At 53.5% G+C, this 114,423-nt stretch carries 112 protein-coding genes and 1 pseudogene (2 of these 113 running past the window's edge); 60 read left to right on the top strand and 53 right to left on the bottom strand.

All coding sequences use genetic code 11. The features are described 5' to 3' along the window. From flhB to bglB, 5 genes are all read left to right on the top strand, one after another. A protein-coding gene (flhB, locus tag I6L74_RS20925; RefSeq protein WP_059179691.1) for a flagellar biosynthesis protein FlhB crosses the window boundary here: on the top strand, positions 1-818 show its 3' portion. The gene continues 331 nt to the left of window position 1, outside the view; only the last 818 of its 1,149 coding nucleotides appear in the window; the start codon falls outside the window, past its left edge; the stop codon is at positions 816-818. Further along, positions 811-2,889, top strand: a complete 2,079-nt coding sequence (gene flhA, locus I6L74_RS20920) for a flagellar biosynthesis protein FlhA (protein WP_059179692.1) — start codon at positions 811-813, stop codon at positions 2,887-2,889. The genes flhB and flhA overlap by 8 nt, the downstream gene beginning before the upstream one ends. Beyond that, the gene (flhE, locus tag I6L74_RS20915; RefSeq protein ID WP_059179693.1) at positions 2,889-3,281 is read left to right on the top strand and encodes a flagellar protein FlhE; all 393 of its coding nucleotides are present in this window, start codon (positions 2,889-2,891) and stop codon (positions 3,279-3,281) included. The genes flhA and flhE overlap by 1 nt, the downstream gene beginning before the upstream one ends. Before the next feature lie 262 nt (positions 3,282-3,543). Beyond that, positions 3,544-5,127: an MFS transporter gene (locus I6L74_RS20910; protein ID WP_059179694.1), complete on the top strand. Its 1,584-nt coding sequence runs from the start codon at positions 3,544-3,546 to the stop codon at positions 5,125-5,127. A gap of 4 nt (positions 5,128-5,131) precedes the next feature. After that, complete coding sequence (gene bglB, locus I6L74_RS20905; protein WP_059179695.1) at positions 5,132-6,271, top strand: beta-galactosidase BglB; 1,140 nt, start codon at positions 5,132-5,134, stop codon at positions 6,269-6,271. A 41-nt stretch (positions 6,272-6,312) separates the two neighbouring features. Here the strand turns inward: bglB and argS are convergent, their stop codons facing one another. Then, on the bottom strand, positions 6,313-8,046 hold the full coding sequence (gene argS / locus I6L74_RS20900; protein WP_059179696.1) for an arginine--tRNA ligase: 1,734 nt from the start codon (positions 8,044-8,046) through the stop codon (positions 6,313-6,315). 239 nt (positions 8,047-8,285) lie between these two features. On the opposite strand from argS, the gene I6L74_RS20895 reads away from it, so the two are divergent. Together I6L74_RS20895 and cutC are read left to right on the top strand one after the other, a co-directional pair. Continuing rightward, complete coding sequence (locus I6L74_RS20895) at positions 8,286-8,846, top strand: VOC family protein (protein WP_059179697.1); 561 nt, start codon at positions 8,286-8,288, stop codon at positions 8,844-8,846. Positions 8,847-8,932: 86 nt separating this feature from the next. After that, positions 8,933-9,676: a copper homeostasis protein CutC gene (cutC, locus tag I6L74_RS20890; RefSeq protein ID WP_059179698.1), complete on the top strand. Its 744-nt coding sequence runs from the start codon at positions 8,933-8,935 to the stop codon at positions 9,674-9,676. A 117-nt stretch (positions 9,677-9,793) separates the two neighbouring features. Here the strand turns inward: cutC and cmoB are convergent, their stop codons facing one another. From cmoB to I6L74_RS20865, 5 genes are read right to left on the bottom strand one after another with little or no spacing between them, the layout of a single operon-like run. Next, positions 9,794-10,765, bottom strand: coding sequence for a tRNA 5-methoxyuridine(34)/uridine 5-oxyacetic acid(34) synthase CmoB (gene cmoB / locus I6L74_RS20885; protein ID WP_059179699.1), 972 nt, complete (start codon positions 10,763-10,765; stop codon positions 9,794-9,796). Next, positions 10,762-11,502: a carboxy-S-adenosyl-L-methionine synthase CmoA gene (cmoA, locus tag I6L74_RS20880; RefSeq protein ID WP_059179700.1), complete on the bottom strand. Its 741-nt coding sequence runs from the start codon at positions 11,500-11,502 to the stop codon at positions 10,762-10,764. The genes cmoB and cmoA overlap by 4 nt, the downstream gene beginning before the upstream one ends. Positions 11,503-11,542: 40 nt before the next feature. Then, the gene (locus tag I6L74_RS20875; protein ID WP_059179701.1) at positions 11,543-11,938 is read right to left on the bottom strand and encodes an MAPEG family protein; all 396 of its coding nucleotides are present in this window, start codon (positions 11,936-11,938) and stop codon (positions 11,543-11,545) included. A gap of 51 nt (positions 11,939-11,989) precedes the next feature. Further along, complete coding sequence (locus I6L74_RS20870) at positions 11,990-12,808, bottom strand: DUF72 domain-containing protein (RefSeq protein ID WP_059179702.1); 819 nt, start codon at positions 12,806-12,808, stop codon at positions 11,990-11,992. Beyond that, positions 12,805-13,371, bottom strand: coding sequence for a hydrolase (locus I6L74_RS20865; RefSeq protein ID WP_059179703.1), 567 nt, complete (start codon positions 13,369-13,371; stop codon positions 12,805-12,807). Before I6L74_RS20865 ends, I6L74_RS20870 begins: the two co-directional genes overlap by 4 nt. A gap of 264 nt (positions 13,372-13,635) precedes the next feature. On the opposite strand from I6L74_RS20865, the gene aspS reads away from it, so the two are divergent. From aspS to ruvB, 6 genes are all read left to right on the top strand, one after another. Next, on the top strand, positions 13,636-15,408 hold the full coding sequence (aspS, locus tag I6L74_RS20860; RefSeq protein WP_059179704.1) for an aspartate--tRNA ligase: 1,773 nt from the start codon (positions 13,636-13,638) through the stop codon (positions 15,406-15,408). Between the two features lies 1 nt (position 15,409). Continuing rightward, positions 15,410-15,853, top strand: a complete 444-nt coding sequence (nudB, locus tag I6L74_RS20855) for a dihydroneopterin triphosphate diphosphatase (RefSeq protein ID WP_059179705.1) — start codon at positions 15,410-15,412, stop codon at positions 15,851-15,853. Positions 15,854-15,992: 139 nt separating this feature from the next. After that, a complete protein-coding gene (locus I6L74_RS20850) occupies positions 15,993-16,733 on the top strand; it encodes a YebC/PmpR family DNA-binding transcriptional regulator (RefSeq protein WP_015959434.1) in 741 nt (246 codons plus the stop codon). Positions 16,734-16,767: 34 nt separating this feature from the next. Continuing rightward, positions 16,768-17,289 (top strand): crossover junction endodeoxyribonuclease RuvC, encoded by a 522-nt coding sequence (gene ruvC / locus I6L74_RS20845; RefSeq protein ID WP_059179706.1) that lies wholly within the window; start codon positions 16,768-16,770, stop codon positions 17,287-17,289. 79 nt (positions 17,290-17,368) lie between these two features. Continuing rightward, entirely contained in the window at positions 17,369-17,980 is a 612-nt protein-coding gene (gene ruvA / locus I6L74_RS20840) for a Holliday junction branch migration protein RuvA (protein WP_059179707.1), read from the top strand. Between the two features lie 8 nt (positions 17,981-17,988). Continuing rightward, positions 17,989-18,999 (top strand): Holliday junction branch migration DNA helicase RuvB, encoded by a 1,011-nt coding sequence (ruvB, locus tag I6L74_RS20835; protein WP_059179708.1) that lies wholly within the window; start codon positions 17,989-17,991, stop codon positions 18,997-18,999. Between the two features lie 37 nt (positions 19,000-19,036). On the opposite strand, the gene znuB is transcribed toward ruvB, so the two are convergent. Beyond that, positions 19,037-19,822: a zinc ABC transporter permease subunit ZnuB gene (gene znuB / locus I6L74_RS20830; RefSeq protein ID WP_059179709.1), complete on the bottom strand. Its 786-nt coding sequence runs from the start codon at positions 19,820-19,822 to the stop codon at positions 19,037-19,039. Then, positions 19,819-20,574, bottom strand: a complete 756-nt coding sequence (gene znuC, locus I6L74_RS20825; protein ID WP_059179710.1) for a zinc ABC transporter ATP-binding protein ZnuC — start codon at positions 20,572-20,574, stop codon at positions 19,819-19,821. The genes znuB and znuC overlap by 4 nt, the downstream gene beginning before the upstream one ends. Positions 20,575-20,651: 77 nt before the next feature. Between znuC and znuA the strand changes: the two genes are divergently transcribed. The 3 genes from znuA to lpxM all read left to right on the top strand — a co-directional run bounded on the left by znuA (position 20,652) and on the right by lpxM (position 24,023). Further along, entirely contained in the window at positions 20,652-21,596 is a 945-nt protein-coding gene (gene znuA / locus I6L74_RS20820) for a zinc ABC transporter substrate-binding protein ZnuA (RefSeq protein ID WP_059179711.1), read from the top strand. A gap of 15 nt (positions 21,597-21,611) precedes the next feature. After that, the gene (gene mepM / locus I6L74_RS20815; protein ID WP_059179712.1) at positions 21,612-22,931 is read left to right on the top strand and encodes a murein DD-endopeptidase MepM; all 1,320 of its coding nucleotides are present in this window, start codon (positions 21,612-21,614) and stop codon (positions 22,929-22,931) included. A 120-nt stretch (positions 22,932-23,051) separates the two neighbouring features. Then, a complete protein-coding gene (lpxM, locus tag I6L74_RS20810) occupies positions 23,052-24,023 on the top strand; it encodes a lauroyl-Kdo(2)-lipid IV(A) myristoyltransferase (protein WP_059179713.1) in 972 nt (323 codons plus the stop codon). Positions 24,024-24,072: 49 nt separating this feature from the next. On the opposite strand, the gene pyk is transcribed toward lpxM, so the two are convergent. Beyond that, on the bottom strand, positions 24,073-25,515 hold the full coding sequence (pyk, locus tag I6L74_RS20805; RefSeq protein ID WP_059179714.1) for a pyruvate kinase: 1,443 nt from the start codon (positions 25,513-25,515) through the stop codon (positions 24,073-24,075). A gap of 106 nt (positions 25,516-25,621) precedes the next feature. After that, the gene (locus I6L74_RS20800; RefSeq protein ID WP_059179715.1) at positions 25,622-26,491 is read right to left on the bottom strand and encodes a MurR/RpiR family transcriptional regulator; all 870 of its coding nucleotides are present in this window, start codon (positions 26,489-26,491) and stop codon (positions 25,622-25,624) included. A 357-nt stretch (positions 26,492-26,848) separates the two neighbouring features. Between I6L74_RS20800 and zwf the strand changes: the two genes are divergently transcribed. From zwf to kdgA, 3 genes are all read left to right on the top strand, one after another. Beyond that, positions 26,849-28,324 (top strand): glucose-6-phosphate dehydrogenase, encoded by a 1,476-nt coding sequence (zwf, locus tag I6L74_RS20795; RefSeq protein ID WP_059179716.1) that lies wholly within the window; start codon positions 26,849-26,851, stop codon positions 28,322-28,324. A 234-nt stretch (positions 28,325-28,558) separates the two neighbouring features. Then, the gene (gene edd, locus I6L74_RS20790) at positions 28,559-30,370 is read left to right on the top strand and encodes a phosphogluconate dehydratase (protein ID WP_059179717.1); all 1,812 of its coding nucleotides are present in this window, start codon (positions 28,559-28,561) and stop codon (positions 30,368-30,370) included. A gap of 39 nt (positions 30,371-30,409) precedes the next feature. Next, positions 30,410-31,051: a bifunctional 4-hydroxy-2-oxoglutarate aldolase/2-dehydro-3-deoxy-phosphogluconate aldolase gene (gene kdgA / locus I6L74_RS20785; RefSeq protein WP_015959421.1), complete on the top strand. Its 642-nt coding sequence runs from the start codon at positions 30,410-30,412 to the stop codon at positions 31,049-31,051. A gap of 34 nt (positions 31,052-31,085) precedes the next feature. On the opposite strand, the gene purT is transcribed toward kdgA, so the two are convergent. Continuing rightward, complete coding sequence (gene purT / locus I6L74_RS20780; protein WP_059179718.1) at positions 31,086-32,264, bottom strand: formate-dependent phosphoribosylglycinamide formyltransferase; 1,179 nt, start codon at positions 32,262-32,264, stop codon at positions 31,086-31,088. A gap of 176 nt (positions 32,265-32,440) precedes the next feature. On the opposite strand from purT, the gene I6L74_RS20775 reads away from it, so the two are divergent. Next, positions 32,441-33,091, top strand: coding sequence for a tellurite resistance TerB family protein (locus tag I6L74_RS20775; RefSeq protein WP_059179719.1), 651 nt, complete (start codon positions 32,441-32,443; stop codon positions 33,089-33,091). 87 nt (positions 33,092-33,178) lie between these two features. Continuing rightward, positions 33,179-35,254, top strand: a complete 2,076-nt coding sequence (gene ptrB, locus I6L74_RS20770) for an oligopeptidase B (protein ID WP_059179720.1) — start codon at positions 33,179-33,181, stop codon at positions 35,252-35,254. Here the strand turns inward: ptrB and exoX are convergent. The 3 genes from exoX to I6L74_RS20755 form a co-directional block, all read right to left on the bottom strand. Further along, entirely contained in the window at positions 35,236-35,898 is a 663-nt protein-coding gene (gene exoX, locus I6L74_RS20765) for an exodeoxyribonuclease X (protein WP_059179721.1), read from the bottom strand. The genes ptrB and exoX overlap by 19 nt on opposite strands. Positions 35,899-35,922: 24 nt before the next feature. Further along, on the bottom strand, positions 35,923-36,579 hold the full coding sequence (locus I6L74_RS20760; RefSeq protein ID WP_059179722.1) for a carbon-nitrogen hydrolase family protein: 657 nt from the start codon (positions 36,577-36,579) through the stop codon (positions 35,923-35,925). A gap of 110 nt (positions 36,580-36,689) precedes the next feature. Further along, positions 36,690-36,920 carry a DNA polymerase III subunit theta gene (locus tag I6L74_RS20755; RefSeq protein ID WP_059179723.1) on the bottom strand — a complete coding sequence of 77 codons (231 nt, stop codon included), beginning with the start codon at positions 36,918-36,920 and terminating at the stop codon, positions 36,690-36,692. Between the two features lie 137 nt (positions 36,921-37,057). On the opposite strand from I6L74_RS20755, the gene yobA reads away from it, so the two are divergent. The 3 genes from yobA to I6L74_RS20740 are packed head-to-tail and all read left to right on the top strand — an operon-like array spanning position 37,058 to position 38,659. Next, positions 37,058-37,432: a CopC domain-containing protein YobA gene (gene yobA, locus I6L74_RS20750; RefSeq protein ID WP_059179724.1), complete on the top strand. Its 375-nt coding sequence runs from the start codon at positions 37,058-37,060 to the stop codon at positions 37,430-37,432. A 1-nt stretch (position 37,433) separates the two neighbouring features. Further along, on the top strand, positions 37,434-38,306 hold the full coding sequence (gene copD / locus I6L74_RS20745) for a copper homeostasis membrane protein CopD (protein WP_059179725.1): 873 nt from the start codon (positions 37,434-37,436) through the stop codon (positions 38,304-38,306). A gap of 14 nt (positions 38,307-38,320) precedes the next feature. Continuing rightward, positions 38,321-38,659 carry a YebY family protein gene (locus I6L74_RS20740; RefSeq protein WP_059179726.1) on the top strand — a complete coding sequence of 113 codons (339 nt, stop codon included), beginning with the start codon at positions 38,321-38,323 and terminating at the stop codon, positions 38,657-38,659. Between the two features lie 402 nt (positions 38,660-39,061). Here the strand turns inward: I6L74_RS20740 and I6L74_RS20735 are convergent, their stop codons facing one another. Beyond that, on the bottom strand, positions 39,062-40,003 hold the full coding sequence (locus I6L74_RS20735; protein WP_059179727.1) for a VirK/YbjX family protein: 942 nt from the start codon (positions 40,001-40,003) through the stop codon (positions 39,062-39,064). A 167-nt stretch (positions 40,004-40,170) separates the two neighbouring features. Here I6L74_RS20735 and pphA point away from each other — a divergent pair, with 167 nt between their 5' ends. Then, the gene (gene pphA, locus I6L74_RS20730; protein WP_059179728.1) at positions 40,171-40,815 is read left to right on the top strand and encodes a protein-serine/threonine phosphatase; all 645 of its coding nucleotides are present in this window, start codon (positions 40,171-40,173) and stop codon (positions 40,813-40,815) included. Here the strand turns inward: pphA and I6L74_RS20725 are convergent, their stop codons facing one another. The 5 genes from I6L74_RS20725 to yebS form a co-directional block, all read right to left on the bottom strand. Beyond that, positions 40,816-41,007 carry a YdfD/YebW family protein gene (locus I6L74_RS20725; RefSeq protein ID WP_015959409.1) on the bottom strand — a complete coding sequence of 64 codons (192 nt, stop codon included), beginning with the start codon at positions 41,005-41,007 and terminating at the stop codon, positions 40,816-40,818. Between the two features lie 104 nt (positions 41,008-41,111). Continuing rightward, positions 41,112-41,351 carry a YebV family protein gene (locus I6L74_RS20720; RefSeq protein ID WP_015959408.1) on the bottom strand — a complete coding sequence of 80 codons (240 nt, stop codon included), beginning with the start codon at positions 41,349-41,351 and terminating at the stop codon, positions 41,112-41,114. 103 nt (positions 41,352-41,454) lie between these two features. Then, positions 41,455-42,897, bottom strand: coding sequence for a 16S rRNA (cytosine(1407)-C(5))-methyltransferase RsmF (rsmF, locus tag I6L74_RS20715; RefSeq protein ID WP_059179729.1), 1,443 nt, complete (start codon positions 42,895-42,897; stop codon positions 41,455-41,457). Positions 42,898-42,974: 77 nt separating this feature from the next. Continuing rightward, positions 42,975-45,608, bottom strand: coding sequence for a PqiB family protein (locus I6L74_RS20710; RefSeq protein WP_059179730.1), 2,634 nt, complete (start codon positions 45,606-45,608; stop codon positions 42,975-42,977). Next, positions 45,577-46,860, bottom strand: coding sequence for a membrane integrity lipid transport subunit YebS (gene yebS / locus I6L74_RS20705; RefSeq protein WP_059179731.1), 1,284 nt, complete (start codon positions 46,858-46,860; stop codon positions 45,577-45,579). The genes I6L74_RS20710 and yebS overlap by 32 nt, the downstream gene beginning before the upstream one ends. Positions 46,861-46,989: 129 nt before the next feature. Here yebS and I6L74_RS20700 point away from each other — a divergent pair, with 129 nt between their 5' ends. The 4 genes from I6L74_RS20700 (at position 46,990) to htpX (ending at position 51,411) form a co-directional block, all read left to right on the top strand. After that, positions 46,990-47,487 (top strand): GAF domain-containing protein, encoded by a 498-nt coding sequence (locus tag I6L74_RS20700; protein ID WP_059179732.1) that lies wholly within the window; start codon positions 46,990-46,992, stop codon positions 47,485-47,487. Between the two features lie 97 nt (positions 47,488-47,584). Continuing rightward, positions 47,585-48,268, top strand: a complete 684-nt coding sequence (gene proQ / locus I6L74_RS20695) for an RNA chaperone ProQ (protein ID WP_059179733.1) — start codon at positions 47,585-47,587, stop codon at positions 48,266-48,268. A 19-nt stretch (positions 48,269-48,287) separates the two neighbouring features. Further along, positions 48,288-50,336: a carboxy terminal-processing peptidase gene (gene prc, locus I6L74_RS20690; protein WP_059179734.1), complete on the top strand. Its 2,049-nt coding sequence runs from the start codon at positions 48,288-48,290 to the stop codon at positions 50,334-50,336. Positions 50,337-50,529: 193 nt separating this feature from the next. Continuing rightward, on the top strand, positions 50,530-51,411 hold the full coding sequence (gene htpX, locus I6L74_RS20685; protein ID WP_015959401.1) for a protease HtpX: 882 nt from the start codon (positions 50,530-50,532) through the stop codon (positions 51,409-51,411). Between the two features lie 56 nt (positions 51,412-51,467). Here the strand turns inward: htpX and I6L74_RS20680 are convergent, their stop codons facing one another. Then, a complete protein-coding gene (locus I6L74_RS20680; protein ID WP_059179735.1) occupies positions 51,468-52,841 on the bottom strand; it encodes an MFS transporter in 1,374 nt (457 codons plus the stop codon). Between the two features lie 178 nt (positions 52,842-53,019). Here I6L74_RS20680 and kdgR point away from each other — a divergent pair, with 178 nt between their 5' ends. Further along, positions 53,020-53,811, top strand: a complete 792-nt coding sequence (kdgR, locus tag I6L74_RS20675) for a DNA-binding transcriptional regulator KdgR (protein ID WP_015959399.1) — start codon at positions 53,020-53,022, stop codon at positions 53,809-53,811. An 89-nt stretch (positions 53,812-53,900) separates the two neighbouring features. Here kdgR and I6L74_RS20670 read toward each other — a convergent pair whose 3' ends face one another. Further along, positions 53,901-54,140: a YobH family protein gene (locus I6L74_RS20670; RefSeq protein WP_072241903.1), complete on the bottom strand. Its 240-nt coding sequence runs from the start codon at positions 54,138-54,140 to the stop codon at positions 53,901-53,903. Positions 54,141-54,300: 160 nt separating this feature from the next. On the opposite strand from I6L74_RS20670, the gene mgrB reads away from it, so the two are divergent. The 6 genes and pseudogenes from mgrB (at position 54,301) to rlmA (ending at position 58,930) form a co-directional block, all read left to right on the top strand. Further along, on the top strand, positions 54,301-54,444 hold the full coding sequence (mgrB, locus tag I6L74_RS20665) for a PhoP/PhoQ regulatory lipoprotein MgrB (protein WP_059179736.1): 144 nt from the start codon (positions 54,301-54,303) through the stop codon (positions 54,442-54,444). 72 nt (positions 54,445-54,516) lie between these two features. Continuing rightward, positions 54,517-54,807 carry a YebO family protein gene (locus tag I6L74_RS20660; RefSeq protein WP_059179737.1) on the top strand — a complete coding sequence of 97 codons (291 nt, stop codon included), beginning with the start codon at positions 54,517-54,519 and terminating at the stop codon, positions 54,805-54,807. A gap of 890 nt (positions 54,808-55,697) precedes the next feature. After that, positions 55,698-55,842 (top strand): annotated as a pseudogene (locus I6L74_RS20655) (DUF2627 domain-containing protein). A 12-nt stretch (positions 55,843-55,854) separates the two neighbouring features. Continuing rightward, entirely contained in the window at positions 55,855-56,064 is a 210-nt protein-coding gene (gene cspE / locus I6L74_RS20650; protein WP_001062678.1) for a transcription antiterminator/RNA stability regulator CspE, read from the top strand. A gap of 220 nt (positions 56,065-56,284) precedes the next feature. Continuing rightward, complete coding sequence (ftsI, locus tag I6L74_RS20645) at positions 56,285-58,003, top strand: peptidoglycan glycosyltransferase FtsI (RefSeq protein WP_059179738.1); 1,719 nt, start codon at positions 56,285-56,287, stop codon at positions 58,001-58,003. Positions 58,004-58,069: 66 nt separating this feature from the next. After that, on the top strand, positions 58,070-58,930 hold the full coding sequence (rlmA, locus tag I6L74_RS20640; RefSeq protein ID WP_059179739.1) for a 23S rRNA (guanine(745)-N(1))-methyltransferase: 861 nt from the start codon (positions 58,070-58,072) through the stop codon (positions 58,928-58,930). Here rlmA and mntP read toward each other — a convergent pair. From mntP to manX, 5 genes are all read right to left on the bottom strand, one after another. Further along, positions 58,883-59,449 carry a manganese efflux pump MntP gene (gene mntP / locus I6L74_RS20635; RefSeq protein ID WP_059179808.1) on the bottom strand — a complete coding sequence of 189 codons (567 nt, stop codon included), beginning with the start codon at positions 59,447-59,449 and terminating at the stop codon, positions 58,883-58,885. The two genes, rlmA and mntP, sit on opposite strands and share 48 nt — an antisense overlap. A 397-nt stretch (positions 59,450-59,846) precedes the next feature. Then, positions 59,847-60,305, bottom strand: coding sequence for a DUF986 family protein (locus I6L74_RS20630; protein WP_059179740.1), 459 nt, complete (start codon positions 60,303-60,305; stop codon positions 59,847-59,849). A gap of 55 nt (positions 60,306-60,360) precedes the next feature. Continuing rightward, positions 60,361-61,212: a PTS mannose transporter subunit IID gene (locus I6L74_RS20625; RefSeq protein ID WP_012017770.1), complete on the bottom strand. Its 852-nt coding sequence runs from the start codon at positions 61,210-61,212 to the stop codon at positions 60,361-60,363. 12 nt (positions 61,213-61,224) lie between these two features. Beyond that, a complete protein-coding gene (locus I6L74_RS20620; RefSeq protein WP_012017769.1) occupies positions 61,225-62,025 on the bottom strand; it encodes a PTS mannose/fructose/sorbose transporter subunit IIC in 801 nt (266 codons plus the stop codon). 47 nt (positions 62,026-62,072) lie between these two features. Next, complete coding sequence (gene manX, locus I6L74_RS20615) at positions 62,073-63,035, bottom strand: PTS mannose transporter subunit IIAB (protein WP_059179741.1); 963 nt, start codon at positions 63,033-63,035, stop codon at positions 62,073-62,075. Positions 63,036-63,349: 314 nt separating this feature from the next. Here manX and I6L74_RS21745 point away from each other — a divergent pair, with 314 nt between their 5' ends. Both I6L74_RS21745 and yoaE read left to right on the top strand, forming a co-directional pair. Further along, on the top strand, positions 63,350-63,508 hold the full coding sequence (locus I6L74_RS21745) for a protein YoaL (RefSeq protein WP_394373373.1): 159 nt from the start codon (positions 63,350-63,352) through the stop codon (positions 63,506-63,508). After that, positions 63,496-65,052 (top strand): CNNM family cation transport protein YoaE, encoded by a 1,557-nt coding sequence (yoaE, locus tag I6L74_RS20610; protein WP_059179742.1) that lies wholly within the window; start codon positions 63,496-63,498, stop codon positions 65,050-65,052. Before I6L74_RS21745 ends, yoaE begins: the two co-directional genes overlap by 13 nt. 6 nt (positions 65,053-65,058) lie before the next feature. Here the strand turns inward: yoaE and pdeD are convergent, their stop codons facing one another. The 4 genes from pdeD to pabB form a co-directional block, all read right to left on the bottom strand. Then, positions 65,059-66,657, bottom strand: a complete 1,599-nt coding sequence (gene pdeD / locus I6L74_RS20605; RefSeq protein WP_059179743.1) for a cyclic di-3',5'-guanosine monophosphate phosphodiesterase PdeD — start codon at positions 66,655-66,657, stop codon at positions 65,059-65,061. Between the two features lie 142 nt (positions 66,658-66,799). Then, positions 66,800-68,164 carry an L-serine ammonia-lyase gene (gene sdaA, locus I6L74_RS20600; RefSeq protein ID WP_059179744.1) on the bottom strand — a complete coding sequence of 455 codons (1,365 nt, stop codon included), beginning with the start codon at positions 68,162-68,164 and terminating at the stop codon, positions 66,800-66,802. A 276-nt stretch (positions 68,165-68,440) separates the two neighbouring features. After that, entirely contained in the window at positions 68,441-69,019 is a 579-nt protein-coding gene (locus I6L74_RS20595) for a CoA pyrophosphatase (RefSeq protein WP_059179745.1), read from the bottom strand. A gap of 3 nt (positions 69,020-69,022) precedes the next feature. Continuing rightward, complete coding sequence (gene pabB, locus I6L74_RS20590; RefSeq protein WP_096759531.1) at positions 69,023-70,390, bottom strand: aminodeoxychorismate synthase component 1; 1,368 nt, start codon at positions 70,388-70,390, stop codon at positions 69,023-69,025. A 52-nt stretch (positions 70,391-70,442) separates the two neighbouring features. Between pabB and I6L74_RS20585 the strand changes: the two genes are divergently transcribed. Beyond that, positions 70,443-70,625, top strand: a complete 183-nt coding sequence (locus I6L74_RS20585; RefSeq protein WP_059179746.1) for a YoaH family protein — start codon at positions 70,443-70,445, stop codon at positions 70,623-70,625. A 6-nt stretch (positions 70,626-70,631) separates the two neighbouring features. Here the strand turns inward: I6L74_RS20585 and I6L74_RS20580 are convergent, their stop codons facing one another. Continuing rightward, positions 70,632-70,976, bottom strand: coding sequence for a RidA family protein (locus I6L74_RS20580; RefSeq protein WP_012017761.1), 345 nt, complete (start codon positions 70,974-70,976; stop codon positions 70,632-70,634). A 133-nt stretch (positions 70,977-71,109) separates the two neighbouring features. Here I6L74_RS20580 and yoaA point away from each other — a divergent pair, with 133 nt between their 5' ends. From yoaA to rnd, 5 genes are all read left to right on the top strand, one after another. Then, positions 71,110-73,020, top strand: coding sequence for a DNA repair helicase YoaA (gene yoaA / locus I6L74_RS20575; protein WP_059179747.1), 1,911 nt, complete (start codon positions 71,110-71,112; stop codon positions 73,018-73,020). Positions 73,021-73,085: 65 nt separating this feature from the next. Continuing rightward, a complete protein-coding gene (gene tsaB / locus I6L74_RS20570) occupies positions 73,086-73,781 on the top strand; it encodes a tRNA (adenosine(37)-N6)-threonylcarbamoyltransferase complex dimerization subunit type 1 TsaB (RefSeq protein ID WP_059179748.1) in 696 nt (231 codons plus the stop codon). Between the two features lie 37 nt (positions 73,782-73,818). Next, a complete protein-coding gene (locus tag I6L74_RS20565) occupies positions 73,819-74,400 on the top strand; it encodes a Slp family lipoprotein (protein ID WP_059179749.1) in 582 nt (193 codons plus the stop codon). Positions 74,401-74,603: 203 nt separating this feature from the next. Continuing rightward, complete coding sequence (gene fadD / locus I6L74_RS20560) at positions 74,604-76,289, top strand: long-chain-fatty-acid--CoA ligase FadD (protein WP_072241904.1); 1,686 nt, start codon at positions 74,604-74,606, stop codon at positions 76,287-76,289. Positions 76,290-76,362: 73 nt separating this feature from the next. Continuing rightward, on the top strand, positions 76,363-77,490 hold the full coding sequence (gene rnd, locus I6L74_RS20555; RefSeq protein ID WP_128131102.1) for a ribonuclease D: 1,128 nt from the start codon (positions 76,363-76,365) through the stop codon (positions 77,488-77,490). A gap of 174 nt (positions 77,491-77,664) precedes the next feature. Here rnd and minE read toward each other — a convergent pair whose 3' ends face one another. Genes minE through minC form a run of 3 tightly spaced genes read right to left on the bottom strand, consistent with a single transcriptional unit; the run spans position 77,665 to position 79,480 of the window. After that, the gene (minE, locus tag I6L74_RS20550; RefSeq protein WP_010432714.1) at positions 77,665-77,934 is read right to left on the bottom strand and encodes a cell division topological specificity factor MinE; all 270 of its coding nucleotides are present in this window, start codon (positions 77,932-77,934) and stop codon (positions 77,665-77,667) included. A 3-nt stretch (positions 77,935-77,937) separates the two neighbouring features. Further along, positions 77,938-78,750 (bottom strand): septum site-determining protein MinD, encoded by an 813-nt coding sequence (minD, locus tag I6L74_RS20545; protein ID WP_012017755.1) that lies wholly within the window; start codon positions 78,748-78,750, stop codon positions 77,938-77,940. Between the two features lie 22 nt (positions 78,751-78,772). Further along, on the bottom strand, positions 78,773-79,480 hold the full coding sequence (gene minC, locus I6L74_RS20540) for a septum site-determining protein MinC (RefSeq protein WP_059179752.1): 708 nt from the start codon (positions 79,478-79,480) through the stop codon (positions 78,773-78,775). 124 nt (positions 79,481-79,604) lie between these two features. Here minC and I6L74_RS20535 point away from each other — a divergent pair, with 124 nt between their 5' ends. From I6L74_RS20535 to ycgN, 3 genes are all read left to right on the top strand, one after another. After that, complete coding sequence (locus I6L74_RS20535) at positions 79,605-79,880, top strand: YcgL domain-containing protein (RefSeq protein WP_059179810.1); 276 nt, start codon at positions 79,605-79,607, stop codon at positions 79,878-79,880. A gap of 47 nt (positions 79,881-79,927) precedes the next feature. Next, the gene (locus I6L74_RS20530) at positions 79,928-80,587 is read left to right on the top strand and encodes a fumarylacetoacetate hydrolase family protein (RefSeq protein ID WP_059179811.1); all 660 of its coding nucleotides are present in this window, start codon (positions 79,928-79,930) and stop codon (positions 80,585-80,587) included. A gap of 96 nt (positions 80,588-80,683) precedes the next feature. Then, positions 80,684-81,127 carry a cysteine cluster protein YcgN gene (ycgN, locus tag I6L74_RS20525; RefSeq protein WP_059179753.1) on the top strand — a complete coding sequence of 148 codons (444 nt, stop codon included), beginning with the start codon at positions 80,684-80,686 and terminating at the stop codon, positions 81,125-81,127. A 19-nt stretch (positions 81,128-81,146) separates the two neighbouring features. Here the strand turns inward: ycgN and dsbB are convergent, their stop codons facing one another. Beyond that, on the bottom strand, positions 81,147-81,683 hold the full coding sequence (gene dsbB / locus I6L74_RS20520) for a disulfide bond formation protein DsbB (RefSeq protein WP_059179754.1): 537 nt from the start codon (positions 81,681-81,683) through the stop codon (positions 81,147-81,149). A 144-nt stretch (positions 81,684-81,827) separates the two neighbouring features. Further along, positions 81,828-83,366, bottom strand: coding sequence for a sodium/proton antiporter NhaB (gene nhaB, locus I6L74_RS20515; protein ID WP_059179755.1), 1,539 nt, complete (start codon positions 83,364-83,366; stop codon positions 81,828-81,830). Positions 83,367-83,567: 201 nt separating this feature from the next. On the opposite strand from nhaB, the gene fadR reads away from it, so the two are divergent. Continuing rightward, positions 83,568-84,287: a fatty acid metabolism transcriptional regulator FadR gene (fadR, locus tag I6L74_RS20510; RefSeq protein ID WP_059179756.1), complete on the top strand. Its 720-nt coding sequence runs from the start codon at positions 83,568-83,570 to the stop codon at positions 84,285-84,287. Between the two features lie 53 nt (positions 84,288-84,340). Here the strand turns inward: fadR and I6L74_RS20505 are convergent, their stop codons facing one another. Continuing rightward, on the bottom strand, positions 84,341-85,873 hold the full coding sequence (locus I6L74_RS20505) for a SpoVR family protein (protein ID WP_012017747.1): 1,533 nt from the start codon (positions 85,871-85,873) through the stop codon (positions 84,341-84,343). A gap of 321 nt (positions 85,874-86,194) precedes the next feature. On the opposite strand from I6L74_RS20505, the gene I6L74_RS20500 reads away from it, so the two are divergent. Continuing rightward, positions 86,195-87,493 (top strand): D-amino acid dehydrogenase, encoded by a 1,299-nt coding sequence (locus tag I6L74_RS20500; RefSeq protein WP_059179757.1) that lies wholly within the window; start codon positions 86,195-86,197, stop codon positions 87,491-87,493. A gap of 12 nt (positions 87,494-87,505) precedes the next feature. After that, positions 87,506-88,576, top strand: coding sequence for a catabolic alanine racemase DadX (dadX, locus tag I6L74_RS20495; RefSeq protein WP_059179758.1), 1,071 nt, complete (start codon positions 87,506-87,508; stop codon positions 88,574-88,576). Between the two features lie 71 nt (positions 88,577-88,647). Here the strand turns inward: dadX and I6L74_RS20490 are convergent, their stop codons facing one another. Beyond that, complete coding sequence (locus I6L74_RS20490) at positions 88,648-90,381, bottom strand: potassium/proton antiporter (RefSeq protein WP_059179759.1); 1,734 nt, start codon at positions 90,379-90,381, stop codon at positions 88,648-88,650. A 97-nt stretch (positions 90,382-90,478) separates the two neighbouring features. Then, positions 90,479-91,393, bottom strand: coding sequence for a muramoyltetrapeptide carboxypeptidase (gene ldcA / locus I6L74_RS20485; RefSeq protein WP_059179760.1), 915 nt, complete (start codon positions 91,391-91,393; stop codon positions 90,479-90,481). A gap of 110 nt (positions 91,394-91,503) precedes the next feature. Here ldcA and emtA point away from each other — a divergent pair, with 110 nt between their 5' ends. After that, entirely contained in the window at positions 91,504-92,115 is a 612-nt protein-coding gene (gene emtA, locus I6L74_RS20480; RefSeq protein WP_059179761.1) for a membrane-bound lytic murein transglycosylase EmtA, read from the top strand. A gap of 37 nt (positions 92,116-92,152) precedes the next feature. On the opposite strand, the gene ycgR is transcribed toward emtA, so the two are convergent. Then, positions 92,153-92,884, bottom strand: coding sequence for a flagellar brake protein YcgR (gene ycgR / locus I6L74_RS20475; RefSeq protein WP_059179762.1), 732 nt, complete (start codon positions 92,882-92,884; stop codon positions 92,153-92,155). Between the two features lie 205 nt (positions 92,885-93,089). Here ycgR and I6L74_RS20470 point away from each other — a divergent pair, with 205 nt between their 5' ends. Together I6L74_RS20470 and I6L74_RS20465 are read left to right on the top strand one after the other, a co-directional pair. Then, positions 93,090-93,344: a GlsB/YeaQ/YmgE family stress response membrane protein gene (locus I6L74_RS20470; RefSeq protein ID WP_059179763.1), complete on the top strand. Its 255-nt coding sequence runs from the start codon at positions 93,090-93,092 to the stop codon at positions 93,342-93,344. A 114-nt stretch (positions 93,345-93,458) separates the two neighbouring features. Continuing rightward, positions 93,459-95,561, top strand: a complete 2,103-nt coding sequence (locus tag I6L74_RS20465) for a TonB-dependent siderophore receptor (protein ID WP_059179764.1) — start codon at positions 93,459-93,461, stop codon at positions 95,559-95,561. A 98-nt stretch (positions 95,562-95,659) separates the two neighbouring features. Here the strand turns inward: I6L74_RS20465 and I6L74_RS20460 are convergent, their stop codons facing one another. Then, positions 95,660-97,366: an alpha,alpha-trehalase gene (locus I6L74_RS20460; RefSeq protein ID WP_059179765.1), complete on the bottom strand. Its 1,707-nt coding sequence runs from the start codon at positions 97,364-97,366 to the stop codon at positions 95,660-95,662. Between the two features lie 127 nt (positions 97,367-97,493). Continuing rightward, a complete protein-coding gene (locus I6L74_RS20455) occupies positions 97,494-98,450 on the bottom strand; it encodes an AraC family transcriptional regulator (RefSeq protein WP_059179766.1) in 957 nt (318 codons plus the stop codon). A gap of 115 nt (positions 98,451-98,565) precedes the next feature. Here I6L74_RS20455 and I6L74_RS20450 point away from each other — a divergent pair, with 115 nt between their 5' ends. Continuing rightward, positions 98,566-99,762, top strand: a complete 1,197-nt coding sequence (locus I6L74_RS20450) for an MFS transporter (RefSeq protein ID WP_059179767.1) — start codon at positions 98,566-98,568, stop codon at positions 99,760-99,762. 28 nt (positions 99,763-99,790) lie between these two features. On the opposite strand, the gene I6L74_RS21595 is transcribed toward I6L74_RS20450, so the two are convergent. After that, on the bottom strand, positions 99,791-99,916 hold the full coding sequence (locus tag I6L74_RS21595; RefSeq protein ID WP_255210206.1) for a hypothetical protein: 126 nt from the start codon (positions 99,914-99,916) through the stop codon (positions 99,791-99,793). A 114-nt stretch (positions 99,917-100,030) separates the two neighbouring features. Between I6L74_RS21595 and I6L74_RS20445 the strand changes: the two genes are divergently transcribed. Together I6L74_RS20445 and I6L74_RS20440 are read left to right on the top strand one after the other, a co-directional pair. After that, positions 100,031-101,002, top strand: a complete 972-nt coding sequence (locus tag I6L74_RS20445) for a fatty acid desaturase (RefSeq protein ID WP_059179812.1) — start codon at positions 100,031-100,033, stop codon at positions 101,000-101,002. After that, positions 100,995-101,771 (top strand): phosphate/phosphite/phosphonate ABC transporter substrate-binding protein, encoded by a 777-nt coding sequence (locus tag I6L74_RS20440; protein ID WP_059179768.1) that lies wholly within the window; start codon positions 100,995-100,997, stop codon positions 101,769-101,771. The genes I6L74_RS20445 and I6L74_RS20440 overlap by 8 nt, the downstream gene beginning before the upstream one ends. Before the next feature lie 12 nt (positions 101,772-101,783). Here the strand turns inward: I6L74_RS20440 and I6L74_RS20435 are convergent, their stop codons facing one another. Both I6L74_RS20435 and I6L74_RS20430 read right to left on the bottom strand, forming a co-directional pair. Beyond that, positions 101,784-102,107, bottom strand: a complete 324-nt coding sequence (locus I6L74_RS20435) for an AzlD domain-containing protein (RefSeq protein WP_059179769.1) — start codon at positions 102,105-102,107, stop codon at positions 101,784-101,786. Position 102,108: 1 nt separating this feature from the next. Next, complete coding sequence (locus tag I6L74_RS20430; RefSeq protein ID WP_059179770.1) at positions 102,109-102,849, bottom strand: AzlC family ABC transporter permease; 741 nt, start codon at positions 102,847-102,849, stop codon at positions 102,109-102,111. Between the two features lie 119 nt (positions 102,850-102,968). Here I6L74_RS20430 and I6L74_RS20425 point away from each other — a divergent pair, with 119 nt between their 5' ends. Further along, positions 102,969-103,802 carry an AraC family transcriptional regulator gene (locus I6L74_RS20425; protein ID WP_059179771.1) on the top strand — a complete coding sequence of 278 codons (834 nt, stop codon included), beginning with the start codon at positions 102,969-102,971 and terminating at the stop codon, positions 103,800-103,802. Between the two features lie 3 nt (positions 103,803-103,805). Here the strand turns inward: I6L74_RS20425 and I6L74_RS20420 are convergent, their stop codons facing one another. Further along, on the bottom strand, positions 103,806-106,094 hold the full coding sequence (locus I6L74_RS20420) for an FdhF/YdeP family oxidoreductase (protein WP_059179772.1): 2,289 nt from the start codon (positions 106,092-106,094) through the stop codon (positions 103,806-103,808). 183 nt (positions 106,095-106,277) lie between these two features. Between I6L74_RS20420 and I6L74_RS20415 the strand changes: the two genes are divergently transcribed. Next, positions 106,278-106,580 carry a cupin domain-containing protein gene (locus I6L74_RS20415; RefSeq protein WP_059179773.1) on the top strand — a complete coding sequence of 101 codons (303 nt, stop codon included), beginning with the start codon at positions 106,278-106,280 and terminating at the stop codon, positions 106,578-106,580. A 105-nt stretch (positions 106,581-106,685) separates the two neighbouring features. Here the strand turns inward: I6L74_RS20415 and ychF are convergent, their stop codons facing one another. Together ychF and pth are read right to left on the bottom strand one after the other, a co-directional pair. After that, positions 106,686-107,777 carry a redox-regulated ATPase YchF gene (gene ychF / locus I6L74_RS20410; protein ID WP_059179774.1) on the bottom strand — a complete coding sequence of 364 codons (1,092 nt, stop codon included), beginning with the start codon at positions 107,775-107,777 and terminating at the stop codon, positions 106,686-106,688. Between the two features lie 126 nt (positions 107,778-107,903). Further along, positions 107,904-108,488, bottom strand: a complete 585-nt coding sequence (pth, locus tag I6L74_RS20405) for an aminoacyl-tRNA hydrolase (protein ID WP_059179775.1) — start codon at positions 108,486-108,488, stop codon at positions 107,904-107,906. A 271-nt stretch (positions 108,489-108,759) separates the two neighbouring features. Between pth and ychH the strand changes: the two genes are divergently transcribed. Beyond that, positions 108,760-109,035, top strand: coding sequence for a stress-induced protein YchH (ychH, locus tag I6L74_RS20400; protein ID WP_012017726.1), 276 nt, complete (start codon positions 108,760-108,762; stop codon positions 109,033-109,035). A gap of 80 nt (positions 109,036-109,115) precedes the next feature. Here the strand turns inward: ychH and dauA are convergent, their stop codons facing one another. From dauA to lolB, 4 genes are all read right to left on the bottom strand, one after another. Beyond that, entirely contained in the window at positions 109,116-110,798 is a 1,683-nt protein-coding gene (gene dauA, locus I6L74_RS20395) for a C4-dicarboxylic acid transporter DauA (protein WP_059179776.1), read from the bottom strand. A gap of 124 nt (positions 110,799-110,922) precedes the next feature. Beyond that, a complete protein-coding gene (prs, locus tag I6L74_RS20390) occupies positions 110,923-111,870 on the bottom strand; it encodes a ribose-phosphate diphosphokinase (protein ID WP_012017724.1) in 948 nt (315 codons plus the stop codon). 125 nt (positions 111,871-111,995) lie between these two features. Continuing rightward, entirely contained in the window at positions 111,996-112,865 is an 870-nt protein-coding gene (ispE, locus tag I6L74_RS20385; protein WP_059179777.1) for a 4-(cytidine 5'-diphospho)-2-C-methyl-D-erythritol kinase, read from the bottom strand. Next, the gene (gene lolB / locus I6L74_RS20380) at positions 112,862-113,473 is read right to left on the bottom strand and encodes a lipoprotein insertase outer membrane protein LolB (protein ID WP_059179778.1); all 612 of its coding nucleotides are present in this window, start codon (positions 113,471-113,473) and stop codon (positions 112,862-112,864) included. The genes ispE and lolB overlap by 4 nt, the downstream gene beginning before the upstream one ends. Before the next feature lie 210 nt (positions 113,474-113,683). Here lolB and hemA point away from each other — a divergent pair, with 210 nt between their 5' ends. After that, positions 113,684-114,423: the 5' portion of a glutamyl-tRNA reductase gene (gene hemA / locus I6L74_RS20375; protein WP_059179779.1), read on the top strand. The gene runs 517 nt beyond the window's last position; 740 of the gene's 1,257 nt are visible here — the first part of the coding sequence; the start codon lies at positions 113,684-113,686; the stop codon falls past the right edge of the window.

The raw sequence follows: 114,423 nt of genomic DNA, 5'->3' as shown, positions 1-114,423 counted from the left end.
GCGGTCTGATATTCAGTGGGAAATCGCTGCAACCCAAATTTTCAAAACTCAATCCGTTCCCGGGCATTGCGAGGATGTTTTCTGCGCAAACGGGCGCGGAGTTGCTTAAGGCAATCCTTAAGTCAGTGCTGATGGGCAGCACCGCCGGATTTTACCTTTGGCACCACTGGCCAGATATGATGCGCCTCATCAGTGAATCTCCGCTTACCGCCATGCGTAATGCGATGGATTTAGTGGGTTTCTGTGCGGTGCTGGTGGTGCTCAGTATCATCCCTATGGTTGGATTTGATGTGTTCTTCCAGATCTACAGTCATATCAAAAAATTGCGTATGTCCCGCCAGGATTTGCGCGACGAATATAAACAGATGGAAGGCGATCCGCATGTTAAAGGACGTATCCGTCAGATGCAGCGCGCCGCCGCGCGCCGTCGCATGATGGAAGATGTGCCAAAGGCTGACGTCATCGTCACCAACCCGACGCACTACTCTGTCGCCCTAAAATACGACGAAAACAAAATGAGCGCGCCAAAAGTGGTCGCAAAAGGGGCGGGGCTGATTGCGCTACGCATTCGAGAAATTGGAAGTGAGAACCGCGTGCCGGTACTCGAAGCGCCGCCTTTAGCGCGTGCGCTTTATCGTCACGCTGAAATTGGTCAGCAAATTCCGGGGCAGCTCTACGCTGCCGTAGCGGAAGTGCTGGCATGGGTATGGCAATTGAAACGCTGGCGTTTAGCAGGCGGTCAACGACCTGAAAAACCTGGCAACCTTCCGGTGCCTGCAGCACTGGATTTTATGAATGAGAAGGACACTGATGGCTAATTTGGTGGCGATGTTGCGCCTGCCCAGCAACATGAAATCGGTACAATGGCAGATCCTTGCCGGACCGATTCTCATCCTGCTAATTCTGTCGATGATGGTGCTGCCGTTGCCAGCATTTATCCTCGATCTGCTTTTTACCTTCAATATTGCGCTGTCCATCATGGTGTTGTTGGTGGCGATGTTTACCCAACGCACGCTGGAGTTTGCCGCGTTCCCAACCATTCTGCTGTTCACAACGTTATTGCGCCTGGCGCTGAACGTCGCGTCCACCCGTATCATTCTGATGGATGGTCATACGGGCGGTGCGGCAGCGGGTAAAGTGGTTGAAGCATTTGGCCACTTCCTGGTAGGCGGGAACTTTGCCATCGGTATCGTGGTGTTCGTGATCCTCGTTATCATCAACTTTATGGTTATTACCAAAGGTGCGGGGCGTATCGCAGAAGTCGGCGCGCGTTTTGTACTGGACGGGATGCCAGGCAAACAGATGGCTATCGATGCCGATCTTAACGCCGGGTTGATTGGTGAAGATGAAGCGAAGAAACGTCGCTCTGATGTGACTCAGGAAGCTGATTTCTACGGTTCAATGGACGGTGCGAGTAAATTCGTTCGCGGTGATGCCATCGCCGGTATCCTGATCATGGTGATCAACGTGGTGGGCGGGTTGCTGGTCGGCGTTCTACAACACGGAATGGATATGGGCCAGGCGGCAGAGAGCTATACGCTGCTGACGATCGGTGACGGCCTTGTGGCGCAGATTCCCGCCCTCGTCATCTCTACTGCGGCAGGTGTTATCGTCACCCGTGTGAGCAACGACGAAGATGTCGGTCAGCAGATGGTGACGCAGTTGTTCACTAACCCGAACGTGCTGATGCTCTCTGCTGCCGTACTCGGCCTGCTGGGTATGGTGCCAGGCATGCCAAACTTCGTCTTCCTGCTTTTCACCGCGGCACTGCTTGGCCTGGCCTGGTGGTTACGTGGACGTGAAAACAAACCCGCTGTGGAAGCCGCGCCGGTCAAAATGCCGGAAAATACTCAGGCGGTTGAGGCAACCTGGAATGACGTCCAGCTTGAGGATTCCCTCGGGATGGAAGTGGGCTATCGTTTGATTCCGATGGTTGATTTCCAGCAGGACGGCGAACTGCTCGGGCGCATCCGCAGTATCCGTAAAAAATTCGCTCAGGATATGGGGTTCCTGCCGCCGGTGGTGCACATCCGTGACAACATGGATTTACCGCCAGCACGCTATCGCATTCTGATGAAAGGCGTTGAAATTGGCAGCGGTGACGCCTATCCAGGGCGCTGGTTGGCCATCAACCCAGGCACTGCGGCGGGCACGCTGCCCGGTGAGCAAACAATCGACCCGGCATTTGGCCTGGCGGCGATCTGGATTGAAAGTGCGCTGAAAGAACAGGCGCAGATCCAAGGCTATACGGTAGTCGAAGCCAGTACCGTGGTGGCGACGCACCTTAACCACCTTATTGGCCAGTTCTCGGCGGAACTGTTTGGACGCCAGGAAGCACAGCAGTTGCTCGATCGCGTCACGCAAGAGATGCCAAAACTGACTGAAGATTTAGTGCCGGGTGTGGTCACGTTAACCACGCTGCATAAGGTGCTGCAAAACCTGCTGGAAGAAAAAGTCCCGATCCGCGATATGCGCACCATTCTGGAAACGCTGGCGGAGCATGCTCCACTGCAAAGCGATCCGCATGAGCTGACCGCCGTGGTACGCGTGGCGTTAGGGCGCGCAATCACTCAGCAGTGGTTCCCGGGAACAGGAGAAGTCCAGGTCATTGGGCTTGATACACCGCTTGAGCGTTTGCTTCTGCAGGCATTGCAGGGCGGAGGTGGTCTCGAACCTGGCCTTGCCGATCGACTGCTGGCCCAGACGCAGGAAGCGCTTACGCGTCAGGAAATGCTCGGCGCACCGCCGGTACTGCTGGTAAACCACGCGCTTCGTCCGCTGCTCTCACGCTTCCTGCGCCGCAGTCTGACGCAACTGGTGGTGCTGTCGAATATGGAACTGTCGGATAACCGTCATATCCGTATGACGGCGACAATCGGAGGAAAATAATGCGCAGATGGCTTTTGATTTTACTGTTCCCGCTCGTGGCGCAAGCCGCCGGAGAGGGGGCATGGCAGGCCAGCAGTATCGGGATCACGCTCAGTAACCGTGGCGTATCGGCATCGTCACGACCGCTTTCGGCACCGGAGCCGGTTTCAGGGCTGATGACGCTGGTGGCCTGGCGTTATCAACTTATCGGTCCCACTCCCGCGGGGCTTCGCGTGCGGTTATGCGCGCAGACGCGCTGCACGGAACTTGACGGAGAAAGTGGCACAACGCGCGGGCTGGACGGCGTTCCCGCCATTGAGCCGCTGCGTTTCGTCTGGGAAGTGCCGGGTGGGGGGCGTTTGATTCCTGCACTCAAGGTTCAAAGCAACCAGGTGATTGTTAACTACCGCTAGTTGCCTGCCTTTTCACCAGCCGTTAGAAGAATCTGACGGCTGGCTCGCAAAAAATGACCCAACCTTTTGATGCAAAAGAAACGCTGTTTTATAAATCAGTGACACGCGTACTTAATCTCTTTGCATTATTGCCATCTGTTTCAGTGCGATGGCAGAAACAGAAAGGTATCCCCCTGGCGATAATTCTACTGTAGCCGTGTAAAAACTCCCGGATGAGGTTTGCTTCCCAGGGAGTCTCCCAAAACTGAAAGGGTTAACGGCAATGAAAACACGCAAAATAGGACTCGCAAATTACCTCGCTTACGGTTCAGGCGACTTTCTTGGCGCAGGCACGACTGCGCTGACGGCTGCCTGGCTTTTGTATTTTTACACGACCTTCTGTGGACTCACGCCGATTGAAGCGACATTCATCTTTGCTGCGGCAAGGGTTCTGGATGCCGTTGTCAGTCCGCTGATGGGCTTTTTGACGGACAATTTCGGGACCACCTGGCTCGGCAAACGGTTTGGTCGCCGCAAATTCTTCATCCTGCTGGGTATTCCCTGCGTATTCAGTTACTCACTGATGTGGGTAGGCGACATGGGATTCTGGTATTACCTGCTGACCTATCTGGTCTTTGATATCGTCTACACCATGATTCTGGTGCCGTATGAAACGCTGGTGCCGGAAATGACCGACGATTTCAAACAGAAGACCAAATTTTCTGGCGCGCGTATCTCCATGGCGCAGATGTCGGCGATTTTGGCCTCCTTCCTGCCGGGTATTTTGCTGACGCATTTTGGCAAAGACAACGCCGTTTCCTTCTTCTATGCAAGCCTGGTGTTCTCCGTACTCTGCGCCGTCATGCTGACATTCGTTTGGTTCTTTACCTGGGAACGTCCGCGAGAAGAGTGGTCTGAAGCGGCGCTCAGAGCGGAAGAAGAGAAGAAGCAGCTCAACCTTGGGCAAAGCCTTAATCGTCTGTTTGTTGAGTTAAGTTCCACGCTGCGCGTGAAGATTTTCCGCCAGCATCTGGGGATGTATCTCGGCGGGTACATTGCGCAGGATGTGTTTAACGCCGTATTTACTTATTACGTCGTTTTCGTGCTGATGCAGGAAGCGTCGATGGCGTCTAACCTGCTGGGCACGATGGCGATCTTCCAGTTCATCGCCGTTATCGCGATGATCCCGCTGTGCATCCGTTTTGGACCCGCGCCGTCCTACCGCATGGTGGTGGTGCTGTTTGGTCTGGCGTCAATCTCCTATGCGGTGCTCTATTACGCAGGGCTTAGCGATGTTTACGCTCTGCTGTTGCTGATCTCTGCTGTTGCGGGCCTGGGACGCGGCGGTATCAACTATGTTCCATGGAACGTTTATACCTATATCGCGGACGTCGATGAAGTGATCACCGGTCAGCGTCGCGAAGGGATTTTCGCCGGGATTATGACCCTGACGCGCAAAGCCTCGCAGGCGGGAGCCATCATGCTGGTCGGGATTGTGATGCAAATGTCTGGCTTTGTGAGTGGGCAGAAAACACAGCCAGCAGAGGTTAGCCACACCATTCTGATGATTCTGAGCGTAGGCACCATTTTGGTCCTGTTCTGCGGATTCCTCGTCTCATTGCGCTTTAAGCTCAATCTGCAAACCCACAGCACGTTACGCGAAGAGACCGCCAAAATGCGTGAGTCCGGCCGGGCTATGCCTGAGACCGCGACGCCGCAAGCCCGCGCCACCGTGGAAATGCTGGCGGGGATGCCATTCGAATCACTGTGGGGTAACAACAATATTGGTTACCTGAATCGCAATAAACCTGTTGCACCTGCGCTGAAGGATCGCGCGGTACTGAACTCGACCTATCACAGAGGATAAGAAAATGAAGGTTTGGTCTGTCAAACATAGCCCGTTACTGCGTCAACCTGAGCATTTTATTGCCAGGGATGAACTGAAATCGTTGATTCAAAAGGTGACGCACAACCTGGTGAATATTCATGATAAAAACGGCGAGTTTTTATTGCGGCTGGACGACGGGCGCGTCATTGATACCAAAGGTTGGGCGGGGTGGGAGTGGACGCACGGCGTCGGTCTTTACGGGATCTGGCAGTATTACTGCCAGACCGGTGACGAGGAGATGCGTCACATCATCGATACCTGGTTTGCCGATCGCTTTGCTGAAGGTACCACCACCAAAAACGTCAACACGATGGCGCCATTTCTGACGCTGGCGTACCGCTACGAAGAAACGCAAAACCCGACGTATCTGCCGTGGCTGCAAACCTGGGCGGAATGGGCGATGAATGACATGCCACGTACCGACCACGGAGGGATGCAGCACATCACTCTGGCAGAAGAAAATCATCAGCAGATGTGGGATGACACGCTGATGATGACGGTTCTGCCGCTGGCGAAAATCGGCAAATTGTTGAATCGTCCGGATTATGTGGAAGAGTCGATTTATCAGTTTTTGCTCCATGTCCAGAACCTGATGGACAGGGAAACAGGGCTGTGGTTCCACGGCTGGAATTACGACGGGCAGCATAATTTTGCGAAGGCGCGTTGGGCGCGTGGAAACAGCTGGTTAACGATCGTGATTCCCGATTTCCTTGAACTGGTCGATTTACCGGAAAACAATGCCGTCCGGCGCTATCTGGTGCAGGTTTTAGATGCGCAAATTGCGGCGCTGGCGAAGTGCCAGGATGAAAGTGGGCTGTGGCATACGCTGCTTGACGATCCGAATTCGTATCTGGAATCATCGGCGACGGCGGGTTTTGCTTACGGAATATTGAAAGCGGTGCGTAAGCGTTATGTGAGTGCGGAATATGCCGACGTGGCGGAAAGGGCAATTCGCGGGATAGTGAAAAACATCTCAGCGGAAGGCGAACTGCTGCAAACGTCGTTTGGCACGGGAATGGGCAGCAATCTGGAGTTTTACCGTCAGATCCCGCGGACCTCAATGCCATATGGACAGGCGATGGCGATTCTGTGTCTCACGGAATATCTGCGAAAATACTTCTGATAATAAAAAACCCGGCAATTGCCGGGTTTTTTGTTTCTGCGTTACATACGCTCGACGGTTTCGATACCCAGGGTATCCAGACCTAATTTCAGCGTTTTGGCTGTCAGCTGCGCCAGCTTGAGGCGGCTGTTGCGGGCTTCTTCATTATCGGCAGAGAGGATAGGGCAGTGCTCGTAGAAGCCTGAGAACAGACCCGCGAGATCGTACAGATATGAACACATCACATGCGGGGTGCCTTCGCGGGCAACTACCGTCAGTGTTTCTTCGAACTGCAACAGGCGGGCAGCCAGCTGTGCTTCGCGGTCTTCAGTGATGACGACGGCGGCGTGAGCCAGCGCGCTTTCATCGATATCGGCCTTACGGAAGACAGACAGCACGCGGGTGTAGGCATACTGCATGTACGGCGCCGTGTTGCCCTCGAAAGCGAGCATGTTGTCCCAGTCGAAAATATAATCGGTGGTACGGTTTTTGGACAGATCCGCGTATTTCACGGCGCCGATGCCCACGGCATTGGCCAGTTTTTCCAGCTCTTCTGCCGGCATGTCGGGGTTCTTCTCAGCCACCAGACGGCGTGCGCGTTCCAGCGCTTCGTCCAGCAGGTCGGACAGTTTTACGGTGCCGCCCGCGCGGGTTTTAAACGGCTTGCCGTCTTTACCCAACATCATGCCAAACATGTGGTGTTCCAGTGGAACGGATTCCGGCACATAGCCGGCTTTACGCACGATAGTCCACGCCTGCATCAGGTGCTGATGCTGACGGGAATCGATGTAATACAAGACGCGATCGGCATGCAGCGTTTCGTAGCGGTATTTCGCACAGGCGATATCCGTCGTGGTGTACAGATAGCCGCCATCCTTTTTCTGGATGATCACGCCCATCGGTTCGCCTTCCTTGTTTTTATACTCATCAAGGAAAACAACCGTTGCTCCTTCACTCTCTACCGCCAGTTTTTTGGCTTTCAGATCGGCCACGATCCCGGGCAGCATTGGGTTGTAGAGGCTTTCACCCATCACGTCGTCACGGGTCAGCGTGACGTTCAGACGGTTATACGCGAGCTGGTTCTGGGACATGGTGATGTCAACCAGTTTGCGCCACATCTCGCGGAAGTACTCGTCACCGCCCTGGAGTTTTACCACATAGCTGCGTGCGCGTTCGGCGAAGGCTTCGTCTTCGTCATAGTGCTTCTTCGCTTCGCGGTAAAAACCTTCGAGGTCAGCCAGTGCCATTTCGCCGGCATTTTCCTGCTGCTGTTTTTCGAGGAAGGCGATCAGCATGCCGAACTGCGTTCCCCAGTCACCCACGTGGTTAGCGCGAATCACTTTATGGCCCAGGAATTCCAGGGTGCGCACAGCGGCATCACCGATAATGGTGGAACGCAGGTGACCCACGTGCATCTCTTTCGCGACGTTGGGGGCAGAGTAGTCGACCACAATCGTTTCGGCCTTCGGCTGAGCAACGCCCAGACGATCGGACTTCAGTGCCGCATCAACGTGGCTTGACAGGAAAGCCGGCTCCAGAAAAATGTTGATAAAGCCAGGGCCTGCAATCTCAACTTTGTTAGCAATGCCGTTGAGATCCAGATGAGTCAGCACCAGCTCAGCGAGTTGTCGCGGCGGCATGCCCAGTTTTTTTGCAACTGCCATCACGCCATTGGCCTGATAGTCGCCAAACTGTACTTTTGCTGACTGACGAACCTGCGGTTCGCAATCCGCAGGCGCACCTGCGGCAATCAGTGCCTGACTGACTTTTTCGGAGAGAAGAGCCTGAATATTCACCTGGATACCTTACCTTTTTGAAGCGGATGAGCGACAACCCGCGCCAGTTTAAGAATTTAGGGCGGGAGTATACTGCAAATGGCCCCTGGCGTCAGCATTGCACCGCCTCGAGACCGTTCAGAAAACAGGCGATGAAAGAGTGCATAAGCATGCAACGGTAAAATCCTCAAAACTGCGGTTGGTTGACGGGAGCCAACAGAGTAAATTAGCGGCTTTGCGACACGAAAAGAGACCTTCTGATGACGAACTGGCAATCCATTGATGAACTGCATGATATTTCCGCAGATCTTCCGCGTTTCACTCAGGCGTTCACAGAACTTGCCACTCAGCTTGGGCTGGATATTGCCCCCCTCGACGCGGATCACATTTCTCTTCGCTGCCATCAAAATGCAACGGCGGAGCGCTGGCGTCGTGGGTTTGAACAGTGCGGGGAACTGCTGTCCGAAACCGAAATTAACGGCCGTCCTATTTGCTTGTTCAAGCTTCGCGACCCCGTGTGCGTTGCGCACTGGCAGTTTAGCGTTGTGGAATTGCCGTGGCCGGGCGAAAAACGCTATCCGATTGAGGGCTGGGAGCATATTGAAATTGTGTTGCCAGGGGATCCCGACAGCCTGAATGCGCGCGCGCTGGCCTTATTGTCAGATGACGGTTTGAGCAAACCGGGTATTTTTGTCAAAACCAGTTCACCGAAAGGCGCGCGCGAACGACTGCCTAATCCGACTTTGGCGGTAACGGACGGCAACGTGACGGTCAAATTTCACCCCTGGACCCTTGAGCAAATTGTCGCCAGTGAAGCATAGGCCGCATAAGTTTGTGAACTCACGCGAGGTGCGCCGTTTTGCGGCGTGGCATGATGGTGCGTTAACGTCATTTTAAGGAGGATGTCTTGGCGCTTTTGGAGATCTGTTGTTACAGCGCGGAATGCGCGGTAACGGCGCAACGGTACGGAGCCGATCGCATTGAATTATGTGCGGCACCAAAAGAGGGCGGGTTAACGCCGTCATACGGGGTACTCAAATCGGTTCGCCAGACGGTGACCATCCCTGTACACCCGATTATTCGGCCTCGCGGCGGTGACTTTTTCTATTCAGCGAGTGAATTTGACGCCATGCTGGAAGACATCGCAATGGTTCGCGATCTGGGTTTCCCGGGGCTGGTGATTGGCCTGCTGGATGAAGATGGTAACGTCGATATGCCGCGTATGCGTCAGGTTATGACGGCCGCGAAAGGGATGGCGGTGACATTTCATCGTGCGTTTGATATGTGCAAAAATCCGCTGCAAGCGTTTGATAATCTGGCGGAGTTAGGGGTTGCACGTATCCTGACATCGGGTCAGGCATCGTCGGCTGAAAAAGGAATAAAATTAATTACGGAACTTAAAGCACATTCAGGTGTTCCAATAATCATGGCAGGCGCGGGTGTCCGTGCCAGCAATCTGGAAATCTTTATCAACGCCGGGGTTGAGGAGCTTCACAGCTCTGCGGGCAACTGGACGCCTTCACCCATGCGTTATCGCAATACAGGATTGTCAATGTCGACGGATGCCGAAGCGGATGAGTATTCCCGCTACGGCGTAGAGGGAGAGTCGGTTGCGGTAATGAAATCGATAATTGAGCGTCATCACGTGTAGCAACGTACCGATTTTTACCGCGCATCATCTTGCCCAATATGATGCTTGCTTGTACCAGGCCCCTGCAATTTCAACAGGGGCCTTTTTTTATCTTTTTTCCTGCAATCGAAACCGTTTCTACGGCTTCGTGGCGATCAACACTGCGCGCATTGGTGCAGGATAGCCTTCGATCGTTTTTGTACTGTCGTTCGGATCGAGGAACTCGGCCAGTGATTCCGTGGTGAGCCATTCCGTGCGTCGCTGCTCTTCTGTCGATGTGACGCACACATCGGCGATACGCACATCCACAAAACCACACTTCTCCAGCCAGTTTTTCAACGCCAGCGCGGAAGGAATGAAATAGACATTGCGCATCTGCGCATAGCGGTCGCCCGGCACCAGCACTGCATTTTCGTCACCTTCAATCACCAGCGTTTCCAGCACCAGTTCGCCACCGCTGACCAGCTGATCTTTCAGCTGCCATAAATGCTCGAGCGGCGAACGGCGGTGATAAAGCACGCCCATCGAAAAGACAGTGTCAAAGGCGGCCAGGGCCGGCAACTGCTCTATACCCAACGGCAGCAGGTGCGCGCGCTGATCGTTGCCCAGTAGCTTACGTACGGCTTCGAACTGACACAGAAACAGCTGCATCGGGTCGATACCGACGGCCAGATGCGCGCCAGCGCCGATCATGCGCCACATGTGGTAACCACTCCCGCAGCCCACGTCGAGAATCGTACGCCCGGTCAGATCCGACAGATGCGGCAGGACGCGATCCCATTTCCAGTCGGAACGCCATTCGGTGTCAATATTCAGGCCGTAAAGTGAAAACGGTCCTTTGCGCCAGGGCATGAGATTGCGCATTAATTTATCGAGGCGTAGCAGCTGCCCATCGCTCAGCGGCGCTTCGCTTTCAGCCGTCACGCTGTGCAGCAGATCCAGTTTATACGGCGTCATTTCCGGTAAAAACTCGACGGCATTACTCCACTGCTTAAACTGCCCGTGCAGTTGTTCGCGCTGCCAGGCGGCAACCTGCGCGGGCAAGGTTTCCAGCCAGTGGGAGAGATGGTTTTTAGCGATAAGCTGATAAAAATTGCTGAACTCAATCATGCCTGACCGCCTTTCAGTGCCACCAGAGAACCAAAGTTGAAGCACTGGAACCAGAGTTCACTGTGTTCAAATCCGGCTTTATGTAAACGCGCTTTGTGGGCTTCGACGGAGTCGGTCAACATCACGTTTTCCAGCATGCTGCGTTTCTGGCTGATTTCCAGTTCGCTGTAGCCGTTGGCACGCTTGAAATCATGGTGCATGTTGAAAAGCAGTTCACCCACGCTGGCGTCTTCAAAGCTGAATTTTTCAGACAGGACCAGCGCGCCGCCAGGATTAAGCCCCTGGTAAATTTTGTCCAGCAATAACTGGCGATCGTCGGGTTCCAGAAACTGCAGGGTAAAATTCAGCACGACCATCGAAGCATTGGTGATCTCGACAGTGCGGATATCCCCTTCGATCACGTCGACCGGCGTGGGGGCTTTGTACGCGTCCAGGTGACGGCGGCAGCGCTCCACCATGGCAGGTGAGTTGTCGACAGCAATAATTTTGCAGCCTTCATGATGCACGTTACGACGAACGGACAGCGTTGCCGCGCCCAGCGAGCAGCCCAGGTCATAGACTTGCGTGCCGGGCTGAACGAAACGCTCAGCCAGCATGCCGATCATAGAGATAATATTGGAGTAACCTGGAACAGAGCGCTGGATCATATCCGGGAAGACTTCGGCTACCCGTTCATCAAAGGTCCAGTCGCCCAGACTGGCGATAGGCGCGGAAAAAAGCGTGTCGCGATCGGTCATAACGTAAAAATCCGGGAAAAATAAAGTGGCGTATTGTGCGCTAATGAAACGAGAAAACCAACTCCCACGGCATATACCACAGGTTTGCCAGCACCATCAGCAACAGCGAGCACCAGGTTGCACTCATGCCGGAACGACGCCAGCGGAATAAGCGGTGGTGAAAACCGTAGGAATGCATGATGCGTCCGGCGATCAACAGCAGACCGCAGACGTGAACCATCCAGGTTTCCGCGCCGTCCATTTCCATGAGCAGCAGCAAAATCAATGCAACGGGAATATATTCCACGGCGTTGCCGTGAATGCGGATCGCGCTTTGTAGTTCCGAAAATCCACCGTCACCGTAAGAGACACGGTATTGCATTCTCAGGCGCACAACATCGAACGAAAATTTAATCAGTAGTAATGCACCTAACACCGCGTACAGCGCGCTGACCATACAAACTCCCTGTTGTTTTGGCAGATGGCACTTCTATGATAGGGGCTGATTTCAGAAAAGAGAAGATTGTTGTGGGATAGCGGGGGCAGGGCCAAGCGACGGCGCGGCGGCCTGCAAGGCTTGCCAAAGAGCATCGACCAGTTCAGGGGCCTGCGCAATGTCCGGTGTATGCAAGAAAAGATACGGTGTCGTGGTCTGTTCCCATTTCGGCAATGTGTGTAGCCAGACGTCAAACAGTTCACGATTTTGCTGCATGTTATCGCTGCCGATAAACCTGACCATAGGGTTGCCGGCTGTGACAATCGCGTGAACCGGCACCTTTGGCTTTTTGCGTTGGGCCTCAATAATGGCTTCATTATGAGGAATGGCGCTGTGCACCGGACGACTGTCGAGGATCACGCGATTCACGCCGCGTTCGTGTAAGCCACGATTTAACGCTTTTTCATCTTCGCCTTTCGTGAAAAACGCCGGGTGTCGAACTTCAACGCCATAGCGAAAGTCGCGAGGCAGGGCATCGAGAAAGTGCCACAGTGCGGGTAAATCTCGCGGACTAAAGGTGGCGGGCAGTTGCAGCCAGTACTGTCCGATCCGATTTGCAAGCGGTGACAGGCGTTCCAGAAATTCCTGCGTAAGATCGCCGCAGTTTCGTAGCGCGGCGTTGTGAGAAATCGTCGCCGGGAATTTAAAGCAAAAGCGAAAATCATCGGTGGTTTGCTCGCGCCAACGCGCAACAATTTCCGCTCTCGGAAGCGCGTACAGCGTGGTGTTACCCTCGACGCAATTAAAGTGTCGGGCATACTCTTCGAGACTGGTAATGCCAAGGCGCACCCATTTGGGGTGCGACCATTGTGGGAGACCCAGATAAATCATAACGCGCTTAAAATCTCTTCAGTCGTGCGCACGCGACCGATACGCGGGAAGATATTGGTCATGCTGCCCATATGCTGTTCAGTCGCGGCTGCGCTGCAGGCGTCTTCGGCGATCACCAGATTAAAGCCCATCTCCCACGCGTTTCGTGCAGTAGATTCCACACCGATGTTCGTGGCGATGCCGCACAGAATAATGGTGTCGATCCCGCGACGGCGCAGCTGCAGTTCAAGATCGGTACCGTAGAACGCGCCCCACTGGCGCTTAGTCACTTCGATATCACTCTCTTGCTTGCCGAGCGCGAGCGGGTAATCCCACCAGTTGTCCGGCAGCGCCTGGCCTGGAGTCTGTGCGTCGACAGGTTGTTTCAGCGCTTCGGCAAAATCCGCAGACCAGCCCACACGCACCATCACCACCGGTGAACCGTTTTCGCGGCACTTCTCAGCGAGTCGCGCACTGCGGCTAACGACGTCCGCCGCCGCATGTGGGCCGCCTGCGAAGGGCAAAATGCCTTCCTGTAAATCGATCACGACGAGCGCGGTTTTGGTGGCATCCAGTGTGAACATGTTAACTCCAGTCAAATAATTAGCTTTGGTAACACCTTACGACGAGAAAGCCTGTTGAAGATCGGATAATTTTGTTAATTTTTGTGAGAATGCGCAATAAGAGTGCAGCAATCGCGCGTCTGGCGCGCTTCTCTCTTATCGTACGGCGGAATTTCCAGTATAATAGCCGCCTTTTTTCACCCATTAGTGACATACAGAAAGCTGCGACATAGTAGCCTGTTAAACAGGCGACATTTAGCCTGCGGCTAAATTAAGGGATATCTCATGCGTACAGAATATTGCGGGCAGTTACGTCAGTCCCACGTCGGACAGCAGGTGACCCTGTGTGGTTGGGTCAACCGTCGTCGTGACCTTGGTAGCCTAATCTTCATCGATTTACGCGATCGTGAAGGCATCGTTCAGGTGTTCTTCGATCCGGATCGTGCAGAGGCGTTAAAACTGGCCTCCGAACTGCGTAATGAGTTCTGCATCCAGGTTACCGGCACCGTGCGTGCGCGTGACGAAAAAAATATTAATGCGGACATGGCGACCGGCGAAATCGAAGTGCTCGCGTCCGATCTGACCATTATTAACCGTTCAGAATCGCTGCCGCTTGACTCCAACCACGTCAATACCGAAGAAGCGCGTCTGAAATTCCGCTATCTGGATCTGCGTCGTCCGGAAATGGCTCAGCGCCTGAAAACGCGCGCCAAAATCACCAGCCTGGTGCGCCGCTTTATGGACGATCACGGTTTCCTGGATATTGAAACCCCGATGCTGACCAAAGCCACGCCAGAAGGCGCGCGCGATTATCTGGTTCCTTCACGCGTCCATAAAGGCAAATTCTACGCGTTGCCACAGTCTCCTCAGCTGTTCAAACAGCTGCTGATGATGTCTGGCTTCGATCGCTACTACCAGATCGTAAAATGCTTCCGTGATGAAGACTTGCGCGCAGACCGTCAGCCTGAATTTACCCAGATCGACGTCGAAACCTCCTTCATGACCGCGCCGCAAGTGCGTGAGCTGATGGAAGCGTTGGTTCGCAGCCTGTGGTTGGATGTAAAAGGTGTGGATCTGGGTGATTTCCCTGTCATGACCTTTGCTGAAGCAGAACGTCGTTACGGTTCTGATAAACCGGATCTGCGTAACCCGATGGAGCTGGTGGACGTTGCTGACCTGCTTAAAGCGGTTGAATTTGCGGTCTTCTCCGGCCCGGCTAACGATGCAAAAGGCCGTGTGGCTGCGTTGCGCGTTCCTGGCGGTGCAAGCCTGAGCCGTAAACAAATTGACGACTACGGCAATTTCGTGAAGATCTACGGCGCGAAAGGGCTGGCTTATATTAAAGTCACCGAACGTGCGAAAGGCATCGAAGGGATCACCAGCCCGGTTGCTAAATTCCTGAACGCCGAAATCGTTGAGTCCATTCTTGAGCGTACTGACGCGCAGGACGGCGATATGATCTTCTTCGGCGCGGATAACAAAAAAGTGGTTGCCGATGCACTCGGTGCGCTGCGTCTTAAACTGGGTAAAGACCTGAACCTGACCGACGAAGCCAAATGGGCGCCGCTGTGGGTTATCGACTTCCCAATGTTTGAAGATGACGGTGAAGGCGGCTTAACCGCGATGCACCATCCGTTCACTTCCGCAAAAGATATGAACGCTGATGAGCTGAAAGCAGCACCAGAAACCGCGATTGCTAACGCCTACGACATGGTTATCAACGGCTACGAAGTCGGCGGCGGTTCTGTGCGTATTCACAGCGGTGACATGCAGCAAACCGTGTTTGGCATTCTCGGTATCAACGAACAGGAACAGCGCGAGAAATTCGGCTTCCTGTTGGATGCGCTGAAGTACGGTACACCGCCGCACGCAGGTCTGGCGTTTGGTCTGGATCGTTTGACCATGCTGCTGACCGGCACCGATAACATTCGTGACGTTATCGCCTTCCCGAAAACCACTGCCGCCGCGTGTCTGATGACCGAAGCGCCAAGTTTCGCTAATCCTGCATCCTTAGCGGAGCTGGGTATCGACGTGGTGAAGAAGGAAGAGAAAAACTGATATGGCCTTTAAGCGTCCCGTTTCGGTGTTAGTCGTCATTTTTGCAGCCGACACCAGACGGGTGCTGATGTTGCAGCGGCGCGACGATCCTGATTTCTGGCAGTCGGTAACCGGCAGTCTGGAAGAGGGTGAAACTGCGCTGCAAGCCGCCGCACGCGAAGTAAAGGAAGAGGTCCTGATTGATGTTGCCGACGAGCAACTGACCTTGATGAACTGCCAGCGTACGGTGGAGTTTGAAATTTTTAGCCATTTACGTCATCGCTATGCGCCGGGAATTAAGCGCAATACGGAATCATGGTTCTGTCTTGCGCTGCCCCACGAACGGGAAATTGTGTTCACAGAACATTTAACCTACCGCTGGGTTGATGCGACAGATGCCGCAGCGCTCACCAAGTCGTGGAGCAATCGGCAGGCGATTGAAGAATTTGTAATTAATGTTAATTAATTTCCGAGCATTTTAGTTTCCAGCAAGGCGGCAAGGCCGTTAATCGACAGGTGCTTATTTCGGTAAGTGACGGGATTAAGCAGGCGCAGCCAACGCATCTGGAAGCTGAAAGGCGAAGGATAATTTTGGAGAACTTTTTATGGCAGGTCATAGTAAGTGGGCCAACACAAAGCACCGCAAAGCGGCACAGGATGCCAAGCGCGGTAAAATTTTCACTAAGATCATTCGTGAGCTGGTGACCGCAGCGCGTCTGGGCGGCGGTGATGCGGGTTCCAACCCACGTCTGCGCGCGGCTATCGACAAAGCGCTGGCGAACAACATGACGCGTGACACCCTGAACCGCGCTATCGCGCGTGGCGTGGGCGGCGATGACGACGCGAACATGGAAACCATCATTTATGAAGGTTACGGTCCTGGCGGTACAGCGGTTATGGTCGAGTGTCTGTCTGACAACCGTAACCGTACCGTTGCTGAAGTGCGTCATGCCTTCACCAAAACTGGTGGTAACCTGGGCACTGACGGTTCCGTGGCCTATCTGTTTAGCAAGAAAGGGGTGATCTCTTTCGATGCGGGCGATGAAGATGCGATTATGGAAGCGGCGCTTGAAGCCGGTGCTGAAGACGTTGTGACCTTTGATGACGGCGCGATTGATGTTTACACCGCGTGGGAAGAGATGGGCGCTGTGCGTGATGCACTGGCTGCTATGGGTCTGAAAGCGGATAACGCGGAAGTGTCCATGATTCCATCAACCAAAGCGGACATGGATGCGGAAACCGCGCCAAAACTGCTGCGTCTGATCGACATGCTCGAAGACTGCGATGACGTGCAGGAAGTTTACCATAACGGTGAAATTTCTGATGAGGTTGCAGCGACTCTCTGATGAGAGCCTCTGAACCCCTTACAGGAGATGCGTGATGTCGATTATCCTCGGGATTGACCCCGGCTCACGCATCACCGGTTATGGCGTTATCCGCCAGGTCGGGCGTCAGTTAACCTATCTTGGCAGCGGGTGCATTCGCACCAAAGTGGATGATTTACCCTCGCGTCTTAAGTTGATTTACGCGGGCGTGTCGGAAATTATCACCCAGTTTCAGCCGGACTTCTTCGCCATCGAGCAGGTGTTTATGGCGAAAAATGCCGATTCAGCGCTGAAGCTGGGCCAGGCGCGCGGCGTCGCGATTGTTGCGGCGGTCAACCAGGATTTGCCCGTGTTCGAATATGCCGCGCGTCAGGTCAAGCAGACTGTGGTAGGAACGGGCGGTGCGGATAAAAGTCAGGTACAGCACATGGTGCGTACCTTGCTAAAACTCCCGGCGAACCCGCAAGCGGATGCCGCTGATGCGCTGGCCATTGCGATAACGCACTGTCACGTGACCCAAAATTCCATGCAAATGAGTGAGTCTCGGCTCAGTCTGGCGCGAGGTCGGTTACGATAATCACAAATCAGGCTGGATAAACATCCAGCCTTTTTTTATGATGGCGGTAAATCTTTAGCCCTTAACGCAGGAGCGTCATGTGATTGGCAGACTCAGAGGCATTATTCTTGAAAAACAACCCCCGTTAGTCCTGCTTGAAACAGGAGGCGTGGGGTACGAAGTCCATATGCCGATGACCTGTTTCTATGAACTTCCGGACGCGGGCAAAGAAGCCATCATCTTCACCCAATTTGTGGTGCGTGAGGATGCGCAGCTGCTGTATGGTTTCAACAATAAGCAGGAACGCATGCTGTTCCGTGAGCTGATTAAAACCAACGGCGTGGGGCCGAAGCTGGCGCTGGCGATTTTGTCCGGCATGTCTGCGCACCAGTTTGTGAATGCCGTTGAGCGTGAAGATCCCGCCGCATTGATCAAATTGCCAGGCATTGGCAAAAAAACCGCCGAGCGACTGATTGTCGAAATGAAAGACCGCTTCAAGGGTCTGCATGGCGATCTGTTTACGCCTGCCACCGATCTGGTATTGACGTCACCGAACGGCCCAACGTCAGATGACGCTGAGCAAGAAGCGGTGGCTGCGCTGGTGGCGCTGGGCTATAAGCCTCAGGAAGCCAGCCGTATGGTGAGTAAAATCGCCAAACCCGACGCTAATAGTGAAACCCTGATTCGTGAAGCGCTCCGCGCTGCATTGTGAGGTAAAGGATGATTGAAGCAGACCGCCTGATATCGGCAGCCAGCAACCAGCCGGAAGATGTGGTGGATCGTGCCATCCGCCCTAAGCTTCTGGAGGAGTACATTGGCCAGCCGCAGGTACGCTCGCAAATGGAAATCTTTATCCAGGCGGCGAAGCTTCGCGGTGAAGCGCTCGATCATCTGCTGATTTTTGGTCCGCCGGGGCTGGGGAAAACCACGTTAGCGAATATTGTGGCTAACGAGATGGGCGTTAATTTGCGTACCACGTCAGGGCCGGTGTTGGAAAAGGCAGGGGATTTGGCGGCGATGCTCACCAACCTCGAGCCGCACGACGTTTTATTTATCGATGAAATCCACCGCCTCTCGCCTGTGGTCGAAGAAGTGCTGTATCCGGCGATGGAAGACTATCAGCTGGATATCATGATCGGTGAAGGCCCTGCGGCGCGCTCCATCAAAATCGACCTGCCACCGTTTACCCTCATCGGCGCGACGACGCGTGCAGGATCATTGACCTCACCGCTTCGCGATCGTTTCGGTATTGTGCAGCGTCTTGAATTTTATCAGGTACCCGATCTGCAATATATCGTGGGTCGCAGCGCCCGATTTATGGGGCTGGAGCTCAGCGATGATGGCGCATTTGAAGTGGCTAAACGCTCACGCGGTACGCCACGTATCGCCAACCGTCTGCTGCGTCGTGTGCGCGATTTTGCCGAAGTGAAACACGACGGGACGATCTCCCTGGACGTCGCGGCGCAGGCGCTGGATATGCTTAACGTTGACGCCGAAGGTTTTGACTATATGGACCGCAAGCTGCTGCTGGCGATCCTGGATAAATTCTTTGGCGGGCCGGTCGGGCTGGATAACCTTGCGGCGGCGATTGGTGAAGAGCGCGAAACGATTGAGGACGTTCTGGAACCCTATCTGATTCAGCAGGGATTTTTGCAGCGCACCCCGCGTGGACGTATGGCGACGGTGCGTGCGTGGAATCACTTTGGCATCACCCCTCCGGAAATGCCTTAACGCGCTTTACCCTCTCCGGTGGGAGAGGGTACTCACGTCAACTCGCGGGCTTTTTCATCATGCTGAAGATAAACATGAGCGCGGCACAGAGCACGACCGACGGGCCTGCAGGTGTGTCGTAAAAAGCAGAGAACGTTAAGCCGCCCGTGACCGCAATCATGCCGATAACCACGGCGACTCCTGCCATTTGCTCAGGCGTGCGAGCAAAACGACGCGCCGTTGCTGCCGGAATAATCAGCAACGATGTGATGATAAGCGCACCGACAAATTTCATCGCGACGCCAATTGTCAGGGCGGTCACCAGCATCAGCAACAGCTTCACACGCTGAAGCTTAACGCCATCGACAAAGGCTAAATCTTCACTGACGGTCATGGCGAGCAAATTGCGCCACTGCCACAGCAAAATCCCCAGCACAATCACAACGCCAATGGCGATAGAGATGAGATCTTCTGGCGTCACCGCCAGCAAATCGCCAAACAGATACGCCATCAAGTCGACGCGAATGTTCGACATCAGGCTCACCACTACCAGGCCAAGAGACAATGCGCTGTGCGCCATGATGCCCAACAGGGTATCGACGGCGAGATGAGGGCGTTTTTCGAGCCACACCAGGCCGGCGGCCAGCATCAGCGTGACGGCAATGACCGCATAGAAGGGATTCACATCCAGCAGTAAACCAAATGCCACGCCTAACAGCGAAGCATGTGCCAGCGTATCGCCGAAGTAGGACATTCGACGCCAGACGACAAATGATCCCAGTGGACCCGCCGCGCAGGCGAGCATAATCCCGGCAAGCCAGCCGGGTAATAACAATTCAATCATGAGTGTCCATTTCCCCGACGCAGGACAATCCGTCCCTGTAAATCATGGCGATGATTATGGTTGTGGCGATAAATCCCAAGCTGTTCGGCACCGCGAGAGCCAAACATCGAAATGAATTCTGGATGCATGGAGACGACTTCAGGTGTACCCGAACAGCAGATGTGATGATTCAGGCACAGGACTTCGTCGGTTTTCGCCATCACCAAATGCAGATCGTGCGAAACCATCAGCACGGCGCAATCCAGCTCGCGACGGAGTTGGTCAATTAAGTCGTACAGTGCAACCTGACCGTTAACATCCACGCCCTGAGTCGGTTCATCGAGCACCAGAAGCTGGGGGCGGCTCAGTAACGCTCGCGCCAGCAATACGCGCTGCGTCTCGCCACCCGACAGTTTTTGCAATGGGGCTTCAATCAGATGGCCTGCCTGAACGCGCTTTAACGCAGGGAGAATATCGGCTTTGCGCGTACCGGGACGCAGCCGCAGAAAACGACTCACGGTCAGCGGCAGGGTAGAGTCCAGGTGCAATTTTTGCGGTACGTAGCCAATTCGCAGTTTTTCGTCGCGCTTGATGACACCCGCATCAGGTGCTACCAGACCAAGAACCACGCGAACCAGCGTCGATTTACCTGCACCATTGGGGCCGAGTAACGTCAATATTTTGCCCGGTTTCAGATTCAGGGACACGTCAGAAAGGACGCGGCGCTGACCGAATGAGACCGAGATATTTTCGAGAGAAACTAAATTCATCATGTCAATTTAAGCTTGCAGAAGTCATCGAATGTTATAATATCACATTCAACTCATTCATTACGATCATAAGTTGCATTATGTTACATAAAAATACGCTTCTTTTCGCAGCATTATCCGCTGCCCTTTGGGGTAGCGCAGCACAAGATGTTAACGCCGCCGTTGTCGCTTCGCTTAAGCCGCTGGGATTTATCGCCTCTGCCATCGCCGATGGCGTCACTGAAACGCAGGTATTGCTGCCTGACGGTGCTTCAGAACATGACTATTCACTGCGTCCATCTGATGCAAAACGCTTACAGAACGCGGACTTAGTGGTGTGGATTGGTCCGGAGATGGAAGCGTTCATGCAGAAATCCGCGAGCCAGACTCCTGAGCAGAAAAAGGTCACCATCGCCGCACTTGCCGGTGTGAAACCGCTGCTCATGAAAGGGTCAGATGACGACGATCATGATGAAGGGCACAACCATGGTGAAGGTGAAAAAGGTGACGACCATCACCATCACGGTGAGTACAACATGCATCTTTGGCTTTCTCCAGAGATAGCGCGGCTCTCAGCGGTTGCAATCCACGATAAATTAGTGGAACTTATGCCGCAAAGTCGAGCCAAACTAGACGCCAACCTGAAAGATTTTGAGGCACAATTAGCCGCAACCGATAAGCAGGTTGGTAACGAGCTCGCACCGTTGAAAGGAAAAGGGTATTTCGTTTTTCATGATGCTTATGGCTACTATGAAAAACACTACGGTCTGACCCCGCTGGGGCATTTCACCGTCAACCCGGAAATTCAACCTGGTGCGCAGCGTTTACATGAAATAAGAACACAGTTGGTTGAGCAAAAAGCGACATGCGTTTTTGCTGAGCCACAGTTCAGGCCAGCGGTCGTTGAAGCCGTGGCCCGGGGAACTTCCGTGCGCATGGGAACCCTGGACCCGCTTGGAACCAATATTACGTTGAGTAAAACGAGCTATTCGCAGTTTCTCAGCCAATTGGCGAACCAGTATTCAAGCTGCCTGAAAGGAGATTAACGAGGAAGTGAATACGTGCAACAGATAGCCCGCTCTGTCGCCCTGGCATTTAACAATCTGCCTAGACCCCACCGCGTCATGCTGGGGTCTCTTACAGTTCTCACTTTAGCGGTCGCCGTCTGGCGGCCCTATGTGTACCACCCGCATTCAGCCCCTATCGTTAAAACCATCGAGCTGGAAAAGAGTGAAATCCGCTCGTTGTTACCTGAAGCCAGCGAGCCCATCGATCAGGCTCCGCAGGAAGATGAAGCGATCCCTCAGGATGAGCTGGATGACAAAACCGCAAATGAAGCCGGTATCCATGAATACGTCGTTTCGACAGGGGATACACTCAGCAGCGTATTGAATCAGTACGGCATTGAGATGGGCGATATCAGCCAGCTTGCTGCCTCAGATAAAGAATTACGCAACCTAAAAATTGGTCAACAGCTCTCCTGGACACTGACTAACGACGGCGATTTACAGCGCCTGACCTGGGAAGTCTCCCGTCGCGAAACCCGTACCTACGATCGTGCTGGAAACGGTTTCAAGATGACCAGTGAAATGCAGCAGGGCGACTGGGTTAATAGCGTGTTGAAAGGTACCGTTGGCGGCAGTTTTGTGGCCAGCGCCCGTGACGCCGGCTTAACCAGCGGTGAAATCAGCTCCGTCATCAAAGCGATGCAGTGGCAGATGGATTTCCGCAAACTGAAAAAAGGCGACGAGTTTTCTATTTTGATGTCCCGCGAAATGCTGGACGGCAAGCGCGAGCAGAGCCAACTGATGGGCGTACGTTTACGCTCTGACGGTAAAGATTATTACGCGATTCGCGCAGAAGACGGCAAGTTCTACGACCGTAACGGGACCGGGCTGGCTAAAGGATTCCTGCGTTTCCCAACGTCGAAGCAATTCCGAATTTCCTCCAACTTTAATCCACGCCGTCTGAACCCGGTGACGGGACGCGTCGCGCCACACCGTGGTGTTGACTTCGCGATGCCGCAAGGCACGCCAGTGCTCTCGGTGGGTGATGGTGAAGTAGTGATTGCTAAACGCAGCGGCGCGGCAGGGTATTACGTTGCCGTTCGTCACGGTCGCACCTACACCACCCGCTACATGCACCTGCGTAAACTGCTGGTTCAGCCGGGTCAGAAGGTGAAACGCGGCGACCGCATTGCGCTTTCAGGCAATACCGGACGCTCAACGGGGCCACATCTGCACTATGAAGTGTGGATTAACCAGCAGGCGGTTAACCCGTTGACGGCTAAATTGCCGCGTACCGAAGGGCTGACCGGTAAAGATCGCAGCGATTACCTGGCACAGGTGAAAGAAGTGATGCCGCAACTGCGTTTCGACTAGTTTTATCGCGTTTTGAAAAGCCGGTGCGAACATGCGCCGGCTTTTTCTTTTGTGCCTTTGAGCCTGCCTCGCTAAACTACCTCATTATTATTTTGTGCGTCACCAGACCCTGGAACCAGCATGGAAACCCAAAAAAACAATATTGAATACATTCCCGAGTTTGAGAAATCCTTTCGCCATCCGCGCCACTGGGGGGCCTGGCTCGGTGTCTACGCCTTTGCTGGCATCGCCTTACTTCCCGCCGCTGTGCGCGATCCTTTACTGGGTAAAATAGGTTTACTTGCCGGTCGATTGGGAAAAAGCGCCCGTCGCCGCGCACAGATCAACCTGTACTACTGTTTCCCGGAAAAAACCGACGCCGAACGCGAAGCGATTATTGATGTCATGTTCACCACTGCGCCGCAGGCGATGGCGATGATGGGGGAACTGGCGTTACGCGGACCCGAAAAAGTGATCAATCGCGTCGACTGGAAAGGGCTGGAAATCATCGAGGAGATGCGTCGCAACGATGAGAAAGTGATTTTTCTGGTGCCGCACGGCTGGGCGGTGGATATTCCCGCGATGCTAATGGCGTCGCAGGGCCAGAAGATGGCGGCGATGTTCCATAACCAGGGCAACAAGATTTTCGATTACGTGTGGAACACAGTACGCCGCCGCTTCGGTGGGCGTTTGCATGCGCGTAACGACGGGATTAAACCCTTTATCAAATCTGTTCGTCAGGGATATTGGGGTTACTATTTGCCGGACCAGGATCATGGCGCTGAGCACAGCGAATTCGTTGATTTCTTTGCCACTTATAAAGCGACGCTGCCCGCGATAGGCCGCTTAATGAAAGTGTGTGGCGCCCGCGTCATACCTCTCTTCCCGGTCTACGATGGGAAAACGCATCGACTGACCATTGAAGTCCGCCCGCCGATGGATGATTTGCTCACCGCAGACGATCATACGATTGCGCGTCGCATGAATGAAGAGGTCGAAATTCTGGTGGGGCCGCATCTGGGGCAGTACACCTGGATCCTCAAACTACTGAAAACGCGTAAGCCAGGCGAAAAAGAGCCTTACAAACGCAAAGAGTTATATCCGAAGAAATAAAAAATCCCCCGGAAACGGGGGATTTTTTTATGCGCGGCAGCTAACGCATTTACTCGACGGTCATGACACGCGTCGTGTTTGTTGAGCCAATGGTGCTCATTACGTCGCCTTGGGTGACAATAACGATATCGCCGGACACCAGGTAGCCTTTGTCTCGCAGCAAGTTAACGGCATCGTTAGCAGCAGCAACGCCATCACTGGTGCTGTCGAAGTACACTGGCGTGACGCCACGGTACAGCGTCGTCAGGTTCAGCGTGCGCTCGTGGCGGGACATGGCGAAGATAGGCAGACCAGAGCTGATACGTGACGTCATGAGCGCCGTACGGCCTGATTCCGTCATGGTAATGATGGCGGTTACGCCTTTCAGATGGTTCGCCGCGTACATCGCGGACATGGAAATCGCTTCTTCCACATTGTCGAACTGAATATCCAGGCGGTGCTTAGACACGTTAATGCTTGGGATCTTCTCAGCGCCCAGGCAAACACGCGCCATGGCAGCAACGGTTTCAGCAGGATATTGACCCGCTGCGGTTTCCGCCGAGAGCATCACGGCATCGGTCCCATCCAGCACGGCGTTTGCCACGTCCATCACTTCTGCACGCGTTGGCATTGGATTGGTGATCATTGACTCCATCATCTGAGTCGCGGTGATCACCGAGCGATTCAGCTGACGCGCACGGCGAATCAGCGCTTTCTGGATCCCAACGAGTTCCGGGTCGCCAATTTCAACACCCAGATCGCCACGCGCCACCATCACTACGTCAGAGGCCAGAATCACATCATCCATAGCGTCCTGGCTGCACACGGCTTCTGCACGTTCGACTTTCGCGACGATTTTGGCATCGCAGCCTGCATCGCGTGCCAGACGGCGTGCATAATTCAGGTCCTCGCCGCAGCGCGGGAAGGAGACAGCCAGATAGTCGACGCCGATTTGCGCGGCGGTGATGATGTCAGCCTTATCTTTCTCAGTCAGCGCTTCTGCAGACAGGCCGCCGCCCAGTTTATTGATGCCTTTGTTGTTCGACAGTGGGCCGCCCACGGTGACTTCGGTGAACACTTTCATGCCCTGAACTTCCAGCACTTTCAGCTGTACGCGACCATCATCCAGCAGCAGGATATCGCCCGGCACAACGTCAGCGGGCAGACCTTTATAGTCAATGCCGACTCTCTCTTTGTCGCCTTCACCTTTACCCAGGTTGGCATCCAGGAGGAACTTGTCGCCGATATTGAGGAAAACTTTACCTTCTTTAAATGTCGACACGCGGATCTTCGGACCCTGCAGGTCACCGAGGATAGCCACGTGACGCCCCAGTTTAGCCGCGATCTCACGGACTTTGTCTGCACGTAATTTGTGGTCTTCTGGTGTACCGTGAGAGAAGTTCATGCGTACCACGTTGGCGCCTGCGGCAATAATTTTCTCGAGGTTATTATCGCGGTCAGTAGCCGGACCTAAGGTGGTAACGATCTTGGTTCTGCGAAGCCTTCTGGACATGTAATACTCCGTTGACTGAAACAACTTTGGTGTTGCGTGAACATTGATTCGGCGCTGTGTAGAAACTTACCGAATACCGAAAAAAGTAACAACCTTATAACATCATTTAGGGTACATCGCCCTTAATGAGCAACTCTTTATCAAAACGCGATTCCTTAAGCGCTTCTTTGACCCGCTTCAAGTTATCTCGGAATTTCGCTCCACGACGCAGCGTAAAACCGGTTGCCAGCACGTCAATGACGGTTAATTGCGCCAGTCTGGACACCATTGGCATGTAGACGTCCGTATCTTCCGGTACGTCGAGCGTTATGGCTAAAGTGGCTTCTCGTGCCAGTGGGGTGCCGGCTGTGGTGATTGCGATGACCATGGCATCGTTTTCACGCGCTAACTGCGCCAGTTCTACCAGACTTTTGGTCCGCCCTGTGTGCGAGATAAGCACGACCACATCATCCTCATTACAATTCATACAGCTCATGCGTTGCAGGACGATGTCATCAGAATAGATAACCGGCACGTTAAAACGGAAAAATTTGTTCATCGCATCATGCGCGACTGCGGCCGATGAGCCAAGGCCAAAGAAGGCAATCTTTTTCGCCTGGGTGAGCAAATCCACGGCGCGATTGACTGAGGCTCTGTCCAGCGACTGGCGGACGTGATCGAGCGTCGCCATCGCCGATTCGAAAATTTTACCGGTGTAGGCTTCAACGCTGTCATCTTCGTCGACATTGCGATTTACATAAGGCGTGCCGTTTGCCAGACTTTGCGCCAGATGCAGTTTAAAATCAGGAAAACCACGCGTCTCCAGACTGCGGCAAAACCGGTTTACGGTGGGCTCGCTCACACCGGATTCTTGTGCCAGCGTGGCGATGCTTGAATGAATGGCCTGAGCAGGGGAGGCGAGAATAACTTCAGCCACTTTCCGCTCGGATTTGCTAAGGTGTTCCAGTTGAAACTGGATTTTTTCCAGCATGTTCATTATGACAAGGCGCTCACGTGTGGAAGCGATTTCATTAATAGAAGAAATCGTGATTCTAATGAGGAAGAATATACCCCTCTGGCCTGGCCGAGGGCTAATTAACGACATCAAAAGTTGTTGTTTTTTTTCATTACTTGATCGCTGTCGAGTTTTGGCAAAATCAGGTCGAACAAAGATTCAGCGGTTTCATCCTTATTCCCCTAACTGAAACGCATAATGAGCGAAAAAACGCGTTATCGCACGTGAGGATAAGCGCAAATGGTTTCGGGAATGACGTAAAAGCAGTACAGTGCGTTGTAATAAAATTACAACGATATCCTGGCATAAGCACCAGGGAATCCAACTGAGGAGAATGACATGGCGGTAACGCAAACAGCCCAGGCATGTGACCTGGTCATTTTCGGCGCGAAAGGCGATCTTGCACGCCGTAAATTGCTGCCTTCCCTGTATCAACTGGAAAAAGCAGGCCAGATTCACCCGGATACCCGCATCCTGGGCGTGGGTCGCGCTGACTGGGACAAAGACGCTTACACCAAAGTGGTGCGCGAAGCGATCGAGACTTTCATGAAAGAGAAAATTGATGAAAGTTTATGGGATACGCTGAGCGGTCGTCTTGATTTCTGCAACCTGGATGTCAACGATACCACCGCGTTCGGACGCCTCGGTGAGATGCTTGACCAGGAAAATCGCGTAACGATCAACTATTTTGCCATGCCGCCAAGTACGTTTGGTGCGATCTGCAAAGGCCTGGGTGAAGCGAAACTCAACGCAAAACCAGCGCGTGTGGTGATGGAAAAACCGCTGGGAACCTCGCTGGCGACGTCACGCGAAATCAACGATCAGGTGGGCGAATATTTCGAAGAGTGTCAGGTCTATCGTATCGACCACTATCTCGGCAAAGAGACGGTACTGAACCTGCTGGCGCTGCGTTTTGCTAACTCCCTGTTTGCCAATAACTGGGATAACCGCACTATCGATCACGTCGAAATCACCGTGGCCGAGGAAGTGGGCATCGAAGGCCGTTGGGGCTATTTCGACCAGGCCGGTCAGATGCGCGACATGATCCAAAACCACCTTCTGCAAATTCTGTGCATGATTGCGATGTCTCCGCCGTCTGACCTTTCAGCGGATAACATCCGTGATGAGAAGGTGAAAGTCCTCAAGTCGCTGCGCCGTATCGATCGCTCGAACGTGCGTGAGAAGACCGTTCGTGGGCAGTACACCGCTGGCTTTGCGCAGGGTAAAAAAGTACCGGGCTATCTGGAAGAAGAGGGCGCGAATAAGTCCAGCAACACCGAGACCTTTGTTGCCATTCGCGTGGATATCGATAACTGGCGCTGGGCGGGTGTCCCGTTCTATTTGCGCACCGGGAAACGCCTGCCGACGAAATGTTCCGAAGTGGTGGTATATTTCAAAAATCCAGAGCTGAATTTGTTCAAAGAGTCCTGGCAAGAACTGCCGCAGAACAAGCTGACCATCCGCTTGCAGCCTGACGAAGGTGTCGATATTCAGGTTCTGAACAAAGTGCCGGGGCTGGATCACAAGCACAACCTGCAGACCACCAAATTGGATCTGAGCTACTCCGAAACCTTCAATGAAACGCACCTTGCCGATGCGTACGAGCGTTTGCTGCTGGAAACCATGCGCGGTATCCAGGCGCTGTTTGTGCGTCGCGATGAAGTTGAAGAGGCATGGAAATGGGTCGACTCCATTACGGAAGCGTGGGCCGCCGATCAGGATGCGCCTAAACCGTATCAGGCAGGCACCTGGGGACCTGTGGCGTCTGTCGCGATGATCACCCGTGACGGCCGCTCCTGGAACGAGTTTGAGTAATGCTGGCGGATAATCCTAAGAGGTTATTTTACCGGTAACATGATCTAACACAGATTGTGGCACAATTTTTAAGCATTTAAGCTCCGTGTGGATTCACCCACGGAGCTTTTTTTATTACACTAGCCTCAGTGATTTTGCCCCTGAGCTCCTGACCACAAGCGTTTCAGCCTTGTTAATACATGCGCATCACCTTGTTAACCATGAGCACGGACAGATAAATTTGAGGAGCCCTTTATGAATCCAGTAATGTTACGGGTAACACAGCGTATTATCGAACGCTCGGAAAAGACACGTTCTGCCTATCTCGCCCGCATCCAGCAGGCCAAAACCGACACGGTACATCGCTCCCAACTGGCCTGCGGTAATCTGGCCCACGGGTTTGCTGCCTGTCAGCCAGAAGATAAAGCGTCGCTGAAAAGCATGCTCCGTAACAATATTGCGATTATCACCTCTTACAACGACATGCTGTCCGCGCATCAACCCTACGAACACTATCCGGAGATCATCCGTAAAGCGCTGCACAGCGCCAACGCAGTCGGGCAAGTCGCAGGCGGCGTTCCGGCCATGTGCGACGGTGTCACGCAGGGGCAGGACGGCATGGAGCTGTCACTGCTGAGCCGCGAAATCATTGCCATGTCAGCAGCGGTCGGTTTGTCGCACAACATGTTCGATGGCGCGTTATACCTGGGCGTCTGCGATAAAATCGTCCCAGGTCTGGCGATGGCCGCGCTCTCATTCGGCCATTTACCGGCTATTTTCGTGCCGTCTGGCCCGATGGCGAGCGGCCTGCCGAACAAAGAAAAGGTGCGTATTCGTCAGCTTTATGCCGAGGGCAAAGCCGATCGTATTGCCCTGCTTGAAGCAGAAGCGGCCTCTTATCACGCACCGGGCACCTGTACCTTCTACGGCACGGCCAACACCAATCAGATGGTCGTGGAATTTATGGGTATGCAGTTGCCGGGTTCATCGTTCATTCAGCCGGATGCTCCGCTGCGCCAGGCGCTGACTGAAGCGGCAGCGCGTCAGGTCACGCGTTTGACCGGCAACGGAAACGAGTGGATGCCGCTCGGCAAAATGGTTGACGAAAAAGTGGTGGTGAACGGTATTGTCGCGTTGCTGGCGACGGGCGGGTCAACGAACCACACCATGCATTTGGTGGCGATGGCACGCGCGGCAGGCATTCTGATTAACTGGGATGACTTCTCTGAGCTTTCCGATGTGGTTCCGCTGATGGCGCGTCTCTACCCGAACGGCCCGGCAGACATCAACCACTTCCAGGCGGCAGGCGGTGTACCGGTTCTGATCCGCGAGCTGCTGAAAGGCGGTCTGCTGCACGAAGATGTTAACACCGTTGCGGGCTTTGGCCTGCAGCGCTACACCATGGAACCGTGGCTGAATAACGGCGAACTGGACTGGCGCGACGGTGCGCGTGAGCCTCTCGATGAGGCCGTTATCGCGACGTTTGATAAACCCTTCTCCCGCCATGGCGGCACCAAGGTGCTGAGCGGAAATCTTGGTCGCGCGGTCATGAAGACGTCTGCGGTGCCGGTTGAAAACCAGGTGGTGGAAGCGCCGGCCATTATTTTTGAAAGCCAGCACGATGTTTTGCCTGCTTTCGAAGCGGGACTGTTAAACAAAGATTGCGTGGTGGTGGTGCGTCATCAGGGACCAAAAGCGAACGGCATGCCAGAATTACATAAACTTATGCCGCCACTTGGTGTATTATTGGACCGCTGTTTCAAAATTGCGTTGGTCACCGATGGACGACTGTCTGGCGCATCAGGTAAAGTGCCATCAGCGATTCACGTCACGCCCGAAGCCTATGATGGTGGATTGCTGGCGAAAGTCCGCGATGGCGACATCATCCGCGTGAATGGCCAGACAGGCGAATTGACCCTGCTGGTGGATGAAGCCGAACTTGAAGCCCGTAAGCCGCATATTCCTGACCTGAGCGCGTCGCGTGTGGGAACAGGGCGCGAAATGTTCAGTGCGCTGCGCGAGAAACTTTCCGGCGCTGAACAGGGTGCGACCTGTATTACGTTTTAAGACGACAAGAATTATCGATCTGGCGAGAGAAAAACACTGATGAAAAACTGGAAAACAAGTGCGGAAGCAATCCTGACAACCGGTCCTGTAGTGCCGGTTATCGTGGTGAATAAACTGGAGCACGCCGTTCCGATGGCGAAAGCGCTGGTTGCAGGTGGGGTTCGTGTTCTGGAAGTGACGCTACGTACGCCATGCGCGATGGATGCCATCCGCGCCATTGCGAAGGAAGTGCCTGATGCAATTATTGGTGCCGGTACCGTGCTGAATCCACAGCAGCTGGCTGAAGTGACGGAAGCGGGCGCGCAGTTTGCCATCAGCCCGGGCCTGACTGAGCCACTGCTGAAAGCAGCAACAGAAGGTTCTATCCCGTTAATTCCTGGGATCAGCACGGTTTCTGAACTGATGCTGGGTATGGACTACGGTCTTAAAGAGTTCAAATTCTTCCCGGCGGAAGCAAACGGCGGCACTAAAGCGCTGCAGGCGATTGCAGGCCCGTTCTCTCAGGTGCGTTTCTGCCCGACTGGCGGCATCTCGCCGGCAAACTACCGCGATTACCTGGCGCTGAAAAGCGTTCTGTGTATCGGTGGTTCCTGGCTGGTTCCGGCGGATGCGCTGGAAGCGGGCGACTGGGATCGCATCACCAAACTGGCGCGCGAAGCAGTCGAAGGCGCGAAGCAGTAAGACCATCAAAAACGGGCCAAACGGCCCGTTTTGTTTATCCTCTGACGATCACACTCGCACTGGCCTTTTTCGCTCTCGCAACGGCCTCTTCTACGCTATCCGCTACCGATAACGTCACGCCCAGACGACGCGAACCGTCAATTTCCGGCTTGCCAAACAAACGTACCTGCAGACCTGCACCCACGGCAGATTCCACGCGATCAAACATTACGTTTTGACTGGTGAGCTTTGGCAGGATCACGGCGGACGCGGCCGGACCGTACTGACGAATTCCGCCCACAGGCAACCCCAGGAATGCGCGCACGTGCAGCGCAAACTCTGATAAATCCTGAGAGATCAGCGTCACCATGCCGGTATCGTGCGGGCGAGGGGACACTTCGCTGAAAATGACGTCGTCACCACACACAAACAGTTCCACGCCAAACAGGCCGAAACCGCCCAAGGCGATGACCACTTTGCGGGCGATCTCCTGCGCGCGCTCAAGCGCCAGAGCGCTCATTTGCTGCGGCTGCCAGGATTCACGGTAATCGCCGTCTTCCTGACGGTGTCCAATCGGGTCGCAGAAATGCACGCCATCAACTGCGCTTACCGTGAGCAGGGTGATTTCGAAATCAAACTTCACCACCCCCTCGACGATCACGCGTCCGGCGCCCGCACGTCCACCCTGTTGGGCGTAGTCCCAGGCGTTATCCAGTGTGCTTTCATCGCGAATAAAACTCTGCCCTTTACCCGAGGAACTCATTACCGGCTTAATGATGCACGGGTAACCAATCTCTTCTACGGCCTGCAGGAAATCGGCTTTACCGTCCGCGAAGCGGTAGCTTGACGTCGGGATTGCCAGCTCTTCCGCCGCAAGACGACGTATGCCTTCACGGTTCATGGTCAGCTTCGCGGCGCGAGCGCACGGCACAACGCGTTGGCCTTCCGCTTCCAGTGACAACAATGTGTCCGTCGCGATGGCTTCAATTTCCGGCACGACATAGTCAGGATTCTCGCGTTCGATCAGTGCGCGAAGGGCATCGCCATCCAGCATATTGATAACGTACGACCGATGCGCGACGTGCATGGCTGGGGCATCGGGATAACGATCGACGGCGATCACTTCTATGCCCAGACGCTGGCATTCAATGGCCACTTCTTTTCCCAGCTCGCCTGAACCTAACAGCATGACGCGCGTGGCTGCCGGACGCAGCGCAGTTCCTAAACAAGTCATAAAATCCCCCTGAAAAAGTTGCGCGCAGTATATACGAAAACGTTTGCGTATGTCTTCATCAGGGGAAGGGAATGCTGCCGGGCGAGGAAATTTGCGCTTCTTTTGCACGGACAGACATTTCCTGACATCACCTCGCTTAGGCTGTGATCATTGTAAACGGATAAGTGGGGAAAAATATGTCAGGCTGGTTAAATCAATTGCAGTCGATGTTAGATCAAAAGGCGTCATCATCCGGCGAGCAGGGACTGAGCAAGCTACTGGTACCGGGTGCGCTGGGTGGTCTGGCAGGTTTATTGGTGGCGAACAAATCCTCGCGAAAGCTGTTGGCCAAATATGGCACCGGCGCACTGTTAGCCGGTGGAGGCGCCATTGCCGGAACGGTGCTCTGGAATAAATACAAGGATAAAGTCCGAACGGCCCATCAGGGCGAACCCCAGTTTGGACAACACACGTCGCCAATCGATGTGCGTACCGAGCGGTTAATTCTGGCGCTGGTCTTTGCTGCTAAAAGCGACGGACACATCGACGACCAGGAGCGCACCGCCATTGAGCAGCAGATGCAGGAAGCGGGCGTTGAAGAGCAGGGTAGAGCGTTAGTCGCCCAGGCGATTGAACAGCCGCTGGATCCCGTGCGTCTGGCGCAAAGTGTGAAAAACGAAGAGGAAGCGCTTGAGCTGTACTTCCTCAGCTGTGCGGCCATCGACATCGATCACTTTATGGAACGCAGCTATCTGAATGCGCTGGGTGACGCGCTTAAAATTCCGCACGATGTTCGCGAAGGCATCGAAAAGGATATTCAGGCGCAAAAACAGGCATTACCGGGGTAAATTTCGCCTGCGGCTGTCACGTTTCGCTTGCATCATGCGTGTGTTTTGCCACCCTTATAGGGTGTAAAACATAAAAGAAACACTGATATGCTGCCAAAAGCCCGACGTATTCCAAAAGCGCTCACCACTCACGGTGACACGCGCATCGATAATTACTATTGGCTGCGGGACGATTCGCGCTCGCAGCCAGAGGTTCTCGACTACCTTCACCAGGAAAATGACTATGGCCGACGGGTCATGGCTTCTCAGCAGGCGTTGCAGGATGAACTGTTGGCGGAAATGGTCGCGCGCGAACCGCAGCGTGATGTCTCTGCGCCCTGGACCCGAAACGGTTACCGCTATCGTCACATCTACGAACCGGGCAACGAATACGCTATTTATCAACGCCAGTCGGTATTGAGCGCCGAGTGGGACGACTGGGAAATCCTGCTTGATGCCAATCAGCGCGCTGCGCACAGCGAATTCTATACCCTCGGCGGGATGGGCATTTCGCCTGATAACACCATTATGGCGTTGGCGGAGGATTATCTTTCTCGGCGGCAATATGGGCTGCGATTCCGCAATCTGGAGACCGGGAACTGGTATCCGGAGATGCTGGATAACGTCTCGTCTGCCTTCGTCTGGGCAAATGATTCAGAAACGGTGTATTACGTCAAAAAACACGCGTTGACGTTGCTGCCATATCAGGTGTGGCGCCATACGGTGGGTACTTCCTCGGATAGCGATGAGCTGGTGTATGAAGAAAAAGACGAGACGTTTTACGTCAGTCTGCATAAAACCACCTCGAAACACTATGTGATTATCTCGCTGGGCAGTGCGACCACCACGGAAGTGCTGCTGCTGGATGCCGAATTGCCCGATGCCCAGCCGCTCTGTTTCTTGCCGCGCCGTAAAGACCACGAATACAGTCTCGATCACTTCCAGCACTCTTTCTATCTGCGCTCTAACCGCGAAGGTAAAAACTTTGGCCTGTACAAAACCAAAGTGCGTGATGAACGTAAATGGGAAGTGCTGATCCCGGCTCGCGATCAGGTCATGCTGGAAGGGTTTACCCTGTTCACCGACTGGCTGGTGGTTGAAGAACGCCAGCGCGGGCTGACCAGCATTCGTCAAATAAACCGCAAAACGCACGACGTGGTCGGTATTGCCTTTGACGATCCGGCTTACGTGACGTGGATTGGCAACAATCCCGAACCAGAGTCTTCGCGGCTACGCTACGGCTATTCATCAATGACCACGCCGGACACGCTGTTTGAACTGGATATGGATACCGGACAGCGGAAGGTGATCAAACAGGCGGAAGTCACCGGGTTTGACGCCAGCCATTACCGCAGTGAACACCTGTGGGTGACGGCTCGCGACGGCGTGGAAGTGCCGGTGTCATTGGTGTATCACAAAGATCATTTCCGCAAAGGCAAAAATCCCCTGCTGGTTTACGGCTACGGCTCGTACGGATCAAGCATGGATGCGGATTTCAGTAGCAGCCGTCTGAGCCTGCTCGACCGGGGATTTGTGTATGCCATTGCGCACATCCGCGGCGGCGGTGAGCTGGGGCAGCAGTGGTACGAAGACGGCAAGTTCCTGAAGAAGAAAAATACCTTTAACGACTATCTCGACGTTTGCGACGATCTCATCGCGAAAGGCTACGGCGATCCTGATCTGTGCTTTGGCATGGGCGGCAGCGCGGGCGGGATGCTCATGGGGGCAGTGATCAACCAGCGCCCGGAACGATTCAAGGGCATTGTCGCGCAAGTGCCTTTTGTCGACGTGGTGACCACCATGCTGGATGAGTCGATCCCCTTAACCACCGGCGAGTTTGAGGAGTGGGGCAATCCGCAGGATGAAACCTATTATCGCTACATGAAGGAATACAGCCCGTACGATAACGTAGAGCCCAAAGCCTATCCTCATATGCTGGTGACGACTGGCCTGCATGATTCCCAGGTGCAATACTGGGAGCCAGCAAAATGGGTGGCGAAACTGCGCGAAGTGAAAACGGACGATAATTTACTGCTGCTCTGCACGGATATGGATTCCGGGCATGGCGGTAAATCCGGCCGCTTTAAATCTTATGAAGGGGTGGCGCTGGAATATGCCTTTATCATTGGCCTTGCGCAGGGGACTTTGCAAGGCCATTCAGCCGATCAGGTTTCGTCCAGATAATGGCGCAGCGTCAGGCGCAGCTCCGGGCTCATGCGGTCGAGGTTGTTGTATAACCAGCGCAAATATCCCGGATCGCGCTCTGCCACTTCTGACACCGCTTTCCCACGATATTTACCGAAGGTAAAGGTCGTCAACAGCGCCGGGCGGCCGGTGATGGTCGCCATCTCATCCGGCGTCCATCCCGAGTTATTCATGATATCGATGAGCAATGCTGCCGTGATATAGCAATCATAGAGTGCGCGGTGATGATGGAGACCTTCCGGCGTTTTCACGCTCAGCTTGCGGGATTTATACAGCGCCATATTGCTGTATTTAATCCCCGGCCATAAGCGCCGCGCCAGCTTCATGGTGCAGATCCATTCCCCGGGCATTTCGGGCAATACACGGCGGTCAAAGCTCGCGTTATGCGCGACATACCATGTGCTGCCGTAGTAGTTCGGGATCACCTCTTCAATCCACGGTTTATCGGCCACCATCGATTCAGTGATGCGATGGATCGCCATCGCCTGAGGGCTGATAGGACGATCGGGACGAACCAGGTGGCTCATCGGGTTAACTATCTGTCCGTTGATGACGTCAACAGACGCGACCTCGACAATTCCGCCCTGCAGATCGCAGGTTTCGGTATCGATGACACGCAGCATGGCTCGCTCCTGGCCTTAAAACGTTTAGCGTAATGGAATGATATCACCTTGCCAACCCTGCTTACCCCAGGAACCCGTTAATAAGAGTTCGCCTTTATCCGCGCGAACAATTAATTGGCCGCTCGCATCCCACAGCGCGCTGTTCCCGTGAGCATTCGCCATCAGCACGGCGATAGCGTATTTATGGGCGAAACGCTGCAAACGGCTAATCGAGTCGCGGCATCGCGTTTCACCGATTGCCTGACTGCTGGTAAATAATGCGGCCAGCGGATCGACAGGAGGGAGTTCTGCTTTGTTCTCAACGATGAGCAGGTGCGGAGCGTTTGCGGACAGGTACGCACCGCTGCCCTGTTGATAGCACACCGGTTTGGCCATTTTAGGGGAAAACAGCGCCACGCCTTTCTGGCGAATCCCTTCACTGTTGAGCGTTACACCGGCGATCACCGTCATGTTGTGCGTGTGAACGGCGCGAACGACAGGCGCCAAATCGTGCTCACTGGGCGGGGCGACCAATAGACCACTCTCATTAGCAGGGCCCGTCAATGAGAGTTCTGGAAAGACCAGTAAATGGCACTGTTGGCGGGCAGCTGCGTCGATAAAGCGCAGGTGGTGTTGAACGTGGGCGTCAATGCCCTGACGACCTGGGGTGTACTGAGCGGCGGCAACATTCCATGGAGACATCGTGATTTCCTTATACACTTCGTCGCAGAGATTCGATAATACACCTGAATACTTCAGGGTTTTCTTATCCTGCCACAATCCCTGTAAGGAAATGTCACCAGATGAAGCGTTTACTTAACTTTAGGTTCGTAAGGTAAGCGCGACAGCGTCACGGAGGCGAGGCGATGCGCAATCAGTCGTTCGCGAAACCAGTCGCGCAGATGAGCGGGCTGTTCGCGCTCGACCACTTCGGCAATGACAGGCATGTTATAGCGCTCTTTAAAGGCCACGCCTGCCGCCGCCAAATCGATATTAACTTTATCCATTTCGTCCTGAGGAAGGGCCGCCAGATTAATCTTCATTCTCTTCTCCTGTTTTTGCGGCGCCAACGTTACCGCGGTTACCTGTCGTTGACAAGCCACCGGAGGATGATCCTCGACTCAGATATTATACAGCGTTATCCTCTGTCATATAGACATAACCAAAAGGAATGATTGATATGGTATTTACCGCATCCCGCGCGGCTTGCGCACTGACCTTTGTACTTGCCATTGTGACGGCTCCCGCAGCGCTGGCGCACGCGCATCTGAAACATCAATATCCCGCTGCTGACGCGGAAGTTGTCGCCGCGCCGCAGGCGCTCACGCTGAATTTTTCGGAAGGTATTGAACCAAAATTTAGCGGCATTTCGATTACGGGTGATAAGCAGCAAATCATTAAAGTCGGAACGGTGAAACGGGCTGAAAATGATAAAACTCAGCTCATCGCCCCGCTTGAGCAAGCATTAACCCCGGGGACCTATCAGGTGGATTGGCATGTAGTGTCCGTTGACGGCCACAAAACCAAAGGCAGTTATCACTTCAGCGTGAAATAACATGCTGGCATTCAGCTACGTCGCCCTGCGCTTTGTGCACTTCGCCGCGCTAATGCTGATTTTCGGTAACGCGTTGTATTGCGCGTGGCTGGCGCCTTCCTCGTTGCAGCGTCTGATGACGCGTCGCTTTCAGCGGCAGCAAAAAATCGCTGCCATCGCGAGTCTTGTGTCAGCGGTGCTGATGCTGGCGACGCAGGGCGGCTTAATGGGCGATGGCTGGGCTGACGTTTTCCGTCCTGAAGTTTGGATGGCGGTTGCCAGTACCCAGTTTGGCAGCGTCTGGCTGTGGCAGATTGTTTTTGCCGTGCTGACCGCATGTGCGGCGTGGATTGCCCCAATCAAAAGTGCGCGGCTGTTATTATTGCTGGCAGCCGGTCAGTTCGTGCTTCTGGCGGGTGTCGGACATGCGGCGATGCATGACGGCGCACAGGGCGTTTTACAACGCGTCAATCATGCAATTCATCTGCTTTGTGCAGCAATGTGGGTTGGCGCGCTGCTGCCGCTCATTTTTTGTCTGCGTCTGGCTAAGGGACGCTGGCGCAATCCGGCCATTTATACCATGATGCGTTTTTCCCGGATGGGTCACTACGCGGTGGCGGGTGTGATTTTATCCGGTATCGTTAACATGCTGTTGATCCTCGGAATAACCCTGCCATGGCGCACGGAATATGGGCAGATGCTTTTGTTCAAAAGTGCGCTGGTGGCGCTAATGGTAGCCATTGCGCTGGTGAATCGGTATGTTCTGGTGCCACGATTCCGCCCTGATGCCGGGCGTGAGCAACAATTTTTTATCTGGATGACACAGGCTGAGGTTGTATTAGGGGCGCTGGTGCTGGCAGTAGTCAGTCTTTTCGCCACCTGGGAGCCTTTCTGACAAGGTTTAACGTTATGAAAAAAACAGTGCTTTCACTTTTATTGCTGGCATGTGCCAGTTCCGCGTTTGCTGCCCCGCAGGTGATTACCGTGAGTCGCTTCGAAGTGGGTAAAGACAAATGGGCTTTCAATCGGGAAGAGGTCATGCTCACCTGCCGTCCAGGCCATGCCCTGTACGCGATTAACCCCAGCACGCTGGTGCAATATCCACTTAACGATGTGGCAGAAAAGCAGGTAGCCAGCGGTCAAAGCAAGGGACAACCGATCGGCGTTATTCAGATTGATGACCCGGCAAACCCGAGCCAGAAGATGAGTCTTGCGCCCTTTATCGAGCGCGCCGATACGCTCTGTTAGACCACGCGTTTCCAATAAAAAAACCGCAGGCTTCTTTCGAAAGCGTTGCGGTTTTTTTGTTTTGGGATGATCTAACGCTTTTTTTCTGACCACTTTAGTCGCGGACTGGAAAACCTGGCGTCGTCATCTATTCTTAGAGTGTCAGGCGTAGTTAGCCTGCATTAATGCCAACTTTTAGCGCACGGCTCTATCCCAAGAGCCATTTCCCTGGACCGAATACAGGAATCGTATTCGGTCTCTTTTTATCTGCATGATAATGAACTCATTTCCCATTATGAGCTTCAGCAGAAGAGCGTCCTGTGCTTCTCTTTTAACCATACCACAATCCGGCAGGCGAAAGTCCAGCGCTTTTTGGCCGTTTTGTTAAATTTATGTATGACTGCGACGAAAGCCGCCTTCCGGTTAAAACCGCGCGTTAACGCACTCCGCGATCTCATCCAGCAGACCAAAGCGACGACGGTATTCCGCACGCTTTTTACTGGCGATGCTCTCAAGCGACTTACGTTCCATTGCTAACGGTAACGCCCAGCGGAATGAGGAGATTTTTTTAGCGTCGATAGACGCCCAGAATTCATCATAGCTGGCGTGGAAGTGACGGCCTTTGCTCAGGCGATAGCGCAGGGCGCGGAACACGTGGCCTTCATCACTGACGCCGTAAATAGCTTTAATGTCACTTTTAGCGACGAGATTAAAAATGACTTCCATCAGCACGCGTTTTGGGAACAGGCCGTGGCAAGCTCGGGTCGCTTTTTTGATCGCGTCACGCGTCACGCCTCTGCGCGGACCCTGAAGCCCACCGATAACCAGCGCTGAATGGTCGCCTTCCGGCACAACGCTGAATGTCAGGCTAGCCAGCAGCGTGTCTTCATTATCGCGTAGCCAAAGCGTGCTTTCGCCTTCGCGCTCTGCTTTGCTTGCGGTTGACGCAAACACGGTAAAGCCCACGTCATCCTTTGCCTGAAAATGCACAACGGGCTGCGCGGTTTGATGGGTTAGGGCGTTTTTCAGCTCTGCATCAGGTAACGCGTCCAGCCATTCATAGTGGTGAATGACCGCCTCAGCACGCGCTTTAGCACCGATTCCGCGTGTCAGATACTGCCGATGCGTTTTACTCGGCAACGTGATCTGTGCGGCCAGCAGCTTGTCAAAATCGGTCCGTCGTGACAGCGCTGTCAACATGTGGTTGGTCGAAGACCAGAACAGCAATGAGCGCAGAAGGAATTTAAGACGATAGTCACGCTTCCTCCAGATCGCGCCAGGAATAAGCTGGCCGTTGATCAGCGAGGAAATAATATTGACGGGTTGTGCTTCAGGCACATCGATTTGCAGGCTGGTGTTTGACACGATGGAGACCTCATTAGAATTCTTTGTCTATTCTAAGGTCCTGAAGAGGATGATTTAAGATTTGCTAAACCTTTATTTCGGCTTCGTTTAACCATGATTGATATTGGCAACATCACCCAACGCGCTTTTTAAATGATTTAGCACGCTATACTTTTAAAGGAGGCGCTATGTATAAATCATTCGATGGCAAAAAATGGCGGCATATCTGGGTGGTGAGCGATATTCATGGTTGCTACCAGCGGCTGATTGATGAATTAACTCAGCGCGGTTTTAATCCAGATGAGGATTTGCTTATTTCCGTCGGTGACCTTATCGATCGCGGGCCGGATAGCGTAAAATGCCTGCAACTGACACAGGAAAAATGGTTCCTGGCGGTACGGGGAAATCATGAACAAATGGCGTTGGATGCGCTCGAAAATAATGATTTTGCACTCTGGACGATAAATGGCGGTATATGGTTTTCTCGCCTGACGTCTTCGCAAAAAATAAACGCAATGGCATTACTCCAGGCGTGCCGGGAATTACCGCATATTATTGAAATAACCTGTGCAAACGGACGGAATGTCATTGCGCACGCTGATTACCCCTCTTCGGTTTACCTTTGGGATAAACCGGTCAGCCTCCATCGCGTGTTGTGGAATCGAGAGCGTTTAACCCGTTTACTGAACGGAGAGGGCGAAGGGATTTCTGGCGCTGACCATTTCTGGTTTGGCCATACACCACTCAACAAACGCAGCGACTTTCACAACCTGCACTATATCGACACGGGTGCTGTGTTCGGTGGCACGTTGACGCTGGCTCAATTACAGTAATTAAAAGTCGCTGTATTCCTGTGCGGGTGACCAGAATCCGTCGATAAAATCTTCGACAGGATAGCAACCGCCATGGCGAATTCGCTGTTCTTTCTTCGACGCCACGCATTGCCATTCGGTGTTGTAAACATCAATAACGATGTCATCACAGCCGCCATCCAGGTAACAAACAAAAAGTACCAGTGCAAACATCTCATCCTCTGATCTGGCTTCCAGACTATCAGTGTAGGGGATGATTTATCGCAGGGGAAATTTGAGGGGATAAATAACCCGCCTTTGGGCGGGTTCTTTTTGAATCAGGCAAGTCGCATGACCCAGGCATCGGACTGTTGATCGTAGTGCTCACGGTATAGAACGGAATGTTCGCCATCAAGGATCGCTGGAACACTGGTGTCCGCATCCCAGGCATCAAGCTGCATACATAAATCCGGATCGGATTTACACGGAATGGTTAACGTTCGATCGCCTTGATTATCGCCTTGTAACTCGGCATCGTCGATTTCAAATGCGCCGATACGCACGTTGGTTTTCGTCATAATGCTCTCCGCAGTTCGCTGAAAATCTGGTTCGACCAGTGTGATCGTCCATTTTTTAGCGTAGCGCAGGAGAGCAGAAGTGCCAGTGAAAATGTGCGGTTTTTTAATTGGCGCTCTCGTGGCCGGTAAACAAGCGACCATCACGAACCAGTTCTCGCGGATAGCTGTTTTTCAGCCTGGAGCCGATTTTCTTCGCCAGCCCTAACGGAAATCCCTGATAAGTAACCACCACTTCGTCACGCGTGGGCGTGAGCTCAGGGTAAACATCGCGTCCGCGATACCACTCTTCGGCTTCTGTGTGGGTCAGCGCAAACGTGTTTTCGTCATTGGCCAGCGCGATCACGGCCTCATGCTGCCAGCGATAGCCTTTATTATGCACTTCTGCTAATCGCATGCCGATGCGGGAGAATCGTACTTTACCGATCATCGTTTCGACATCCACCGGGAAGAGCCAGATCTCTTTATCGCGTTGCCAGAGACGTAAATTATCATTCCAGTTAAGCCCTGCTTTTTGCGCGGCAGCGACAATCTGTGCCGTTTCGCGCCCTTTGAGCGGGGCGAACGGGAAGTGACCGACTTTGTATTTCGGTGCAGGTAATGGCGCAATGGCCGCCGTTTTACGCAAGCGCGCAACGAAGAAACCTTCGCAGTCGAATATCTGCGGGAAAACGTGCAAGAAACCTTCAGGCGTCATCGCCTCTGTTGCGGAGGCGAAAAGCGAATCTAACGGCAGAAATTCGACGGCTTGCGGGTATTGCGCTTTGAGCCACAGGCACACTGATTCGTTTTCGTCACGGTTCAACGTGCAGGTAGAGTAAACCAGCGTTCCGCCGGGACGCAGCGCATGAAACGCGCTGTCGATAAGCTCGCGCTGGGTGGCGGCAATCTCAAGATTACTGGCAACGGACCAGTTTTTAAGGGCGTCGGGATCTTTACGAACCACGCCTTCACCGGAACACGGCGCATCCAGCAGAATGGCATCGAAGGATTCCGGCAAAGCGGCACCGAAAACACGTCCATCAAAGTGGGTCAGGGCGACATTGCTGATCCCGCAGCGGCTGATGTTAGCGTGTAACACTTTGACCCGGCTGGCAGAGAATTCATTTGCCAGAATAACGCCCCGATTGCCCATTCGCGCGGCAATTTGGGTGGTTTTCGAACCCGGCGCAGCGGCAACATCCATCACCCGAGTGGGTTGATTATCGTCTGCAAACAAGGCGGCAACCGGCAACATCGAGCTGGCTTCCTGAATATAAAACAGCCCGCTTAAATGTTCGGCCGTGCTCCCGAGCGGCAGGGCGTCTTCATCTTCGCGTTCAATCCAGAAACCTTCTGCGCACCATGGAACGGGTGTCAACTGCCAGCGATACGGAGACACCAGCGTCAGGAAATCCGGCACGCTGATTTTTAATGTATTTACGCGAATGCTGCGGCGCAAAGGACGCTGGCAGGCTGCAATAAAGTCATCAAAAGAAAGATGAGCGGGAAGCGCCTCGCGCATTTGCGCCAGGAATTCGTCAGGAAAAAATACGGAGTTTTGAGCCACGGACACACCACTGGGAATAGTTCAGGCGCGCAGTGTAGCATAAAGGCTCCGGCGCGTTGACACCGGAGCCTGTGGGATTAACGTGGCAGTGCGGTTCCCCACTCACGCCACTCTTTCGGTTCACTCTCGAGCAACAGGAAATGTTTCCCCGTCTGCGCTTTCGGCGCGAGCGGTGTGCCTGGCGGGGTGGCGAAGGCGATACCGCCGCGAATGAACTGGTTAAATGTCCCGGTTTTCACTACGCCGCCGGTCAGACCGAAGTCCAGCGAATAGCCCGACGCCAGCCAGAAGACTGAGTTGTTGCGAACCAGATGCTGGAAGCGTTCGCTGATGCGCAGCCCGACCATCACGCGATCCGACAGGGTGCCCAACGTCAAACCCGTGACGGTCCCGACCTCGATACCGCGGAACAACACTGGCGTACCGATGCTCATGGAGCCCGCTTCTGGCACTTCGACCACAATGCTCAACCCGTCAAGATAACGCGAGTCGGTAATCGTCGCTTCCTGCAGTTCAAAGTCACGACGCGCCTTACCGCTGCCCGGTTCAACGTTGATATAAGGCTGCAGGATGGTGTCCAGATGCTCAACGCCCGCTGCAGAAATCTGCGGCGTGACGACCGAGAAGCGTGTCCCCGTCCGGGCAAAGTTCTGCACGTATTCCGGATAAAGTACCGCCGTAGCCTGCACTTCATTGCGCGCGGTGATCAACGTCAGTTTCTGGATTTGACCGATATCAATCCCTAAATAGCGAATCGGCATTCCTTCGGCGAGCTTACCCGCATCAAAGGCGTGCAGCGTAATCTGGCCGCCAACCGCACGTGCGGCGGTTTCAGACGGATACAGAATACGTTTATCGCCTTTACGCTGGTTGGCACCCGCACCGCTCAAGTTATCGAAGCTGATAGCACCGCGCAGTGCACGGGAGAGGGGAGCCGCTTGCACGGTCAGCCCGCTACCATTGAGCTGCACTTTTGCCCCACCTTCTGCCCAGAACACGCTGTTGGCGGTAAGTAAGTTGCGATATTCCGGTTTAATATGCAGTTCGATATCAAAGGCATTGGCACGCGGCCGCACGGTGATGATTTCGCCCACCTGAAACTTGCGATATAAAACGACAGAACCGGCCTGAACGTCAGGCAGCGTATCAGCGCTGAGCGTTAAGGTGGTGGTTGGCAGGTCGCTCATGCTGTTTTCGATCGCTTTATCCAGATTGGCATACAGCGGATAGGCTTCGCGCATTTCCCCTTTCTGACCCGGCAGGATACGGATGCCGCCGCTTAGCCATTCGCCTGCGCTCGCGCCAAGGAACTCGACCCCGTCGAACCCAACTTTGACATCCACGCGGCTGTTAACCACAAATTTGCTATCGCCATGCACTAAATCGCGGTATTGCGGATCGACCGCAACGGAGAAAATCACCCCATCTTCCGTCAACTTGCGTTCAAGAACCTGGCCCACCTGCACGCCATGTAACAGCAACGGCTGGCCCGCTTCGATACCGTAGCTTTCGGGGGCATTGAGGGTCAGCGTCATCACGCCGGGTTTTTGCAGCAGGGCTTTGTCCGCTGGGGCAATGACAAAATTATTGTTGGGTTTCCCATCACCGGGAATTAGCTCAAAGGTGCTGCCTGTCAGCAGACTGCTAATGTTGGCGTCGCTGAGCGAGAGTTTTGGATTGCGAAGCTCAAGACGTGTTCCCTCGCGAAGCAGATCGACAACGCTTGGGTCAACGGTCATTTCACCGGTTACCGAACCGCCCGGATTCAGCGTCAATTTCGTGAGCTGACCAACCTGTAAACCTTGATACATCAGCGGCGTAGAGCCCGCTTTCAGACCTTTTGCGTCCGGCAGTGCCAGTTTGACGATCACGCCGCGCTGGCTGTGGGCCAGATCGGCATAGAGACCGAAATTATCATCTACCTCGGCAGGTTTTGAACCCTCTGGTGAGTCGAAGGCGATGGCACCGTTAACAAGTGCTGCCAGGCTTTCGAGCTTCACTTTTGCGCCGCTCAAACTGACGTCAGCATCCACGCCTGAAACATTCCAGAAACGACTGCCTTTTTTGACAAGCGAAGTGAATCGACGCTCGATCAGCACATCAATCGTGACGCCTTGTTTATTCGGATTAATGGCGTAGTCATAGACGCGTCCGACCGGGATTTTGCGGAAATAGACCAGCGAACCGCTGTTGAGCGAGCCCAAATCCGGCGAATGGAGCTGAATCATCAGATCGCCGTTATTCAGCCGGTATTTAGGCTGCGTATCCAGCGCGGTAAAGTGTTCCTGAGGCTCACCTTTACCTGGCATCATGCCGATGTAGTTCCCGCCCACCAGTGCATCCAGTCCGGACACGCCCGCCAGAGACGCTTTTGGCGTGACCAGCCAGAACTGGGTTTCACTGCGCAGCGCATCCTTCATATCGGCTTTGATGCTGACGCGAACCTCGATTTTATTCAGATCCTTACCAAGCCGGATATCCTGGACCGTGCCCACTTCAACGCCCTGGAAGCGCACGGGTGTTCGCCCGGCGACAATGCCGTCGGCGGTCTGGAAGTCAATCGTAACGGTATTACCGCGATCTTCGTAACTCGTCCAGATAAGCCAGCCCGCTATCATCAGTGCGATAACAGGGAGTAGCCAGAAAGGCGAAATACGGCGTTTTGTTTTAATTCTCGCTTCAGTCGGCGAAGCGGGCGTTTCCTGACTCATGTGCATCCCAAAGTAAGCGGCTATCCAGCCATTCCACTGCAAGAATAGTCAATATCACCGCAGAGCCGAAATAAAAAGCCGCGGGTCCCATAGTAAAAGCAAGTAACTGATCGCGATTGATCAGCGACATCATCAACGAAATAACAAACAAATCCAACATCGACCAGCGGCCAATCCACGTGACGAAGCGTAAAAGCAAAATACGTGCCCGTAGCCCTTGTTCACACTTAAACTGAATGCTGATGAGCAAGGTAAACATGACAATGACTTTGGTAAATGGCACCAAAATACTGGCAATAAACACGACACCGGCCACTGCAAAGTTGCTGTGCGCCAGGGAGATAATGCCAGACATAATGGTGTCCTCCTGTCGTCCGCCGTTAAGGTAAATCACTGAGATTGGCAGGAGATTCGCCGGCAGCAGGAACACAATCGAGGCGATCAACGCGGCCCAACATTTTTGCAAACTGTGCTTGCGGCGCAGGCGCAACGGAATGTGACAGCGAGGGCAGCGGCCCCGGGCATCAGGTAATCCGGTAAAGTGGCAACCCAGGCATGCCCTGAGATTAGGATCGGGGCGCGTCGCAGGGCGCTGGGGATAGAAGCGCTCCCACAGCTGTTCCACATTCAGGTGAATCAGCGTCAGGATGCTTAGCAGCACAAGCGCGATGAAGGCAAAAAGCCCGATACCCGGCTGTAAGAAAGCGTAATCCTGCACTTTGATGGACGTTACTCCGATGCCGACCAGATAGATATCCAGCATCACCCACTCTTTGAGCTTCTCCAGCATCAGCAGGACCGGGCGCAGATTCATGCCTAAAATATTGCCGAACCAGAGATACGCAATGGCAACGACCAGGACCACCGGGGCGCCGACGGTGCAAAACAGCACCATTGCTCCCGTCAGAGGATCGCCTTGCTGCGTCATCTGCCATATACCTTGTAGCAGATTTGCGTCGATCCGCACGCCAAGCAGATAAAGCTTGAGCAACGGTTCGCTCCATGCAAACGGCATCAGCAAAATCATGGTGACAGCCATTGCAGCCAGTCGCGTCAATGACCAGTCGCGTCCGTCACGGATTTTGGCGTCGCAGCGAGGGCAATAGGCGCTCTGGTGCGATTTCATCTTCGGCAACATAAAAAGCGTATCGCACTGCGGGCAACGCTGATAATGTGCACGCGGTAGCGCATCGCTGACCGAGTGGACAGTGATCTTCCTTGCTGGCGTAATTTTCGGATTATTGAGAGCCATTAGTCGCGCATAAAAGGATTAATTAACGTTATATTAACTCATCTTGGGATTCATCTTGAGAATGAAAGCATTTAATGTTTAGTTAAAAAGGCTATGCACACATTTTGTAGACAACCAAGTGATTGATTAATGAACAAAACAGAATTCTACGCGGATCTTAACCGCGATTTCCAGGCATTGATGACAGGTGAGACCAGTTTTTTAGCGACTCTGGCTAACACCAGCGCGTTGCTGTTTGAACGTTTGTCGGATGTGAACTGGGCGGGGTTTTACCTTCTGGAAGGGAATACGCTGGTACTCGGACCGTTCCAGGGCAAGCTGGCGTGCGTGCGAATCCCGGTAGGTCGGGGCGTATGCGGTACGGCGGTTGCTCAAAATCAGGTCCAGCGCGTTGAAGATGTACATGCCTTCGACGGACATATTGCATGCGATTCGGCGAGTAATGCCGAAATCGTTCTGCCGCTTAGCGTAAAAAATCAGATTATTGGCGTTCTGGATATCGACAGTACCGCGTTTGGCCGCTTCACTGAAGAAGATGAGCAGGGCCTTCGCGAGTTAGTCGCAAATCTGGAAAACGTATTAAACGCGACCGATTATCAAAAATTCTTTGCGAGCGTCGCAGGATAATCAACGGATAACGTAGCATTTACGGATGGCGTCATTATAATGTCGCCTGTTCATGCCTGCGGCTTATTGGCAACGTCCGTTGTAATCAGGAAATTTCATGGAAAATCAACCTAAGTTGAATAGTAGCAAAGAAGTTATCGCCTTTCTGGCAGAGCGTTTCCCACAGTGTTTCAGTGCTGAAGGCGAAGCTCGCCCCCTGAAAATTGGTATTTTTCAGGATCTGGTAGCACGCGTTGAGGGTGAGATGAGTCTCAGTAAAACCCAACTTCGCTCTGCCTTACGTCTTTATACTTCAAGCTGGCGTTACCTTTACGGTATCAAGCTGGGCGCGACGCGTGTCGATCTCGACGGCAACCCTTGTGGTGAGCTGGACGAGCAGCATGTTGAGCATGCCCGTAAACAGCTTGAAGAAGCGAAAGCGCGTGTTCAGGCACAGCGTGCTGAGCAGCAGGCGAAAAAACGCGAAGCTGCCGCGGCGAATGGTGAAGAAGCACCACGTCGTGAACGCAAACCGCGTCCTGCTCCGCGTCGTAACGAAAATAGCGAGCGCAAACCGCGTGCAGATAAGCCAGCGGCTAAAGCACAACCTGCAGCTCGTGAAGAACAACGCCACACTCCGGTTTCTGACATCAACGCGCTGAGCGTCGGTCAGTCTCTCAAGGTGAAAGCGGGTAACAATGCGATGGATGCCACCGTACTCGAAATCACCAAAGATGGCGTTCGTGTGCAGCTGACTTCTGGCATGTCAATGATTGTACGCGCAGAACACCTGGTGTTCTGAAACGGAGGCCAAGCCTGGCATGAACACTCTTTTTAAGATCACCGCACTGGCTGGCCTGTTAGCAATAACAGGCCACGCCTTCGCTGCGGACGATATTACGCGGGCCGATCAAATTCCGGTATTAAAGGAAGAGACTCAGCACGCAACGGTGAGTGAGCGCGTGACGTCGCGTTTCACCCGTTCGCACTATCGTCAGTTCGATCTCGATCAGGCCTTTTCGGCCAAAATCTTCGATCGATACCTGAACCTGCTGGATTACAGCCATAATGTGCTGCTGGCAAGTGATATTGAACAATTTGCAAAACGTAAAACCGATGTCGGCGACGAGCTGCGCAGCGGTAAACTCGATCTGTTCTACGATCTGTATAACCAATCTCAGAAGCGTCGTTTTGAACGTTATCAATACGCGCTTAAAGTGCTGGAACGTCCAATGGACTTTACCGGCAACGACAACTTTAATCTCGATCGCAGCAAGGCGCCGTGGCCAAAAACGGAAGCTGAGCTGAATGCGCTGTGGGACGGTAAGGTTAAGTTCGATGAACTGAGCCTGAAACTCACGGGTAAAGACGAGAAAGAGATCCGAGAAACGCTGACGCGTCGCTACAAATCGGCCATTCGTCGTTTGGCGCAAACCAACAGTGAAGATGTATTCTCGCTGGCGATGACCGCGTTTGCCCACGAAATCGATCCGCACACCAATTATCTTTCTCCGCGTAACACTGAACAGTTCAATACTGAAATGAGCCTGTCTCTGGAAGGTATTGGCGCAGTGCTGCAGATGGATGAAGATTACACGGTGATTAACTCCATGGTCGCGGGTGGTCCTGCGGCGAAGAGTAAATCCATTGGTGTGGGCGACCGAATTGTTGGCGTTGGTCAGACGGGTCAGGGCATGGTCGATGTGATCGGCTGGCGCCTTGATGATGTGGTTGCCCTTATCAAAGGCCCGAAAGGAAGCAAGGTCCGCCTTGAGATCCTGCCTGCCGGTAAAGGTACGAAGACCAAAACTGTGACACTGACTCGCGAGCGTATTCGTCTTGAAGATCGCGCGGTGAAAATGTCAGTGAAAACCGTTGGCAAAGAAAAAGTCGGCGTTCTCGATATTCCTGGTTTCTACGTCGGTTTGACAGACGATGTGAAAGTGCAACTGCAGAAGCTTGAAAAGCAGAATGTCAGTAGCGTGATCATCGACCTGCGGACCAATGGCGGGGGGGCTCTGACAGAAGCCGTTTCACTTTCTGGCCTGTTTATCCCGTCTGGACCGGTTGTCCAGGTACGTGATAACAATGGCAAAGTGCGTGAAGATGCGGATACCGACGGCGTTGTGTATTACAAAGGCCCGCTGGTGGTGCTGGTTGACCGCTTTAGCGCGTCCGCCTCTGAAATCTTTGCCGCTGCGATGCAGGATTATGGTCGCGCGTTGATTGTCGGCGAACCGACTTTCGGTAAAGGCACGGTACAGCAGTACCGCTCCCTGAATCGCATTTACGACCAGATGCTGCGCCCGGAATGGCCTGCACTCGGTTCTGTGCAGTACACCATTCAGAAGTTCTATCGCGTGAATGGCGGAAGTACACAGCGTAAAGGCGTGACGCCAGATATCATGATGCCGACAGGAACGGAAGAGACTGAAACGGGTGAGAAGTTTGAAGATAACGCGTTGCCGTGGGACAGCATCAATGCTGCCACCTTCGTGAAATCTGGTGACATGACCCAGTTTGGTCCCGAGTTGTTGAAAGCGCACAATGACCGTATCGCAAAAGATCCGGAATTCCAGTACATCATGAAGGACATTGCCCGTTTCAATGCCCTGAAAGAAAAACGGAATATCGTGTCTCTTAATTATGCTCAGCGTGAGAAAGAGAATACGGAAGACGATGCAACGCGTCTGGCACGCATCAATGACCGTTTGAAACGCGAAGGCAAGCCGCTTCTGAAAAAACTGGACGATCTGCCGAAAGATTATCAGGAGCCAGATCCGTATCTGGACGAGACGGTGCACATCGCGCTCGACCTGGCGAAGCAGGTAAAAGACAAACCTGCGGTTCAGCCCGCTCCAGTCAAATAAAGACCCGACAGGCACAAGAAATTGTGCCTGTTTTTTTTAGTTCTGCAACCTCCCGTCAGTAAGCCAATAAACAATGTAAAGTTGTGTCTTTCTGGTGACTTACACCGCTCGAATCCTTGAAAATAGCCACAATACCCATACGATGTGGGTAATCGCATAGTGCGTTTTGTTAAACAGAGGTTAAAAGAAAATTATGATGCGAATCGCGCTCTTCCTGCTCACCAACCTGGCGGTTATGGTGGTCTTCGGGCTTGTGCTAAGCCTGACGGGAATTCAGTCGAGCAGCGTTCAGGGTCTGTTGATTATGGCGCTGCTGTTTGGTTTTGGTGGTTCCTTCATTTCGTTGTTGATGTCGAAATGGATGGCCCTGAAATCTGTGGGTGGTGAGGTTATCGAACAACCGCGCAATGACATGGAACATTGGCTGATGAACACGGTTGCTCAGCAGTCGCGCCAGGCGGGTATCAAAATGCCTCAGGTAGCGATTTATCACGCACCGGATATTAACGCGTTTGCCACCGGCGCGCGCCGCGATGCATCGCTGGTTGCCGTGAGCACCGGGCTTTTGCAAAACATGAGTCGTGATGAGGCCGAAGCGGTTATTGCGCATGAAATTAGCCACATCGCCAATGGTGATATGGTCACCATGACCCTGATTCAGGGCGTAGTGAACACGTTTGTTATTTTCATCTCCCGTATTCTGGCGCAAATTGCTGCCGGATTTATGGGCGGTAACCGTGATGAAGGTGAAGGGAACAACGGCAACCCGTTGATTTATTTTGCCGTCGCGATGGTGCTGGAACTGGTATTCGGTATTCTCGCGAGCATTATTACAATGTGGTTCTCGCGTCACCGCGAATTCCATGCTGATGCAGGATCGGCAAAACTCGTCGGCCGGGAAAAAATGATTGCGGCATTGCAGCGTCTTAAAACCAGCTACGAGCCGCAGGAAGCGACCAGCATGATGGCATTTTGCATCAACGGTAAATCAAAATCGCTGAGTGAAATGTTTATGACTCACCCGCCGCTGGATAAACGTATCGAAGCGCTGCGCAGTGGGCAGTACATTAAATAAAATTCGCTTTAGGTAACAAAGCAGGCCGGGAGACGCAAAACGTCTCCCGGCTTTTTTTATGCCTCTGTCCGAGGTTGGATCACACGCAGTCCGCTGATGATAGCGGCGATCGTTGCCAGTGTCCCAGCGGTAAACAGGGCAATATGGGTACCATTTTGTCCGGCCAGGTTAAACATGAGCGCGACCAGCGCTGCGCCAATGCTTTGCCCTAGCAAACGCGCGGTACCCAGCATACCACTGGCGCCTCCGCTGCGATGGCGCGGGGCTGCGGACATAATGGTGTGGTTATTGGGTGACTGGAATAAACCGAATCCGGCGCCGCACAGGATCATTCTCCAGATAATATCGGCATCTGTTGGCGAGGCGGGCAGCATCGCGAGAGCGAAAAGACCTGTGGCCATCACCACCAGACCCATTGCCCCCAATAATCCTGCATGTACGCGTTCAATCAGGTAGCCTGCGAGCGGAGCCATAACCATGGTAGCGAGCGGCCACGGCGTGAGCAGCAGCCCCGTTTCGACTTCTGTGCGTCCCACGATGTTTTGCAAAAAGAAGGGCAGCGAGACAAGCGCCAGCATCTGCGCGCAAAACGAGCAAATGGATGTCCCGATCGATAGCGAAAAAAGCGGAATACGTAACAGGTCTACGGGCAGGAGAGGCACCGGCAATGCCAGCTGACGGCGAACGAAAAAGAACCCAACGATCAACATGGCGATAATTTCTGCGGCGATAAGACGAAGGGAGTGCCCCTGCGCAAAACCGCTTAGCGCAGTGATGAGCAGGCCGAAGGTCAGCGCATTCATCACAGCACTGGGAAGATCAAAACGCGGCATCGCGCTTTTCGCTCCGTTCGCCGGGAGATAACGCAGTGCAAAGAGCAGGGCAACAATACCCAGCGGCACGTTAATCAAAAACAGCCATTGCCACGAGGCCACGGAGAGAATGGCCGCAGCAACCGTCGGACCCGCAGCAGATGAAACGGCCACAATGAAGGAGTTAATTCCCATCCCGCGGCCGAGCTGCTTCTGGGGATAGATAAGCCTTATCAGCGCTGTATTGACGCTCATTAACGCTGCGCCACCAAATCCCTGCGCAATACGCGCGATAGTCAACGTATGCAATGAATCTGATAGCGCACAAAACAGAGATGTCACGGTGAAGACGGCAAGTCCGCACTGATAAATGCGGCGATAACCGAACATATCGCCCAGGAAAGAGAAAGACAGCAAGGAAATCACAATGGCTATCTGGTAAGCATTGACGATCCAGATTGAACTGGCGGGTGATGCGTGAAGATCGCTGGCAATGGTCGGTAGCGCAACGTTGGCAATCGCCCCATCAAGAACCGCCATCGAAATACCGATAATAATTGTGGCAATCGCGCCATAGCGTTGGGGTAACGGTAAGCCGTCAGAGGGAATTTTTTCCATAGAAAATGAAATGCTCAGGAGGTTATAATTCTTAGTGTCACTATTTTAGCACTGATATTTCGGTTTTATGTCGCAGATTTGTAACGAAGTAAACGCAGAACGATTGCAGCAAGACGAACGCGAATTTATAATAAAAACCGGTTCTGATTTTTATAAAACACTCGCAATGAGGTGATAAATGGCAATCGCAGATTTGGACAAGCAGCCAGATTCTGTTTCTTCCGTGCTGAAGGTGTTTGGCATCTTACAGGCGCTGGGTGAAGAGCGCGAAATTGGTATTACAGAGTTGTCGCAACGTGTGATGATGTCAAAAAGCACTGTTTATCGCTTTCTGCAAACCATGAAATCCCTGGGCTATGTCGCTCAGGAAGGCGAGTCTGAGAAATATTCTCTGACGCTGAAGCTATTTGAGCTGGGCGCTCGCGCACTTCAAAATGTTGATCTTATTCGCAGTGCTGATATCCAGATGCGTGAACTTTCTCGTTTGACGAAAGAAACCGTGCACCTTGGGGCGCTTGATGAAGACAGCATCGTTTATATTCATAAAATAGATTCTATGTATAACCTGCGCATGTATTCGCGCATTGGTCGTCGCAACCCGCTTTACAGTACGGCCATTGGTAAGGTCCTGCTGGCGTGGCGTGACCGTGAGGAAGTCAAAGAGATCCTCCAGGACGTTGAGTACAAACGTAGCACTGAGCGCACCATCACCAGCACAGAAGAGCTACTGACAGTGCTTGATAAAGTGCGTGAGCAGGGTTATGGCGAAGATAATCAGGAGCAGGAAGAGGGGCTGCGCTGCATTGGCGTCCCGGTATTTGACCGTTTTGGCGTGGTTATCGCAGGGTTAAGTATTTCTTTCCCTACGCTTCGTTTCTCAGAAGAACGTCTGCACGAATATGTTGAAATGCTGCATACCGCTGCGCGCAAAATTTCTGAACAGATGGGTTATAACGACTATCCATTCTAATGGCTGAAGCACAGAAACGCCGCGTCACCGCGGCGTTTCTGTTTGTCCGGCATTGCTTGTTTGGCACTGCGTATCAAAGCAGGGCACAATTAACCGTTATCCACGACCATCTGACTTTTGCGCAGAATCGGGCAGTTAGACAAACCAATGACACCGCTGTCAGTGTGTAAATATTGCGCAGTGCTGATTCCTCTGGCGGTAAGGTACTGACATTGAATCCCTAATCCGGCCGCGTTTTCTTTACTTCCCACGAGTACGCCATAGCCTGATAATAATAATCCTATCCACACAATGGCCAGGACAACAATTGTCCGAATGATTAATCTCATCGCTGCCTCTTTTTTTAACTAATAATGCTATTCAGCGTAATAGTTTCGCTATATTAAACAAGTGCATAATTCTGAAAATATTTTGATGAACATAGAGTTAGTCCTTGTTTAAGATAACCGTGATAACCTGGACACATCAGGTCAAGAGACGGAGTGTGGAGTGAAAAAAATACGCTGGGTAATTCTGATTATAGTGTTGATTGCATGTGCCTTTCTATGGACGCAGACAATCAACGTGATGTGCGATCAGGATGTACAGTTCTTTAGTGGCATTTGCGCGATCAATCAATTCATCCCCTGGTAGGACACTTTTTCTATAGATCGTTACCTTCCCCTGCGTCAGTGGTAAAATAGGTGTTTTCATTGAGGTGGTAAAATGGGTGAGTTACAAAATTCGGGGCTACTGAACGTAGCCTCATTGGCGATGTTTGCAATCATTATGGTCATTGGACTGGTATTGTGGTTCTTTATGAATCGCGCCAGCTCACGTACAAATGAGCAAATTGAGCTTCTGGAAGCGTTGCTTGATCAGCAGAAACGCCAAAATGCGTTGCTTCGCCGTCTGTGTGAAGCCAACGAGCCTGAAGAAAAGCCGATGGCAAAAGCCCCTGAAGCAGTAGCCCCAGAAGACGAAGATGATTTTATCCGTCTGGTCGCTGAGCGTTAATCTGTAAAAGTTGGGAGGTGGCTGTGGTCTGGATAAATTCCCGTTATGACCCCTCCCTTAATGATCATCCCGTATCTCGCCATGAGGATCACAGATTTCACTTAAAATATTCCTGTAGTTCACCTCATGTACGTTTTACCTAACGCTCCGCCACTCCTGCACCACAATGGTACAAATCTGTTGGATATGCTTTCAGCTGCGCCACGTAAGCAGCATGGAAACGTGTTTTCATCGATACTGTTTGTGCGACAGTAAGTGAAGAGTCGCGCAATAAGCCATCCAGCAGGTTTCAAGTCATGCACCTGAGTGTAGTAACAATGAATAATCATTTTAGAATATAAAAATTGGTTATTATTTGCCCTCATGACATCGTCCCACTCCGTAACTATATATTCTGTATTTTCGCGAACTCCCATTGTTTTATTTTTATCGAAACGTTTTGCTTGCCTTGTGATGAAGCAAAGTCATAAAAAATTCATTATTTTGGTGCAAAGCGACCTTTTGCCACGCGTATTCCTAATCCGAAAGCAGGGGCGTGAATAAGCATTGTTATTCCGATGTAAACATTTTTTCGCTGCGTTGATTTGAGCATAACTTTTCACAAATTGTTCTAACTAAGGTATTGCATCTTATAAACATCACCTGCTTATCATCACAACGTCAGTATTGGGGAAGCAACAAAAAATCCTTACATTACAGTGGGTATGAATTAGAAGGTGATGCTGGGTGTCTTATTCAGGGTGATATAATGATAACGTCGAGTTGCTCAAAACTTAGCAAGGCGGCATCAGAGTTTGTGCGGCGGATCTTGTCATGTCTAAAAATGGCTTGCCATGATTAACGTTGTATGTGATAACACGGTTTGGGTCAAACGAGGTACAGTTCTGTTTATGTGTGGCATTTTCAGTAAAGAAGTTCTGAGTAAACACGTTGTCGTTGAATACCGCTTCTCTGCCGAACCTTATATTAGTGCCTCAAGCAGTAATGTCTCTGTTTTATCTAGGTCAATGCCTGCGGGCTAAGAAAACAATCTAAGGAATTTTGCAAATGGCAAAGATTAAAGGTCAAGTTAAGTGGTTCAACGAGTCTAAAGGTTTTGGTTTCATTACTCCTGCTGATGGCAGCAAAGATGTGTTCGTACACTTCTCTGCAATCCAGGGTAACGGCTTCAAAACTCTGGCTGAAGGCCAGAACGTTGAGTTCGAAATTCAGGACGGCCAGAAAGGTCCGGCTGCTGTTAACGTAACCGCTATCTGATCGAATCACTGCTGATTCAGAAGCGCTACAGCGCCTCATTTTCAGACATCAAGCCTCGCATTATGCGGGGCTTTTTTATGCACTATTTTTCAAAATGTTACCCCTTTCTGTCTGGTTAGCAGTTTGTTGCAAAGCTGCGAGATTAGAATCATTGTTTTCGCTATGCTGATACGCTTTTTACCGTTAAATCAGGGCGTTGTTTCATTAACCTGGAGCCAGGGTGAAAACGAAACCCTCTAGCCCTGCCGGTAATTTCACCCCGGCGCGTTTTGCACTGCTATGCCTTGCCATTTTTCTGAGCCTTGCGTTCCTTCTGGGGCGCGTTGCATGGCTGCAAATTATTAAGCCTGACAACCTGGTCAAACAGGAAGACATGCGCTCATTGCGTGAAGTGTCGATTGATGCCCCGCGCGGGATGATTACCGACCGTGATGGCAGACCTTTAGCAGTCAGTGTTCCGGTCAGAGCGGTGTGGGCTGATCCTAAGACCGTGTTGGCTAAAGGCGGCGTGGGCTTTGATGAACGCTGGCAAGCGCTTTCAACTGCATTGCACATTTCGCTGGCGTCGTTGGCTTCTCGTATTAATCACGATCCGAACGGGCGATTTATCTATCTTGCTCGTCAGGTGGACCCTTCGCAGGCTAAATGGATTGATAAACTCAACTTGCCAGGGATTAACCTGCGGGAGGAGTCACGCCGTTTTTATCCGGCGGGACATGTTGCGGCGAATCTGCTCGGATTTACGAATATCGACGGGCAGGGGATTGAAGGGGTTGAAAAGAGTTTCAACGCACAATTGACCGGTCAAGCGGGTGTCAGGCGGGTGAGAGAAGACCGCTACGGCCATGTGATTGAAAATTTGACAGAAGTTTCACCGGTTCCTGCTCATAACATTCAACTGAGCATTGATGAGCGGCTGCAAACGATCGCTGAAGATGCGTTAGATAATGCCGTCGCCTGGAATAAGGCAGAATCTGGCGCCGCGGTGTTAATCAATGTCCAAACCGGCGAGATACTCGCCATGGCCAGTTTTCCGGACTTTAATCCCAACAATCGGGACGGCGCAACGCTCAACGATTTCCGCAATCGCGCCATCAGTGACACCTTTGAACCGGGTTCTACCGTCAAGCCGTTAGTTCTTATGACGGCGCTGCAGTATGGCATTGTTAAACCTGATAGCGTTCTCGACACCCATCCTTATACCCTTGATGGGCACAGAATCCGCGACGTGGGATATTATCCTGAATTATCACTGACCGGGATTTTGCAAAAGTCGAGTGATACGGGCGTGTCACGTCTGTCGCTGGCCATGCCGATACAGCACTTACTTGATACGTATAAGGGCTTTGGATTTGGTTCGACGACGGGCCTGGGTCTAACCGGTGAGAGCAGCGGGCTTCTTCCTCAGCGTAAATTCTGGAGCCAGTTGGATCGCGCCACCTTTGCGTTCGGTTACGGCCTGATGGCGACGCCGCTCCAGCTGGCACATGTTTACGCCACGATCGGAAGTTACGGCCTGGAACGCCCCTTGTCGATAACACGCATTGACCCGCCGGTAGTGGGTCATCAGGTCATGCCTGAAGAGATCGTTCATCAGGTTGAACATATGATGGAGAGCGTTGCGTTACCCGGGGGCGGCGGGACGAAGGCCGCCGTGCGCGATTATCGTGTGGCAGTCAAAACGGGTACGGCCAAAAAAATCGGTGATGACGGGAAATATATCGACAAATATGTGGCGTATACCGCGGGTGTGGCACCTGCAAGCCATCCTCAGTATGCATTGGCCGTGGTCATTAACGATCCGCAGAATGGTCGTTATTATGGCGGGGCGGTTTCAGCTCCGGTATTTAGCCAGATTATGGGTGACGTATTGCGCCTTGAGAACGTTGAACCGGATGGGTTAGCGCCCGATTCCAGCCATCTTGTCGTGATGCGATAAGGCAGACGTTTTATACCAGGTCGAATAGCGGTACACTTTCGGCCTTTGATATTGCCGGGAGTTACCATGTCATTCAGTTGTCCCTTATGCCACGCGCCACTGATGCAGGCCGAAAATAGCTACACCTGTCCACAGGGGCACACGTTTGATAAGGCGAAAGAAGGGTATGTGAATTTACTGCCTGTGCAACATAAACGCTCCCGCGATCCGGGCGACAGCGCGGAGATGATGCAGGCGCGGCGCGCATTTCTTGAGGCCGGGCATTATCAGCCGCTCAGGGACGCAGTTGCACAGTGGTTAGCCACCACGTTAAGCGAAAGCGCGAGTTCGATTCTGGATATTGGCTGTGGCGAAGGCTATTACACGGCGGCGTTTGCCGACGTTGCGGGGCGTGTCGGTGCCGTTACTGTGGGTCTCGATGTCTCGAAATCGGCCATTCGCGCTGCCGCAAAACGTTATCCGCAGGTCACATTCTGCGTTGCCTCCAGCCATCGTCTTCCGTTTGCCGATGAGAGCCAGGATGCCATTATTCGCATCTACGCGCCGTGCAAGGCTGAAGAGCTGGCGCGCGTGGTAAAACCGGGCGGCTGGATCGTGACCGTCACGCCGGGACCGCGGCACCTGATGGAGATGAAAGGGCTAATTTACGATGAAGTGCGTTTGCATGCGCCGCATTCAGAACAGCTCACCGGGTTTACGCTCAAGCATGAACAGTCATTGGGTTATGAGATGCAGCTAACAGGAAAAGAAGCGGTTGCGTTGTTACAGATGACGCCGTTTGCATGGCGCGCAAAATCAGACGTTTGGGAAACATTAGCGAATGAGAAAGATTTTCGCTGCCAGACGGATTTCAGTCTCCACTGCTGGCAGCGCGACGCGTTAACCGGCGAAATGCGACCAGAGAATTTGCCCACCAATCCCGATTAAAACAATACCGCCCAGGATTTCGGCTCGCTTGCCCAGCAGCGGGCCGATGAAACGTCCCACCATCATTCCGATAGTTGACATAATTAGCGTGGCGCAGCCAATTGCCAGTGCCGTGGCGATAATATTCACCTGAAGGAATGCCAGACCGACACCCACCGCCATCGCATCAAGACTGGTTGCGATCGCCGTGGTCACCAGTATCCAAAAGCCGTGGCGGTGCTGCGGCGTGTCATCGTCATCGGCTGTAGCGCGAAATCCTTCGATTACCATTCGTCCGCCCAGGAAAACCAGCAGCGTAAACGCAATCCAGTGGTTCCATTCCAGAATAAACTGGCTCGCCAGCATGCCGAGCCCCCAGCCAATAAGCGGGGTGAGTGTTTCAATTGCGCCGAAAATAAGGCCAGTACGTAGCGCTTCAGAGAATTTAGGTTTGTGGAGCGTAGCGCCTTTACCAATGGAGGCGGCAAAAGCATCCATGGACATGCCGAAAGCGAGAAGGATCGTGGCGGAGATATTCATAACAGCGTCCAGACCGGGGATATCCATATGACACATCACTGCCCCCAGTAAACAGCAGTTGATGCGTCTATGGTCTCGCCTGACTTTTACGCACAAAGAATGTGCAGTAAGCAATCCGTACGCACCACGTTTTTCAACGAGTATGTTGACACGTACATTTCCCTAGGCAGGAAATCGGCTACTCCCCAACGACGGCGCAACCTTAACATATTTTGAGAATATAAAACAACAACGGGGATGTATTATTCCATTAACTTGTTGATAACGATTTTCATTTAGATTTATTGGTAAAGTTAACGTTAATAAATATAAGGTAAATACAGAAGGGAATATAGCGATGGCTATATATCGTCCACGCAAAATGGCAACAATATATAGCCTCTGCTATAATTTTAACTTATTGAGTTTTAACCATTATTTTGTATATTTTTTCCAGGTCATCAATATTTTTCACCCGCACCAATAAACGGCGTTGTTCCAGTTGCATAACCAGTACCCCGTCTTCAGATAAATTCATCTCTTTAATGCGGTTATATTCTATCCATATGTTGGCGAAGAAAAAGCCATGGTTTTTGAAGATGATCTTAGGCGCTCGGATCCAAAAAAGATAAAAAGCCATTAATGCCAGCACACATAATAACCATGTGGTTAATAAAGCCCCCTGACTCATGACGTTGTTATAAATCAGAATGGCTAACAGTCCGGCGAAGATAAAAGCATCGATACGCCCACGGCGCAGAAGAGGAACGGCCAAAAGGGTCTCGCCGTTGCGGCGGGGCATAATGAATTCGTCATAAAAGGCGTAAGCCAGAAGGGCAACAATAAACAAAACCAGTACGATGTCCGTGACCGTCATTCATCCTCCAGATAAAAAAACCGGGGGCATGGCCCCCGGTGGATAACACCTAAACTTACAGACCCAGCAGACCGATCGCGTAGCCGACGATACCGATGACGAAGAAGCCGACGATGATCCACAGCGCATTCACTTTCTTACGCAGCAGCCACATACAGGCGAAGGTCAACAGCAGCGGCACTAAGCCCGGCATCAACTGATCAAGGATAGTTTGCACCGTGGTTACGCGAGTCTGACCATCCTGTCCGGTGATGGTCGACACCACCAGTGGGATGTTCACATGCGTCCACTTGTTCACCAGTGCCCCCATGACAAACAGGCCGAGGATAGACGCCCCCTCAGTCAGTTTTTGCAGGAAGCCGCCGCCCATATCTTTAACGATATCGACGCCTTTGCTGTAACCGTAGGCGACGCCGTAATAACGGGTCAGCAGTCGGACGGCGTTGAACAGGATGAAGAACAGAAGTGGACCCAGCAGGCTGCCGCTCATGGCGATGCCCGCACCCAGTGCCGCAAAGACAGGACGAACCGTGCCCCAGAAGATTGGGTCACCCACGCCTGCCAGCGGGCCCATCAGACCAACTTTAATACCGTTGATAGCACCATCGTCGATCTCAGCACCGTTTGCACGCTGCTCTTCCATCGCCAGCGTCACGCCCAGAACAGGTGCAGCGACGTACGGATGCGTGTTAAAGAATTCCAGGTGACGTTTAATCGCCTGGCGACGTGCTTCGTTGTTTTCCGGATACAGGCGTTTGATCGCCGGTACCATGGAGAAACAGAAGCCCAGCGCTTGCATACGTTCGAAGTTCCACGAACCCTGGAAGAGGTTAGAACGAAGGAACACGCCACGAATATCACCCGGAGTCAGTTTCTTCTCAGGGGTAGTTTTAGTCATATCAACCATTTCGCTCACCTGCTAGTCCAGTTCGTTATCGAGATCGTTGCTGCCCGGAGCTTGCGCTGGGGCACCCGCGACGCGGTTATATTTCGGGCTCAACTGGATGTACAGAATCGCCATTACTGCACCAATCACACCCAGAGCAACCAGGTTGAAGTTGGTGAAGGCCGCAGTCACAAAACCGAGGTAGAAGAACGGCATCAGGTAGCCTGCGCGCATCATATTGATGACCATCGCGTAACCGACCACAACAATCATGCCACCCGCGATGTTCAGACCGCCGGTCACCACTTCAGGAATGGCGTTCAACAGACCCTGAACTTCGCTGGTACCGACAGAAATTGCCACGATAACCGCAGGAATCGCAATACGCATTGCCTGGAGGAACAGCGATGAAACGTGGATCCACGAGAGGGCCGTCAGGTTTCCGCTATCCGCCGCTTTATCTGCCGCATGCTGGAAAGCAACGGTGATGGTACGAACGATAATGGTCAGAACCTGGCCAGCTGCGGCCAGTGGAATTGCCAGGGCGATACCCGCACCGATGTTTTGGTGTCCGGCAATAACCAGAACGGTAGAGATGATGGAAGCCAGGGCAGCATCAGGCGCAACCGCCGCACCGATGTTCATCCAGCCCAGAGCGATCATTTCCAGCGTACCACCGATGATAATACCGGTTTTCATATCGCCAAGAACGGCGCCAATCAACGTACAGGCCACCAGAGGACGGTGGAACTGAAATTCATCAAGTACGGATTCCATACCCGCAATACACGCGACGATGAACACCAGCACAATCTGAAGAGTGGTAATCTCCATTGTACTTCTCCTATAACATAAGCTTTGTGTAAAAAATCAGCGCAGGGTTATTTCCCAACTTTGCCGATCAAATCCATCATTTTCAGTTTCTGATCGGTGGAAACCTTACGGGCCTCCAGCTCAATACCGCGTGCATTCAATTTTTTGAATGCTTCGATATCTTTTTCATCGACTGAAATCGCATTGTTGACCTGAGTTTTCCCCTGGCGGAAGGCGATACCGCCAATGTTCACCGAGGTGATGTTCACGCCGCCTTCAACCACGCGTTCAACATCGGTCGGGTTGGTAAACAGCAGCATCACGCGCTCGCCCGCATATTTCGGGTTGTTATAAACGCGGATCATTTTGGCGACATCTACGACGTGGGCGGTAACGCCCGGAGGAGCAACCTGGGTAAGAAGCGTTTTGCGCACGGTATCGGCGGCGACTTCATCACTGACAACAATGATGCGTTTCACGTTGGTTTCTTTCGTCCAACGCGTTGCGACCTGGCCGTGGATCAAACGGTCATCGATACGGGCAAGCCCGATAATCATGTAATCGTTCGGTCCCATCGGTTTGGCAGGGGTGGCAGCTTTGACCGCGGCGGCGACCGGCGCGGGTTTCTCTACCGGTTGTGCTTTGAGGGCTTTCACGCCTTCACGGCCTGTTTCGACAGCCAGAGCGACCAGTTCGTCAAAGCTCGGATTGTCATCACGGGCCATCAACGTTTCCACGAGCATAGGAATGTTGACGCCGGCGACGACCTCATGATGCTCTTTATCGACGACAATGCGGCTGGCGGCATTGAACGGGCTGCCGCCCCATGTATCGACGAGAAACAGCACGCCTGAGCGCGTATCAAGCTTCTCCAGTTGAGCCGTATATTTCTCGATTAGCGTTTCCGCGTTTTCACCTGGAACGAAATCGATCCAGCCCACGTTTTCCTGCTCACCCAACAGCATTTCTGCCGTTTTGAGTAACTGCTCTGCAGCCCAACCATGTGTGCCTATCACAATAGCAATGGTCACTTGCTACCTCCTTTATTATCATTAATACGCCTGCCAGGCAGTCGTACTGAGAATCTTCCCCGGCGAACCGAATCGATTCAGATAAGGGTTAGAGTTCAATTAAATAAGACTTCCGGGAATTATTTTAGACAGTGAAAAAATAATTTATGTGATGAAGATCCGTAATTTAGCGATGTAGAACAGATTTATCCCAAATCAAAATCGACTCTGTTACAGAACTTTGCAAAGGAAAGTAAATCTTTGCTAAAAACCTATTGTCTCTGATATGTTTAGCCTCCGTTTAATTGACAGGAGTAAAGGGCTTAGCCCACTGTATGGACCGTCACCGACGTCAGTCATCTACCAGGCCATTTAGCGCCTCGCTCGCCGGCGATTCTCGCCACACGTTGAACATGTCTACCGCCATTTCGCCCACTTCTTCCGTGGCGCCGTTTTGTCATTCCTTTAGCAGGAGCTTGTCATGGAATTCTTAATGGACCCGTCAATCTGGGTGGGATTACTCACGCTGGTTGTGCTCGAAATTGTTCTTGGTATCGACAACCTGGTGTTCATCGCCATCCTCGCGGATAAGCTGCCGCCAAAACAGCGCGACAAAGCGCGTTTAATCGGTCTTTCGCTGGCGCTAATTATGCGTCTTGCGCTGCTGTCCGTCATTTCGTGGATGGTCACGCTGACCAAACCGTTGTTCACCGTCTGGGATTTCACCTTCTCCGGTCGTGACCTGATCATGCTGGTGGGGGGCCTGTTCCTGCTCTTCAAAGCGACGACAGAGTTGCATGAGCGGCTGGAAAACCGGCAGCACGACGATGGTCACGGCAAGGGGTATGCGAGTTTTTGGGTCGTCGTCATGCAGATTGTAGTGCTTGATGCCGTATTCTCACTGGATGCGGTGATTACTGCGGTCGGCATGGTAAACCATCTGCCGGTGATGATGGCGGCGGTCGTTATTGCGATGGCCGTGATGCTGCTGGCTTCTAAGCCGCTGACGCGTTTTGTGAACGAACATCCCACAGTGGTGGTCCTGTGTTTAAGCTTTCTGTTGATGATTGGCCTGAGTCTGGTCGCTGAAGGTTTCGGCTTCCATATTCCGAAAGGCTACCTGTACGCCGCGATCGGCTTCTCGATTATTATCGAGCTGTTCAACCAGATTGCGAGCCGAAACTTCATCAAACAGCAGTCTAACCAACCGCTGCGCGCCCGTACCGCCGACGCCATTTTGCGTCTGATGGGGGGCCGTCGTCAGTCTGTACAGCCTGAATCTGCGGGTAATGCCCCGGTTCCTGTACCGGTTGGCGCTTTTGTCGAACAAGAACGCTACATGATTAACGGCGTGCTTTCGCTCGCCTCCCGCTCACTGCGCGGCATCATGACGCCACGGGGTGAAATCAGCTGGGTTGATGCCAATCTGAGCGTGGATGAAATCCGTCAGCAACTGCTGTCGTCCCCGCACAGCCTGTTCCCGGTCTGTCGTGGCGAACTGGATGAAATCATCGGTGTGGTTCGCGCTAAAGAGATGCTGGTCGGTCTGGAAGAGGGGGCGAACGTCGAAGCGATTGCCGCCGCGACCCCCGCGATAGTGGTTCCGGAAACGCTGGACCCTATCAACCTGCTTAGCGTTCTGCGTCGTGCTCGCGGTAGTTTTGTGATCGTGACCAACGAATTTGGCGTGGTGCAAGGTCTGGTGACACCGCTGGACGTGCTTGAAGCGATCGCCGGCGAATTTCCGGATGCCGATGAAACGCCAGAAATCGTTGCGGATGGCAACGGTTGGCTGGTTAAAGGCGCGACGGACCTGCATGCGCTGCAGCACACGTTGGGTCTTGATAACATCATTAATGATGAAGAAGACATCGCCACCGTGGCGGGTTTGGTGATTGCTGTGAACGGACAGATTCCGCGCACGGGCGATATCATTGAGCTGCCGCCGCTGCAAATCACGATCGTGGAAGCGAACGATTATCGCGTTGACCTGGTGCGTATTGTTAAAGAACAGTCTGCGCACGACGACGAAGAGTAATCTGTCTTAACGTAACGGCATAATTCTCAAAATATGCCCGTTACGCTGCGCTGGCGGGGGTGAACTCTCCGCCAGCCATTTCGGAAAATCCTTGAGCGGCATTGGCCGCGCATATAAAAATCCCTGCAACGTATTCACCCCATGATGGCGCAGATAACGTGCCTGTTCCTGTGTTTCCACGCCTTCCGCCACCAGCTCAATATTGAGCCGTTGACCCAATGCGATAATAATATCCGTCACCGTGGAATTCACCGCGTCCGTACCCAATGCCATCGTGAAAGACTTATCAATTTTGAGCACGTCAGGGCGTAATTTTTCCAGCCATGACAGGGAACTGTTCCCCGTACCAAAATCATCAATGGCCAGCTTCACCTGTTTGCGGTGTAACTCGCGAACCAGTCGATAATCCCCATCCAGCAGGGCATCGCGCTCAGTAAGTTCAAGGATCAACTGTTGTTTTGGATGCGCGCTAAACCAATAGCGATTCAGATCATGAAGCAAAGTACCGTTGCGAAAATGGCTGGCCGCCACGTTAATGCCAATATGAAATCCCTTGTTGGCGGGGAAATAGCCAATCTGGCGGACCGTTTCAATCATCACGTAGCGCGTCAGGGGAACAATCAAATTATGTTCCTCCGCCAGTGGGATAAAAACGTCCGGGGATATCCAGCCCTGACGAGGATTATTCCACCGCAACAGGATCTCCACGCCGACGCATTTTTGTGTGCGGGCATTGAGCAGCGGCTGGCAAAAAAGCTCAAACTCCCGCGCGGCTAATCCGAGATTAATTTCCCAGGTAAAGCTCATGCGACTGGCGGTAGCAAGCCAGGCAATATAGCCCAGCAGCAGGCTTATCAATACCGCCAGCGGAAGTTGTGAGGGCAAGTTTTTCAACGCCAGTTCACTGGCGCCAGGGCCGCTGACCAGGATAGTAAAAGGAAAATGCGCAGAGGACTGGGGCAGAATCATACTGTCTTCAGGGACGTTCAGCGTATCCGTGACGTTCTGACCATCGCGAAGGAATTTATTCCCGACTTTCAGGCTGACGTCGGTGATCAGCGGACTTTGCGGCTCAAGCATTATTTTGGTGATGAGATCGATATTCACCACCTGCATGACGCCGTCTTCTCCGGTATCTGAGGCGGGATACCACTGAATCAAAATAGGGCTGCCTTTGAGTAACGACTTGTCGGTCGTCAAGATGAGCTGAGGCTGGCTGGACGGTAAGGCGGGTTGAGTCAGGCGAATCTGAACGTTACGGTCACCAAAAATACTGGAGCAGTACAGAATGCCCTCTTTAACAAGGGTAATTGAACGTACCGTTTGCAATGCCGCAGCCCGCTTACGCAGCATCAGATGGGCCTCAGAGCAGGGAACGCCAACTAATGTTTGCAACTCATCGCGTCCTTTTTGCAAGGGCATCAGAATCTTATCCAGTGCATTTACGGAATGGGTCGCAAAGGCCTGGATGCGTTCCTGATTTAAATTACGCTGCGAAATAAAGCGGATGCCCAACGTCAGAATGAGCGTAAGAAGCGCCACCATCACACAGACGATGACGCGTTTTTGGCGATATTTTTTTATGATCCTTTGTGCCGTTTGCATGAAAGGCCGCCTGATACGCCGCCGACACCAAATGCCAGAGGCAACAAAGCAAGTGTAGTGGGGAAATATTACGCTGACGAGAAAGGGAAAAAATTTCGCCCATCCGTTGCAGATGGGCGAGGGGAGATATCAGGCGCTGTGCTTAGTCACACTGCACTTTGATCGCCAGACCACCGCGAGAGGTTTCACGGTATTTAGCGTTCATGTCTTTACCGGTTTCGTACATGGTTTCGATGACCTTATCCAGCGAAACGCGGGGTTCGCTGGTACGGCGCATCGCCATGCGTGTGGCGTTGATCGCCTTAACGGATGCAATCGCGTTACGCTCGATGCACGGAACCTGTACCTGACCGGCAACCGGGTCACACGTCAGACCCAGGTTATGCTCCATGCCGATCTCAGCCGCCACGCAAACCTGCTCCGGGCTTGCGCCAAGCAGCTCTGCCAGACCTGCCGCTGCCATCGAACACGCTACGCCCACTTCACCCTGACAGCCCACTTCAGCGCCAGAGATAGACGCGTTCATTTTGTACAGCGCGCCAACAGCACCCGCTGCGAGGAAATAACGGATATAAATGTCAGTGGTGACCGGTTCGATAAAGTGATCGTAATAGGCCAGAACCGCCGGGACGATACCGCATGCGCCGTTTGTTGGCGCGGTGACCACACGGCCGCCTGCGGCGTTTTCTTCGTTGACCGCCAGCGCGAACATATTCACCCAATCGATCACATTCATCGGATCGTTAGAGAATTTGTCCGTGGTGACCAGCATGCGACGCAGAGCGGACGCACGACGCGGAACGCGCAGCGGACCTGGCAACACGCCTTCGGTGTTGATCCCCCGGTCGATACACGCCTGCATAGTTGTCCAGACGTTGCCAAAATAGGCTTCAATTTCGCTTTTGCTGTGCAATGCCAGTTCGTTTTGCATCACCATCCCGGAAAGGGACAAGCCGGTTTCGTGGCAATAATCGAGCATCTCTTTGGCGGATTTAAACGGATACGGCACGTTAACGTCGCCCGTTGTGTCTTTACCAAAGTGTTCTTCATCGACGATAAAACCGCCGCCGATGGAGTAATAGGTTTTGCTGTACACCACTTTGTCGCCGTTAAAGGCGTGGATCTGCATTCCGTTCTCGTGCAGTGACAGGTTATCACTGCGAAAACGCATGCCGTCGTCATGCGGGAAATCCACTTCGTGCTGACCTTTTGCCAGCAGCAGGCGACCGCGTGTTTCTACGTCTCGAATGAACGCCGGAATGGCGTCAATATCAACAGTGTCCGGCATATTTCCAGCCAGACCCATAATAATGGCGATATCGGTGTGGTGGCCTTTACCCGTCAATGACAGCGAACCGTAGACATCTACAGCTACGCGGGTAACGCTTTCCAGTAATCCTTTTTCGACCAGATCATCGACGAACTGTTTACCGGCCTTCATCGGCCCTACAGTGTGGGAAGAGGATGGACCGATCCCCACTTTGAACATGTCGAATATACTAATCACTTTCTCACTCCTGACAGGGTTACTGGGGTTCCAGTAACGATGTTATAACTGCGCATAGTGTAAGAGGGAACCCTGGGATCGGCTGAACTATTCACATGAATAAAACTAATGATTTTGAGTGAATTTACTAATGCCGAGGGCGCTACGGTAAACTTGTGTCAGCAACCATGGAGTAAAGTATATATGCTCATGATTTCGGCAGGCAGGAGAGGGATGCGCGTCACAAAATTCACGCACCCGGAGTTGAAGCATTGAGTTGAAACATTGAAGTTAGAATTAAGGCTTCATTCCAATTTGCAGAGCCAGTTCGCGAATAATCCCCGCCGTCATGCCCCAGACAAAATAATGCTGATACCAGGATAACCACACGCGGTGATCGTGCCCACGACGCTGAATATCCAGCGGATGATAGCGGCTCAGACGCAGCGCTTCGCTCAGCGGCATTTCGAATACGGCGGCAACTTCCTCTTCACTCGCATGATAATGAAGATCGGGCGGAATAATCCCCACGACGGGTGTGACCTGAAATCCGGTGACGCTATCAACGGGCGGCAGCACGCCAATAATCTCAACCACTTCCGGTGGAATGGCGACTTCTTCGTGAGCCTCTCGCAGCGCGGCAGCAATCAACGACGCATCTGTTGAATCTACCGCACCGCCGGGAAACGCCACTTGACCCGGGTGCTTACGCATGTGGGATGAGCGTTTGGTGAGTAACAGTCCCGGCTGTTCGCGACGCACCACCGGGATAAGCACCGCGGCCTGGCGGCTGTTCAACACGTCGCGACTAATCTTCGGACGCAAGAGCTGAAAACGTGACAAAAAATCATCCAGAGTTAAATCGTGAGTCTCCATCCGTTAGCTCTCCAGTTGTTGCAGGATGCGGTTTACTTTATCAAATGTTTCCTGATATTCAGCATCGACTTGACTGTCCGCCACGATCCCGCCTCCCGCAGAACAATAGAGTTTTCCGTCGCAGGCCGTCAGGGTACGAATGGTAATGCTGGTGTCCATGGTGCCGCACACGCTCACATAACCAATGCTGCCGCACCAGGCGTTACGACGATGCGGCTCCAGTTCGTCGATAATTTGCATTGCGCGGACTTTCGGAGCACCGGTGATGGACCCGCCAGGAAACGCCGCGCGCAGCAGATCGCAGGCGGAACGGCTGGCAGGAAGTTGCGCTGTAATGGTGCTGACCAGATGGTGAACCGCCGGGAACGGCTCCACGACAAACAGTTCAGGGACGCGCACGCTCCCCGGAACCGCAACGCGGCCAATATCGTTACGCATTAAGTCGACAATCATCAGATTCTCGGCGCGATCTTTCGGCGATGCGGCCAGTTTTTCGGCCTGCTCGCGATCCGCTGCTGGGTCTGACAGGCGCGGAAGCGTGCCTTTGATCGGGCGCGTCTGAATTGTTCCGTCCGCCAGATGTATAAAACGCTCTGGCGACAGGCTCAGGATCGCGCCCTGTTCCAGGCGTAGAAACGCGCTGAACGGCGCACGATTATTCGCGTTTAAACGTGTAAACGCCTGCCACTCATCTCCCCGGTACGTAGCCTCGAATCGTTGGGCGAGATTCACCTGATAGCAGTCACCGCTGTGTAAATACGCCTGCACCTGCCCGAACTTATCGGCATAGTCCTCAGCGCGCATATTTGAGTGCCAGGCAGACGTCAGAGAAAACGCAGCCGTCTCGGGTTCGGGTTGCGCGTCGATCCACGCCAGACGAGCATTCACGTCCGAATGGCTGAGGAGCGAAACCACTTTTTTGTGGTGATCGACAATGATTGCCCAGTCATACAATCCCACGGCCATATCCGGCAGCGAAATATCACTCTGCGCGATATCGGGCAGCGTTTCAAACCGACGACCCAAATCGTAACCGAAAAGGCCCAGCGCCCCGCCCTGAAAAGGCAGGTCAGGATTGGGGTCCGCAGGCAGTGCCAGCGCACGGGTTTCTTGTTCAAGTAACGTCAGCGGATCTTCATGAGACAGACGCGAGAACGCAGAGGTTATGCGCGTCGTATCGCCTTGCGTGACCAGCGTCGTCAGCGGGTCAGCGACCAGAATATCAAAGCGGCTATAGGGATGATCCGCATGCCCGGAATGCAGCAACATTGCCCAGGGAAGCGGGCTTAAGCGCGCAAACCAGAATTCGGCGGCGTCATGGCGCCACGGCAATGTAATGACAGTAGGGGGTAAAGTCTTCATGTGTGGCATACTATAGGGCAGCGTGAAATAATGAGCGCGGATAATTTAGCAGGAGTTGACAATGTTTGCAGGTTTACCTTCTCTGAGCCACGAACAGCAGCAAAAAGCAGTCGAGCGTATTCAGGAACTGATGACCCAGGGCATGAGCAGCGGTGAGGCGATTACCACGGTAGCTCAGGAAATTCGCGCCACCCATACCGGCGAGCGGATTGTGGCGCTTTTTGATGATGAGGACGAAGAATAATCGGGCTTAAACCGCCGCGATAATTTTGATCTCGACCTTATACTCCGGCTTCATCAGCGTGGCTTGTACGGTACAGCGTACAGGCGCGTGACCCGCCACCACCCACGCATCCCAGGCTTTGTTCATCGCCGCGAAATCGTCTTTGTTTGCCAGGAAAATTGTCGCATCCAGAATGCGCGACTTTTCGCTGCCCAGTTTTTCCAGCATCGCATCAATTTGTGCCAGCGTATTGGCAGTTTGCTCAAATGCGTCTGCATCCAGGTTTTCCGGCACGCCGGTGTAATAAATGGTTTGGTTGTGAACGACGACGTCAGACCAGCGGGCTTCGGCATCAATGCGCAAAATTGTCATAAATTTTTTCCTGATTATTTTCCATCGCAATGGGCAAGACTGCCACATTGTTCCGCACTCGTCACTATTTCGACTGGCACAGAAGAGGGCGGGCTGACATAATCCCTGTGCAAAAATACAGTGAGAGAGAAACGTGGCAGACGATTTTGCAGCAGAGGGTCAGTTAGCGCAGGCGATTCCCGGTTTCAAGCCGCGTGAGCCGCAACGGCATATGGCGGAAGCGGTGACCCGCGCCATTCAAAACACTCAACCCCTGGTGGTTGAGGCGGGAACCGGCACGGGTAAAACCTACGCCTATCTTGCGCCGGCGTTGCGCGCAAAAAAGAAAGTGATCATCTCTACGGGATCGAAAGCGTTGCAGGATCAGCTTTACAGCCGCGATTTGCCGACGGTCGCTAAGGCGCTGAACTATAAAGGCCGTCTGGCGCTGCTGAAAGGCCGCTCAAACTATCTCTGTCTGGAGCGCCTTGAAGCACAGGCTCTTGCGGGCGGCGACCTCCCGGTACAAACCCTCAGCGATGTGATTATTTTGCGTGCGTGGGCGAATCAAACCACCGACGGGGACATCAGCACTTGCGCCAGCGTCGCGGAAGATTCTCAGGCGTGGCCGCTGGTCACCAGCACCAACGATAACTGCCTGGGCAGCGACTGCCCTCTGTATAAAGATTGTTTTGTCGTCAAAGCGCGTAAAACCGCGATGGACGCCGACGTGGTGGTGGTTAACCATCACTTATTCCTGGCAGATATGGTGGTTAAAGACAGCGGATTTGGCGAACTGATCCCGGAAGCGGAAGTGATGATTTTCGATGAAGCGCATCAGTTACCGGATATCGCCAGCCAGTATTTTGGTCAGTCACTGTCCAGCCGTCAGTTGCAGGATCTCGCCAAAGATTTCACCATTGCCTACCGCACTGAATTACGCGACACCCAGCAGTTGCAAAAATGCGCCGATCGTCTCGCGCAAAGCGCGCAGGATTTCCGCCTGCAACTGGGGGAGCCCGGTTTTCGCGGTAATCTTCGTGAGCTGCTGGCTGACAGCAATATCCAACGCGCGCTGTTGCTTCTTGATGACGCGCTGGAGTTGTGCTACGACGTGGCGAAACTGTCGCTTGGCCGTAGCGCCTTGCTGGATGCGGCATTTGAACGCGCCACGCTCTATCGCACCCGTCTGAAACGCCTGAAAGAGACCAACCAGCCTGGTTTTAGCTACTGGTACGAATGCACCGCTCGGCAGTTCACGCTGGCCCTGACGCCGCTGACCGTGGCGGATAAATTCAAAGAAGTGATGGCCCAGAAACCGGGCAGCTGGATTTTTACCTCCGCCACGCTGTCGGTGAATGACGATCTCCACCACTTCACCGAACGTCTGGGTATTGAAAACACCGAATCCCTGTTGCTGCCGAGCCCGTTTGATTACGAAACGCAGGCATTGCTCTGCGTCCCGCGCAATTTACCGCTGCCTAATCAACCGGGCGCAGCGCGGCATCTGGCGGCGATGCTTAAACCGATGATCGAAGCCAACAATGGCCGTTGCTTTATGCTGTGTACGTCGCACGCAATGATGCGCGACCTGGCAGAGCAGTTTCGCGCCACGATGACGCTCCCCGTCCTGTTACAGGGTGAAACCAGCAAAGGACAACTTTTGCAGCAGTTTGTCGCCGCCGGTAACGCGTTGCTGGTGGCGACCAGCAGTTTCTGGGAAGGGGTGGACGTACGCGGCGATGCGCTGTCGCTGGTGATTATCGACAAATTACCGTTTACCTCACCCGACGATCCGCTGCTCAAAGCGCGCATGGAAGATTGTCGCATACGTGGTGGCGATCCGTTTGATGACGTGCAATTGCCGGATGCGGTGATTACCCTGAAACAGGGCGTGGGACGTCTGATTCGTGATATCGACGATCGCGGCGTGCTGGTTATCTGCGATAACCGTCTGGTGATGCGTCCCTACGGCGCCACGTTTCTGGCAAGCCTGCCGCCCGCGCCGCGCACGCGCGACATCAACCGTGCCGTGCGTTTCCTGGCGAATCCAACGGCGGAGTAATTTGCCCTGGAGTATGCTAAGATGCGCGCCATTTTCTGACTGACCACTGCGAGAGCGCGAGACCCATGCGAATTCTGGCTATTGATACCGCAACAGAGGCGTGTTCTGCCGCCCTGTGGGATAACGGTAACCTCTTTGCCCATTTTGAAGAGTGCCCCCGGGAACATACCCAACGTATTCTGCCGCTGGTAAAAGACATTCTGAACCAGGGCAACACCTCCTTAACTGAACTTGACGCGCTGGCGTTTGGCCGTGGGCCAGGCAGCTTCACCGGCGTGCGCATCGGCATCGGCATTGCGCAGGGCCTGGCGTTGGGGGCAAATCTTCCCATGATCGGCGTATCAACGCTTGCCACCATGGCGCAAGGCGCTTTCCGAAAAAGTGGCGCAACGCGTGTGTTGGCGGCTATTGACGCGCGCATGGGTGAAGTTTACTGGGCGGAATATACCCGCGATGAGCAGGGTGTCTGGCACGGTGAAGAGACCGAATGCGTGCTCAAACCGGAGGCCGTTGGCGAACGGTTGAAACATCTATCTGGCGATTGGGCTACTGTGGGAACGGGATGGCCAGCGTGGCCGGATATGGCCAAAGAAAGTGGCCTGACGCTGGTCGATGGCAATATGTTGCTGCCAGCTGCAGAAGATATGCTGCCAATCGCGTGTCAGCGCTTTGCTGCGGGAAAAACCGTTGCAGTTGAACAGGCTGAGCCAGTTTATTTGCGAAATGAAGTCGCCTGGAAGAAACTTCCGGGCAGAGCGTGAATCTCAGTAATACGAGCTGAGAAAAGGGAGTCGCATCATGGCGGTTCAAAAGAAAGTTGTACGTCCGATTATGGCGAGCGCAATTGCCGTCGCGTTGAGTGGTTGTGTGACCGTCCCTGACGCGATCAAAGGAACCAGCCCGACGCCGCAGCAAGATCTGGTGCGGGTGATGAATGCCCCTGAACTGTACGTCGGGCAGGAAGCGCGCTTTGGCGGGAAAGTCGTTGAGGTTATCAATCAGCAGGGCAAAACCCGCCTTGAGATTGCGACGGTTCCACTGGATAGCGGTGCGCGTCCCATACTGGGAGAGGCCTCCCGTGGGCGTATTTACGCGGATGTGAATGGCTTCCTCGATCCGGTTGATTTCCGTGGGCAACTGGTCACGGTTGTCGGGCCAATCACTGGCGCGCAGCAAGGTAAAATTGGCAGCACGCCATATAAATTTATGACGATGCAGGCGAACGGCTATAAACGCTGGCGCGTCACGCAGCAGGTTATGCTGCCACCGCAGCCGATCGATCCCTGGTTCTGGGGTCCGCATCCCTACCGCTATGGCTACGGTGGATGGGGCTGGTATAACCCAGGTCCGGCGCAGGTACAGACCATCGTAACAGAATAACGTATTGTTATATTTAGATAAGAGACAGCGGCTCAGCCGCTGTCTCTGTTTTTTACGGCTATAACACAAAAAAAAGAGTGACGCGCTTCGCAACCTTAAATCTGGACAATTAATAAACTGGTACGCTGAGTTAATATAATGTTAACGAACTGTTTATTCTCGGGGTTGCGATGACGACGAACGCTCATTTCAGAGGTGATGCATTGAAGAAGGTTTGGCTAAACCGGTATCCCGCGGATGTTCCTGCGGAGATCAATCCTGACCGTTATCAATCCCTGGTTGAATTATTTGAAAATTCCGTCACGCGCTACGCCGATCAGCCTGCGTTTGTGAACATGGGTGAAGTGATGACCTTCCGCAAACTGGAAGAGCGCAGCCGGGCGTTTGCGGCTTACCTGCAGGAAGGCTTAGGGCTGAAGAAAGGGGACCGCGTCGCACTGATGATGCCAAACCTGCTCCAGTATCCGGTGGCACTTTTTGGGATCCTGCGGGCGGGCATGATCGTGGTTAACGTTAACCCGCTGTATACGCCGCGCGAGCTTGAACACCAGTTAAACGACAGCGGTGCCGCGGCGATTGTGATTGTCTCCAACTTTGCCCACACCCTGGAAAAAGTGGTCGATAAAACGCAGGTCCGCCACGTTATCCTGACGCGCATGGGCGATCAGCTCTCGACGGCTAAAGGCACGCTGGTTAACTTCGTTGTCAAATACGTTAAGCGTCTGGTCCCGAAATACCATCTTCCGGACGCGATCTCTTTCCGCCGCGCGCTGCATAACGGCTACCGTATGCAGTACGTGAAGCCAGAAGTGGTGCCGGACGATCTGGCGTTCCTGCAATACACCGGCGGGACGACCGGCGTGGCGAAAGGTGCGATGCTGACGCACCGCAATATGCTGGCCAATCTCGAGCAGGTGAATGCGACCTACGGCCCGCTGCTGCACCGTGGCAAGGAGCTGGTCGTCACGGCATTGCCGCTGTATCACATATTTGCACTGACCATGAACTGCCTGCTGTTTATCGAACTGGGCGGGCAAAATCTGTTAATCACCAACCCGCGTGATATTCCAGGCCTGGTGAAAGAGCTGGCGAAATATCCGTTTACGGCGATGACGGGCGTGAATACGCTCTTTAATGCGCTACTGAATAACAAAGAGTTCCAGCAGCTCGATTTTTCTACTCTTCATCTTTCGGCGGGCGGCGGCATGCCGGTTCAGCAAGCCGTGGCCGAACGTTGGGTTAAGCTGACGGGTCAGTACCTGCTTGAAGGTTACGGCCTGACGGAATGCGCGCCATTAGTCAGCGTGAATCCGCATGATATTGATTACCACAGCGGAAGTATTGGTCTGCCGGTTCCCTCGACAGAAGCCAAGCTGGTGGATGATCAAGACAATGAAGTGGCGCACGGGGAACCGGGCGAACTGTGTGTCAAAGGCCCTCAGGTGATGCTAGGTTACTGGCAGCGACCTGACGCCACTGATGAAATCATGAAAGGCGGCTGGCTGCACACGGGTGATATCGCGGTGATGGATGACGAAGGATTCTTGCGTATCGTCGATCGTAAGAAAGACATGATTCTCGTCTCCGGCTTCAACGTCTATCCCAACGAAATTGAAGATGTCGTCATGCAGCACAGCGGGGTGCTGGAAGTGGCTGCCGTTGGCGTTCCCGCGGGAAGCAGCGGCGAGACGGTGAAGATTTTCGTGGTCAAAAAAGAGTCCTCCCTGACCGAAGAAGAACTCATTACCTTCTGTCGCCGTCAGCTGACCGGATATAAAGTGCCGAAGCTGGTCGAGTTCCGCGATGAATTGCCAAAATCGAACGTCGGGAAGATATTACGACGAGAATTACGTGACGAAGCACGCGCCAAAGTGGACAATAAAGCCTAAGCTTCGAGTGAGTCGCCATGAGACGCCGGTTTAGCCGGCGTTTTTTATGGGCGCAAACCAAAGAGAAACCGTTTTGAATTACCAGATGATCACAACCAACGACGAACTGGCAACGCTGTGCGATGTCACCCGCGACTTTCCTGCCATCGCTCTGGATACCGAGTTTGTCCGCACGCGGACCTACTATCCGCAGTTAGGTTTGATCCAGATGTACGATGGCAAGAATGTGTCTCTCATCGACCCTCTCGGCATCACCGACTGGTCGCCGATGCGTGAACTGCTGCTTAATACTGCCATCACCAAATATCTGCACGCAGGCAGTGAAGATCTGGAAGTGTTTCTCAACACCTTTGGCATCATGCCGGAACCCTTGATCGATACGCAAATTTTGGCGGCATTCTCAGGCCGTCCGCTTTCCTGGGGCTTCGCTGCGATGGTAGAAGAGTACACTGGCATTGCGCTCGACAAGAGCGAGTCACGTACCGACTGGCTGGCGCGCCCCCTGACTGAACGTCAGCTTGACTATGCGGCCGCCGACGTCTTCTATCTGTTGCCTATCGCCGGTCAGCTGATGAAAGAGGCCGAAGCCGCGGGCTGGCTTGATGCGGCGCTCAATGAGTGCCGAATGACGCAGCAGCGCCGTCAGGAAACGGTTGATCCCAAAGACGCCTGGCGTGATATCACCAATGCCTGGCAGCTGCGTACGCGCCAGCTCGCCTGCCTGCAACTTCTGGCTGAGTGGCGTCTGCGTAAGGCGCGTGAGCGCGATTTGGCCGTGAATTTTGTGGTTCGTGAAGAGCACCTCTGGGCCGTGGCGCGCTATATGCCGGGCAGCATGGGTGAGCTGGACAGCATTGGCTTGTCCGGAAGCGAGATCCGATTCCACGGGAAAACCTTGCTGGCGTTGGTCGCGCAAGCGCAACAGCTGCCCGAAGATGAACTGCCTGAGCCGCTGTTAAATCTGATGGATATGCCTGGCTATCGCAAGGCGTTCAAAGATATCAAAGCGCTGGTGCTGGAAATAGGGACGGAAAACAAGGTGAGTCCTGAACTGCTGGCGTCACGTCGTCAGATTAACCAACTGCTGAACTGGCACTGGAAGCTGAAAACGCAAAATGGCCTGCCGGAAATGATGGCGGGCTGGCGCGGTAATTTGATGGCCGATCGACTGAAAGTGCTGCTGGAAGGCTATCCGCGCTAAGAAATGATAACCCCGGCACGCAAAACCGCGCCGGGGTTATATAACCGTCATACTGTAAATTACAGGTGTCGGCGGCGTTCATTCACCCGAATCACTGACTGCTGCCAGCGCCTCGGGAGCACTTCTCTTGCCGTCTTCCCGCAACGCAAATTATTGAGGTTATGCCTCACTCAACTAGGGACGCGACTCTTCTGCTTCTGGCAGCGTGACGTTCAGCTCCAGAATCGAAATATCTCCGTCCTTTTGCTCAAGCTGCACGGTGACCATCTCCGGGTCGATCTGCACGTACTTACAAATCACTTCCAGGATATCTTTGCGCAGCTGCGGCAAATAGTGCGGTTCCGCATCGCTGCGGCGACGCTCCGCGACGATAATTTGCAGTCGCTCTTTTGCGATGTTAGCGGTGCTTTTTTTCCGCGAGAGAAAAAAGTCCAGTAATGCCATAACTTATCCTCCGAACAGGCGTTTGAGGAAACCTTTCTTCTCTTCTTCAATGAAGCGGAAAGGACGTTCTTCTCCCAACAGACGGTCAACGGTATCAGCGTAGGCTTTACCCGCGTCTGCCATGATGTCGAGGATCACAGGCTCACCCTGGTTAGAGGCGCGCAACACGGATTGATCTTCCGGAATCACGCCAAGCAGTTTGATACGCAGGATCTCGAGTACGTCTTCCATGCTAAGCATGTCACCTTTATTGACACGACCCGGATTATAACGGGTCAGCAGCAGGTGTTCTTTAATGGGTTCCTGACCATTTTCCGCACGGCGGGATTTGGACGCCAGAATACCCAGGATTCGGTCAGAGTCACGTACGGACGACACTTCAGGGTTGGTGGTGATGATCGCTTCATCAGCGAAGTAGAGCGCCATCAACGCACCGGTTTCGATACCTGCAGGGGAATCACAGACAACGAAATCGAATTCCATTTTCTTCAGTTCTTCGAGCACTTTTTCAACGCCTTCACGAGTCAGGGCGTCTTTATCACGCGTCTGAGAAGCAGGCAGGATAAAGAGATTCTCGGTGCGCTTATCTTTAATCATCGCCTGGTTTAACGTGGCATCGCCTTGAATGACGTTGACGAAGTCATACACGACGCGACGCTCGCAGCCCATAATCAAATCCAGATTACGCAGGCCGATATCGAAATCGATAACAACGGTTTTCTTTCCCTTCTGGGCCAAACCAGTAGCGATGGCCGCGCTGGAGGTGGTCTTGCCAACGCCTCCTTTACCCGAAGTCACAACAATAATGCGTGCCATAGAAATTCCTTGTTAAAAGGGATCAATTCAACGGTTGAACAGTCAAAGCGTTCTCTGCCAGTAACAGACGGGCCGCTTTGCCATAAAATTCAGCTGGGATTTTATCGCTCAGCCAATATTCACCTGCGATGGAAACCAGTTCCGCCGTCAGATGGGTACAAAAAATTTGCGCATCCCGATCGCCACTGGCTCCTGCCAGCGCGCGGCCTCTCATCATGCCGTAGACATGGATATTGCCATCGGCGATAAGCTCTGCGCCAGCGCTAACGTGGCTTGTCACAATCAGATCACAGTTTGGTGCATAAATGCGCTGACCGGAACGAACCGGCACATCAATCATTCGCGTTTTTGTGACAGGCGTTACAGTTTGCGTTTGCGGCGGGGGCGTTGGGGCTTCTTTTGGCGCAGAACGCGCCGTTTTTTCTTTCCCTTCATTCAGTAGGGGCAGACCCGCGCGCTCGATTTCATTTTTTAATCGGGCATCTTTACAGCCACTGATGCCCACAATCCGCAGACCGGTTGATGAAACCGCCTGCTGAAGATGCTGCCAGTTTACCGGCGCATCCAGACCACTGACGTTCACCACCACGGGGGCGTGTTTAAGAAAAGCAGGGGCCTCTGCGATTTTGTCTTCTAACGCCTGACGAATAACCTCGGGTTTTGCATCATGCAAATGAACCACTGATAAGGTGAAGCTACTGCCTTTAAGCTCGATGGGCGTGTTTGACATCCTGGCCTTACTCAATTTGCTGTTAATCGCAGCACATTCGCCGCGATATTACGAAGAGTATCAGGCATGTTATAGTCACTGGTATATTGAGGCAAGCAACCACCCGTTAATTCAGAGTAAAAAAATGTTTTGTGTGATCTATCGAAGTGCTAAACGCGACCAGACCTATCTTTATGTCGAAAAGAGAGACGATTTTTCCCGAGTGCCTGAAGAATTAATGAAAGGTTTCGGTACGCCGCAGCTGGCGATGCTGTTGCCGCTGGACGGGCGCAAACAGTTGGTTAACGCCGATCTGGAAAAAGTCAAAACGGCATTGAAAGATCAGGGCTATTATTTACAGCTTCCGCCACCGCCTGAGAATTTATTAAAACAGCATCTCGAAGGCGAAGGGAAAAAATAACGCCGGAGAAATCCGAGGGTGATATATCAACCGTTTAGGGGATGAGCATGTATCAGCATCATAACTGGCAAGGCGCATTACTGGATTATCCTGTGAGCAAAGTCGTTTGTGTTGGCAGTAATTATGCGAAGCACATTCAGGAAATGGGCAGTGCCGTGCCAGACGAGCCGGTTTTGTTTATCAAACCCGAAACCGCACTGTGTGATATTCGCCAGCCGCTGGCGTTGCCGCAGGGGCTGGGGTCGGTTCATCATGAAGTTGAGCTGGCTGTGCTGATTGGCGCAACGCTGCGCCAGGCCTCCGAAGCACATGTGCAGAAAGCGATTGCGGGATACGGCATTGCGCTGGATCTGACGCTTCGCGATGTGCAGGGCAAAATGAAGAAAGCCGGGCAACCTTGGGAAAAGGCCAAAGGGTTTGATAATTCTTGCCCGATTTCAGGTTTTATCCCGACGGCTGATTTTAAAGCCGATCCGCAGAACACGTCGCTCAGCTTGAAAGTGAACGGCGATATCCGCCAGCAGGGCAACACGGCCGATATGATCCATAAAATTCTGCCGCTCATTGCCTACATGAGCCGCTACTTCACCCTTAAACCGGGCGATGTCATTCTCACCGGCACCCCTGAAGGGGTCGGTCCGCTGAACAGCGGCGATGAACTTGACATCGAATTCAACGGCCAGTCCGTTAAAACCCGCGTGCTGTAAAATCCTGTTGCCGCCTTTAATCGGCGGCAAAACTTGCATCCACGTGCCAGACTCGTTATAAGGTGCGCTTTCTTTTGACGTGTGGACATCATCCTTATGAGCGAAATCCCTTTCTGGCAAAGCAAAACTCTCGACGAAATGACCGACGTGGAGTGGGAATCGCTGTGTGACGGCTGCGGACAATGCTGCCTGCATAAGTTGATGGATGAGGACTCCGACGAAATCTATTTTACCAACGTCGCGTGCAAGCAGTTGAATATCAAAACCTGCCAGTGCCGTAACTACGAGCGTCGTTTTGAGTATGAGCCTGATTGCATCAAGCTGACCCGCGATAATCTCCCGACGTTTGAGTGGTTGCCGCACACCTGCGCCTATCGCCTGCTGGCCGAGGGGAAGGAATTGCCGACCTGGCATCCGCTGCTCACCGGTTCAAAAGTGGCGATGCATGGCGAACGTATATCTGTTCGACATATTGCGGTGAAAGAATCCGAAGTGCAGGACTGGGAAGACCATATTCTGAATCATCCCAATCGGGCATAAAAAAACCCGCCGAGGCGGGTTATTTCAAACGTCCAAACAAGTCTCGTTGTTTCGGCTTGAAAGGTTGGGCTATCAGCACCAGCAGCGCGATGACGAAGTAGGCAACAAAAATACCCACCAGCCACTGCGGCATCTCCAGCGTCAGGAATTCCCACTGACGGACGGAGCAATCACCTGAAGCAACAAATACCTGCGGCAGCCATTTGTCCAGCGGCAGCCAGCTCGGGAAGCGAGCGGCGAAGTCACAGGTCATGAACGGCGAAGGATGCAGCTGCATTGCAGTGTGCTGCCACGCAAGCTCAATGCCTTTCCAGGCACTGTATAACCAGATAGCGATCCCGGCATAGCGCAAAGGTGATTTCGGGGCAATTGCACCGACAAGCCCTGCACCCATAATGCCGAAAAGCGCACAACGTTCGTAAATACATAACACACAGGGTTTCAGCAACATCACATGCTGAAACCACAGCGCTACCATTTCCAGCGCAAAGGCGGTCAGGGCCATCAACAACCACGCTCCGCGACCGCGAGAGCACTGGTTCAAATATCGCAACATAATTATTTCCCTGGAACTTGCTTAGAAAGCGCAGTGTAAACCAAAACGTTTTATGCGCCACCTGCTCCTGGCAAAATAAAGCGTAATTGGATATTTATAATGCAGAAAGCCAAACCGGGCAGCGAACTGCCCGATTTCAGGGACTTAATGCGCGGCCAGTATACCTATTTGCATGAACCATTGCGTATAAGGAATGAGGGTAAATTTGACGCACAGCAAACCTACCAGCGTTAATACGAGCGTATAAGGCAGCGCCATCCACACCATTCTTCCGTAGGAGAGTCGAATGAGTGGCGCGAGAGCGGACGTTAACAGGAACAAAAAGGCCGCCTGACCATTCGGTGTCGCGACAGAAGGCAGGTTAGTCCCGGTATTTATCGCCACCGCCAGCCGTTCAAATTGAGTGATGTCAATCGCACCGCTTTCCAGTGCGGTTTTCGCTTCATTGATATACACCGAACCGACAAACACGTTATCCGAGATCGACGACAGCAGACCATTAAACAGATAAAACAGCGACAGCTGAGAATCTGGCGAAGCCTGCAACACAAAGTGAATAATGGGCGTGAACAACTGCTGATCGATGATCACCGCCACGATGGCAAAGAAAACGGCCAGCAGGGCGGTGAAGGGCAGCGCTTCGGTAAAGGCCTTGCCGATCGCGTGTTCATCGGTCACGCCCGTAAATGACGTCGCCATAATAATGACCGACAGGCCAATCAATCCCACTTCTGCCAAATGAAACGCCAGGGCGAAGATCAGCCATGCACCGATAATCCCTTGTGCGATCAACGCCAGCTTTTCCTGACGAGTACGCTGGCGGCGGCTTTTCAGATCGAATTCCTGAAGCACGTCGCGTACCGGTCCAGGAAGCTGCGCGCCGTAACCGAAGGTTTTTGTCCTTTCAAGCAGGAAACAGGTGAGCATTCCGCAGATAAACACCGGCACGCTGACGGGCGCAACGCGCAAAAAGAACTCGGTGAAATTCCAGCCAGCCGCTTTCGCAATAATCAGGTTTTGCGGCTCACCGACCATCGTCATCACACCGCCCAACGCAGTCCCAACGCCTGCGTGCATCATCAGACTGCGTAAGAATGCGCGGAATTGTTCCAGAACGTCACGCTTGTTGACGTCGAGCTGGCTATCATCCTGAAGATCGTTATCGCTACTGGACGATGCGACGCGGTGGTAAATGCCGTAAAAGCCGACCGCGACGCTAATGACCACGGCTACCACGGTCAGGGCATCGAGGAACGCGGAGAGAAATGCAGCAGCCATGCAGAACGAAAGAGAAAGCACCGTTTTGGAGCGAATACTCAGCAGCAGGCGGGTAAAGATGAAAAGCAATAACTGCTTCATGAAGTAAATCCCTGCCACCATAAACATCAGCAGCAAAAGTACTTCAAGGTTGGTTGCCAGTTCGTCTTTCACCCGCTCGGCACTGGTCATGCCGATAACAACCGCCTCAATCGCCAGCAGACCGCCCGGCAGCAACGGATAACATTTCAATGCCATCGCCAGCGTAAAGATAAATTCGGCGACCAGCAGCCATCCAGCCATAAACGGCTGAAAGATAAACACCAGTGGATTAATAATCAGAAATATAAGTAGCGTCAGTTTGTACCAGTCAGGTGACTGGCCTAAAAAATTGCGCCACAGGGCGCGCCCATAAGAAATTTCCACAACAGACTTCCTTCCCCGCCAAAGTTAAGCAAAACATTATTATACGCATAATCGAGGTGAATGCCCCCCTTGCTGCCAGGGTAGGGTATTTGATAAAAATGAAACAGCGATCCCTTTTTCCCTCTTCGCTGCGCTACCTGCCTCCGTAAGCCTCTGGTATGATGAGTCCATTAGTTCAAGCTGTGTAATGGAAATCTCACTATGGTCATAAAGGCGCAAAGCCCGGCGGGTTTCGCTGAAGAGTACATCATTGAAAGCATCTGGAATAACCGTTTTGCGCCAGGAACGATTCTTCCCGCTGAACGCGAACTCTCTGAACTTATCGGCGTCACACGCACCACCTTACGCGAAGTGTTACAGCGTTTGGCCCGTGATGGCTGGTTGACCATTCAGCACGGCAAACCCACCAAAGTGAACAACTTCTGGGAAACGTCGGGTCTGAATATTCTTGAAACGCTCGCACGCCTCGATCACGAAAGTGTTCCTCAACTGATTGATAATCTGCTGTCAGTGCGCACCAACATCTCGACCATTTTTATTCGCACCGCTTTCCGTCAGCATCCCGATAAGGCGCTGGAAGTGTTGGCAACGGCGAATGCCATTGAAGACCATGCCGATGCCTTTGCGACTCTCGACTACAACATTTTCCGTGGTCTGGCTTTTGCTTCCGGTAATCCCATTTACGGGCTGATCATCAACGGCATGAAAGGGCTGTATACCCGCATTGGTCGTCACTATTTTGCCAATCCGGAAGCCCGTAGCCTGGCGCTCGGTTTCTATCATAAGCTCAGCGAGCTCTGCGCTGAGGGGCTGCACGATCAGGTGTACGAAACGGTCCGTCGTTACGGTCGTGATAGCGGCGAGATCTGGCACCGGATGCAGAAGAATCTGCCCGGTGATTTAGCGATTCACGGGCATTAACAGTAAAAAGCCTCTCAAATGAGAGGCTTTTTTTCGCTTTTTAGTTAGCGTGTTTAAAGAGAGTTAGTACGCGCCGGGCAACGTTCTAATAATTCCACGCTACCATCTTCGTTTTGCTGTTCCATCATCACGTCAAAACCCCACAGACGATGAACATGCTTGAGCACCTCTTTGCGTCCTTTATCCAGCGGGGCGCGGTTATGCGGAATATAGCGGAGCGTTAAGGAACGATCGCCGCGGAGATCCACATTCCAGACCTGAATATTCGGCTCCAGATTGCTCAAGTTATACTGTGAGGACAGGCGCGAGCGGATTTCACGGTAACCCTCTTCATTGTGAATCGCTGAGATCTCAAGATAGTTGTTGTGATCGTCATCCAGCACCGTAAAGAAGCGGAAGTCACGCATGATTTTTGGCGACATAAACTGGCTAATAAAGCTCTCGTCTTTAAAGTCGCGCATCGCAAAATGCAGCGTTTCCAGCCAGTCTGACCCGGCAATATCCGGGAACCAGTATTTATCCTCTTCCGTCGGCGACTGACAAATGCGTTTGATGTCCTGGAACATCGCAAACCCGAGCGCATACGGATTTATCCCGCTATACCACGGGCTGTTGTAAGGCGGCTGGAACACCACGTTGGTGTGACTGTGCAGGAACTCCAGCATAAAACGCTCGGTCACTTTCCCTTCGTCGTACAGATGATTAAGAATGGTGTAGTGCCAGAACGTCGCCCACCCCTCATTCATCACCTGCGTCTGTTTCTGCGGATAGAAATACTGGCTCACCTTACGCACGATGCGCAGGATTTCACGCTGCCAGGGTTCCAGCAGCGGCGCGTTTTTTTCCATAAAGTAGAGAATGTTCTCCTGCGGCTCGGAAGGATAACGCCGCGCTTCGGCAACGGTTTTTTCTTCTTCGCGTTTCGGCAGGGTACGCCACAGCATATTCACCTGGCTTTGCAGATACTCTTCACGGCTTTTCTGCCGCGCTTTTTCTTCCTGCAGAGAGATTTTTTGCGGGCGCTTATAGCGATCGACACCGTAATTCATCAGCGCATGGCAGGAGTCGAGCAGTTTTTCCACTTCATCCACGCCGTAGCGCTCTTCGCACTCGGTAATGTATTTCCGCGCGAAAATCAGATAATCGACAATGGAGCTGGCGTCAGTCCAGCTGCGGAACAGATAGTTATTCTTGAAAAAAGAGTTATGCCCGTAACAGGCATGCGCCATCACCAGCGCTTGCATAGTGATGGTATTTTCTTCCATCAGATAGGCAATACACGGGTTTGAGTTGATAACAATTTCATACGCCAGCCCTTGCTGACCATGTTTGTAAAGCCGCTCGGTTTCAATAAATTTTTTGCCGAACGACCAGTGAGGATAGTTGATTGGCATCCCGACGCTGGAATAGGCGTCCATCATCTGTTCGGAAGTAATGACTTCAATCTGATGGGGGTAGGTATCCAGCCGATACAGTTTGGCCACCCGGTCAATCTCGGCCAGGTAAACATCGAGTAATTCAAAAGTCCAGTCGGGTCCATCGCTGAGACGTGTGCTGTCCTTGTTCATCGAATCAATGGTAGCCATTAGCGCGCCCTCGTTGTCGGTGCTCTCTCTGTCTGGAGAGCCTCCTTTCAAGCATAGAACAACGCTTTAAAAAACGTGCTGGCGCAGAAATGTTTTCTTTACGATTTCACGTTTCTGATCTGGTAGAAAACATGACTTCCACAGAGCATTGTGCTGGCTAACGATGAAGCGTAGCACGAGATCCCAGATTACCCCTCTCCCAGTCTGTCAGGGAAGGTGTGAGGTAAGTCACCATAAAAAAGTCGTATGTTGAATAATATTTTCAACTAGGTTATCAATCTGTAATTAGATGATTATTCTTGTGCACATAATGGAGCCGCTATGCGTGTTGTCGTCCTGGGAAGTGGAGTCGTTGGCGTGACCAGCGCCTGGTATTTAAGTCAGGCTGGACATGAGGTGACCGTCATTGACCGTGAGCCGGGATCCGCGCTTGAGACCAGTGCAGCGAATGCCGGGCAGATCTCTCCCGGTTATGCTGCGCCGTGGGCAGCACCAGGCGTTCCGTTAAAAGCCATTAAATGGATGTTCCAGCGTCATGCGCCGCTGGCGATCAGTCTTGATGGGACGCCGTCCCAGCTCAAGTGGATGTGGCAGATGCTACGCAACTGCGACACTCGCCATTACATGGAAAACAAAGGCCGCATGGTCCGTCTGGCGGAGTACAGTCGCGACTGTCTGAAAACCCTGCGTGCATCAACGGGAATTGAGTACGAAGGGCGTCAGGGGGGCACGCTGCAGTTGTTCCGCACCGCGCAGCAATACGAAAACGCCACGCGCGATATTGCCGTGCTTGAAGATGCCGGCGTGCCTTATCAACTCCTCGAGGCGAGCCAACTGGCACAGGTGGAACCGGCGCTGGCCGAAGTGGCGCACAAGCTGACCGGCGGGCTGCGCCTTCCAAATGACGAAACCGGCGACTGCCAGCTCTTCACCCAGCGTCTGGCGAAGATGTGCGAGCAGGCTGGCGTCACGTTTCGCTACAACACGCCCGTCGATAAATTGCTGTCTGAAGGCGGAAAAATCTACGGCGTGAAATGTGGCGATGAAGTGATTAAAGCCGACAGTTACGTCATGGCGTTTGGCTCGTACTCCACTGCGATGCTGAAGGGATTGCTGGATATTCCGGTCTACCCCCTTAAGGGGTATTCGCTCACAATCCCGGTCAAAGAGGATAACGGCGCGCCAGTTTCAACTATCCTTGATGAAACTTACAAAATCGCCATTACCCGCTTTGATAACCGAATTCGCGTGGGCGGCATGGCTGAAATTGTCGGTTTTAATACGGAATTGCTGCAACCGCGCCGCGAAACCCTGGAAATGGTGGTACGCGATCTCTTCCCACGAGGAGGATTTGTCGAACAAGCCACTTTCTGGACCGGATTGCGTCCGATGACCCCGGACGGCACGCCTATTGTCGGGCGCACGCCGTTTAAGAACTTATGGACCAATACGGGGCACGGAACGCTGGGCTGGACGATGGCCTGCGGCTCAGGACAGTTGCTCAGTGATTTGATTTCGGGCCGTACGCCGGCGATTCCGTTCGATGATCTAAGCGCTGCGCGCTACCAGTCGGGTTTTACGCCATCCCGCCCACAGCATTTGCACGGCGCGCATAATTAACAAGGAGTCGTCATGTCCCGTCCTATTCTGGCTCAGCTGGATTTGCAGGCCCTGAAAAACAACCTGCAGATAGTCCGCCGTGCTGCGCCAGGCTCTCGCGTTTGGTCGGTCGTAAAAGCCAACGGCTACGGCCACGGAATTGAATCCATCTGGAGCGCGCTAAGTGCCACTGATGGTTTTGCTTTACTGAATCTGGAAGAGGCGATCCTGCTGCGTGAGCGCGGCTGGAAAGGTCCGATTCTGCTGCTGGAAGGCTTCTTTAATGCCGACGAACTGCCGCTGCTGGATAAGTATCGTCTGACCACCAGCGTGCACAGCAACTGGCAAATCAAGGCGCTGCAAAATGCGAAACTGCATTCGCCGCTCGATATTTACCTCAAAATGAACAGCGGCATGAATCGCCTGGGTTTCCAGCCCGAACGCGTTAATACGGTCTGGCAACAGCTGCGTGGAATCAAAAATGTCGGTGAAATGACGCTGATGGCGCACTTCGCTGACGCCGAAAAGCCTGACGGTATTACGGATGCCATGGCGCGGATTGAGCAGGCGGCAGAAGGGCTGGACTGCGCGCGTTCGCTGTCGAACTCGGCGGCGACGCTGTGGCATCCGGAAGCGCATTATCAATGGGTGCGGCCGGGAATTGTGCTGTACGGCGCGTCGCCGTCCGGTCAGTGGCAGGACATCGCCAACAGCGGGCTCAAACCGGTCATGACCTTGCGTAGCGAAATCATTGGCATCCAGACGCTGAAAGCGGGGGATACCGTGGGGTACGGCAGCCGTTACCGCTCAACGGGCGAGCAGCGCATTGGGATTGTGGCTGGGGGGTATGCTGACGGCTATCCACGCCTTGCGCCGACCGGTACGCCCGTGTGGATTGACGGCGTACGCACTGGCACCGTTGGCACGATTTCGATGGACATGATGGCGGTAGATTTGACGCCGTGCCCGCAGGCAGGTATCGGTTCACCGGTCGAACTGTGGGGCAACGAGGTGAAAGTCGATGACGTTGCCTCGGCGGCGGGCACGGTCGGATATGAACTGTTAACGGCTCTGGCCCCCCGCGTCCCTGTTGTAACGGTGTAACCACTCAAAAATTAAGGCAACCCTGGGGTTGCCTTTTTAGTCTGTTCTGATGGGAACGAGCCGAGGTGACGTTACTCAGGCTCATCTTCCAGAGGACGCACACCCACTTTGCGCACCGCATTGTCTTCTTTCTCTGCGACAGTCCAGATCATCCCGGCAAACTCAACCTGATCGCCCACGACGGGCGCGGCCCCCAGCAGTTGCTGCACGATCTCACCCAGCGTCTGCTGTTTATCGCGGTACTCAAGACCGTCTTCCAGCCCATAAATTAAGGCCACGTCGGCAAATTTCGCGCTGGCTTCCAGAATAAAATCGCCGAAGAAACGCTGATCCAGCGCCACCGGCGGCGACTGGCTGAAGAGCTTGCCAAGCGCCGGAAGGTCGGTTTCTCGGCCAATTACGCAGAGAATATCACCCTCACGCAGACGGGTGCTGCCGGTCGGGTGCAGCAGGGCATTATCACGAAACAGCGCGGCGATGCGCGTTTCGGTGGGCATATGCAGATCGCGAAGCGACGCGCCCACGCACCATTTATCAGCACTCAGCTGGTAAACAAACTGCTCCCATGGATTTTCCGGATGAATATCCAACCCGACGCGTGAAACCGGCAAACCGACAGGCGGAACCACTACTTTTGCTTTTTTCGCCGCCCATCCCAGAGAAGTCCCCTGGAACAGCAGCGACACCAGGACCACGAAGAATGCGACGTTGAAGAACAGCCGCGCGTTATCCAGACCGGCCATCATCGGGAATACGGCAAGGATGATCGGTACGGCGCCGCGCAAACCCACCCAACTGATGAAGATGCGTTCGCGCAGGTTAAACCCGCGGAACGGCAACAGTCCGGCAAAGACCGACAGCGGACGGGCAAAGAAAATCATCCACGCCGAAAGCAGCAGCGCCGGAATGGCAATTGGCAGCAGATCGGACGGCGTCACCAGCAGGCCCAGTACGAGGAACATACCGATTTGCGCCAGCCAGGCCAGACCGTCAAAGTTTTGCAGAATGGCGTGGCGGTTGCGAATCGGGCGGTTACCCAGCAGGAAGCCGCAGAGATAGACAGCCAGAATACCGCTGCCGTCCATGGCGGTCGTCAGGGCGAAAATGAGAATCCCGCCGCTCAGCGCGAGCAGAGGATACAGGCCAGCAGGCAGGGAAATACGGTTGATCATCTGCTGTAGCAGATAGCCGCCCGCTAAACCGATAATTATACCCAGCCCAAACTGCTGCAGAATATGCCAGGCGAACATCCAGCTCAGGCCGGTTTCATGCTGCTGAATCATCTCAATCAGCGTGATGGTGAGAAACACCGCCATCGGATCGTTGCTGCCCGATTCAATCTCCAGGGTCGAGCCAACACGTTCGTTCAGCCCTTTGCCGCCCAGCAGAGAAAACACCGCCGCCGCGTCGGTAGAGCCAACGATCGCGCCAATCAGCAGCCCTTGCATAATATCAAGATGGAATAGCCAGGCGGCCATCATGCCGGTCAGACCGGAGGTGATCAGCACGCCAACCGTCGCCAGCGAGAGCGCAGGGCCGAGTGCCACGCGAAAGGAGCTGGCCTGCGTGCGCATCCCGCCATCCAGCAATATCACCGCCAGCGCGAAGTTACTCACCATATAGGCGAAGGGATAGTTATCGAAGGGAATACCGCCAATACCATCGATACCGGCAAGCATGCCGATGGCGAGGAAGATAACAAGTATAGGTATGCCGAGACGCGACGAAAATGAACTTAATAAAATACTGCAGGTTACGAGGACTGAACCCAAAATGAAAAGACTGATTATCGCTGCGGCATCCAATGTTGTCTTACTCCCACCTCAATGTAGTGACTGATACATAAACCCTAACATAATAACGAACGAAACCACGTTTTATTGCCGCGGTAAAAAGGCTTTTTTATGCCTTTATAACGGGATGGCCGCTGATTGTTAATTCGCTGACAGCCCCGTCGTGCTTAAGGACAGCCTGTGCGCCGAGCGGCAAGGTCACCGTCTGCTGTTCGTGACCAAAAGCCAGCCCGCCGATCACCGGAATATTCACTCTCGAGCGCAGGTAATCCATCATACTTTCCAGCGTATACCCGGCATCGTAATCATTCGGTGTCGCACCGCTAAAACTGCCGAGGACGATGGCGCGCTGACGAGAGAGGATCCCCGCGTGCATGAGCTGCAGCAGCATGCGCTCGACGCGGAACGGGTGCTCGTTGATATCCTCCAGCACCAGAATGCCGTTATCAATATTAGGCAACCAGGGCGTGCCAATCAGCGAGACCAGCATGGCCAGGTTTCCGCCCCACAGCTGTCCCTCACACTCACACTGCGGGCCATTGCCTTGCCATGCAATCTGCAGAACGGGATTTTGCAGCGCGCGCCAGAAATGCGCCTGCGTAAAGGCGCCCAGCTCCGGCGCACCAAAATTCGCTGCCAGCATCGGGCCGCTAAAGGTGATGACGTTATGCCGCGCCAGCAAACCCAACTGGATGACGGTGAAATCGCTGTGCCCACAAATCAGCAGGGGATCGTGCTGTTGGCGAGTCGCCAGTCCGTCCCAGTCGATGGTTTCCAGTAATCGGCTGGCACCATACCCGCCACGCACCGCCAGCACGATGTTGTTCGCCCCTTCAAGTTTCACCAGGTCGTTGATATCCGCCAGCCTTTGCGCCTCAGTTCCGGCAAAACGCTGCTGGCGACGGGGGATAATTGTCTGATTTGTTACCGAATGGCCAGATTCCAGTAAGCGCTGAATACCGCGCTGTGCGGCGTCCTGGTTAATGCAATAACCGGAAGGGGCGATGAGATGAAACCGGGACATGGCAATTCCTTGCTGAATGAGAACCTAATTATCTATATCATGCCGCCTATAGGCCGCCTGCTTCAAGGGGGATAACGTAATCGCGATGACCGGATATAAGGACAGATGACGTGAAATTGAGATGGTTTGCTATTTTGATCGTATTGCTGGCGGGGTGTAGTACTAAAAAAGATTATCAAAATCCGCCATGGAATCCGGAAGTACCCGTGAAACGTGCGATGCAATGGATGCCTGTCACTGAAAAAGCCGGGAAGGCCTGGGGCGTGAGCCCGCGGCTGATCACGGCGATTATCGCGGTGGAGTCTGGAGGCAATCCTGAACTTGTAAGCAAATCGAATGCGGTCGGTTTAATGCAGCTTAAAGCCTCTACGGCAGGGCGCGAAGTGTACCGCTACATGGGCTGGAAAGGTCAGCCGTCGACCAGCGAGCTGAAAAATCCGGAACGGAATATCTCAATGGGTACGGCGTATTTGAGCATTCTGGAACATGGGGTTCTGAAGGGCATCGACGATCCGGAAGTGATGCAGTACGCGCTGGTGGTCTCTTACGTCAACGGCGCGGGCGCACTGCTGCGAACCTTCTCATCGGATCGCAAAGAAGCGATTGAAGAGATCAACGGCATGGATAAAAACGAATTTGTTGACCATGTTGCGAAGAACCATCCGGCACCACAGGCCCCACGCTATATCTGGAAAGTTCAGAAAGCTATGGACGCCATGTAATGCCGTTGCCGGGTAGCACGTTGCTGTCCGGCACGTATCAAATCACTTTATTCGCGCGTTCCCGCGCCTCTCGCTCCAGTGAGAAAATAATACGCTGGAGTTCACGCTCGGCGCCCGGGCCGACATTCAGAAACCGGAAGCTCAGACGTGGCGTAGTAATGGTTTCGTTTTTGCTGTCCACGACTTTGCGTTCGCTAATGGCAATTAACTGCGCGTCAAAGTAAAACCGTCCCCAGCCGCCCATATCCAGCTCAATCTGCGAAAAACGCATCCCTTCGACCAAACCTTCCGGCCTTGCAGTGTCCATTAATGCGCCCATGCCGCCTAACGAAAGGTCAAACAGGCGAAAGCGGATCTCTTTTTTATCCGGCATTTTGGCTTTACAAAAATAGGACGGATGCAGCGGGGCGTTGATACGAAAATACTCGCGGCGCTGAACAAACCACACGCTGTTGGGTAATGGCGCAAAAAAAGCAGGCAGACCTTGATAGTCGCCCTGAATCAATTGCGGCAGGACAAATTCGACTTTTGCGCCTTTCGTTTCCGCCATCACGGAGAGATTTTGCGCGCGCACCGCCGCCCGGTTTTCATATTCCTGACTACCGAGGTCGATGACCAGTCGCTCAGGGGTGGCTTCAAGAATCTTGCTAATAAACTGATTTGTAGACCAACTGATGCGCAAAGGGACTTCGCCCTTATGCAGGTCGCGTAATACCCCTAATACAGCCAGCGGATTTTGCTTCAGGAACTGCTCACTGTAATTACTCACGCCGAATGGCTCCTCGGTTGTCTGGCAAACTGTCGATGAAGTATCGGCAGTAAACGAAAGAACTTAATACAAACCGGTGAATTTTTTTTAAAAATGAGACGTAATTAAGTCGGTGACAAAGAATGGTTTTCGCGCGCTGTCCTATACTTAAGTCACTTGCGCGGAAGGTTTCAGCGCATGCATTTAATCTGCAAGAGGGCATCGTATGGGTATCATCGCGTGGATTGTGTTTGGTCTGATTGCCGGTATTATCGCAAAATTCATCATGCCTGGACGTGATGGCGGCGGCTTTATCCTGACCTGTTTACTGGGTGTGATTGGTGCGGTAGTGGGAGGCTGGCTGGCGACGATGTTTGGCGTCGGCGGCAGCGTGAGTGGCTTCAATTTGCACAGTTTCCTGGTGGCTGTCGTGGGTGCCATTGTCGTGCTGGCAATATTCCGGCTACTCAGGCGTGCGTAAACAAACATCAACGGCTCTCATGTGAGGGCCGTTTTTTTTGGTCTTGATATTGCTTTGTAAATCGAAATGAGAATAATTGTCGTTTCTAGCCATTTCTAATAATAAGACGACAATATGAAAACCTCACATTTTGCGATATGTGCGTTGGCAGGCGCGGTCACGCTGGCGTTGCACACGCCCGCGTTTGCTCAGGAAACCACCATCGTGGTCAGCGGGACGGATCAAGACAGCGCGCTGCCCGGATGGACCAACAGCGCCACAAAATCCGCCGTGGCTGAAAGTAAAACCCCGCAGGTGATAAACACGATATCGGCCACGGAGATCGAACAGCGCCACGCGAACTCGGTCAATGAAATTCTGCGCTACGCACCGGGCGTGTCCACCGAAGTGCGTGGCAATACCTCGTATATGAGCGAATACAAAATTCGCGGCTTCACCGTTGAGCAAGAGTATTACAACGGTCTTCAGCTGCCCTATAACGTCACCGGGAATACCAAAGCGCGAATCGATCCCCTGTTAATCGAGAGCGTGGATATTCTCAAAGGGCCCGCGTCTGTCTTGTACGGCGGCGGTTCCCCCGGCGGGCTGGTGAATATTCAGGGCAAAAAGCCGCAAAAAGAACAGCACACGGAAGTGGGCGTTAATACCGGCACACGCAATCTGAAAGAGGGCTATCTGGATTCCACTGGGCAAATCGCCGACAGCGACTGGAATTACCGTCTGCTGGGTAAAGCGACCGAAGGTGACGATCAGCCGCATACCACGCGCACGGAAAACTATCTGGTTGCGCCTTCTGTCACCTGGCAGCCTGATAGCAAAACGCGTCTCACCCTTGACGCGCTGGCGCAAAATACCCCGAGTCTTTCGCCATCTAACCCTTTGCCGCTGTCCTATTTGCGGTCGAAATATGCTGGCCGACGCGACTACGCGGGCGATGAGTGGAGCGGCTTCAAACAGCGTCAGTGGATGCTGGGTTACAGCTTTGAACATGAATTTGACAGCGGCTGGGGCTTCAACCAAAAAGCGCGCTATTTTGACGTCGACACCCATCAGCGCAGCGTCTATTCAACGGGTGCGGGCAGCGAGGTTTACCAGCTCAACCGTTTTGCGTACACCACAGATGAAGATCTGCACAGCTTTAACATTGATAACCAGGTGACCAAAACCCTGACTCTGGGTGGATGGAAACATCATCTGCTGGCGGGCTTTGATTATCAAAAACTGAATTCCCATTTCCATTATCGCTACGCATCGGCAACGCCTGGTATTAATATGCGTGACCCGGATTACACGCAAATCAGCGAAAGCGCATTGGGCCTGTATACCGCGCAGAAAAACCGCCTGAGCTATCAGCAAAACGGTTACTACCTGCAGGATCAGGTGGAGTTTGGCGGCCTCAATCTGCTCGGCAGCGTGCGTTACGACGATTACCGTTCGGTTACCACCAACTATCTGCAAAATGGCGACAAGGCGTGGGTATCGCAGGATCGCGTGACCAAACGACTGGGCGCGCTGTACGCCTTTGAAAACGGAATTTCACCGTTTATCAGTTACTCAGAGGGCTTTGCACCGGTTTCGCCGCAGGGCACGTTAATGGCGAAAGACGTCAAACCCACCACCAGCAAACAGATGGAAGGCGGGGTCAAATACCTGCTGGAAGAGTACGCCACCACGCTGACAGCGTCAGTGTTCAATATTCGCCAGAAAAATGTAGTCACTACTGATCCCGGTTTCCTGAACTATCGTCAGACGGGCGAAGTAGAGTCGAAAGGGGCAGAGTTGTCCGTCGTCAGCCGTCCAACCGATAATTTGACGTTGATCGGCAATTACGCGTATACCCACGCCATCAATACCGAAGATGATAAGTATCAGGGCAAACGACCGACGCAGGTGCCGGAGAATGCCTTTACGCTTTGGGGGGATTACACCTTCGACAGCACGCCGGTCAAAGGATTGAATCTCGGCGCCGGTGCGCGTTACACCGGGCCAATGGAGATTGCGCCGACTAACGACCAGGGCAAACTGGGCGGCACGACTCAGTACGATCTGGCGGCGTCTTATCGTATGGGTGAAATTATACCTTCTCTTGAAGGGCTGACCATTAAGGCCAGTGCGCAGAACATCACCAATAAAGAAACCTTTACCTGTTATGACGCCACAAACTGCTGGATTGGGCGCGACCGTACTTATCAGGTCGGGGCAAGCTACAGTTTCTGATTAAGTTCAGGGTAGGGCTAAAAAGTAAAACGGCAACTGAGGTTGCCGTTTTGTTTGCTATCCACTTATAGGATGTAAGCCATAAAATAACGTTCTGGCTACTGCGCCACACTCTTCTGCGTTGACGATTGCGGAGCAACATCCTCGTTCGCCGCTGGCTGTGAGGCAGGTACGCTGTCGCACGGTTTCTCTTTCGGACACACGAGATCCAGCATTTTTAACGTCACGCCATTGGTCCAGCCGAATCCATCCTGCAATGGATACTCGCCTCCGCCGCCGCCCGTTCCGGTGGTAGAAACGTCATATTTCTCGACCAGTTTTTGCTCGCGATCGTAGGTGTGCTGAACGTTAGTCAGGAAGCGCCAGGTGACATCCATCGCCACTTTTTCATGACCGTAGTTTTGCAGCCCTTCAGCGGCAACCCATTGTAAAGGTGCCCAGCCGTTTGGCGCGTCCCACTGCTGGCCGCTATTGACGGTGGTGGTCGAAATTCCCCCCGGTTTAAGCAGACGCGAGGCCGTCGCGCTGGCGACTTTCGCGGCGCGATCGTTTGACGCCGCGTTCACATACAGCGGGAACAGTGCGGCGGCGGTCAGCTGATTACGCACCTTTTTGCTCTTCAGATCGTAATCGGCGTACCAGCCCTCTTTGTCATTCCACAGATGGTTTTCCATGGCTTTTTGACGAGACGTCGCCAGGTTTTCATACTTGCTGGCCGCGGCAGCATCGCCCGATTCCTGGCTCGCTTTTGCCAGCAGTTTTTCCATCTTGAACATCAGGGCGTTCAGGTCGACGGGCACAATACTGGTGGTACGGATCGTCCCGAGCTTTTGCGGATCGTCCATCCAGCGGGAGCTAAAGTCCCAGCCAGACGCCGCCGCAGATCGCAGATCGCGATAGATCTCCGTCGCCGGACGGTTCGGGTTATTTTTAGCGGTGGTCACGTCATCAAGCCAGGATTCAGGGCGGGGCGTATCGCGGTCATCCCAATAGCGGTTCAGAATCGAACCATCATCCAGTTTTACCACACGTTTATTCGCCTGCCCCGGCTGTAAGCTCTCTGCGCCTTCCATCCAATAGGCGTACTCTTTTTCCATCTGCGGACGATAGGTTTTCAGCGCCTCTTTATCATGCGTCGCCAGCAGCTCAACCATCAGGGAGAAGAACGGCGGTTGGGAGCGGCTCAGATAATAGCTGCGGTTACCGTTGGGGATATGGCCCCAGGCGTCGAGTTCGTAGGCAAAGTTCGCCACCATATCGCTGATTTTGTCCCAGTGGCCGCTCTCGGCCAGGCCCAGCATAGTGAAGTAGCTGTCCCAGTAATAGACTTCACGGAAACGCCCGCCCGGCACGACATAGGGTTTAGGCAACGGAAGCAGTGAATCCCATTTGCTGGCCTTATCGGTGGTGCGCGTCAGCACCGGCCATAAACCGTCAATATGTTCGCGTAAGTTCTGCCCGGCGGGAGGAACATATTTTTCCCCTTCGCCCGGCAGGGTGAAGTTCATCTCGACAAAGTGTCGCAGGTCAAAGCTGGACTGTTTATGCTGCATGCGGTAATCCGCCAGGATCATCAGGGGATCGCTTTTGGGTACCGCGTCGGCAAAGGTTTTTTGATCAGGGAATAATTTTGCGGTCTGCACGTCAACAAACAGGGGACCGAGCAGAATATCCGGCGACTGCTTTTGCGTGGATTGTGCCTCTTCGGCATGGCCGAACGCAGCCACACCGAGCAGTGCGCCTCCCAATGCGACGCGCAGCGCCAGCGTTAAAGCCGCAGGACGGCGCAGATCAATTATCGTCATCGATTCTTCTCCTTTTTATTTGCGAGCAGCGTGAACGCTGTCGTCAATCACCTGAAAACCTTAGACGAATATCGCCGGCTTCGCGTGTTGAACATCCCACTTTAGGCAGAACCAGACGATTTACTGTTTAGATCTCCTCTGCAATCGGGGTGGTTTCCCGCAAGGCACCGGGCGCCTGACCGACAATGCGTTTAAACGCCCGGCTGAACGCCGCGAGCGAGCCATAGCCCAGACGCAGCGCAACGGTTTCAATGGGCTGATGCTCATGACGAATGTACTGAATCGCCAACCGCATCCGCAGCTCGCTTAAGTATTTTGCCGGTGTCGTACCGGTGGCCGACAAAAAGCGCTCGGCAAAAACGGATCGCGACGTGCCGGCTTCTTTCGCCAGCTCCGCCACGCTCCAGTTGACACCAGGCTGCTGGTGCATGGCATAAATCGCGCGGCTGAGGCGCGGATCGCGCAAAACCTGTACCCAGCCGGTGGCTTTGCCGCAACCCGCTTCCACCCAGCCACGCACGATGAGTGCGGCGACCACATCAGCCAGACGCGCCAGAATTCCGGCAAACCCCACCTGGCGCGTCATGGATTCGCGTTCCATTGCCGCCAGCAACGGATGGATCTCGGGCCACGTCGACATCAGGCGACTCACCATCATCACTTCTGGCATCGCTTTGATCAGCGGCTGCATCCCGCCCAGCTCAAAGTCCATACACCCGCTGAATATCACCGTCTTATCACTCTGAGGGCACGGCTCGCAGGTGATGGCACAGACAGAGTTGCAAATCGATTCACTGGGATAGGCGGAAACCGGGATCACAGTGGCGTTTTCATCAGAAAGCAGGGCGTGCGCGTTACCGTTCGGGATAAACAGCGCATCGCCACTGTTCAGAGTAAAGCGCGCGCCGCTCTCCATGCGCAGCAGCGCTGAACCCTGACTCACGAAATGAAACTGCGCTTTGCCGGCGACATAGGCAAACGACACGCCAAAGGGCGAGGTGGTTTCGATGCGACGATATTTCACACCTGAAAGCCGCATTCCGCGCAAAAGCTCGCTGATCATATCGGGTGGCTGAACGGTCATGGAGACAACTCCGGACGAATAATCAATAAGTGGAGATTATATGTCATAGATCGTCCGTGGGGAACGCCCTATGATTCGTGACAGTTGTCACATTATTTTAACGGGAGAGCAACCGATGAGTTCATGTATCGCGGCGAGTGAGGCAATCGTGCCCGCAAAACCCGCCTGGCGAGCCGTCTATTCACTGGGACTGGGGGTGTTTGGCCTGATTACGGCCGAGTTTTTACCCGCCAGTTTATTAACACCGATGGCGGCAAGTCTGGGGGTGACCGAAGGCATGGCCGGGCAGGCGGTCACGGCAACGGCGCTGGTTGCGCTGGTCACCGGTTTGCTGATAACGCCAGCGACGAAAAATATCGACCGTCGCTGGGTACTGATGTTTTTCTCGGTGCTGCAAATTATCTCCAGTCTGCTGGTGGCATTTGCGCCGACCCTAAACGTGTTGCTGTTTGGTCGTTTACTGCTGGGGATTGCCATTGGCGGTTTCTGGGCGATGTCGACGGCGACGGCGATGCGGCTGGTGCCTGCGGATAAAGTGCCAAAAGCGCTGGCGGTGATCTTCTCCAGCGTGTCGGTCGCCACCGTGGTTGCCGCGCCACTCGGGAGCTATCTCGGTAGCCTGATTGGCTGGCGCAACGTCTTTATCCTCTGCATTGTGCCGAGCATAGTGGCGCTGCTCTGGCAGCTCTGGGTGCTGCCGTCAATGAAGCCGGAGAGTAGCGGCAGCCTGGCGACGCTTCTGCGCGTGTTGCGCCGTCCGGGGATGATTGGCGGTTTACTGGCGACGGTGCTGATTTTCAGCGGACATTTTGCCTTCTTCACCTATCTGCGCCCGTTCCTCGAAACCGTTGGACAGGCCAGCGTAGAGACCATCTCCGTGATCCTGCTAGGCTTCGGGCTGGCGAATTTTGTCGGCACGTCCATTGCCGGGATGTTGCTTGCGCGGAATTTGCGCCTGACGCTGGCGCTGGTTCCTTTCGTGATGGGCATCCTGGCATTGATGATGGTGGCGTTTGGCCATCTGGCGATGCTGGACGGTCTGCTGGTGGCGCTGTGGGGATTTGCGTTTGGGCTGGTGCCCGTTGGCTGGTCGACCTGGCTTGCCACGACCGTGCCGGACGAAGCCGAAAGCGCGGGCGGGTTGCTGGTCGCCTCCATTCAGTTTGCGATTGGTGCTGGCGCGGCAGGCGGTGGGGCGATATTTGACCTCAACGGGGCCAGCGGCGTATTTGCCGGCAGCGGCCTGCTGCTGGTCTCCGCCATGGTGATTGTGCTGGCAGGCGTTCGGGTCAAACCGGTGACGGCGGAATGAGAAAACGCCCCGGAAAGGGGCGTTTAGTTCACACGGCGGGCTGTACTTTTCGGGCGTTCACCACGTTCTGCCTCGCAATGGCGACGATAATCAGCGCGCCCAGTTCCAGGAATACGACGATCCTGACCATCCCGCCGTTAACGTTTCCTGTCACGTCTTTCCTTGCGACATTTTGGCAAAGGTTAGCCATTTAAATTCTTTGTCATTTCCGGCGTTATCTCAGATCTTCATGAATTAAACAAAGACTGCGAAAATGGCGCTGGGACAGATGGGTAAAGGAACGTCTTACTATTTACATGAAGAGCAGCGCGCATTGATACGGCGTCTCTCGCAAGGCTGGCTGTGGCGCAGTGAATTCCCGACCTGGATGGTGATTGCGGGGGTTTACGGCGGTTGGTTTTCAACGCTGATTTTCTGGCAAACCCTCGGCCTTATCCCCTCCACGCTGTTGCTTATCGGGTTTACCGCCTGGTATCTGTCGCTGCAGCATGAATTGATCCACGGTCATCCTACCCGCGTGGCGTGGTTTAACCAGCTGCTGGGCACATTGCCGCTCGCCGTCTGGTATCCGTACGGGCTGTATCGTGATTCGCATCTGGCACATCATCGCCACGATCGCCTGACGGTGCCGACGGACGATCCCGAGTCGTACTATTTCACCGACGCAAGCTGGGCGCAGTTTTCACCCTGGCAGCGTAAAATCATTCATCTGCGCAACACGTTCCCGGGACGACTGCTGTTAGCGCCTCTGCTGGATATTGGTCAGACGCTGGCGAGTGCAGGGCGGGCATTTCGGGATTTACACTACCAAGCCATGGCGATGTGGCTGATGCACGCCGCACTGCTGGCGGGACTGTTTGTCTGGATGGAAGGGCGCGGATTTTCTGCGCTGTATTTTGTGCTGGGCGTAAGTTATCCGGCGCTGGCGCTGACCAAAATTCGCTCTTTTTACGAGCATCGAGCCGCAGACGATCCGCTGGCGCGTTCGGTGATTAACGAGGCATCGCTCCCCTGGCGCGTGCTGTTTCTGAATCTCAACTATCATTCTGTGCATCACGATCTCCCGGGCGTGCCCTGGTACGGCCTGAGAGACATCTATTTGCGTGATAAATCGGACTATCAGCGGCGTAACCACGCATTTGTGGTTGGCGGCTATGGCGAGTGGTTACGACATTTTTGGGCAAAAACTGTGGATGTGACGGTCCATCCCGGCGTGGAGACAAGCGAGACACATGAGTAATCTCTTTGCGTTTCCAATGTATGCCGTGAAATGCGCCGACAATGAGGCGTTAACGTTTGCCGTGCGGACGTTGCTCGCTGAACACGGTGTGGATGTGAGTCATCTTAATTGGAACGTGTCGGGGGACAATTTGGTGTCGCACTGGCGTCACCCGGATTTGTTGCTCAGCCAGACCTGCGGTTTCCCGCTGATGACGCAGCTACCGGACGTGCAGACGGTAGGGTGCTTTCATTACACCGCACCCGGCTGCGACGGGATTCATTACCGCAGTTTTTTAGTGGCGCGCGCGACGGATGCGCAACAGATGCTGGCGGATTTCAAGGGGAAACGCGTGGCGTGCAACGCGCGCGATTCGCAATCGGGCTATAACGTGTTGCTGAAAATGGTCGCGTCGCTTCACCACGACGCACCCTTTTTCGAAGATGTCGTTATCAGCGGTAGCCATCGACAATCATTGATCGAGATTACGCGCGGTGCGGCGGATATTGCGGCTATCGATTGCATCACCTGGGCACTTTTACAGCGCCACGAACCGGCGCTGATCGACGGATTGACAGTGATTGGCGAAAGCCCGCCAGCGCCAGGATTGCCGCTGATTACGGCGAAGACCACCACGCAAGAGACACTTTCCCGCATCCGGGCCGCGCTGAGTGACCTGGTGAGCGCGACAAAATACCGGCAAATTTGCGATGACATGTTCATCGGCGGATTTAGCGAGGTCACGCGCCAGCCCTATACCGTGTTGCTGGACTGGCGCGAAAGGGCGTGACCCACCTGTAAACTAGCCCATCAGAAAATAGCTTAACCCTGAAAACGCCACCATGCCGGCAAGGACGGTCGCAAACAGGCTGCGCGTGACGATGCCTGCCAGCGTGGCCGCCAGTGCGGCCAGCAGCGACAGGCTGATCCCGGAGGGTGTAAGCGCCGGTTTGCCCATCAGTTCGGCGGTGACAATCGCGGCCATAATCGCGGAGGGAATGAAACTTAGCCACTGCTGTAACATGGGCGCCAGACGGAATCGGGACAGCAGTAAAATCGGCACCGTGCGCATCAACGCCGTGACGACCGCGCAGGCCATAATTGCCAGTAAAATATTTCGCTCCATCTTATTTCTCCCCTCGGCTGAAGAGGCGCAAACCAAGCGTCGCCAGCGTGGCGGAAACGGACGCTGCTACAATCACCACCACGCTCATATCGGTATGGCTGGCCGTCAGCAACGTAATGATTACCGCTGCGGCGATGCTGAAGGATTCCAGCGCTTTTCGGCGGCTGGCAAACCAGATCATCAAGACCAGGCCGATAAACATCGACACCAGGCTGAAGCTCAACCCTTCCATTAACGACGGTGGCAGGGCAGATGCCAGCCCCGCGCCGACCACGCAGGCGAGGATCCAGTTGATCCAGGCGGCCAGATTGAGCCCCAGCATCCACGCGTAGGGCACGCTATTTTGCTGACTACCTTGCTGCACGGCGACGCCAAAGGTTTCGTCGGTGAGCAACAGCCCGCTGATGATTTTTTGCGTTGTGGTGTAGTCACGAAAGAACAGACTCATTGCGGAACTCATCAGCAGATAACGAAGATTCACCAGGAACACGCTTAAAACGACCGACGCGATTTCTGCGCCCGTCGCCCACAGGGAATAAAACAGAAACTGCGCCGAACCGGCGTACAGCGCACTTGCCATCAGGGCGGTCTGGACGGTCGTAAATCCCGACAGCGTTCCGATCGCTCCGGCGGCAAAACCGATACTCCAGTAGCCGGGGATGGTGGGCAAGCAGGCGGTGATGCCTGCGCGAAATTCCGCGCGGGCGTCGTTTCGCTGAGAAGTCTTTATATTCATCAACATCTATTTGTCTCATTTATACGTCACTGAATGATAATCTTAAGAATTGGTGAAAATCGCTATAGTAAAATCCTGCTCACTGGCAGAAATAATTCACTTCAAGGGCGAAAGGCATAGACGGAATGAGAGAATCGCGGGATGAAATCAAGCTCTGGCGCGACAAGGGCCTCCACGGCGGGATGGAGATCCTGCGGGCGTCCTGCTACGAGCACAGTTATCCGGCTCATTTCCATGATGAATTTGTTATCGCCGCCTTTGCTCGCGGGGCGCAACGCACGCGCATTTGTCGAGAGCGGGGGATCGCTGCGCCGGGGACGGTGATGATCATCGCCCCCGGCGAAGTGCATACCGGCGAAGCGGTGCAGCGCGACGAAGGCTGGGACTATTGCGCCTTTTATCCCTCGCAAGCCCTGCTGAACGGTGTGGCTGAAACGGTGCTTCGCGGCAAGGGTGAGGTCAATTTTGGTTCCGAAGGCATGCGTCACGATCCCAAACTGGCACGCAGCATGCTGCAGGCATCGGCCGTGCTGAGCGAAAGTCGCGATCCGCTGGAAAAAGAGTGCGTGATGTATCAGGTGCTGAATCTGCTGGTTGGGCGCTACGGAGAACGTTCTGTGAGCAAGGGACGGCAGGACGTTGTGCGCACGGATATCCGTCGGGCGGTCGATTTTCTGCAATGCGCCTATATGCATCCCGTTTCGGTAAAAGAGATTGCTGAGGTGGCGGGGTTAAGCGAGTTCTACTTTATGCGCACTTTTCAGAACATGACCGGGCTTTCTGTCCACCAGTATCTGACGCAGCTTCGGCTGGTGCGCGCTAAAGCGTTGCTCGCGAAAGGCGTGAGCGCTGCGCAGGTTGCCAGCGACGTGGGCTTTTTCGATCAGAGCCATTTGATTAAACATTTTCGCGCGCACTTTGGCACGACGCCGGGCGTGTTTGCCGCGGCGTCGGCGTAGCGATTAGATCGCGCGGATCTCTTTTGAGCGCAGGGTGACGGTAACCGGCACAGATTTGTAGGACGGCGTTCCGCTCTCCTTATCCAGATAATCCAGCGGGACTAACACGTTGGCTTCCGGGTAATACGCCCCGACCGTGCCGCTGGCGATGTGATACGCCACCACGGTGATATCGTCCAGACGCAGTTCGCTATCCGGCAGCGCAGTGGTAATGTCCACGCGGTCGCCATGCTCCAGCCCCAGCTGTGCCATATCTCCTTCATTCATAAACAGCACATCCCGGCGGCCAAACACCCCACGATAGCGGTCATCCAGGGCATAAATCGTGGTGTTGTACTGATCGTGACTGCGCAGCGTGACCAGCCGCAGAACGTTGTCCCCTGTGCCATTGATATTCTCATCGACGCCGTCAAACACAGAGAACATCGCTTTGCCGGTTGGGGTGGGCCAGACGCGCTCCGTTGGCGGTAACGGCATGCGAAAGCCCCCCGGCGTTCTGATGCGTTCGTTGTAGCGGTCGAAGCCCGGCAACGTTTTTTCAATCAAATCACGGATCAAATCGTAATTCGTCACCAGCTCCTGCCAGGCGACACTGCTGTTTGGAAGCGTAGCTTGAGCCATTCCCGCCACAATTGCCGGTTCAGAGAGCAGATGAGGCGATGCGGGCTTGAGCTTGCCTGAGGAGGCGTGAACCATCGACATGGAGTCTTCAACGGTGATGGACTGTTTGCCGGTCTGCTGCATATCCAGCTCCGTACGTCCCAGGCAGGGGAAAATAAATGTCTCTTTGGCGGTCAGCAGATGCGTGCGGTTCAGCTTGGTGCCGACATGGACGCTCAAATCCAGCGTGCGCATAGCCGGGAAAACGCGCTCGTGCTCGGGCATCGCCACGGCAAAGTTACCGCCCAGGCAGATCAAAGCTTTTGCTTGCCCGGCGATCATGGCCTGCGTGGTTTGCACCGCATCATGCCCGTGTTTAGACGGCGGCGTAAAACCGAAGACCTCTTCAATCCGCGACAAAAAGGCGGCGGAGGGCTTTTCGGTGATGCCCACCGTGCGGTTGCCTTGCACGTTTGAATGGCCGCGCAGGGGGCAAATTCCGGCGCCTGGCTTGCCGATATTGCCGCGCATCAGCAACAAATCGGCGATCAGCCGCACGTTAGACGTGCCTTTGTTGTGCTGGGTGATCCCCATACCATAGGTGATGATGGTGGCATTCGATTTGGCATACGCAACTGCGACGGTTTCCAGATCGGCTCGGGTAAGACCCGATTCGCGCTCAATGGCTTCCCATGGGGTAGCGGTAATGTCAGCGGAAAAGGCGTCAAAACCTTGTGTGTGTTGAGCAATAAACTCGTTGTCCAGCACATTGCCTTGTTGAGCCTCAAGCGCCAGCAGATGCTTCGCGATACCTTTCAGTGCGGCGGCGTCGCCTCCGGCTTTAACCTGAAAATAGGTCGACGCAATATCCGTTGAGCCGTAGGTTGCCATCTCGATAACGCTTTGCGGATCGGCAAACCGTTCCAGCGCTCTTTCACGCATCGGGTTGAGGACGATAATCGGCACTCCGCGACGGGCCAGCTCATGCAGCGTGCCCATCATGCGCGGATGGTTAGTCCCGGGGTTGTGGCCAATCGAAATGACCAGCTCGGTGTTATCAAAATCATCCAGCGAAACCGTGCCTTTACCAATGCCGATTGAGCGAGGCAAACCTACGCTGGTGGCTTCATGGCACATATTGGAACAATCAGGAAAATTATTGGTGCCCAGCTCGCGTGCAAAAAGCTGAAACAGATACGCGGCTTCATTGGATGCGCGACCAGAGGTGTAAAACTCGACGGCGTCGGCAGGGAGATCGCGCAATACTTCGCCGATGCGGGCGAAGGCGTGTTCCCATTCCACCGGGCGAAATGTATCGCTCTCTTGATGATACTCAAGCGGGTGCGTGAGACGACCATAGCCTTCCAGTTCAAAGTCACTTTTTGCCAGCAGTGACGTAACGGTATTTTCGGCAAAAAAAGCCGGCGTGACGCGCTTGTTGGTAGCTTCCCACGTCACGGCTTTGGCCCCGTTTTCGCAGAACTGGAACGTTGATTTGTGTTCTTTATCCGGCCACGCACAGCCTGGGCAGTCAAATCCATCAGGCTGGTTGGTATTGAGTAACGTGGCGGGTGCTTCGAAGGTATCCATTTGCGTGCGTACGGCAATGGCGGTGGCTTTTAAGGCCCCCCATCCGCCGGCTGGGCCGTCATAGTGTCGGATTCCGGGTACTGAGCGTCGTGTGTTATTCATGGGAACTCCTGACTATGCGGATTGAAAGCGGCTTCATTTACGTTTTAAGCCGATTATTAGCTAATCTTAGAAGATTTTTGTTAATGATAATTCAACGAATTAGTAACAGTATTTTATCTTTATCATGATAAACCTTTCGTCTCGCGCAATAAAAATGTCGGCAAAATACAGAGAGGGAAAGGGATGAAAACGTCAATTGCGAGCGTCGTGGCAGATCTGCCGCAAATCTGGCAGTCGCGCATTTTGGGCGCGGTAGGAAATGCCAGAATCAAAGTCATTAAAATGGGCGGAGAGGGCATTCCCTGGGAAGTACACAATGATTTTGAAGAGATGCTGCTGGTGCTTGACGGTGAGCTGCCGCTGGTGATTGAGGAACAGCATTTTACGCTCGCTGCGGGTGAGTTTTGCTTTGTACCGAAGGGGGCGAATCACCATGTGCCGCCGGGGAGCTTTGGCACGTTGCTGCTGGTGGATTTGGGTGAGTGACAGCGGTATAAATTTTTGGATAAAAAAATCCACGCCAAAGCGTGGATTTAAATGTTTCAGGCAGTTTTCACGGGTTCCCAAAACCCCGTGAAAAAGCGGAAAGCGTTAGACGTTGAACAGGAAGTTCATCACATCGCCATCTTTCACGATGTAGTCTTTACCTTCAGCGCGCATTTTGCCGGCTTCTTTCGCGCCTTGCTCACCCTTGTAGGCGATGAAATCTTCAAACGCGATGGTTTGAGCGCGGATAAAGCCTTTTTCGAAATCGGTATGGATCTTACCGGCGGCCTGTGGAGCGGTAGCGCCAACCGGGATCGTCCATGCGCGGACCTCTTTCACGCCTGCGGTGAAGTAGGTTTGCAGATTCAGCAGCTCGTAGCCTGCGCGAATCACGCGGTTCAGGCCCGGCTCTTCAATGCCGAGCTCGGCCATGAACTCTTCGCGATCGGCGTCGTCAAGTTCAGCAATGTCAGACTCAACGGCAGCACACACCGCCACAACCACAGACCCTTCGCCAGCGGCGATTTCGCGCACTTTGTCGAGGTACGGGTTGTTTTCAAAACCGTCTTCGTTAACGTTAGCGATATACATGGTTGGCTTGAGCGTCAGGAAGCTCAGGTATTTGATCGCCGCTTTGTCTTCTTCGGTCAGCGCCAGGGAACGCAGCATACCCGCGTTTTCGAGCTGAGGCAGACATTTTTCCAGCGCCGCCAGTTCCGCTTTCGCGTCTTTATCACCGCCTTTAGCGCGTTTCTGCACGCGATGAATCGCGCGCTCGCAGGTGTCCAGGTCAGACAGCGCCAGCTCGGTGTTGATCACGTCGATATCGTCAGCCGGATCCACTTTATTATTCACGTGGATGATGTTGTCGTTTTCGAAGCAGCGAACCACGTGACCGATCGCTTCGGTTTCACGGATGTTTGTCAGGAACTGGTTGCCCAGGCCTTCGCCTTTGGACGCGCCTTTAACCAGACCAGCGATGTCCACGAATTCCATGGTCGTCGGCAGAATACGCTGCGGCTTAACAATTTCCGCGAGCTGGTCCAGACGAGGATCGGGCATCGGCACAACACCGGTGTTTGGCTCGATGGTACAGAACGGGAAGTTTGCTGCTTCGATGCCCGCTTTGGTGAGCGCGTTAAACAGGGTGGATTTGCCAACGTTTGGCAGGCCAACGATACCGCATTTAAATCCCATCTTTAAATCACCTTAATGTCTTGATATTCAACCCGTTAGCATTAACCGATTGAAGAAAAGTAAATAACTTTGCCTATTATACACGTAACCTGCGTCACGCGCGGTAAAAAAGCCTGAACGTCGGGATTATTGCGCTCTGAAAGCATGCAGGCGATTGGTCGCTTTGGTTAAGCCATCCTGCAACCAGATTTCAGTACAGCGCGCCGCTTCGTCTACTGCTTCGTCGATGAGCTTCTGTTCCGAACTCGGCGGTTTGCCTAACACAAAACCCACAACTTTATTTTTATCACCTGGATGACCAATTCCTACGCGTAAGCGATGAAAGTTTGGGTTATTACCAAGCTTGCTGATGATGTCCTTCAGGCCATTGTGCCCGCCGTGCCCGCCGCCCAGTTTAAATTTCGCCACGCCTGGCGGTAAGTCGAGTTCATCGTGAGCGACCAGAATTTCATCCGGATTAATGCGATAAAATGTCGCCATCGCGGCCACCGCTTTGCCGCTTAAATTCATGAACGTCGTTGGAACCAGCAAGCGCACATCTGCACCCGCCATGTTGATGCGCGAGGTATAGCCAAAGAATTTTGGCTCCTCACGCAGGGGAGCACGCAACCGCTCAGCCAGTAAATCAACATACCAGGCACCGGCGTTATGGCGGGTTGCCGCGTATTCCGCACCGGGGTTGGCAAGGCCGACAATCAATTTAATCGTCACGTTTCAATTCCTAAAGGTTCCAGATTTGGCGCGTAGTTTACTGTTTGCCGCGCCGATTGACAAAATTCTGCGAAAGGAAGGGGTATTTGCGAATAATGACGCAGTTGAATCATTAGAATTTCATGTTGTTCAGACGCTTATTTGTAAACTTTTGTTGTGACGAGAGTCATTAATGTGATCATTCACGCAACTCATAAAAGGGGTGGTGTCTATACTTTACACACAAGGATTAGGGACATTTTCCCTGCAACCCAGGCTGCGGAGGTGATATATGAAACGCAAAAACGCTTCACGACTCGGTAATGTGCTAATGGGATTGGGCCTGTTCGTGATGGTAGCAGGCGTGGGTTATTCAATTTTAAACCAATTGCCTCAGATTGACCTGCCGCAATATTTCGCCCATGGTGCGATTCTTAGCATCTTCGTTGGGGCGGTTTTGTGGCTTGCAGGCGCACGCGTGAGCGGTCATGAACAGGTGAGCGACAGATATTGGTGGGTGCGTCACTATGATAAACGCTGCCGCCGCGACCAGCACAAGCACAGCTGACGCGCTATGTGAATAAAAAAACGGCTCCCGAGAGCCGTTTTTTTATGTCTGAAGGAGAGTATTACCGCCCGACAGCGGTATCAGGAGAGATCCGCTAATGCCGCCTCGCGGTTGGGATAAAAGGCCAGCCGTCCAGGGATCGGATGCACAGCGGCACGCGCCATCGTGCGCAGTGGCTGGAATTCCAGATTACTGACGCGCAGCTCGCAGCCGTCCGGTAGACGATCGACAAAACGCTGGAAGGCATCCAGACCACCCGCATCGAGTACCGGAACCGCATCCCACTTCAACACCACAATGCGTTTACCCTGAATTCGGGATTCCAGATCGCTAAACAGACCTTCTGCCGCCGCAAAAAACAGTGGGCCAATGACGCGCAGAACCAGTACATCCTCAGGGACATCAACATTGACTGGGGCCAGCCGCGTCATCTGCGCAATGCGACGCATGAACAACAGCGATGCCAGCACGATCCCCACGCTAATGGCGATCACCATATCAAACAACACTGTCAGCGACATGCAGATGAGCATCACAATAATGTCGTCTTTTGGCGCACGGCGCAGCAGATGCACCACTTTATGCGCCTCGCTCATGTTCCATGCGACCATCAACAGCAGGGCAGCCATTGCGGACAGTGGTAGCCATGACAGCAAGGGTGCCAGAGCCAGCAGTGCGAGGATAACCAGCAGCGCGTGAATAATTGCGGAAACCGGTGACGTGGCCCCAGCGCGCACGTTAGCGGCAGAGCGCGCAATTGCAGCCGTCGCGGTAATACCGCCGAAGAACGGGGCGATAATGTTGCCTAATCCCTGTCCAACCAGTTCGCCATTGGCATTGTGCTTGGTGCCGGTCATGCCATCAAGGACAACGGCGCAGAGGAGCGATTCTATCGCACCCAACATCGCCATAGAGAACGCGGCGGGAAGCAGCGCGCGCAACGAATCCCAGCTCAGAGTAAAGCTGGAACCCGGCAGATCCCACGGCAGCACAAGCTGCGGCAGCAACTGTGGGATGCCGCTACCCTGAGAGCCATCCGCCAGAATATAGTGGAACTGCGAGCCGATGGTGGCAACGTGCCCACCCAGCAAATTGACCGCCCCCATGACTGCACAACCCAATAATAGCGCGGGTAAATGGCCCGGCAAACGAATGCCCAGCCGCGGCCAGAGAATTAATGTCCCCAGCGTGACGATACCAATCGCGGCATCACCCAGATTAGCCGTAGGGAGTGCCATAAACAACGCCCCGACTTTTTGCAGATAGTGTTCAGGGACGTGCGCGAGCTGCAAACCCAGGAAATCCTTAATTTGCATGGTTCCGATGGTAATGCCGATCCCGGAGGTAAAGCCTAGCGTCACGGAAAGCGGAATGTACTCAATCAGTCTGCCAAAACGTGCCAGCCCAAACAGGATCAAAAAGACGCCGGACATCAGCGTGGCAACCAGTAAACCCCCTAGTCCAAACTGCTGTGAGACGGGATAGAGGATCACCACAAAGGCGGCGGTCGGGCCAGATACGCTGAAACGCGACCCGCCGGTAAGGGCAATCACAATGCCGGCAACGGCTGAAGTATAAAGGCCGTACTGCGGGGCAACGCCGCTGGCAATAGCCAGCGCCATTGCCAGCGGGATGGCGATGATCCCGACGGTGATACCGGCAATCAGATCGCGGATAAATCGCGATGAGGTGTATTTCTCTTTCCAGCAGGCGTCGATGAGGGCGCGAAAGGGCAGAACATGTGAGGGGACAATATTTTTCACAATTATCTTTCATCCGAGAGCGCATCATCTGTCATGTGAATGGCAGGTGAAGTTGGCATTGATCATACAAATGAATATTCCAGACAAAAAAACCCGCCGCAGCGGGTTTTTGCGCTGGGTTCGATTAATGCTCGAACATAGCAGAGATGGATTCTTCGTTGCTGATACGACGAATCGCTTCGGCCAACATTCCGGACAGGGTCAGAGTACGCACGTTTGGCAGCGCCTTGATCTCTTCACTGAGTGGAATGGTATCGCAAACCACAACTTCGTCGATCACGGAGTTGCGCAGGTTATTGACCGCATTACCCGAGAAAATCGGGTGAGTTGCGTATGCAAACACACGTTTAGCACCACGTTCTTTCAGTGCTTCGGCGGCTTTACACAGCGTGCCGCCGGTATCGATCATGTCATCAACCAGAACGCAGTCACGGCCAGCAACATCACCGATGATGTGCATCACCTGAGAAACGTTAGCGCGCGGACGGCGTTTATCGATGATAGCCATGTCGGTATCGTTGAGCAGTTTTGCAATTGCACGCGCGCGAACTACGCCACCGATATCCGGGGAAACCACAATTGGGTTGTCCAGATTCAGCTGCAGCATATCTTCGAGCAGGATTGGGCTACCGAATACGTTATCAACCGGAACGTCGAAGAAGCCCTGGATCTGTTCTGCGTGCAGGTCAACGGTCAGAACGCGGTCAACACCAACGCTCGACAGGAAGTCAGCAACAACTTTAGCGGTAATGGGAACACGCGCTGAACGGACGCGACGGTCCTGGCGGGCATAACCAAAGTAAGGAATAACAGCCGTGATACGGCCTGCAGAAGCACGGCGCAGGGCATCGACCATAACAACCAATTCCATCAGGTTGTCGTTAGTTGGAGCACAGGTGGACTGGATGATGAAAATATCACCACCGCGTACATTTTCGTTAATTTGTACGCTGACTTCGCCGTCGCTAAAGCGACCTACAGCGGCGTCGCCGAGGGAAGTGTACAGGCGGTTGGCAATACGTTGTGCTAGTTCCGGGGTGGCGTTACCAGCAAAAAGCTTCATATCAGGCACGAGAAGAACCTCAGGCATGCGTCCAATGGTGGATAACTTTCGCCACAAACTGTGCGGGCCAGGCGAACGCTATCCAGGCGGTGTATTAAAGAGCGCGATGCAACGTCTGGAACAGGGTGACGTTGTCACCGAAACTCAGTCTGCGCCAGAATGGTCTGCTGTAGGGGGGACGTGTTCATCCCACGTGCTACAAAACCATGCAGCCATTCCGGAGCTTGCTCTAGCACCTGACGAGCGGCGGATTCGGTGTCAAATTCAGCAAAAACACACGAACCTGTGCCAGTCAGGCGCGACGGCGCATATTCTAACAGCCAGGAAAGCGCCGCATCAACCTTACGAAAACGTTTTCTTGCGATAACCTCGCAATCGTTGCCGAATTCACATTTTAGTAACGTCTCTATTGACCGCACAGGCGTGTTTCTCGGCAAATCCGGATCGTTAAAAATAACCGGAGTTGGAATACTCACGTCAGGGTGTGCGACAAGATACCATTTTTCCGGCGGATCGACGGGGGTAATAATCTCGCCAACGCCTTCGGCAAAGGCTGCATGACCGCGAACGAATACCGGCACATCGGCACCCAGCGTCAGCCCGAGCGTTGCCAGCTCATCCTGCGAAAATCCGCAGCCCCATAGATGATTCAGCACGACCAGCACCGTGGCCGCATTTGACGACCCGCCACCCAGACCACCGCCCATAGGCAGACGTTTTTCGACGCCAATATCGGCACCATAATGCTCAGGCAACCGCCCTGAATTTGCCGCCGCTTTTATTAAGAGCCGCGCAGCGCGCACGATCAGGTTGTCTTCGCTGGCGACGCCATCAACCGGCGTCAGCAAATGGATTTCGCCGTCCTGACGCGGTTCAATGGAGATCGTGTCGCCATAATCAACAAACTGAAACAGCGTCTGCAGTGTGTGATATCCGTCAGCACGCTGGCCGGTAATGTACAAAAACAGGTTCAGTTTTGCCGGGGAGGGCCATTGGGTCATCATTTAACGATCCAGTTGTCCATTTTCAGCTTGATGCGCTGCCCGCCTTCGGTCAGTTCCATACTGGATGGCAGCGCGGGTTTACTGGCACTGTCATAACCGCCGTACACCACTTTCCAGGTTTTACCGTTCTGGCTGTAGTTGATTTGGCTAAGACGATACTGATCGTCAAGTTTGTAATCCGTCGCATCGCCCGGGAGGCCCAGGATCCATTGACGCAGGCTGTTGATAGGAATCGGCATTCCCGTCAACTTGCCAATCATCTCTTCGGCATCGGTGCCGGTGTACTGCTGGCCTTTATTATCGGTAATTTGTGCTTCACCCGGCTGTGCTTTGAGTTCTAACTCGGTGCTTCCCAACGGGTTCAGCAGAAGCAGACGATAACGATCCTGTCCGGTTTGTTGCCAGAAAAAGCGTGCGTACACTTTTTGCTGGTCGGAGAGATAAGCGAAAGCGCCGCGGGTCTGGTACTGGCTTAGGTTGCGCACTTCCTGCTGATGCTGACGCCACTGCGGTGCGTCAGGGCTTTTGCCGGGGCCCTTGGGGGGAGTAATCGAGCAAGCAGAGAGGACCAGTGCCGCCAGCGGTAACAAACGAGTCAATCGGGCCATAGTAGTGACAAATCCTTGAGATGCGTTGCAGTTATAACCCTTAATGCTAGCGTCCGGCGGTGGCAGCGTCTACGTTCATATTGTCTTAAATCATGAAATTAGCGGGTGAGGCCTATTACTCCGAAAGGGGGCAGTCTCTTTTATTGATCTCGCGCATCAGGTATGATGCGTCCTGCTAACCTTATTAACGCTGGTACTACTCCCGCTCACATGACCCTTTTAGCACTCGGCATCAACCACAAAACGGCCCCTGTTGCGTTGCGAGAACGTGTTACGTTTTCGCCGGATACGCTCGACCAGGCGCTGGACAGCCTGCTTGCGCAACCGATGGTGCAGGGCGGCGTGGTGCTCTCGACGTGTAACCGTACTGAGCTATACCTGAGCGTTGAAGAACAGGATAACCTCCACGAAGCGCTGATTCGCTGGTTATGCGAATACCATAATCTGAACGAAGACGAGCTGCGTGCCAGCGTGTACTGGCATCAGGATAACGATGCGGTCAGTCATCTCATGCGCGTCGCCAGCGGTCTTGACTCACTGGTGCTCGGCGAGCCGCAAATTCTGGGTCAGGTGAAAAAAGCCTTTGCGGATTCTCAGAAAGGCCATTTAAAAGCCAGCGATTTGGAACGCATGTTCCAGAAATCCTTCTCCGTCGCCAAGCGAGTGCGAACCGAAACCGACATTGGTGCCAGTGCGGTTTCGGTTGCTTTCGCTGCCTGTACGCTTGCGCGTCAGATCTTCGAATCCCTCTCAACCGTTACCGTGCTGCTCGTTGGCGCAGGGGAGACGATTGAGCTGGTGGCGCGTCATCTGCGTGAGCACAAGGTCAAGCATATGATCATCGCCAACCGTACGCGGGAACGCGCGCAGGTTCTGGCGGATGAAGTGGGCGCAGAAGTTATCGCGCTAAGCGATATTGATGAACGCCTGAAAGACGCTGACATTATTAT

Origin of the sequence: Lelliottia amnigena, assembly GCF_019047465.1 — a bacterium.
In the GTDB taxonomy this organism is placed as follows: Bacteria; Pseudomonadota; Gammaproteobacteria; order Enterobacterales; family Enterobacteriaceae; genus Enterobacter; species Enterobacter amnigenus.
Note: the sequence above shows the minus strand (reverse complement) of the source record. Positions and strands in the feature narration are given on the sequence as shown.

What these genes read in the sequence shown, in the direction of transcription:
- I6L74_RS20760 (WP_059179722.1), bottom strand. Translation starts at nt 36,579, where the DNA reads ATGTCTCCATGGAATGTTGCCGCCGCTCAGTACACCCCAGGTCGTCAG.
- I6L74_RS20850 (WP_015959434.1), top strand. Translation starts at nt 15,993, where the DNA reads ATGGCAGGTCATAGTAAGTGGGCCAACACAAAGCACCGCAAAGCGGCA.
- I6L74_RS20415 (WP_059179773.1), top strand. Translation starts at nt 106,278, where the DNA reads ATGAAAACGTCAATTGCGAGCGTCGTGGCAGATCTGCCGCAAATCTGG.
- kdgA (WP_015959421.1), top strand. Translation starts at nt 30,410, where the DNA reads ATGAAAAACTGGAAAACAAGTGCGGAAGCAATCCTGACAACCGGTCCT.
- fadR (WP_059179756.1), top strand. Translation starts at nt 83,568, where the DNA reads ATGGTCATAAAGGCGCAAAGCCCGGCGGGTTTCGCTGAAGAGTACATC.
- ruvB (WP_059179708.1), top strand. Translation starts at nt 17,989, where the DNA reads ATGATTGAAGCAGACCGCCTGATATCGGCAGCCAGCAACCAGCCGGAA.
- copD (WP_059179725.1), top strand. Translation starts at nt 37,434, where the DNA reads ATGCTGGCATTCAGCTACGTCGCCCTGCGCTTTGTGCACTTCGCCGCG.
- I6L74_RS20875 (WP_059179701.1), bottom strand. Translation starts at nt 11,938, where the DNA reads ATGGTCAGCGCGCTGTACGCGGTGTTAGGTGCATTACTACTGATTAAA.
- ychF (WP_059179774.1), bottom strand. Translation starts at nt 107,777, where the DNA reads ATGGGATTTAAATGCGGTATCGTTGGCCTGCCAAACGTTGGCAAATCC.
- pabB (WP_096759531.1), bottom strand. Translation starts at nt 70,390, where the DNA reads ATGCCACACATGAAGACTTTACCCCCTACTGTCATTACATTGCCGTGG.
- I6L74_RS20625 (WP_012017770.1), bottom strand. Translation starts at nt 61,212, where the DNA reads ATGGTTGATATGACTAAAACTACCCCTGAGAAGAAACTGACTCCGGGT.
- I6L74_RS20460 (WP_059179765.1), bottom strand. Translation starts at nt 97,366, where the DNA reads ATGACGATAATTGATCTGCGCCGTCCTGCGGCTTTAACGCTGGCGCTG.
- I6L74_RS20580 (WP_012017761.1), bottom strand. Translation starts at nt 70,976, where the DNA reads ATGACAATTTTGCGCATTGATGCCGAAGCCCGCTGGTCTGACGTCGTC.
- I6L74_RS20870 (WP_059179702.1), bottom strand. Translation starts at nt 12,808, where the DNA reads ATGATTTATCTGGGTCTCCCACAATGGTCGCACCCCAAATGGGTGCGC.
- zwf (WP_059179716.1), top strand. Translation starts at nt 26,849, where the DNA reads ATGGCGGTAACGCAAACAGCCCAGGCATGTGACCTGGTCATTTTCGGC.
- I6L74_RS20430 (WP_059179770.1), bottom strand. Translation starts at nt 102,849, where the DNA reads ATGTTGATGAATATAAAGACTTCTCAGCGAAACGACGCCCGCGCGGAA.
- dsbB (WP_059179754.1), bottom strand. Translation starts at nt 81,683, where the DNA reads ATGTTGCGATATTTGAACCAGTGCTCTCGCGGTCGCGGAGCGTGGTTG.
- I6L74_RS21745 (WP_394373373.1), top strand. Translation starts at nt 63,350, where the DNA reads ATGGACCGTCACCGACGTCAGTCATCTACCAGGCCATTTAGCGCCTCG.
- I6L74_RS20530 (WP_059179811.1), top strand. Translation starts at nt 79,928, where the DNA reads ATGTATCAGCATCATAACTGGCAAGGCGCATTACTGGATTATCCTGTG.
- exoX (WP_059179721.1), bottom strand. Translation starts at nt 35,898, where the DNA reads ATGCTGCGTGTCATCGATACCGAAACCTGCGATCTGCAGGGCGGAATT.
- I6L74_RS20455 (WP_059179766.1), bottom strand. Translation starts at nt 98,450, where the DNA reads ATGACCGTTCAGCCACCCGATATGATCAGCGAGCTTTTGCGCGGAATG.
- yebS (WP_059179731.1), bottom strand. Translation starts at nt 46,860, where the DNA reads ATGGCTCTCAATAATCCGAAAATTACGCCAGCAAGGAAGATCACTGTC.
- aspS (WP_059179704.1), top strand. Translation starts at nt 13,636, where the DNA reads ATGCGTACAGAATATTGCGGGCAGTTACGTCAGTCCCACGTCGGACAG.
- I6L74_RS20440 (WP_059179768.1), top strand. Translation starts at nt 100,995, where the DNA reads ATGAGTAATCTCTTTGCGTTTCCAATGTATGCCGTGAAATGCGCCGAC.
- I6L74_RS20720 (WP_015959408.1), bottom strand. Translation starts at nt 41,351, where the DNA reads ATGACGAAAACCAACGTGCGTATCGGCGCATTTGAAATCGACGATGCC.
- proQ (WP_059179733.1), top strand. Translation starts at nt 47,585, where the DNA reads ATGGAAAATCAACCTAAGTTGAATAGTAGCAAAGAAGTTATCGCCTTT.
- I6L74_RS20700 (WP_059179732.1), top strand. Translation starts at nt 46,990, where the DNA reads ATGAACAAAACAGAATTCTACGCGGATCTTAACCGCGATTTCCAGGCA.
- ychH (WP_012017726.1), top strand. Translation starts at nt 108,760, where the DNA reads ATGAAACGCAAAAACGCTTCACGACTCGGTAATGTGCTAATGGGATTG.
- bglB (WP_059179695.1), top strand. Translation starts at nt 5,132, where the DNA reads ATGAAGGTTTGGTCTGTCAAACATAGCCCGTTACTGCGTCAACCTGAG.
- I6L74_RS20435 (WP_059179769.1), bottom strand. Translation starts at nt 102,107, where the DNA reads ATGGAGCGAAATATTTTACTGGCAATTATGGCCTGCGCGGTCGTCACG.
- I6L74_RS20895 (WP_059179697.1), top strand. Translation starts at nt 8,286, where the DNA reads ATGACGAACTGGCAATCCATTGATGAACTGCATGATATTTCCGCAGAT.
- nudB (WP_059179705.1), top strand. Translation starts at nt 15,410, where the DNA reads ATGGCCTTTAAGCGTCCCGTTTCGGTGTTAGTCGTCATTTTTGCAGCC.
- purT (WP_059179718.1), bottom strand. Translation starts at nt 32,264, where the DNA reads ATGACTTGTTTAGGAACTGCGCTGCGTCCGGCAGCCACGCGCGTCATG.
- I6L74_RS20710 (WP_059179730.1), bottom strand. Translation starts at nt 45,608, where the DNA reads ATGAGTCAGGAAACGCCCGCTTCGCCGACTGAAGCGAGAATTAAAACA.
- htpX (WP_015959401.1), top strand. Translation starts at nt 50,530, where the DNA reads ATGATGCGAATCGCGCTCTTCCTGCTCACCAACCTGGCGGTTATGGTG.
- minD (WP_012017755.1), bottom strand. Translation starts at nt 78,750, where the DNA reads ATGGCACGCATTATTGTTGTGACTTCGGGTAAAGGAGGCGTTGGCAAG.
- I6L74_RS20630 (WP_059179740.1), bottom strand. Translation starts at nt 60,305, where the DNA reads ATGACGGTCACGGACATCGTACTGGTTTTGTTTATTGTTGCCCTTCTG.
- pdeD (WP_059179743.1), bottom strand. Translation starts at nt 66,657, where the DNA reads ATGCAAACGGCACAAAGGATCATAAAAAAATATCGCCAAAAACGCGTC.
- minC (WP_059179752.1), bottom strand. Translation starts at nt 79,480, where the DNA reads ATGTCAAACACGCCCATCGAGCTTAAAGGCAGTAGCTTCACCTTATCA.
- cspE (WP_001062678.1), top strand. Translation starts at nt 55,855, where the DNA reads ATGGCAAAGATTAAAGGTCAAGTTAAGTGGTTCAACGAGTCTAAAGGT.
- ruvC (WP_059179706.1), top strand. Translation starts at nt 16,768, where the DNA reads ATGTCGATTATCCTCGGGATTGACCCCGGCTCACGCATCACCGGTTAT.
- I6L74_RS20465 (WP_059179764.1), top strand. Translation starts at nt 93,459, where the DNA reads ATGAAAACCTCACATTTTGCGATATGTGCGTTGGCAGGCGCGGTCACG.
- I6L74_RS20740 (WP_059179726.1), top strand. Translation starts at nt 38,321, where the DNA reads ATGAAAAAAACAGTGCTTTCACTTTTATTGCTGGCATGTGCCAGTTCC.
- ptrB (WP_059179720.1), top strand. Translation starts at nt 33,179, where the DNA reads ATGCTGCCAAAAGCCCGACGTATTCCAAAAGCGCTCACCACTCACGGT.
- I6L74_RS20585 (WP_059179746.1), top strand. Translation starts at nt 70,443, where the DNA reads ATGTTTGCAGGTTTACCTTCTCTGAGCCACGAACAGCAGCAAAAAGCA.
- ispE (WP_059179777.1), bottom strand. Translation starts at nt 112,865, where the DNA reads ATGATGACCCAATGGCCCTCCCCGGCAAAACTGAACCTGTTTTTGTAC.
- I6L74_RS20470 (WP_059179763.1), top strand. Translation starts at nt 93,090, where the DNA reads ATGGGTATCATCGCGTGGATTGTGTTTGGTCTGATTGCCGGTATTATC.
- yoaE (WP_059179742.1), top strand. Translation starts at nt 63,496, where the DNA reads ATGGAATTCTTAATGGACCCGTCAATCTGGGTGGGATTACTCACGCTG.
- edd (WP_059179717.1), top strand. Translation starts at nt 28,559, where the DNA reads ATGAATCCAGTAATGTTACGGGTAACACAGCGTATTATCGAACGCTCG.
- rlmA (WP_059179739.1), top strand. Translation starts at nt 58,070, where the DNA reads ATGTCATTCAGTTGTCCCTTATGCCACGCGCCACTGATGCAGGCCGAA.
- znuB (WP_059179709.1), bottom strand. Translation starts at nt 19,822, where the DNA reads ATGATTGAATTGTTATTACCCGGCTGGCTTGCCGGGATTATGCTCGCC.
- flhA (WP_059179692.1), top strand. Translation starts at nt 811, where the DNA reads ATGGCTAATTTGGTGGCGATGTTGCGCCTGCCCAGCAACATGAAATCG.
- kdgR (WP_015959399.1), top strand. Translation starts at nt 53,020, where the DNA reads ATGGCAATCGCAGATTTGGACAAGCAGCCAGATTCTGTTTCTTCCGTG.
- I6L74_RS20425 (WP_059179771.1), top strand. Translation starts at nt 102,969, where the DNA reads ATGAGAGAATCGCGGGATGAAATCAAGCTCTGGCGCGACAAGGGCCTC.
- lolB (WP_059179778.1), bottom strand. Translation starts at nt 113,473, where the DNA reads ATGGCCCGATTGACTCGTTTGTTACCGCTGGCGGCACTGGTCCTCTCT.
- I6L74_RS20535 (WP_059179810.1), top strand. Translation starts at nt 79,605, where the DNA reads ATGTTTTGTGTGATCTATCGAAGTGCTAAACGCGACCAGACCTATCTT.
- I6L74_RS20865 (WP_059179703.1), bottom strand. Translation starts at nt 13,371, where the DNA reads ATGTTCACACTGGATGCCACCAAAACCGCGCTCGTCGTGATCGATTTA.
- cmoB (WP_059179699.1), bottom strand. Translation starts at nt 10,765, where the DNA reads ATGATTGAGTTCAGCAATTTTTATCAGCTTATCGCTAAAAACCATCTC.
- I6L74_RS20800 (WP_059179715.1), bottom strand. Translation starts at nt 26,491, where the DNA reads ATGAACATGCTGGAAAAAATCCAGTTTCAACTGGAACACCTTAGCAAA.
- yobA (WP_059179724.1), top strand. Translation starts at nt 37,058, where the DNA reads ATGGTATTTACCGCATCCCGCGCGGCTTGCGCACTGACCTTTGTACTT.
- znuC (WP_059179710.1), bottom strand. Translation starts at nt 20,574, where the DNA reads ATGATGAATTTAGTTTCTCTCGAAAATATCTCGGTCTCATTCGGTCAG.
- I6L74_RS20670 (WP_072241903.1), bottom strand. Translation starts at nt 54,140, where the DNA reads ATGAGATTAATCATTCGGACAATTGTTGTCCTGGCCATTGTGTGGATA.
- I6L74_RS20775 (WP_059179719.1), top strand. Translation starts at nt 32,441, where the DNA reads ATGTCAGGCTGGTTAAATCAATTGCAGTCGATGTTAGATCAAAAGGCG.
- znuA (WP_059179711.1), top strand. Translation starts at nt 20,652, where the DNA reads ATGTTACATAAAAATACGCTTCTTTTCGCAGCATTATCCGCTGCCCTT.
- tsaB (WP_059179748.1), top strand. Translation starts at nt 73,086, where the DNA reads ATGCGAATTCTGGCTATTGATACCGCAACAGAGGCGTGTTCTGCCGCC.
- prc (WP_059179734.1), top strand. Translation starts at nt 48,288, where the DNA reads ATGAACACTCTTTTTAAGATCACCGCACTGGCTGGCCTGTTAGCAATA.
- I6L74_RS20595 (WP_059179745.1), bottom strand. Translation starts at nt 69,019, where the DNA reads ATGGAGACTCACGATTTAACTCTGGATGATTTTTTGTCACGTTTTCAG.
- I6L74_RS20505 (WP_012017747.1), bottom strand. Translation starts at nt 85,873, where the DNA reads ATGGCTACCATTGATTCGATGAACAAGGACAGCACACGTCTCAGCGAT.
- ldcA (WP_059179760.1), bottom strand. Translation starts at nt 91,393, where the DNA reads ATGTCCCGGTTTCATCTCATCGCCCCTTCCGGTTATTGCATTAACCAG.
- flhE (WP_059179693.1), top strand. Translation starts at nt 2,889, where the DNA reads ATGCGCAGATGGCTTTTGATTTTACTGTTCCCGCTCGTGGCGCAAGCC.
- I6L74_RS20450 (WP_059179767.1), top strand. Translation starts at nt 98,566, where the DNA reads ATGAGTTCATGTATCGCGGCGAGTGAGGCAATCGTGCCCGCAAAACCC.
- lpxM (WP_059179713.1), top strand. Translation starts at nt 23,052, where the DNA reads ATGGAAACCCAAAAAAACAATATTGAATACATTCCCGAGTTTGAGAAA.
- I6L74_RS20660 (WP_059179737.1), top strand. Translation starts at nt 54,517, where the DNA reads ATGGGTGAGTTACAAAATTCGGGGCTACTGAACGTAGCCTCATTGGCG.
- ycgN (WP_059179753.1), top strand. Translation starts at nt 80,684, where the DNA reads ATGAGCGAAATCCCTTTCTGGCAAAGCAAAACTCTCGACGAAATGACC.
- I6L74_RS20725 (WP_015959409.1), bottom strand. Translation starts at nt 41,007, where the DNA reads ATGTTTGCACTGGTACTTTTTGTTTGTTACCTGGATGGCGGCTGTGAT.
- I6L74_RS20910 (WP_059179694.1), top strand. Translation starts at nt 3,544, where the DNA reads ATGAAAACACGCAAAATAGGACTCGCAAATTACCTCGCTTACGGTTCA.
- I6L74_RS20680 (WP_059179735.1), bottom strand. Translation starts at nt 52,841, where the DNA reads ATGGAAAAAATTCCCTCTGACGGCTTACCGTTACCCCAACGCTATGGC.
- I6L74_RS20565 (WP_059179749.1), top strand. Translation starts at nt 73,819, where the DNA reads ATGGCGGTTCAAAAGAAAGTTGTACGTCCGATTATGGCGAGCGCAATT.
- I6L74_RS20445 (WP_059179812.1), top strand. Translation starts at nt 100,031, where the DNA reads ATGGGTAAAGGAACGTCTTACTATTTACATGAAGAGCAGCGCGCATTG.
- minE (WP_010432714.1), bottom strand. Translation starts at nt 77,934, where the DNA reads ATGGCATTACTGGACTTTTTTCTCTCGCGGAAAAAAAGCACCGCTAAC.
- I6L74_RS20620 (WP_012017769.1), bottom strand. Translation starts at nt 62,025, where the DNA reads ATGGAGATTACCACTCTTCAGATTGTGCTGGTGTTCATCGTCGCGTGT.
- mntP (WP_059179808.1), bottom strand. Translation starts at nt 59,449, where the DNA reads ATGAATATCTCCGCCACGATCCTTCTCGCTTTCGGCATGTCCATGGAT.
- I6L74_RS20420 (WP_059179772.1), bottom strand. Translation starts at nt 106,094, where the DNA reads ATGAATAACACACGACGCTCAGTACCCGGAATCCGACACTATGACGGC.
- cmoA (WP_059179700.1), bottom strand. Translation starts at nt 11,502, where the DNA reads ATGACCGATCGCGACACGCTTTTTTCCGCGCCTATCGCCAGTCTGGGC.
- I6L74_RS20500 (WP_059179757.1), top strand. Translation starts at nt 86,195, where the DNA reads ATGCGTGTTGTCGTCCTGGGAAGTGGAGTCGTTGGCGTGACCAGCGCC.
- I6L74_RS20755 (WP_059179723.1), bottom strand. Translation starts at nt 36,920, where the DNA reads ATGAAGATTAATCTGGCGGCCCTTCCTCAGGACGAAATGGATAAAGTT.
- pyk (WP_059179714.1), bottom strand. Translation starts at nt 25,515, where the DNA reads ATGTCCAGAAGGCTTCGCAGAACCAAGATCGTTACCACCTTAGGTCCG.
- pphA (WP_059179728.1), top strand. Translation starts at nt 40,171, where the DNA reads ATGTATAAATCATTCGATGGCAAAAAATGGCGGCATATCTGGGTGGTG.
- dadX (WP_059179758.1), top strand. Translation starts at nt 87,506, where the DNA reads ATGTCCCGTCCTATTCTGGCTCAGCTGGATTTGCAGGCCCTGAAAAAC.